Origin of the sequence: Nocardia noduli, assembly GCF_019038455.1 — a bacterium.
Taxonomy (GTDB): Bacteria; Actinomycetota; Actinomycetes; order Mycobacteriales; family Mycobacteriaceae; genus Nocardia; species Nocardia noduli.
The window spans coordinates 1-113156 of the sequence record NZ_JAFMPL010000017.1 but is presented as its reverse complement, the minus strand read 5'-3'; the positions used below and the strand labels follow the sequence as shown (position 1 = coordinate 113156).

The 113156-nt window shown below is 67.8% G+C and carries 107 protein-coding genes; 58 read left to right on the top strand and 49 right to left on the bottom strand.

Annotation, left to right across the window (positions count from 1 at the left end; genetic code table 11):
• The 3 genes from JZ792_RS13290 to JZ792_RS13280 form a co-directional block, all read left to right on the top strand.
• Nucleotides 1–1284: cation:proton antiporter (locus JZ792_RS13290; protein WP_216910489.1), on the top strand; the 1284-nt coding region annotated here is incomplete at its 5' end.
• Between the two features lie 95 nt (nucleotides 1285–1379).
• Nucleotides 1380–1835, top strand: coding sequence for a hypothetical protein (locus JZ792_RS13285; RefSeq protein WP_216910487.1), 456 nt, complete (start codon nucleotides 1380–1382; stop codon nucleotides 1833–1835).
• A 36-nt stretch (nucleotides 1836–1871) separates the two neighbouring features.
• The gene (locus tag JZ792_RS13280) at nucleotides 1872–2027 is read left to right on the top strand and encodes a DUF6131 family protein (protein WP_198654093.1); all 156 of its coding nucleotides are present in this window, start codon (nucleotides 1872–1874) and stop codon (nucleotides 2025–2027) included.
• Nucleotides 2028–2068: 41 nt separating this feature from the next.
• Here JZ792_RS13280 and JZ792_RS13275 read toward each other — a convergent pair whose 3' ends face one another.
• The 3 genes from JZ792_RS13275 to JZ792_RS13265 all read right to left on the bottom strand — a co-directional run bounded on the left by JZ792_RS13275 (nucleotide 2069) and on the right by JZ792_RS13265 (nucleotide 4054).
• The gene (locus tag JZ792_RS13275) at nucleotides 2069–2752 is read right to left on the bottom strand and encodes a phosphoribosyltransferase (protein WP_216910485.1); all 684 of its coding nucleotides are present in this window, start codon (nucleotides 2750–2752) and stop codon (nucleotides 2069–2071) included.
• Between the two features lie 131 nt (nucleotides 2753–2883).
• Entirely contained in the window at nucleotides 2884–3612 is a 729-nt protein-coding gene (locus JZ792_RS13270) for a VIT1/CCC1 transporter family protein (protein WP_216910483.1), read from the bottom strand.
• 64 nt (nucleotides 3613–3676) lie between these two features.
• The gene (locus tag JZ792_RS13265; protein ID WP_216910481.1) at nucleotides 3677–4054 is read right to left on the bottom strand and encodes a hypothetical protein; all 378 of its coding nucleotides are present in this window, start codon (nucleotides 4052–4054) and stop codon (nucleotides 3677–3679) included.
• Nucleotides 4055–4252: 198 nt separating this feature from the next.
• Between JZ792_RS13265 and JZ792_RS13260 the strand changes: the two genes are divergently transcribed.
• On the top strand, nucleotides 4253–4966 hold the full coding sequence (locus JZ792_RS13260) for a hypothetical protein (RefSeq protein ID WP_216910479.1): 714 nt from the start codon (nucleotides 4253–4255) through the stop codon (nucleotides 4964–4966).
• A 3-nt stretch (nucleotides 4967–4969) separates the two neighbouring features.
• On the opposite strand, the gene JZ792_RS13255 is transcribed toward JZ792_RS13260, so the two are convergent.
• Nucleotides 4970–5977 carry an AraC family transcriptional regulator gene (locus tag JZ792_RS13255; RefSeq protein WP_216910478.1) on the bottom strand — a complete coding sequence of 336 codons (1008 nt, stop codon included), beginning with the start codon at nucleotides 5975–5977 and terminating at the stop codon, nucleotides 4970–4972.
• Nucleotides 5978–6046: 69 nt separating this feature from the next.
• Between JZ792_RS13255 and JZ792_RS13250 the strand changes: the two genes are divergently transcribed.
• Nucleotides 6047–7555 carry a flavin-containing monooxygenase gene (locus JZ792_RS13250; protein WP_216910476.1) on the top strand — a complete coding sequence of 503 codons (1509 nt, stop codon included), beginning with the start codon at nucleotides 6047–6049 and terminating at the stop codon, nucleotides 7553–7555.
• 4 nt (nucleotides 7556–7559) lie between these two features.
• On the opposite strand, the gene JZ792_RS13245 is transcribed toward JZ792_RS13250, so the two are convergent.
• Complete coding sequence (locus tag JZ792_RS13245; protein ID WP_216910474.1) at nucleotides 7560–7775, bottom strand: DUF8691 family protein; 216 nt, start codon at nucleotides 7773–7775, stop codon at nucleotides 7560–7562.
• 129 nt (nucleotides 7776–7904) lie between these two features.
• A complete protein-coding gene (locus JZ792_RS42935) occupies nucleotides 7905–10559 on the bottom strand; it encodes a winged helix-turn-helix domain-containing protein (RefSeq protein ID WP_216910472.1) in 2655 nt (884 codons plus the stop codon).
• A gap of 179 nt (nucleotides 10560–10738) precedes the next feature.
• On the opposite strand from JZ792_RS42935, the gene JZ792_RS13235 reads away from it, so the two are divergent.
• From JZ792_RS13235 to JZ792_RS13225, 3 genes are all read left to right on the top strand, one after another.
• Nucleotides 10739–11872 carry an AI-2E family transporter gene (locus JZ792_RS13235; protein ID WP_216910470.1) on the top strand — a complete coding sequence of 378 codons (1134 nt, stop codon included), beginning with the start codon at nucleotides 10739–10741 and terminating at the stop codon, nucleotides 11870–11872.
• A gap of 63 nt (nucleotides 11873–11935) precedes the next feature.
• Entirely contained in the window at nucleotides 11936–12358 is a 423-nt protein-coding gene (locus tag JZ792_RS13230; RefSeq protein WP_405179921.1) for a DUF7144 family membrane protein, read from the top strand.
• A 209-nt stretch (nucleotides 12359–12567) separates the two neighbouring features.
• Nucleotides 12568–13575, top strand: coding sequence for a TIGR03617 family F420-dependent LLM class oxidoreductase (locus JZ792_RS13225; protein WP_216910467.1), 1008 nt, complete (start codon nucleotides 12568–12570; stop codon nucleotides 13573–13575).
• A 99-nt stretch (nucleotides 13576–13674) separates the two neighbouring features.
• On the opposite strand, the gene JZ792_RS13220 is transcribed toward JZ792_RS13225, so the two are convergent.
• Nucleotides 13675–14289 carry a class I SAM-dependent methyltransferase gene (locus JZ792_RS13220; protein WP_216910465.1) on the bottom strand — a complete coding sequence of 205 codons (615 nt, stop codon included), beginning with the start codon at nucleotides 14287–14289 and terminating at the stop codon, nucleotides 13675–13677.
• 69 nt (nucleotides 14290–14358) lie between these two features.
• Nucleotides 14359–14598 (bottom strand): hypothetical protein, encoded by a 240-nt coding sequence (locus tag JZ792_RS13215; RefSeq protein WP_216910462.1) that lies wholly within the window; start codon nucleotides 14596–14598, stop codon nucleotides 14359–14361.
• Nucleotides 14599–14955: 357 nt separating this feature from the next.
• Between JZ792_RS13215 and JZ792_RS13210 the strand changes: the two genes are divergently transcribed.
• On the top strand, nucleotides 14956–15474 hold the full coding sequence (locus tag JZ792_RS13210; RefSeq protein WP_216910460.1) for a hypothetical protein: 519 nt from the start codon (nucleotides 14956–14958) through the stop codon (nucleotides 15472–15474).
• A 78-nt stretch (nucleotides 15475–15552) separates the two neighbouring features.
• Here JZ792_RS13210 and JZ792_RS13205 read toward each other — a convergent pair whose 3' ends face one another.
• Nucleotides 15553–16038 carry a hypothetical protein gene (locus JZ792_RS13205; RefSeq protein WP_216910459.1) on the bottom strand — a complete coding sequence of 162 codons (486 nt, stop codon included), beginning with the start codon at nucleotides 16036–16038 and terminating at the stop codon, nucleotides 15553–15555.
• Entirely contained in the window at nucleotides 16035–17117 is a 1083-nt protein-coding gene (locus JZ792_RS13200) for a DNA polymerase III subunit beta family protein (RefSeq protein ID WP_216910456.1), read from the bottom strand. Before JZ792_RS13200 ends, JZ792_RS13205 begins: the two co-directional genes overlap by 4 nt.
• Nucleotides 17118–17256: 139 nt before the next feature.
• Here JZ792_RS13200 and JZ792_RS13195 point away from each other — a divergent pair, with 139 nt between their 5' ends.
• The gene (locus JZ792_RS13195) at nucleotides 17257–17754 is read left to right on the top strand and encodes a methylated-DNA--[protein]-cysteine S-methyltransferase (RefSeq protein WP_216910454.1); all 498 of its coding nucleotides are present in this window, start codon (nucleotides 17257–17259) and stop codon (nucleotides 17752–17754) included.
• A gap of 84 nt (nucleotides 17755–17838) precedes the next feature.
• Here the strand turns inward: JZ792_RS13195 and JZ792_RS13190 are convergent, their stop codons facing one another.
• Nucleotides 17839–18747, bottom strand: a complete 909-nt coding sequence (locus tag JZ792_RS13190) for a cation diffusion facilitator family transporter (protein ID WP_308165286.1) — start codon at nucleotides 18745–18747, stop codon at nucleotides 17839–17841.
• Between the two features lie 421 nt (nucleotides 18748–19168).
• On the opposite strand from JZ792_RS13190, the gene JZ792_RS13185 reads away from it, so the two are divergent.
• The 3 genes from JZ792_RS13185 to JZ792_RS13175 all read left to right on the top strand — a co-directional run bounded on the left by JZ792_RS13185 (nucleotide 19169) and on the right by JZ792_RS13175 (nucleotide 22111).
• Nucleotides 19169–19978 carry an SAM-dependent methyltransferase gene (locus JZ792_RS13185; protein WP_216910450.1) on the top strand — a complete coding sequence of 270 codons (810 nt, stop codon included), beginning with the start codon at nucleotides 19169–19171 and terminating at the stop codon, nucleotides 19976–19978.
• A gap of 24 nt (nucleotides 19979–20002) precedes the next feature.
• Nucleotides 20003–21301, top strand: coding sequence for a diguanylate cyclase domain-containing protein (locus JZ792_RS13180; protein ID WP_216910448.1), 1299 nt, complete (start codon nucleotides 20003–20005; stop codon nucleotides 21299–21301).
• A gap of 309 nt (nucleotides 21302–21610) precedes the next feature.
• The gene (locus tag JZ792_RS13175; RefSeq protein ID WP_216910438.1) at nucleotides 21611–22111 is read left to right on the top strand and encodes a CGNR zinc finger domain-containing protein; all 501 of its coding nucleotides are present in this window, start codon (nucleotides 21611–21613) and stop codon (nucleotides 22109–22111) included.
• A 13-nt stretch (nucleotides 22112–22124) separates the two neighbouring features.
• Here the strand turns inward: JZ792_RS13175 and JZ792_RS13170 are convergent, their stop codons facing one another.
• Nucleotides 22125–22553 (bottom strand): hypothetical protein, encoded by a 429-nt coding sequence (locus JZ792_RS13170; RefSeq protein ID WP_216910436.1) that lies wholly within the window; start codon nucleotides 22551–22553, stop codon nucleotides 22125–22127.
• A 632-nt stretch (nucleotides 22554–23185) separates the two neighbouring features.
• Here JZ792_RS13170 and JZ792_RS13165 point away from each other — a divergent pair.
• The 4 genes from JZ792_RS13165 to JZ792_RS13150 all read left to right on the top strand — a co-directional run bounded on the left by JZ792_RS13165 (nucleotide 23186) and on the right by JZ792_RS13150 (nucleotide 26490).
• Entirely contained in the window at nucleotides 23186–24499 is a 1314-nt protein-coding gene (locus JZ792_RS13165) for a hypothetical protein (protein WP_216910434.1), read from the top strand.
• Between the two features lie 67 nt (nucleotides 24500–24566).
• Entirely contained in the window at nucleotides 24567–24917 is a 351-nt protein-coding gene (locus JZ792_RS13160) for a hypothetical protein (RefSeq protein ID WP_216910432.1), read from the top strand.
• Nucleotides 24918–24975: 58 nt separating this feature from the next.
• The gene (locus JZ792_RS13155) at nucleotides 24976–25815 is read left to right on the top strand and encodes a DUF72 domain-containing protein (protein ID WP_216910430.1); all 840 of its coding nucleotides are present in this window, start codon (nucleotides 24976–24978) and stop codon (nucleotides 25813–25815) included.
• A 162-nt stretch (nucleotides 25816–25977) separates the two neighbouring features.
• Entirely contained in the window at nucleotides 25978–26490 is a 513-nt protein-coding gene (locus tag JZ792_RS13150; protein ID WP_216910428.1) for a nucleoside deaminase, read from the top strand.
• Nucleotides 26491–26502: 12 nt separating this feature from the next.
• Here the strand turns inward: JZ792_RS13150 and JZ792_RS13145 are convergent, their stop codons facing one another.
• Nucleotides 26503–28047 carry an acyl-CoA synthetase gene (locus JZ792_RS13145; RefSeq protein ID WP_216910426.1) on the bottom strand — a complete coding sequence of 515 codons (1545 nt, stop codon included), beginning with the start codon at nucleotides 28045–28047 and terminating at the stop codon, nucleotides 26503–26505.
• A 374-nt stretch (nucleotides 28048–28421) separates the two neighbouring features.
• On the opposite strand from JZ792_RS13145, the gene JZ792_RS13140 reads away from it, so the two are divergent.
• Nucleotides 28422–29600, top strand: coding sequence for a TetR/AcrR family transcriptional regulator (locus JZ792_RS13140; RefSeq protein WP_308165285.1), 1179 nt, complete (start codon nucleotides 28422–28424; stop codon nucleotides 29598–29600).
• A gap of 6 nt (nucleotides 29601–29606) precedes the next feature.
• Here the strand turns inward: JZ792_RS13140 and JZ792_RS13135 are convergent, their stop codons facing one another.
• Both JZ792_RS13135 and JZ792_RS42930 read right to left on the bottom strand, forming a co-directional pair.
• Complete coding sequence (locus JZ792_RS13135; protein ID WP_216910417.1) at nucleotides 29607–31139, bottom strand: aldehyde dehydrogenase family protein; 1533 nt, start codon at nucleotides 31137–31139, stop codon at nucleotides 29607–29609.
• 1 nt (nucleotide 31140) lies between these two features.
• Nucleotides 31141–32757: a GMC family oxidoreductase gene (locus tag JZ792_RS42930; protein WP_216910415.1), complete on the bottom strand. Its 1617-nt coding sequence runs from the start codon at nucleotides 32755–32757 to the stop codon at nucleotides 31141–31143.
• Between the two features lie 147 nt (nucleotides 32758–32904).
• Between JZ792_RS42930 and JZ792_RS13125 the strand changes: the two genes are divergently transcribed.
• Nucleotides 32905–33927, top strand: coding sequence for an AraC family transcriptional regulator (locus JZ792_RS13125; protein ID WP_216910413.1), 1023 nt, complete (start codon nucleotides 32905–32907; stop codon nucleotides 33925–33927).
• Between the two features lie 4 nt (nucleotides 33928–33931).
• Here the strand turns inward: JZ792_RS13125 and JZ792_RS13120 are convergent, their stop codons facing one another.
• Entirely contained in the window at nucleotides 33932–34402 is a 471-nt protein-coding gene (locus JZ792_RS13120; protein ID WP_216910411.1) for a hypothetical protein, read from the bottom strand.
• A 414-nt stretch (nucleotides 34403–34816) separates the two neighbouring features.
• Here JZ792_RS13120 and JZ792_RS13115 point away from each other — a divergent pair, with 414 nt between their 5' ends.
• The 3 genes from JZ792_RS13115 (at nucleotide 34817) to JZ792_RS13105 (ending at nucleotide 37531) form a co-directional block, all read left to right on the top strand.
• Nucleotides 34817–35473 (top strand): GAP family protein, encoded by a 657-nt coding sequence (locus JZ792_RS13115; protein WP_216910502.1) that lies wholly within the window; start codon nucleotides 34817–34819, stop codon nucleotides 35471–35473.
• Between the two features lie 69 nt (nucleotides 35474–35542).
• Complete coding sequence (locus JZ792_RS13110) at nucleotides 35543–36763, top strand: M14 family zinc carboxypeptidase (protein WP_216910409.1); 1221 nt, start codon at nucleotides 35543–35545, stop codon at nucleotides 36761–36763.
• Nucleotides 36764–36841: 78 nt separating this feature from the next.
• Nucleotides 36842–37531: a hypothetical protein gene (locus JZ792_RS13105; protein ID WP_308165284.1), complete on the top strand. Its 690-nt coding sequence runs from the start codon at nucleotides 36842–36844 to the stop codon at nucleotides 37529–37531.
• A gap of 7 nt (nucleotides 37532–37538) precedes the next feature.
• Here JZ792_RS13105 and JZ792_RS13100 read toward each other — a convergent pair whose 3' ends face one another.
• From JZ792_RS13100 to JZ792_RS13080, 5 genes are all read right to left on the bottom strand, one after another.
• On the bottom strand, nucleotides 37539–43622 hold the full coding sequence (locus JZ792_RS13100) for a non-ribosomal peptide synthetase (protein ID WP_216910407.1): 6084 nt from the start codon (nucleotides 43620–43622) through the stop codon (nucleotides 37539–37541).
• A 396-nt stretch (nucleotides 43623–44018) separates the two neighbouring features.
• A complete protein-coding gene (locus tag JZ792_RS13095) occupies nucleotides 44019–44786 on the bottom strand; it encodes a hypothetical protein (RefSeq protein WP_216910405.1) in 768 nt (255 codons plus the stop codon).
• A gap of 8 nt (nucleotides 44787–44794) precedes the next feature.
• Nucleotides 44795–45580 (bottom strand): bestrophin-like domain, encoded by a 786-nt coding sequence (locus tag JZ792_RS13090; RefSeq protein WP_216910403.1) that lies wholly within the window; start codon nucleotides 45578–45580, stop codon nucleotides 44795–44797.
• A 157-nt stretch (nucleotides 45581–45737) separates the two neighbouring features.
• Nucleotides 45738–46460, bottom strand: coding sequence for a Mut7-C RNAse domain-containing protein (locus tag JZ792_RS42925; protein ID WP_216910401.1), 723 nt, complete (start codon nucleotides 46458–46460; stop codon nucleotides 45738–45740).
• Between the two features lie 45 nt (nucleotides 46461–46505).
• Nucleotides 46506–48527: a putative bifunctional diguanylate cyclase/phosphodiesterase gene (locus JZ792_RS13080; protein WP_254189743.1), complete on the bottom strand. Its 2022-nt coding sequence runs from the start codon at nucleotides 48525–48527 to the stop codon at nucleotides 46506–46508.
• A 219-nt stretch (nucleotides 48528–48746) separates the two neighbouring features.
• Between JZ792_RS13080 and JZ792_RS13075 the strand changes: the two genes are divergently transcribed.
• Nucleotides 48747–49553: an SAM-dependent methyltransferase gene (locus tag JZ792_RS13075; RefSeq protein WP_216910397.1), complete on the top strand. Its 807-nt coding sequence runs from the start codon at nucleotides 48747–48749 to the stop codon at nucleotides 49551–49553.
• A gap of 51 nt (nucleotides 49554–49604) precedes the next feature.
• On the opposite strand, the gene trxA is transcribed toward JZ792_RS13075, so the two are convergent.
• Nucleotides 49605–49937, bottom strand: a complete 333-nt coding sequence (gene trxA / locus JZ792_RS13070) for a thioredoxin (RefSeq protein ID WP_216910395.1) — start codon at nucleotides 49935–49937, stop codon at nucleotides 49605–49607.
• Between the two features lie 276 nt (nucleotides 49938–50213).
• Between trxA and JZ792_RS13065 the strand changes: the two genes are divergently transcribed.
• On the top strand, nucleotides 50214–50714 hold the full coding sequence (locus tag JZ792_RS13065; RefSeq protein WP_216910393.1) for an Rv3235 family protein: 501 nt from the start codon (nucleotides 50214–50216) through the stop codon (nucleotides 50712–50714).
• Between the two features lie 74 nt (nucleotides 50715–50788).
• Nucleotides 50789–51058: a DUF2277 domain-containing protein gene (locus JZ792_RS13060; protein WP_216910391.1), complete on the top strand. Its 270-nt coding sequence runs from the start codon at nucleotides 50789–50791 to the stop codon at nucleotides 51056–51058.
• 13 nt (nucleotides 51059–51071) lie between these two features.
• Here the strand turns inward: JZ792_RS13060 and JZ792_RS13055 are convergent, their stop codons facing one another.
• Nucleotides 51072–51542, bottom strand: coding sequence for an NUDIX hydrolase (locus JZ792_RS13055; protein ID WP_216910389.1), 471 nt, complete (start codon nucleotides 51540–51542; stop codon nucleotides 51072–51074).
• Between the two features lie 86 nt (nucleotides 51543–51628).
• On the opposite strand from JZ792_RS13055, the gene ilvD reads away from it, so the two are divergent.
• The 3 genes from ilvD (at nucleotide 51629) to JZ792_RS13040 (ending at nucleotide 54617) form a co-directional block, all read left to right on the top strand.
• Nucleotides 51629–53338: a dihydroxy-acid dehydratase gene (gene ilvD, locus JZ792_RS13050; RefSeq protein WP_216910387.1), complete on the top strand. Its 1710-nt coding sequence runs from the start codon at nucleotides 51629–51631 to the stop codon at nucleotides 53336–53338.
• 86 nt (nucleotides 53339–53424) lie between these two features.
• Nucleotides 53425–54027, top strand: a complete 603-nt coding sequence (locus tag JZ792_RS13045; RefSeq protein ID WP_216910385.1) for a ClpP family protease — start codon at nucleotides 53425–53427, stop codon at nucleotides 54025–54027.
• The gene (locus JZ792_RS13040) at nucleotides 54024–54617 is read left to right on the top strand and encodes a ClpP family protease (RefSeq protein ID WP_216910384.1); all 594 of its coding nucleotides are present in this window, start codon (nucleotides 54024–54026) and stop codon (nucleotides 54615–54617) included. Before JZ792_RS13045 ends, JZ792_RS13040 begins: the two co-directional genes overlap by 4 nt.
• A 10-nt stretch (nucleotides 54618–54627) precedes the next feature.
• On the opposite strand, the gene JZ792_RS13035 is transcribed toward JZ792_RS13040, so the two are convergent.
• A complete protein-coding gene (locus tag JZ792_RS13035) occupies nucleotides 54628–55008 on the bottom strand; it encodes a helix-turn-helix domain-containing protein (RefSeq protein ID WP_216910382.1) in 381 nt (126 codons plus the stop codon).
• 129 nt (nucleotides 55009–55137) lie between these two features.
• Here JZ792_RS13035 and JZ792_RS13030 point away from each other — a divergent pair, with 129 nt between their 5' ends.
• Nucleotides 55138–55869, top strand: coding sequence for a histidine phosphatase family protein (locus tag JZ792_RS13030; protein WP_216910380.1), 732 nt, complete (start codon nucleotides 55138–55140; stop codon nucleotides 55867–55869).
• Nucleotides 55870–55878: 9 nt separating this feature from the next.
• On the opposite strand, the gene JZ792_RS13025 is transcribed toward JZ792_RS13030, so the two are convergent.
• Both JZ792_RS13025 and JZ792_RS13020 read right to left on the bottom strand, forming a co-directional pair.
• On the bottom strand, nucleotides 55879–56307 hold the full coding sequence (locus tag JZ792_RS13025; RefSeq protein WP_216910378.1) for a nitroreductase family deazaflavin-dependent oxidoreductase: 429 nt from the start codon (nucleotides 56305–56307) through the stop codon (nucleotides 55879–55881).
• Nucleotides 56308–56573: 266 nt separating this feature from the next.
• A complete protein-coding gene (locus JZ792_RS13020) occupies nucleotides 56574–57386 on the bottom strand; it encodes an AraC family transcriptional regulator (protein ID WP_256461413.1) in 813 nt (270 codons plus the stop codon).
• 53 nt (nucleotides 57387–57439) lie between these two features.
• Between JZ792_RS13020 and JZ792_RS13015 the strand changes: the two genes are divergently transcribed.
• Nucleotides 57440–58123 (top strand): alpha/beta fold hydrolase, encoded by a 684-nt coding sequence (locus tag JZ792_RS13015; protein ID WP_216910373.1) that lies wholly within the window; start codon nucleotides 57440–57442, stop codon nucleotides 58121–58123.
• A gap of 81 nt (nucleotides 58124–58204) precedes the next feature.
• Here the strand turns inward: JZ792_RS13015 and JZ792_RS13010 are convergent, their stop codons facing one another.
• Both JZ792_RS13010 and JZ792_RS13005 read right to left on the bottom strand, forming a co-directional pair.
• On the bottom strand, nucleotides 58205–58780 hold the full coding sequence (locus JZ792_RS13010; protein ID WP_216910371.1) for a DUF4232 domain-containing protein: 576 nt from the start codon (nucleotides 58778–58780) through the stop codon (nucleotides 58205–58207).
• Nucleotides 58781–59122: 342 nt separating this feature from the next.
• The gene (locus tag JZ792_RS13005; RefSeq protein ID WP_216910369.1) at nucleotides 59123–59557 is read right to left on the bottom strand and encodes an aggregation-promoting factor C-terminal-like domain-containing protein; all 435 of its coding nucleotides are present in this window, start codon (nucleotides 59555–59557) and stop codon (nucleotides 59123–59125) included.
• A 232-nt stretch (nucleotides 59558–59789) separates the two neighbouring features.
• Here JZ792_RS13005 and JZ792_RS13000 point away from each other — a divergent pair, with 232 nt between their 5' ends.
• The 10 genes from JZ792_RS13000 to JZ792_RS12955 all read left to right on the top strand — a co-directional run bounded on the left by JZ792_RS13000 (nucleotide 59790) and on the right by JZ792_RS12955 (nucleotide 69147).
• Entirely contained in the window at nucleotides 59790–60389 is a 600-nt protein-coding gene (locus JZ792_RS13000; protein WP_109523394.1) for a sulfite oxidase-like oxidoreductase, read from the top strand.
• Entirely contained in the window at nucleotides 60386–61096 is a 711-nt protein-coding gene (locus tag JZ792_RS12995) for a ferredoxin reductase (protein WP_254189741.1), read from the top strand. The genes JZ792_RS13000 and JZ792_RS12995 overlap by 4 nt, the downstream gene beginning before the upstream one ends.
• 2 nt (nucleotides 61097–61098) lie before the next feature.
• Nucleotides 61099–61401 (top strand): DUF6510 family protein, encoded by a 303-nt coding sequence (locus JZ792_RS12990; RefSeq protein ID WP_216910365.1) that lies wholly within the window; start codon nucleotides 61099–61101, stop codon nucleotides 61399–61401.
• Nucleotides 61402–61869: 468 nt separating this feature from the next.
• On the top strand, nucleotides 61870–62415 hold the full coding sequence (locus tag JZ792_RS12985) for an MSMEG_0572/Sll0783 family nitrogen starvation response protein (protein WP_216910363.1): 546 nt from the start codon (nucleotides 61870–61872) through the stop codon (nucleotides 62413–62415).
• Between the two features lie 8 nt (nucleotides 62416–62423).
• A complete protein-coding gene (locus JZ792_RS12980) occupies nucleotides 62424–63482 on the top strand; it encodes an MSMEG_0568 family radical SAM protein (RefSeq protein WP_216910361.1) in 1059 nt (352 codons plus the stop codon).
• Between the two features lie 55 nt (nucleotides 63483–63537).
• On the top strand, nucleotides 63538–64971 hold the full coding sequence (locus tag JZ792_RS12975; protein ID WP_216910499.1) for an MSMEG_0567/sll0787 family protein: 1434 nt from the start codon (nucleotides 63538–63540) through the stop codon (nucleotides 64969–64971).
• A complete protein-coding gene (locus JZ792_RS12970) occupies nucleotides 64968–65906 on the top strand; it encodes a carbon-nitrogen hydrolase family protein (protein ID WP_109523388.1) in 939 nt (312 codons plus the stop codon). The genes JZ792_RS12975 and JZ792_RS12970 overlap by 4 nt, the downstream gene beginning before the upstream one ends.
• Complete coding sequence (locus tag JZ792_RS12965; protein WP_216910359.1) at nucleotides 65906–67177, top strand: MSMEG_0569 family flavin-dependent oxidoreductase; 1272 nt, start codon at nucleotides 65906–65908, stop codon at nucleotides 67175–67177. The genes JZ792_RS12970 and JZ792_RS12965 overlap by 1 nt, the downstream gene beginning before the upstream one ends.
• A 12-nt stretch (nucleotides 67178–67189) precedes the next feature.
• Nucleotides 67190–68050 carry a carbon-nitrogen hydrolase family protein gene (locus JZ792_RS12960; protein WP_216910357.1) on the top strand — a complete coding sequence of 287 codons (861 nt, stop codon included), beginning with the start codon at nucleotides 67190–67192 and terminating at the stop codon, nucleotides 68048–68050.
• On the top strand, nucleotides 68041–69147 hold the full coding sequence (locus JZ792_RS12955) for an MSMEG_0565 family glycosyltransferase (RefSeq protein ID WP_216910355.1): 1107 nt from the start codon (nucleotides 68041–68043) through the stop codon (nucleotides 69145–69147). Before JZ792_RS12960 ends, JZ792_RS12955 begins: the two co-directional genes overlap by 10 nt.
• A 1-nt stretch (nucleotide 69148) precedes the next feature.
• Here the strand turns inward: JZ792_RS12955 and JZ792_RS12950 are convergent, their stop codons facing one another.
• Both JZ792_RS12950 and JZ792_RS12945 read right to left on the bottom strand, forming a co-directional pair.
• Nucleotides 69149–69613: a DUF7144 family membrane protein gene (locus JZ792_RS12950; RefSeq protein ID WP_216910353.1), complete on the bottom strand. Its 465-nt coding sequence runs from the start codon at nucleotides 69611–69613 to the stop codon at nucleotides 69149–69151.
• Between the two features lie 143 nt (nucleotides 69614–69756).
• Nucleotides 69757–70107, bottom strand: coding sequence for a hypothetical protein (locus JZ792_RS12945; protein WP_216910351.1), 351 nt, complete (start codon nucleotides 70105–70107; stop codon nucleotides 69757–69759).
• 443 nt (nucleotides 70108–70550) lie between these two features.
• On the opposite strand from JZ792_RS12945, the gene JZ792_RS12940 reads away from it, so the two are divergent.
• Nucleotides 70551–73922: an ATP-binding protein gene (locus JZ792_RS12940; RefSeq protein ID WP_216910349.1), complete on the top strand. Its 3372-nt coding sequence runs from the start codon at nucleotides 70551–70553 to the stop codon at nucleotides 73920–73922.
• 14 nt (nucleotides 73923–73936) lie between these two features.
• Here the strand turns inward: JZ792_RS12940 and JZ792_RS12935 are convergent, their stop codons facing one another.
• From JZ792_RS12935 to JZ792_RS12920, 4 genes are all read right to left on the bottom strand, one after another.
• Nucleotides 73937–74134, bottom strand: a complete 198-nt coding sequence (locus JZ792_RS12935) for a hypothetical protein (RefSeq protein ID WP_216910347.1) — start codon at nucleotides 74132–74134, stop codon at nucleotides 73937–73939.
• Nucleotides 74135–74210: 76 nt separating this feature from the next.
• Nucleotides 74211–74801, bottom strand: coding sequence for a hypothetical protein (locus tag JZ792_RS12930; protein ID WP_308165283.1), 591 nt, complete (start codon nucleotides 74799–74801; stop codon nucleotides 74211–74213).
• Between the two features lie 144 nt (nucleotides 74802–74945).
• Nucleotides 74946–75368, bottom strand: a complete 423-nt coding sequence (locus JZ792_RS12925; protein ID WP_216910345.1) for a MerR family transcriptional regulator — start codon at nucleotides 75366–75368, stop codon at nucleotides 74946–74948.
• Nucleotides 75369–75465: 97 nt separating this feature from the next.
• Nucleotides 75466–77514: a M3 family metallopeptidase gene (locus JZ792_RS12920; protein ID WP_216910342.1), complete on the bottom strand. Its 2049-nt coding sequence runs from the start codon at nucleotides 77512–77514 to the stop codon at nucleotides 75466–75468.
• A 226-nt stretch (nucleotides 77515–77740) separates the two neighbouring features.
• On the opposite strand from JZ792_RS12920, the gene JZ792_RS12915 reads away from it, so the two are divergent.
• From JZ792_RS12915 to JZ792_RS12890, 6 genes are all read left to right on the top strand, one after another.
• On the top strand, nucleotides 77741–81217 hold the full coding sequence (locus tag JZ792_RS12915; RefSeq protein ID WP_216910340.1) for a serine/threonine-protein kinase: 3477 nt from the start codon (nucleotides 77741–77743) through the stop codon (nucleotides 81215–81217).
• Between the two features lie 146 nt (nucleotides 81218–81363).
• Nucleotides 81364–82503, top strand: a complete 1140-nt coding sequence (locus JZ792_RS12910) for an LLM class flavin-dependent oxidoreductase (protein WP_216910338.1) — start codon at nucleotides 81364–81366, stop codon at nucleotides 82501–82503.
• Between the two features lie 2 nt (nucleotides 82504–82505).
• Nucleotides 82506–83165, top strand: a complete 660-nt coding sequence (locus JZ792_RS12905; protein ID WP_216910336.1) for an FMN reductase — start codon at nucleotides 82506–82508, stop codon at nucleotides 83163–83165.
• A gap of 121 nt (nucleotides 83166–83286) precedes the next feature.
• Complete coding sequence (locus tag JZ792_RS12900) at nucleotides 83287–84807, top strand: sulfatase family protein (RefSeq protein WP_216910334.1); 1521 nt, start codon at nucleotides 83287–83289, stop codon at nucleotides 84805–84807.
• A gap of 212 nt (nucleotides 84808–85019) precedes the next feature.
• Complete coding sequence (locus JZ792_RS12895; protein WP_498044254.1) at nucleotides 85020–86483, top strand: DUF7159 family protein; 1464 nt, start codon at nucleotides 85020–85022, stop codon at nucleotides 86481–86483.
• A 155-nt stretch (nucleotides 86484–86638) separates the two neighbouring features.
• The gene (locus JZ792_RS12890) at nucleotides 86639–86842 is read left to right on the top strand and encodes a cold-shock protein (protein ID WP_067523410.1); all 204 of its coding nucleotides are present in this window, start codon (nucleotides 86639–86641) and stop codon (nucleotides 86840–86842) included.
• 95 nt (nucleotides 86843–86937) lie between these two features.
• On the opposite strand, the gene JZ792_RS12885 is transcribed toward JZ792_RS12890, so the two are convergent.
• Complete coding sequence (locus tag JZ792_RS12885) at nucleotides 86938–87429, bottom strand: DUF4254 domain-containing protein (RefSeq protein ID WP_216910330.1); 492 nt, start codon at nucleotides 87427–87429, stop codon at nucleotides 86938–86940.
• A 318-nt stretch (nucleotides 87430–87747) separates the two neighbouring features.
• Here JZ792_RS12885 and JZ792_RS12880 point away from each other — a divergent pair, with 318 nt between their 5' ends.
• Entirely contained in the window at nucleotides 87748–88839 is a 1092-nt protein-coding gene (locus tag JZ792_RS12880; RefSeq protein WP_216910328.1) for a lipase family protein, read from the top strand.
• An 11-nt stretch (nucleotides 88840–88850) separates the two neighbouring features.
• Nucleotides 88851–89777 (top strand): LLM class flavin-dependent oxidoreductase, encoded by a 927-nt coding sequence (locus JZ792_RS12875; RefSeq protein ID WP_216910326.1) that lies wholly within the window; start codon nucleotides 88851–88853, stop codon nucleotides 89775–89777.
• Here the strand turns inward: JZ792_RS12875 and JZ792_RS12870 are convergent.
• The 6 genes from JZ792_RS12870 to JZ792_RS12845 form a co-directional block, all read right to left on the bottom strand.
• Nucleotides 89774–90322 (bottom strand): cysteine hydrolase family protein, encoded by a 549-nt coding sequence (locus JZ792_RS12870; protein WP_216910324.1) that lies wholly within the window; start codon nucleotides 90320–90322, stop codon nucleotides 89774–89776. The genes JZ792_RS12875 and JZ792_RS12870 overlap by 4 nt on opposite strands.
• Nucleotides 90323–90647: 325 nt before the next feature.
• Complete coding sequence (locus JZ792_RS12865) at nucleotides 90648–91313, bottom strand: hypothetical protein (protein ID WP_216910322.1); 666 nt, start codon at nucleotides 91311–91313, stop codon at nucleotides 90648–90650.
• Between the two features lie 91 nt (nucleotides 91314–91404).
• Complete coding sequence (locus JZ792_RS12860; RefSeq protein ID WP_216910320.1) at nucleotides 91405–91857, bottom strand: hypothetical protein; 453 nt, start codon at nucleotides 91855–91857, stop codon at nucleotides 91405–91407.
• 33 nt (nucleotides 91858–91890) lie between these two features.
• Nucleotides 91891–92790, bottom strand: a complete 900-nt coding sequence (locus tag JZ792_RS12855; protein WP_198654100.1) for an HpcH/HpaI aldolase/citrate lyase family protein — start codon at nucleotides 92788–92790, stop codon at nucleotides 91891–91893.
• Between the two features lie 28 nt (nucleotides 92791–92818).
• Complete coding sequence (locus JZ792_RS12850; RefSeq protein WP_216910495.1) at nucleotides 92819–94003, bottom strand: CaiB/BaiF CoA transferase family protein; 1185 nt, start codon at nucleotides 94001–94003, stop codon at nucleotides 92819–92821.
• Between the two features lie 25 nt (nucleotides 94004–94028).
• On the bottom strand, nucleotides 94029–95405 hold the full coding sequence (locus tag JZ792_RS12845; protein WP_216910318.1) for an LLM class flavin-dependent oxidoreductase: 1377 nt from the start codon (nucleotides 95403–95405) through the stop codon (nucleotides 94029–94031).
• A 227-nt stretch (nucleotides 95406–95632) separates the two neighbouring features.
• On the opposite strand from JZ792_RS12845, the gene JZ792_RS12840 reads away from it, so the two are divergent.
• Complete coding sequence (locus JZ792_RS12840) at nucleotides 95633–96340, top strand: GntR family transcriptional regulator (RefSeq protein ID WP_109523365.1); 708 nt, start codon at nucleotides 95633–95635, stop codon at nucleotides 96338–96340.
• A 7-nt stretch (nucleotides 96341–96347) separates the two neighbouring features.
• On the opposite strand, the gene JZ792_RS12835 is transcribed toward JZ792_RS12840, so the two are convergent.
• The 3 genes from JZ792_RS12835 to JZ792_RS12825 all read right to left on the bottom strand — a co-directional run bounded on the left by JZ792_RS12835 (nucleotide 96348) and on the right by JZ792_RS12825 (nucleotide 98912).
• The gene (locus JZ792_RS12835; RefSeq protein ID WP_216910316.1) at nucleotides 96348–96920 is read right to left on the bottom strand and encodes a flavin reductase family protein; all 573 of its coding nucleotides are present in this window, start codon (nucleotides 96918–96920) and stop codon (nucleotides 96348–96350) included.
• A gap of 22 nt (nucleotides 96921–96942) precedes the next feature.
• A complete protein-coding gene (locus JZ792_RS12830; protein ID WP_308165282.1) occupies nucleotides 96943–97902 on the bottom strand; it encodes an HpcH/HpaI aldolase/citrate lyase family protein in 960 nt (319 codons plus the stop codon).
• 125 nt (nucleotides 97903–98027) lie between these two features.
• Nucleotides 98028–98912 carry an aldo/keto reductase gene (locus tag JZ792_RS12825; protein ID WP_216910314.1) on the bottom strand — a complete coding sequence of 295 codons (885 nt, stop codon included), beginning with the start codon at nucleotides 98910–98912 and terminating at the stop codon, nucleotides 98028–98030.
• A 184-nt stretch (nucleotides 98913–99096) separates the two neighbouring features.
• Between JZ792_RS12825 and JZ792_RS12820 the strand changes: the two genes are divergently transcribed.
• From JZ792_RS12820 to JZ792_RS43200, 4 genes are all read left to right on the top strand, one after another.
• Nucleotides 99097–99264 (top strand): DUF4236 domain-containing protein, encoded by a 168-nt coding sequence (locus JZ792_RS12820; RefSeq protein WP_216910312.1) that lies wholly within the window; start codon nucleotides 99097–99099, stop codon nucleotides 99262–99264.
• A 217-nt stretch (nucleotides 99265–99481) separates the two neighbouring features.
• Nucleotides 99482–101878 carry a sensor histidine kinase gene (locus JZ792_RS12815; protein ID WP_308165281.1) on the top strand — a complete coding sequence of 799 codons (2397 nt, stop codon included), beginning with the start codon at nucleotides 99482–99484 and terminating at the stop codon, nucleotides 101876–101878.
• Nucleotides 101856–102278, top strand: coding sequence for a roadblock/LC7 domain-containing protein (locus JZ792_RS12810; protein ID WP_216910310.1), 423 nt, complete (start codon nucleotides 101856–101858; stop codon nucleotides 102276–102278). The genes JZ792_RS12815 and JZ792_RS12810 overlap by 23 nt, the downstream gene beginning before the upstream one ends.
• A 13-nt stretch (nucleotides 102279–102291) precedes the next feature.
• Nucleotides 102292–102711 (top strand): hypothetical protein, encoded by a 420-nt coding sequence (locus tag JZ792_RS43200; RefSeq protein WP_368858155.1) that lies wholly within the window; start codon nucleotides 102292–102294, stop codon nucleotides 102709–102711.
• 1117 nt (nucleotides 102712–103828) lie between these two features.
• Here the strand turns inward: JZ792_RS43200 and JZ792_RS12800 are convergent.
• The 3 genes from JZ792_RS12800 to JZ792_RS12790 form a co-directional block, all read right to left on the bottom strand.
• Nucleotides 103829–104827 carry a tyrosine-type recombinase/integrase gene (locus JZ792_RS12800; protein WP_216910307.1) on the bottom strand — a complete coding sequence of 333 codons (999 nt, stop codon included), beginning with the start codon at nucleotides 104825–104827 and terminating at the stop codon, nucleotides 103829–103831.
• Nucleotides 104828–104868: 41 nt separating this feature from the next.
• Nucleotides 104869–105204 carry an AbrB/MazE/SpoVT family DNA-binding domain-containing protein gene (locus JZ792_RS12795; protein WP_216910305.1) on the bottom strand — a complete coding sequence of 112 codons (336 nt, stop codon included), beginning with the start codon at nucleotides 105202–105204 and terminating at the stop codon, nucleotides 104869–104871.
• A gap of 430 nt (nucleotides 105205–105634) precedes the next feature.
• Nucleotides 105635–106141, bottom strand: a complete 507-nt coding sequence (locus JZ792_RS12790) for an MmpS family transport accessory protein (protein ID WP_216910303.1) — start codon at nucleotides 106139–106141, stop codon at nucleotides 105635–105637.
• 205 nt (nucleotides 106142–106346) lie between these two features.
• Between JZ792_RS12790 and JZ792_RS12785 the strand changes: the two genes are divergently transcribed.
• From JZ792_RS12785 to JZ792_RS12775, 3 genes are all read left to right on the top strand, one after another.
• A protein-coding gene (locus tag JZ792_RS12785; RefSeq protein WP_216910301.1) for an IS3 family transposase occupies nucleotides 106347–107524 on the top strand; the annotation gives its coding sequence in 2 pieces (ribosomal slippage) (nucleotides 106347–106631 and nucleotides 106634–107524; 1176 coding nt in all).
• A gap of 535 nt (nucleotides 107525–108059) precedes the next feature.
• Entirely contained in the window at nucleotides 108060–108413 is a 354-nt protein-coding gene (locus JZ792_RS12780) for a DUF6907 domain-containing protein (protein WP_216910299.1), read from the top strand.
• Nucleotides 108400–108642 carry a hypothetical protein gene (locus tag JZ792_RS12775; RefSeq protein ID WP_216910297.1) on the top strand — a complete coding sequence of 81 codons (243 nt, stop codon included), beginning with the start codon at nucleotides 108400–108402 and terminating at the stop codon, nucleotides 108640–108642. The genes JZ792_RS12780 and JZ792_RS12775 overlap by 14 nt, the downstream gene beginning before the upstream one ends.
• 68 nt (nucleotides 108643–108710) lie before the next feature.
• Here JZ792_RS12775 and JZ792_RS12770 read toward each other — a convergent pair whose 3' ends face one another.
• Nucleotides 108711–108998, bottom strand: a complete 288-nt coding sequence (locus JZ792_RS12770; protein WP_216910295.1) for a hypothetical protein — start codon at nucleotides 108996–108998, stop codon at nucleotides 108711–108713.
• A gap of 833 nt (nucleotides 108999–109831) precedes the next feature.
• On the opposite strand from JZ792_RS12770, the gene JZ792_RS12765 reads away from it, so the two are divergent.
• A complete protein-coding gene (locus JZ792_RS12765; RefSeq protein WP_216910293.1) occupies nucleotides 109832–110722 on the top strand; it encodes an alpha/beta hydrolase in 891 nt (296 codons plus the stop codon).
• Between the two features lie 774 nt (nucleotides 110723–111496).
• On the opposite strand, the gene JZ792_RS12760 is transcribed toward JZ792_RS12765, so the two are convergent.
• Nucleotides 111497–112330 carry an MmyB family transcriptional regulator gene (locus tag JZ792_RS12760; RefSeq protein ID WP_216910291.1) on the bottom strand — a complete coding sequence of 278 codons (834 nt, stop codon included), beginning with the start codon at nucleotides 112328–112330 and terminating at the stop codon, nucleotides 111497–111499.
• Nucleotides 112331–113156: the final 826 nt, after the last annotated feature.

Genomic DNA, 113156 nt, shown 5'->3' with positions numbered 1-113156 from the left:
GCGGTGTTCCACGCGTGGTATCCGGGGCTGCCGGTGGCGGCGGCGGTCGTACTCGGTGCGATCGTCGCGCCGCCGGACCCGGTCGCGGCGACCGCGTTGGCGAGCAAACTCGGACTGCCGCGCCGACTGGTGGTGGTGCTGGGAGGGGAGGGGCTCTTCAACGACGCCACCGCCATCGTCATCTATTCCGTCGCGGTCCAGGCGGTGGTCACCGGACGGTTCTCCTCCGTCGACGCGATGGGGGAGTTCGTCGTCTCGGCGGTGGTCGCGGTGGTGGTCGGGTTCGTGCTGGGGATGCTCGGCAGCCGGCTGACCGACTACCTGGCCGAAGCGTCCTGGCAGGTGGCGCTGAGCCTGCTGTTACCTTTCGCGGCATACGGTTTCGCCGAGGCGTGGCACGGATCGGGGGTGCTCGCCGTGCTGGTCTGCGCGCTGTACCTGACCGACGCGGTCACCGAATTCGGCGACCGTGACTACCGACTGGTCGGTGACGCCTTCTGGGAGATCACCGAAATGCTGTTGAGCGGCTTCGCGTTCGGGCTCATCGGGCTCGAACTCGGTGTCGTGCTCGCGACGACGGGCACCGGCTGGCCGAAACTGCTCGGCGTCGCGGGCGCGGTGATAGCGGTGGTCGTGACCTTGCGCCTGGTCTGGTTGCTGAGCACCTGGGCCCTCGGCCGGTCGCGGTGGCGCGAACAGGACGCGGACGAGCCCTACACCTGGCGCGAGACGATCGTCACCTGGTGGGCGGGGATGCGCGGGGTGGCGACCGTGGCTCTGGCACTGGCGATCCCGCTGGTCACCGACGCGGGCGCGGCGTTCCCCGGTCGCACCGAGATCCTGTTCACCGCTTTCGCGGTGGTCCTGTTCACCCTGCTGCTCCAAGGGCCGACCCTGCCGCTGGTGGTGCGTCTGACGGGCGTGCACGCGAATACCCAGCGGGAGCGGGAGTTCGAACGGCAGCTGTGGGATCGGGTGGTGCACGCGCAGCTGGCGCGGCTCAAGCAGATCGCCGAATCCGAACATCTGCCGGACGAGGTGTACGAACGGCTGCGCGATCAGTTCCGGCATCGTTTCGCCCGCGCCGATCCCGAGGCCGCCGACGAGGACGCCCGGTCGCAGTGGACGCGCGATCGGGAGGTTTCGGCGAAACTGCGGATGATCCGCGGCGAGGTGGTCGAGGCGGGTCGACGCGAAGCGCAGGCCGCGCGCCGAGAACCGGGAATCCCGGTCGATCTGGTGGACCGGGTGACCCGCCGCCTGGACCTCGGCCCGACCAGATAGGAAGACATTCGAATTTATTCGTCGCTCGGGGAGTTTGGACCCCGATGCGCGGGGAATTGCGGTGTTGTCACACAACTTCAGCGCATGGGAATGTCATGATCATACTTATCGGACTGTTGGTCCTGATCGCCGCGGTAGTCGTCGGTGTCGCCGGAGTCGCGGCCAATACCGGCGAAGTACGAACCGACACCAGCGATTTCGGAGTATTCGACTACCACTTCACCGCATCGGCCGGTGAGCTGTTCCTCTGGGGAATGGCCGTCGGCGCGATCGGAATGCTCGGTCTGAGCCTGCTGCTCCTCGGTGTCTGGCGCTCCTCGCGGCGCGGTGCCGAAGCACGGCGTGAACTGCGAAAGACCCGCCGCGAGAAGGTCGCCGTCGAGCGGAACGCGCCGACGGTCCCGTCCGCCGCGCCGAAGAAACAGATCTCGGAGCCCACGCCCGCTCAGAAGCCCGTGTGGAGTCTGAATCGGTTCCTGCCCAAGTCGTCCGAGCCCGCCTCGGTATCGACATCGAGCCGCCCGACGGCCGATGTTTCCGCCTCCAAATAACGATCGACCATCGATCGTCGAAAGAAGGAAAAGGTCATGATTGTTCTCGGACTCATTCTGCTGCTCGTCGGCTGGTTGGTCGGAATTCCGTTGCTCACCACCGCCGGTATCGTCGTCCTGCTCGTCGGCGCGGTGCTCTGGATCGCCGGGTCGGTCGGTCGTCCCGTCGGCGGACGACGTCACTATTACTGATCCCAGGTAATCGCCGACCCAGTCGCCATCACCCCCGGTCGTTATCCGACCGGGGGTGTCGCGTATCCGGTGGCGCCCGATACCCCGCGAAAGGGGGCGGCCCGGTCGAGAAGTTCGATGACCTTCTTGTCGGTGACTTCCTCGAAGTCCTGGTACCACTGCCCGATCGAATGGAACAGCCCCGGGGTCTCCAGACAGACGACATTGTCGACGTGGCCCGCCAGCACCCGGATGGCACGCGGCGATCCGACCGGCACGGCGAGCACCACCCGGCTCGCGCCCTGGGAGCGGGCGACCTCGCACGCGGCCCGCGCGGTGATCCCGCTGGCGACGCCGTCGTCGACCACGATCGCGGTCGCGCCGTTCAGCGGAATCGGCGGGTGGGTCGCGCGGTAGCGAAGGGCGGTGCGCGCCAAGTCGTCTCGGGCTTCCGTCTCGACCCGCGCCCGCTCCTGATCGGATATGAAAGTCCGCAGCACCATTTCGTCGTCGATGACGCGAATTCCGTTCTCCCCGACGGCCCCGAAGGCCAGCCGCGGCTGGAACGGGACGGCGAGTTTACGCACAACGGCCACATCGAGCGGTGCCCGCAGCGCGTTGGCGACCTCGTAGGCGACCGGGATGCCCCCGCGCGTCGCCCCGAGCACGACTACGTCGCCCGTTCCGAATCCCCGCAGCCGCTCGATCAAGCGGCGGCCGGCATCGCGGCGATCGTGGAATGGCATGTCGGTCCTCCTCAGTCGAGTACCGCGGCGAATGGAGCCACGCCATCGGGACTCTTCGAGGACTCGTACTTTACGCCCACTGTGGCACGAATCGCAGTTTCGCAGGTGAGATTCCTGGTCAGGCGTCCAGGTCAGATCCCGGACACATCGAAGATCTGCCCGATGCCGTAGGTGACCGCCATCGCCAGCGCACCTCCGATCACCACGCGGGGAATGGCCCTGCGTCGTCGACTACCCCCGAGACGCGCGCTGAGCGAGCCGGTCGCCGCGAGGGCGAGCAACACCGCGGCGAAGGTCACCGGAATGCGCGCGGTCACCGGCGGAAGCAGGATGGCCAGCAGCGGCAACAGCGCGCCGACGGTGAAGGCGACCGCGGAGGAGAACGCCGCCTGCCACGGATTCGTGAGCTCGCGCGGGTTCAGGCCGAGTTCGGCTTCCGCGTGCGCGGTGAAGGCGTCGTGTTCGGTGAGTTCCCTGGCCACTTGGCGAGCGGTCCGCTCGGACAATCCCTTCGCCCGGTAGATATCGGCCAGCTCCTCGAGTTCGTAGTCAGGGTCCTCGCGCAACTCCCTGCGTTCCTTGGCCAGCAGCGCCCGTTCCGAGTCGCGCTGTGTGCTCACCGAGACGTACTCGCCCACCGCCATCGAGATCGCGCCCGCCGTCAAGCCCGCGATACCGGCGGTGAAGATCTGATCGGTGTCGGTGGTCGCCGCGGCGACGCCGACGACGAGTCCCGCGGTCGAGACGATGCCGTCGTTCGCGCCGAGTACCCCGGCGCGCAACCAGTTCAGCCGCGAGGCCACGCCGCCCGAATGCGGCTCGTGTGGGTGTCGATAGGGCGTGCCGGTCGAATCCGCCATGGGCCGCAGACTAGCTCGCTGCGGTGCGTCCGTCCGGCACCGCCGCCGATATCGCGCCCTCGGATCAGTGCCGGACGCGCCACCGCCGCTGCGTCGGCACCGGTGTCGGCATCAGCCGGTGGTGGACCACCTGGAGCACGCCGAGCAGCACCACCGCCGCCACGCAGGTGGGATAGTCGCCGAAAGCGAAAGCGAGCACGGCGATCCCGATGAACAGCGGGATCTCGAGCAGCGCGCACCACGCCAGCACGCGCAGCCGGGTGGCATTGGCCTCCAGCCAGCGGATCCCGTCGTCGACGATCTCGCCCGCGGTGGCCGGGCCGACCAATCCGTCGCCGACCTGGATGAACCGGTGCACGGCCTCGTCCCTGCTCAGTTCGCCGAGCCAGGCCCGATCGATCAGCCGCTTGCCCTCTTCGGCAACCTCCCTGACCGTGTCCATGCGGCCCCTTCCGAGTCGATATCCGGTCGTGAAGTCTATGACGTGGATCGCGCGCTTCCTAGAGGAGATACCGGGTGTCGGACGGCCGCGTCCGGGCGTGGCGGTGTCGCCGGACCGGTCACCGTCGGGAGGTGGGTCAACCCCCTTCGCCCAGCGGCAGATTCGGCCACGTCGAGGGCGGCTGGCATGCTGGCCCGCATGATCAATCTGCGTGGAACGCGCGCACGCTGTGCGGTGGTGGTCGCGGTCGGCGCGCTGCTGCTGGCCGGATGCGGTACCGACGACTCGGCGGGCGGGTCCACCTCGGCCCCGACCACGCCGCGGGACCAGTTGCTGTTGACCCAGGAGGAATTCCCGGCGGGCAGTACGAAGATGGAGTTGCCCAAGGACCGGGTCGGCGCGGCGGCGGCCGATCTCGCGAGCGCCGGGCAGAACGGCACCTTCACCCCGCAGGAGTGCGCCGGTCCCCAGCAGGATCTCGGCACGGCGATGAAGGATCTGCTCGAACGGTCGTCGATCACGGCCGCGTCCGGACAGTCCGGCGCCATGTACGTGGAGTACATCGCCGACACCACCGCCGACCTGGCGCGGATCACCGAACTCAACGCGAAATGCGCGCGCTACACCTTCGCCTCGTCGGTCGAAGGCGCCCGGATCGACGTGACGGGCGAGACCGAGAACCGCACGGCCCCGGCCGATCTGAAAGGCGTCGACGCGATCGTCTACCGGTCGACGACCTCCTCCAGTATCGGTACCGACAAACCCCTGGTCATGAGCGCGTACTCGGGTATGGCCACCCTGCGCGGCCTGACCGTGCTTGTCCGCGTCACCGCGCTCAGCGACGCGGCCGACCAAGCCGCGTTCGACCGACTGTTCATCGCCGCCGTCGACAAGGTGCGCACGGCCGCCTGACGCTCAGCGCACCCCGTCGCGTCGCACGGAGGTGGGGGTGGTATCCCACCACCGGCGTGCGCTGCGGGTGAACGTCGCCTGCTCGGACAGTCCGATCAGGGAGGCGATCTGGCTCATCGGCATATCGGTGGTGACCAGGTATCGGCGCGCCTCGTGCCTGCGGACATCGTCGAGTATGGCGGCGAACGTGGTGCCCTCGGCGGCGAGTCGGCGCTGCACGGTGCGCGGATGCATCGCCAGCAGGGCGGCGACCACGCCGATCTCGGGCGGTGTCGTGCCGAGCAGTTGACGCAGCGTCGCCGCGATCTGCGGCACGAGGGACGCGCCCGCCTCGTCGGTCTGCTCGGCCAGGAACGCCATCGCCAGGCGGTGCAGATTCCGGTCGCCACCGGACAGCGGTGTGCTCGCGAGACCGCTCGGCACGCGGAGCAGGGCGGCGGGGCGGTTCACCCGGACCGGGACGCCGAAGAACTCCTCGTAGGCCGACAGCGGGGCGGCGGGACGATAGGGCAGTTCGACCGATCGCAGTCCGTAGCGTTCGCCCGCAAGTCGCTGGATCGCGCGGTGGGTGAAACCGAGGCCGAGATCGGTGCCCTGGACCGGATTCACCCGCCCCGGCGGGACGCCGTAGCGCAATCCGATCACCCCGCGGTCGCCGTACGGGTCCGGCTCGAGGGTCAGGCTCAGCGATCGGGCGTGCACGAACAGGTAGCGCGAGGTGCATTCCAGCACGTCGGCCAGCGTGGGGGAGTTGCGGATGGCGAGCGCGAGCGGACCGAGCATGTCCAGGTCCTGCCGGTAGGCGATCCGCAGTCCCAGATCGGGCCGTGCCAGCCGGTGGGCCGCCAGTTCCAGCACCGTGGCGACCGCTTCGTCGGAGATCAGCAGATCGTCGGCGTCCAGCGCCGCGATCGGCAGGCCGACAGCCCTGGCGAACTCCTCGGCATCGCCGCCGAGTTCGGCGACGGTCGCGCGGAACCCGCGCAGTCCCGCGGACCTGATCACCGACATGTCGCTCAGAATCAAATAACTGTCGGGTAAAGTCAAGCGTGTGAGCAGAATCCCCAGCACACTGGAATCATGACCGAGTCATCCGTCGCACCCGACCACCTCGACGTCGTCATCGTCGGCGCCGGACTTTCCGGTATCGGCGCCGCCTACCGGTTGCAGACCGAATGCCCCGGCAAGAGCTACGCCGTCCTCGAGGCGCGCGACGCGCTCGGCGGCACCTGGGATCTGTTCCGCTACCCGGGGATTCGCTCGGATTCGGATATGTTCACCCTCGGCTACCCCTTCAAGCCCTGGCGCGACGCGAAAGCCATCGCCGACGGACCGTCGATCCTGCGCTACATCACCGAGACCGCCGCGGAGCACGGCATCGACCGCCACATCCGCTACGGCACCAAGGTGATCTCCGCCGACTGGTCGAGCGAGACCGCCAGGTGGACGCTGACCATCGCGCGGCGCGACGGCGCAGGCGATGTCGAAACCACCCTGACCTGCAACTTCCTCTACGCCTGCGCCGGTTACTACGACTACGATCGCGGGCACGCGCCGGATTTCCCCGGTGTCGACAGCTTCGACGGTCGCGTGGTGCACCCGCAGTTCTGGCCGGAGGATCTGGACTACGCGGGTAAACGCGTGGTCGTCGTCGGCAGCGGCGCGACCGCGGTCACCCTGGTGCCTGCCCTGGCCGAGCAGACCGAGATGGTCACCATGTTGCAGCGCAGCCCGACCTGGATCAGCGCCGTACCCGGTCGTGACAAACGGGCCGACAAGATCCGCGAACTGCTGCCGCCGAACCTCGCGCACCGGGTGATCCGCGCCAAGAACATCCTGTTCAGCATCGCCTTCTACCAGTACTGCCGCCGCAGGCCGGAATCCGCGCGCAAACTCCTCACCGGTCTGACCACCCGGATCCTGAAGGACGAGAAGGCGGTCGCCGAACATTTCACCCCCACCTACAACCCGTGGGATCAGCGCCTGTGCGCCGTGCCGGACGCCGACTTCTTCAGGGCGATGAAGAAGGGTAAGGCCGAGGTGGTCACCGACCACATCGAAACCTTTGTGCCGGAAGGTATTCGGCTGAAGTCCGGCCGGGTGCTGCCCGCCGACGTCGTCATCACCGCGACCGGGCTGCGACTGCTCGCCTTCGGCGGTATCACCCCGAGTGTCGACGGCGTGCCGGTGTCGTTGTCCGAGCAGTTCGTCTGGCAGGGCGCGATGCTCACCGGCGTCCCCAATTTCGCCGTCTGCATCGGATACACCAACGCCTCGTGGACGTTGCGCGCCGATCTCACCTCGCGCCTGGTCTGCAAGGTGCTACGCCACCTCGACGCCAACGGTTACGCCGCCGTCGTCCCGCGCCCGGAGGGCGAACTCGGGCCGCGCCCGCTGCTCGACCTGGCCTCGGGCTATGTGCAGCGGTCCATCGCGGACTTCCCGCGCCAAGGCGACCGGCGTCCGTGGAAGGTCCGCCAGAACTATCTGATCGATTCGGTCACCACGCTGCGCACCGACCTGAGCAAGACGTTGGCGCCGCTGTCGGCGTCGGCCCCGAAGTCGAAGGTGGGGGCGAACGCCCGCTGATCTCTCAGTCCGGCATCTGCCGCATCTCGAGCAGGGTCAGCCCGAGCGAGTCGATGCGCGCCATGATGCCGCGCAGGGCGGCGGTGTCGGTGATGGGGCCGTAGAGGGTAGTCACTTCGCCGGGGGCCCGATCGGAGGAGTCGAGTTCGGGGAAGGCCGCCAGCGCCCGTTCGGAGAGCTTGCCGTCGATGATGAACTGGTATCGGATCGGGTCCGGCACGGGCACTCCTCTCGGCTGTCGTCCGCGGCGCGGGTGGTGGATCGGGCCCCGAACAGAGAGTGCTCCGCGCAGTGGTCCGGCGTCCTCACCCGACGCGGATGAGATGTCCGCTCGCCGGTGAATCGGGCCTCAGAGCACCCCGATGCGGCGGGCTCGCAGCATCGCGTCGGCGCGTGAATTGCTGCCGAGTTTGGCGTAGATCGACCGCAGATGCGTCTTCACCGTATTGATGGAGACGCCGAGATCCTGGGCGATCTGCAACGCGGTGCGCCCACTCGGGAGTTGTTTCAGCACGGTCAGTTCGGCGTCGGTGAGCGCGGGGCTCATCGGTTGCGGCCTTGCCGCGGAATTCTCCCGGATGGTCTCGACGAAGGCGTTGTCTGCGCCGAAACGTCCCGCGTGCTCGTGCAGCATCGTGAGGACTCCCGGAACCTCGAAGAACGGCCGGACCAAGCGGTCCGGCGAGGCCAGGCGCACCGCCTCCGCGAAACCCTCGTAGGACTTCACCTGACGGTCGAGCCGGTGACAGGCCGACGCGTACAGCAGCCACGCGGTGACGGCGGTGTAGGCGGGCAGTTCCGCCGACCGTTTCAGCAGCGGGCCGACCGCGTCGAGTGTGTCGAGCGGTTTGTTCGCCGCCTCCGCCACCGCCGCGGCGGCGAGCACCGCGTCCGGTGCGCCGCGCATGGCGCGAGACCCCGCGTCGGCGAGTTGCTGCGCGGCGTCGCGTTCGTGCAACCGCAGCAGGATCGCGACCACCGGGATGAGCAGTCGGCCGCCCAGCGGCGGATACGGACTCTCGGCCAGCAGCCGGTGCATTTCGGTGTGCAGCGTCATGACCGCCGCGTGTTTGTCGGCGGTGTCGTCGAAAGTCAGCAGCAGGCCGACGATATAGGCGTGTCTGCCCGCGGCCGGCTCGCTCGCCCCGTCGAGTCCGCGCCGCGTCCGCGACAGGGCGGCCAGATCGTGGCGCGTGACGTCGTCGCCCTGGAGATGCGCGGCCAGCGCGGCGAGCGCCACCGCGTGCACGTGATCGGGCAGGTGGGTGAGTTCGTACCCGGTGCCCAGGTCGACCGCGCGCGTCGCGCGTTCGCGCATCAGCGGCACCGGTCCGGCCAGGGCCGACGCCGCGGCCAGGCGGGTGACCGCGCGCAGCTGCATGCGATGGTGGCCGATGTGTTCGGCGAGGGCGAGCGCCCGATGCAACAACTGTTCGCCCGCGCCGATATCGCCGGTGAAGACGCGCAGGGTGCCGAGCTGGATGGCGACATAGCAGTCCAGATCGGGCTGTCCGGTCGTCGGCGGTTCGGCCCGGATCTGCTCGTGCCCGAACTCGTCCGACGTCGCGCACACCCCGGTCGCCACCGCGACGGCCGACGCCGCGGCCAGCCCCGCCGCCGCGGCCGCCGCGGTGCCGACGATGGTGGAGGTGATCGGGCCGTGGGCCCTGACCTGGTCGAGATAGGCCGCGGCGGCGGCGTGGTCACCGCGTTCCACCGCGTCGATCACCCGCAGCAGCCGAACGAAGGGATCGTCGACGAGGTGCGCGGTGGCCGCGTCCAGCTTCTCGAACAGGATCGAGCCAGCCCCGTCGAGCACGACCTGCAACCCGTATTCCCGCAGATACGAAGGCAATTCGGGTTGGCCGGGCTCGGCGAGCAGATGCGCGAGCGCGGCAAGCGGTTTCCCCGTCGCCAGGTACCACTGCCCGGCGATACGATGCAGATCCGGAATGCGTTGCGGCGCGGCGCGTTGCAGTTCGGCCAGCAGATAGGCCCGCATCATCGGGTGGTAGGAGTACCTGATCCGGTCGGCGTTGACGGTGTGCTGGACCGGGAAATTGATGCGCGCCAGGTCGTCCAGCATCCTCGGGGCCTGCGGGCCCGCCAGTTCCTCGGCCAATGCCTCGGTGAAGGATTCGGGAACGCAGGTGGCGAGCAGGAATTCGCGGACATCCGCGTCGAGTACTTCGATCAGTTCGCCGACCAGGAAATCCGAGATCGGATGCGGGGCGTGCGCGAGCATGGCCAGCGCGCCCGCCTGATCGGGACCGTGCATGGCCGTGTAGATCGCCGCGATCCGCACCAGCGCCGCCCATCCCCGGGTGAGCTGCTGGATCGAGGCCACTTCGGAATCGGCGAGGGGACAGCCGTGTTCGACGAAGACGGAAGCGATCTGTTCGGGGCCGAACGCGAGATCGGCCGCGCCGAGGCGGATCAGGCGGCCCGCGATATCGAGGGTGTGCCAGCGCAGCGGCGGTTCGTAGCGGCCGGTGACGATGGTCGTCATCCTGGCGGGCGCGTTGGTCAGGAAATGTTCCAGCCCGGCGAGGGCGATCGGGTCGGTGAGCAGGTGGGCATCGTCGAGGACGAGGACGGCGGGCCGCCCGGCCAATTCGTGAGCCAGTTCCAGCGCGCTCGCCATCGGATCGGCGAGTTGGTGGCCGCGTTCGGCGGGCAGTCCGAGTCCCGCGCGCACCGCCGCCCACAGCCGGGCTGCATTGTCGAAATTCTCGCCGATGGTCAGCCAGCAGAATCGGGTGTCGGGATGTAGTCGCATATGGCGGCGTAGCCATTCGGCGGCGAGTACGGTCTTTCCGCTACCGGCCGGCGAACACATCAGGACGGCGCGGGGCGCCTCGGTCGCCGCGGCCTGATTGATCCGGGTGTGTATGTCGCGCAGCACGAGCGGGGTGAACAGCGGCGCGGGGATGTCACCCGAGGCGATATCGCCGGTGATCACGGTCGGAGCATCGGCAAGTTGGAGTCGCCGCGAAGAGTCCACCCTAGCCTCCTGGGACGGTGCTGCCTCATCAACCGCCGGCCGTTCCGACCAGCCGAGCATACCGACCGAACAGCACTTTTTGCTCGTAGCAAAGATATAGCGACTCATCCGTAATGGGTGAGTCGCGGACCGGAGCTCGTGTCATACCGTCCCGATCGGGGCGGAAGAGAAGAGGGCCGATGTCACCGCGGGAGAAGGGGGCGCGCCCGACCAGGTCGGCGCCCGCGCCGACGCCGACCGACTGGGCGATTCCGAGGGGACTGATCGTCCTGCTCGCCGCGGCGGGCGGGGTGGTCGCCGTCGGTGGCATGAAGGCCGCCGCGGGTCTGCTCGGTCCGGTGTTCCTGGCGCTCATGCTGACCGTCGCCGTGCAGCCGATCCAGACCTGGGCCCAGCGGCGCGGACGGCACGCGCTGGTCGGTATGGGCCTCGCGTTCGTCGCGGTCATGGTGATCGTGCTCGGCATGGTCGGTCTGCTGATCGTCTCGGCCGCGCAATTGGCCACCGAATTGCCGCAGTACACCGACCGACTCGACGACGTGCTCGCGAACGTGCGCGAGCTGCTGGCCGGGTTCGGGGTGAACAGCGAACAGATCCACAACCTGCTCAGCGAACTCGACGTGGGCAAACTCGTCGGCGTGCTGGAGTCGGCGCTGAGCGGGCTGCTCGGGATCTTCTCCAGCCTGTTCTTCATCCTGGCGTTGCTGCTGTTCATGGCCTTCGACGGCATGACCATCGGTACGAAACTCGACGTCATCGCCGCGCAACGCCCGGAAATCGCCTACGCCATCGAGTCCTTCGCCGTCGGCACCCGCAAATATCTGGTCGTGTCGACGGTTTTCGGCCTGATCGTCGCGGTGCTCGACGGCGGGGCGCTGTGGTTGATGGGTGTACCGCTGCCGGTGCTGTGGGCGTTGCTGTCGTTCATCACCAACTACATCCCCAATATCGGCTTCGTCATCGGACTCGTCCCGCCCGCGTTGCTGGCGCTGCTCGACAGCGGTCCCGCCCTGATGATCTGGGTGATCGTGCTCTACAGCGTGATCAATTTCGTCATCCAGTCGATCATCCAGCCCAAATTCGTGGGTGACGCCGTCGGACTCAGCGTCACCGTCACCTTCGTCTCGCTGGTCTTCTGGACCTGGGTGATCGGGGCGCTCGGGGCGCTGCTCGCGGTGCCGCTCACGCTGCTGGTGAAGGCGCTGCTGCTCGACATCGATCCGACCACCCGGTGGATGAACACACTGATCAGTGACAAAGCGCCGACCGACCCCGGGCGCGTCGAGCCGCCAACGGAGCCCGATCACCCGTAGCGGGTGAGGAAACCGGCGGCACCGACTTGGTGAGATCGATCCAGGTTCTTCTTCGCGGAAGGGATGATCATGACGACTCCGAAACACCAGACCGGCGAGAGCCCGGTCAAACAGGGCATCGCGGCGGGCACCTCCATCGGCGCCGCGATTCTGCTCCTCACCCTCGGTGTTCTACAGATCTTCGAAGGCATCTCGGCGGTCGCGAATGACGAACTCTTCGTCGTCGGGCCCGAATACATCTATCAGTTCGACACCACGGGCTGGGGCTGGATCCATATCGTCCTCGGCGCCATCCTCGTGATCAGCGCCATCGGCCTGATGACGGGAAGCGCGTGGGGCAAGGTCGCCGCCATCGTGATCGCGGCACTGACCATCATCGCCAACTTCCTGTCGCTGCCGTACTACCCGTGGTGGTCGATCCTGATCATCGCCTTGAGCATCGTGGTGATCTGGGCTGTTTCGACCTGGCACCCGAATACGGTCTGACCTCCCGATCTCGCGCCGTCGGCGGCCGCTTCCCCGGCCTCCGACGGCGCGGTTTTCGTCTGTGTGACCTCCGTGGGTGGGCGGCCGTTCCGTTTGCCCGCCGTGACATTCCGATGGATACTCCTGGGGCCTCGGTAAGCGTGTTACCGTGCGCTCGTTAGAACGTGTTCTTGTATGGGATGGCTGATGCGACCACACGGACCGGCCGAATGAAGGTCTACACGGCGATCTACGGACCGGCGAACGCGGTCGAGCGCACCGCGGCACTGCGCGAGATGGGCGTCAGCGGGGTGTTCACCTTCGAGGGCCCGCACGATGTCTTCGCGCCGCTGACGCTGGCCTCCACCGTCGGCGACATGGATCTGCTGACCAATGTCGCCATCGCGTTCCCGCGCAATCCGATCCACCTCGCGCACCAGGCCAACGATCTGCAACTGCTGAGTTCGGGCCGGTTCACGCTCGGGCTCGGCACCCAGATCCGGCCGCAGATCGAGAAGCGATTCGGCGTCGAATTCGGCCGTCCGACCGCGCGGATGGGGGAGTTGGTCGCCGCGGTCCGGGCGATCTTCGACTGCTGGAACACCGGCACCAGGCTGGATTTTCGCGGGGAGTACTACCGCCACACCCTGATGACGCCGACCTTCAACCCCGGACCGAATCCGTTCGGCCCGCCGCCGATCTTCGTCGGCGCGCTGGGGCCGAGGATGACCAGAACCGCCGCCGAGGTGGCCGACGGGCTACTGGTGATGCCCTTCAATTCCGCGCGCTACCTGCGTGAGCGGGTGTTGCCCTCGGTGTGGGAAGGACTCGCCGTCGGCGGTCGCGACCCGAGGACGTTCACGATCCTGCCCGAAGTCATCGTGGCGGTCGGCGATACCGATGAAGAGCAGGCGGCCGCCGACGCGGCGACGCGCAAACTGCTCGGCTTCTACGGTTCGACCCCCGCCTACCGCCCGGTGCTCGAACTGCACGGCTGGGGTGATCTGCAAACGGATCTGAACGCGCTGTCCAAACGCGGACGCTGGCAGGACATGGCCCGCCTCATCGACGACGACATCCTCGAGACCATCGCCGCGCGCGGCAAACCCGCGCAGGTCGCGGCCGATATCCGCGACCGCGTCGGCGGGATCTCGGACCGGGTCTGCTTCTACCAGCCCTACGCGCCGAGCGATCGGACGATGGGCGAACTCGTGGGATACCTGACCGGCGATCAGTAGGTTCGGCGGCAGGCGCGCCGAGCCGATCGGGCGTGTGCCCGCACGCCCTCCGCACGCGGGGGCAGTCGGTCGGGACCGCCGCGCAGCGCTCGATCCGCGTCAGCTCGCGCGGGAGAACACCGCGACCAGGAAGTCGGAATCGTCGTCGAACGGGCGCAGATCCCAGGTCGACAGTCGCAGATCCGGGGTCAGGCCCGCCGCCGCGGCATCGCTCATGAACCTCGGGAACTCGTAGCCGCGATCGGCGCCGAAGCCGACCACCGCCCGGCCCGTCGGGCCGAGATGACGCGCGAAACCGGCCAGCACCGCCTCGCGCGTGGACGGGGCGAGAAAGGTCATCACATTGCCCGCGCACACGACGACATCGAAATCGGCGTCGACCCCGCGAGCGGGCAGATCCAATTCGGCGAGATCGCCGACCAGCCAGGTCGGGCCGGGATGGTCCTGTTCGGCGGCCGCGATCAGCACCGGATCGACATCGACGCCGACCACGGTATGCCCGGCCCCGTGCAGATATCCGCCGAGCCGACCCGCCCCGCACCCCGCGTCGAGCACCCGGCTGCCGCGAGCGAGCATCGCGTCGATCAGCCGCGCCTCCCCGACGATGTCCTGCCCCCGCGCCGCCAAGGACCGGAACCGATCCACGTACCACGACGAATGCGCCGGATCCGCGGCCGTCATCTCCTCCCATTTGCTGGGGACGCGTCCACTCATCCCTCGATCATGCTGTTCGTGGCTCCGGATTGTCCACTACGCCGAGCAGCGGTGAAGCGGATCCGCGCGCTACTGCTCGTCCACGCGTTCGCACATGACCAGGCCCGGTTCGATCTTGGTGCATTCGAAGACCGGCTGTGTGATGCCGATCGTGATGGGGGCGGAAGGGTCCAGGTGATCGGCGGGGAGGTAGGCGAGGGCGAAGTGTTCGGCCGAGTCGGGGTATTTCTCGAGCAGGGCCCGGAATTCCTCGATCAGTCCGCTGTGCTGTCGGGTGATCGCGTCGGTGGATACATGCTGGTCTGTCACGGCTGCTCCTTATTTCGTTGTGGTCTGAGGCGGAATCCAGTTTTCGAGCCGAACAGGTGATCGTCACGAGTAGGGCGCTACCTGTCCCGACCACCGCGTTCGCTGTTCACGGAACGTGGTCCACCTCCGAATGTGGTCGACCATGATTGGCGCCGCCACATCCGGGTATGGCTCCGCGAGTACGCGTATGCGGTGAATCCATGGGGGATTGCGGGGTTTCGCGTTCGCCGGAAGGGGTCGGCAACGGCGGTCGGTCGGGTCGACCAGGTGAGTGAACGCGGGTATCGGCGACGGGGCCGATCGATCGCCCGATTCGTCGTACCCGCACCGATTTCATCACCGGAAGGATCGAACGCGATGACAGACACTTTGATCGATGTTCCAGTAGGCCGCGAACAGATCGCACGCCCCGATATCTGCCCGCCTCCCGTCCCGGCCCGCCGTGCGCATTCCGGCATCGCGACGCCGTGGCGGGACGCGAAAACCGTGCTGGTGGCGCGGTCCACCGGCCCCACAGAGATGGTGACCGTGCCGCGCCTGGTGGTGCCGATAGGGGAGAAGCAACTCGCGTTCGGCGTCGCCTCGTTGTCGGCCGAGGCCGATCAATTCGCCCACGACAATCGGGTGGTCGTCCAACAGGGCGATTGGCGCGGCAACCCCGCCCTCGGCACCCATCAGTTACAGGGCGAAGCCCAACTCGTGACCGCGGGCACCCTCCTTCCGTATGTGCAGTCGGAACTCGAGATGAAGTACCGGTGGCGAATTCCCTTGGCGCGCCTGGTCCGAAAGCTGGTCCGCGGTGACGCGGTCGACGGTGACCTGGTCGTTCTCGTGACGGTGCACGAACCGAGCCCGGTGCCCCTGCTGCCGAGCTAGCCGGGCGGAATATCAGTCGTGCTGCTGTTCCGGGGCCGCCGCTTCCGGAGGAGTCGTACCGAACAGCGGGCCAGACCACTACGGCGCGGTGGCACGCGCGGTCGTGTCGCGCGCGTCGATCGCCGCCGCGACCTCGTCCACCGCGGTGCGGATCATCGCCCCGTAGCCGTCGTCGCCGAGGGCGTGCAGGTGGGCGCGGGCCGCGTCGATCTCGCGCCGCGCGGCCTCGAAGGAGCCGAGGCGGCGATAGTTGTCGGCCAGGTTCAGGTGCAGCGACGGGTAGAAGCCGCGAACGTCGAGATTCGGATCATGGTGTCGCGCACGCTCGTCGGTGAGCGCGTCCGCGGCGTCGACGGCGCGGATGTCCCAGGCCAGCGCCTGTGCCGCGTCGTCCTGGAGATCGGCGAGATAGTGCGCGAGGGTGCACCGGTGCAGCGGATCGCCGGACGGGCCGAGCGATATCCAGATCTCGCCGAGTGCGGTACGGGCCGCGTCGCGTCCTCCGGTGCGACCGAGCGCGACGGCTTCGGTGATGGCGTGCATGGTGGTGTCGGTGGATGTCAACGGTCGTCCTCTGTTTCGGTGGGAGCGGGCAGTGCCCGTGGCATGACGAGGGTGGTCAGATCGCCGTCGGTCGCCGAGCGGATGACGACGGGCTGATCGGGGGCGGCGAGGTCGAGCATGATGTCGGGGCCGATCGCGGTGTCGACGGCCGGTCGCAGCGTCGCCGCCGTGAACGCGATATCGACGCGCGGACCGGTTCCCGACGCCGGAATATCGCGCGCGGTTCCGTCCGGTGTCGACACCGTCAGAGTCGTCTCGGACGTCGCGCAGATCAGCGGATCGGCGGCCGTGTCGAGCACGTCGAGCAGGGCGGCTCGGTCCACCACGATCCTGGTGGTCACCGGCGCGAGGTCGGCCAGTATCGCGCGGTAGTCGGGAAAGTTCTCCTCGATGGTCGCGCACCGTTGTTCGGTGTCATCGCCGCGCAGGATCAATGCCCCGTCGGCGCGCGAGACGGCGACCTCGTCGACACGCCGCAGCCAGTTGTCGAGCCGTGCCAGCTCCGCCGCCGCGACCACCGCCGACCAGGAGTCGTCGCCGTGCCGGTCGGGAACCAGGCTCCTGGTGGACAGTCGGTAGCGGTCGGTCGCGGTGAGCGTCACCGAGTTCGGGGACACCTCGAGGAAAACGCCCGCGAGCACGGGAATGGCATCGTCGCGTGCCGCCGCACCCGCCACCTGCGCGATCGCGTGGGCCAGCGTCGGTCCGGACAGCGGCACCGCACCGGACCGGCCCGAGCCGAGAATCCGCGCGACCGCGTCGGCCACCCGCGCCGCCTCCCGCGCCCGCTCGGCCAGTTCGCGGACGTGGTCGTCGAGTAGACGTTTCGCCTCGCGCGGATCACCCGCGAGGATCGCGGCGATCGCGTCGAGCGGCACGCCGACCCCGCGCAACCGGCGGATCAGTACGGCCCGTTCGGTCTGGCCACGCGCGTAGTAGCGGTATCCGGTCGTCGCGTCGACGTGGGTGGGAACCAACAGGCCACCGTCGTCGTAGAAGCGCAGCGCGCTCGCCGTCAGCCCGCTGGCCCGTGCCATCGCACCGATGGTGATCAACTCGTCCGCCGCGCCGTCCGTCATCGCCCCAGCATGGGCCTTCAGGTAACTCGAAGGTCAAGTCGGCGCGTCGCGGGCCGATCGCCATGTCTTTTTCCCGCCGGTTCTCCCGTGTCGGCTGCGGCAGATTGGGAGGAACACACCCGAGCGGAAGGAGAAGGTCGTGACCACGTACGCGACGGTCGACAGTCCAGTGGGCGAATTACTGCTGGTAGGTGTGCCGTCCACGCGCGGCCCGGCACTCATCTCGCTGACGATGGCCGGACAGCGCGGTGAAACGCGACCGCGTGCGGACTGGGCCGAGGACCGCGCGGCCTTCGCCGAAATCGCCGCACAACTGCACGCGTACTTCACCGGTGCCGCGACCGCGTTCGACATCGAATTCGGCGCTACCGGAAGCGAATTCCAGCGACGGGTCTGGTCGGTGCTCGACGACATCCCCTACGGAACCACGGTCACCTACGGCGAGGTCACCGCCCGCGCGGGTCTGCCGCGCGAACGGGTACGCGCGGTCGCGTCCGCGATCGGGGCCAACCCGCTGTCGATAATCCGGCCATGCCATCGCGTGATCGGCGCGAACGGATCGCTCACCGGCTACGCGGGCGGACTGGCCCGCAAGCAGTACCTGCTCGAGGTGGAGGGGGTACTTCTGGCGACGTGAGGTAGGGACACGAGGCACTGTCGGCAATCGCCGCCGGTGAGCGCGTGCGGCGCGAACTCGGCGGTGTTGCCTGGCGGTGTTCCCTCAGGCCCGGTGCACCGGACCGTGCGCGTCCACGCAGTGCCCTTCGGCGTACGGCCGGTCCACATCTCCCACGTGATCGACCTGCAAGGTGGTGTGCGCCAAGCCGAATTCGCTGTCGAGGGCGTGTTCGATGGTCGATCGCACGGCGTGGCAGTCCGCGCCGTCGGTCACCAGGATGTGGGCCGACAGCGAGGGCTGGCCGGAGGTGATCAGCCAGACGTGCAGGTCGTGCACCTCGACGACATCCTCGATGCCGACGACGCGGGCGCCGATATCGTCCGGGTTGAGGTGGGCGGGAGCGGCTTCGAGGAAGATCCGTCCCGATTCGCGCACCAGCGACCAGCCGGCCTTCACCATGAGGGCGGCGACGACGAGCGCGGCGATCGCGTCGGCGCGGGGATAACCGGCCAGCCACACCACGGTGCCCGCGATGGCGGTCCCGATGAACGCGTAGAGATCGTTGAGTATGTGCTGGAATGCGCCTTCGACATTGAGACTGGTCCGGTTGGCGCGGCTGATACTCCACGCGGCGGCGATATTGACGGCGATGCCGACCAGCGCGGTCGCCAGCACCAACGGGCCCTCGACGTCGGGCGGATCGATCAGCCTGGCCACGCCCTCGTAGACGAACCAGCCCGCGAGCAACAGCAGGGTGATGCCGTTTGCCTGGGCCGACAGGATCTCGGCGCGTTTGAACCCGTAGGTGTACTGCCCCCGCGCCGGGCGCTTGGCCAGCCGGATGGCGATGAGCGCGAGCACGATCGACGCGGCGTCGGTGAGCATGTGCGCGGCGTCGGAGATCAACGCGAGGGAATCGGCGATGACGCCGACGACCACTTCGGCGGCCATGAAGGTGACGATGAGCGCCAGGGCGATCGAGAGCCAGCGCGGATCGGAATCGGCGGACACGCCGTGATCGTGGCCGTGTCCCTCGCCGTGGCTGTGATCATGATCGTGGCCGTGCTCACGGGCCCGCTGCTCGACAGCGGGCCCGGCGGTCCGCGCCGGAGCGGTTCCGGCGGATTGATCCGGCGACACGCACTGATCTCCCATGATCCTGTGCCCTCTCGTTACGCGTTGACTTCGGACAGCCTAACCGATTGTGCAGACATGCGCATGTCTGCATCTTATCGACCGAATCGAACACGCCCCGCACCCGTTGGGTTGACCGGCCGACCGCCGCCCAAACGTGATCAAGTGCGATGCACCGGGATTCATCGTCGCGATTACTATTCGGACAGCACCATCCGGCTGGTCGGTTCGCCGTACGGCCACCGATGGTGCTGGTCGGCCGTACAGGCGGCCGGAGCGGCTAGGCAGAGGGGTTCGGATGGACAGGCCTGCGTGGGCACCTGAGGGCGTGGATATGCAGCGAGCGAGTCCGGCGCGAATGTATGACGCGCTACTCGGCGGCTCCCACAACTTCGAGGTCGACCGGATGGCCGCCGAAAGCGGAAAACAGCTGGTCCCGGACCTACCTCGGCTGGCACTGAGCAATCGGGCATTTCTGCGCCGCGCGGTGCGATTCCTCGCCGACGCGGGAATCAGGCAATTCCTCGACATCGGTTCCGGAATCCCCACCGCGGGCAATGTGCACGAGATCGCGCAGGGTATCGACCCCGAGATCACCGTGCTCTACGTCGATATCGACCCCGTCGCGGTCGCGCACTCGAAGGCGATCCTGGACGCGAACCCGCGCGCGGGCGCGATCGAGGCGGATCTGCGCAAGCCGGACGAACTGCTCACCGCGGTCCGAGGCACCGGGCTGATCGATGTCGACCGGCCGGTCGGCGTGCTGTTGATCGCGGTGCTGCATCTGCTGTCCGAAGAGGACCTTCCGGTCGAGAAGGTCGGGCGACTGCGCGAGGCGGTGGCGCCGGGCAGCTACGTGGCGATCTCGCACCTGACCTCCGAACAGCGCCCCGAGGACGCCGCCCTGCTCGGCGCGAATACCGCGTCGCGGAGCAAGGTCGGCATCCACTTCCGGCCGCGCGCCGGTATCGAGGCCATGTTCACCGGCTGGGATCGGATCGAGCCGGGGGTGGTCGAAATCCCGCTCTGGCGACCCGAATCCGAGCGCGATCGCCACGAGGCCCCGGGACGCTCGCTCGGCCTCGCGGGCGTCGGCCGGAAAGGCTGACCGCGGCAGCGGCAGGGGTTGACAGTGGGTCTGAACGAAGTGGCAATCCGCTGGGCGGACGCGCTCGACGGCGTGGTGGCTCCTACGCTCACCAGGACCCAGATCGAAGATCTGCTGGTCGAACAGGGTGAAGCCCTGATCAGCGCGGTGCGCGGCACCGCGGATCTGCGGGTCGCGCACAGCGCCGCCTCGGCCCTCGTCGCGGCGAACTACCGCGACCCCATCGCGGTCGGCCGGTCGGTGCTGGTGATCTGCCGCGATATGGTCGACGCCGTCTGCCCCGACCGGTCCGATCCGGGCTACCCCGGGGTGCGCAATCGTTCGGTGCTGGTGGCGGCCGAATTCGCCACCGGTTTCACCGGAGCCCTACGCTCGGCGGCGCTGGGCGAGCAGGAGCGGACATTGAGCGCGGTGCTCGCCGCGGCGCAGGAGGCCGAGGCGCGGCGTCAACTCTCCGAGGCCAGATTCCAGGCGGTTTTCGCCGGAGCGTCGGTCGGCATCGGCATCCTCAACATCCGGGGCGAAGTGCTCGACGTCAACGCGGCCTTCGGTGAGATGCTCGGCATTCCCGCCGAGGTCATGCCGGGGCGTTCGGTGGCCGAACTGCTCGGGCCCGCCAATATCGGACACGCCTTCGCGCAATTGCAGCGCATGCTCGCGGGCGAGACCGAGCGTTTCCGGATGGAGACCGAGCACCGCAGACCCGACGGCGCGCTCGCCTATATCGACCTGTCGATGTCGGCGGTTCGCGATCGGACCGGCGATATCCAATTCCTGACCGGTGTCGCCGTCGACGTCACCGAACGCAAACAACTCGCCGATCGGTTGTGGCACGACGCCAACCACGACAGTCTCACCGGCCTGCCGAATCGGGTGCAGTTCTTCGATCGCCTGGCGGGCGCGACACCCCCGCTCGGCGTCTGCTATCTGGATCTCGACGGGTTCAAGGCGGTCAACGACGAATGGGGTCACACCGTGGGTGACCGGGTACTGCGCGATGTCGCCCAGCGACTGCGCGCCGCCGTCGAATCGATGGGCGGGCTGGCGGCTCGGGTGGGCGGTGACGAGTTCATCGTGCTCGTGGAGAACTGTGACAGCGAGGAGTATCTGTCCTCGGTCGCCGCGCAATTGCATCGCACACTCGCCGCGCCGCTGGACGTGGCGGGTTATCCGGTCGTGGTCGGCGCGAGTATCGGCACGGTGTACGTCGAGGACCGGCCCACCGCGGTCGACGCGCTCATGCACGCGGTCGACACGGCCATGTATCGGAACAAACCGGGCGCGGCGGGCCGTTCCTCGCGCCGCCCCCGCCACGCGCTCTGACCTGACCCGGGCCCCAGCGCGCTCCAACCGGTCGGCATTCGCCGTCGGGGCTGAACTCGCCCGCAGCCGTGTGGTCGGCGGGCGATTTTCTTCGGTCATCGTGACCGTGCCGCGTCGGACGCCGCCGGTTCGTCGGCGAACACGCTCGCCCCCGCCGTCGCGATCACGCGCCCGGATTCGCTGATCAGCCACTGCCCGCACACGCATCTCGCGTACTGCACGCGACCGTGTGAGGACAGGGGAGCGGGGGAAGGCCAGGCGCACGCGGGGCAGGTAGCGATCATGGGACCAGCCTGATGTAATGACTCAATGCATTTCAACCCTTACGGAGGCGCGGCGGCGGAACTGGCGGTGCTGCTGGTCAACGCGGAGCCCGAACGCGATCTCGTCGAATTGCTCCGCGACGCCGGGTACAAACCGGTCGGGACACTCGACGCGGACCAGGTCGCCGAGTTGCGCGGGTGGATCGTCCGGCTCGACGAGGTCTTCACCGCACCCGGCGTCGAGGTGCTGAACGAATTGCTGGCCGCGACGGCGGGTGTCCCGTACATCTCCACCCACGACGGCCGCGCGCCGCATCTGCACTTCGCGCGGGAGGACGCGCCGACCGACGAACGGGTCAAGGCCTACACGGCGGCGGGGCTGGCGACGCTGTTCTGCGAGGATCCCGCGCGTATCGGGCGTTGCGCGAGGCCGGACTGCGCCTTCGTCTTCGTCGACACCTCGCGCAACGGCCGCCGCCGGTTCTGCTCGACGCGCTGTTCCACGCGCGTGCACGTGGCCGAACACCGGACCAGACGCAGCGCCTGAGCCCGCGTCGTCCTCAGTTCAGGTAGCCGGGTCCGTGCCCGCGGAAATGTGGATGCTCGTCGGCGACGGTCCAGCGGCCGTAGGTGGTCCGGCCGGTGTCGTCGTCGCGTCGGATGGGACTGACCCAGGTGCGACGCGGGACCTGCCCGCCGCTGCGGTGGCCGCCGCGCGCCATCAGGGGTACCTCCCTGGCGACGAGGTAGTAGTCGCCGTCGTCGGGCCGGGTCTCGGGCAGATATTCGCAGAGTTGTTCGGCGGCGTCCCCGAGATCGGCCGCCGCGACGACGCCGTGCCGCGGCGCGAGATCGTCACCCTCGACGACCACCGCCGAGACGGTCCACATGCGAGTGGGGGGCAGGCGGCTCGCCGGTGCGTCGGGGACGGGACGGTCGCGATGATCGGCGGTGCTCCCGCTGTCGGACCCGTGCGAACCCTCGATCATCCTGTGCCTCCGGTGACGGTCTCCGGTCGGCACGGTGTCGGCTGTGGTGCTGCGGTAGTGAATCCCCTTGCCTCCCAACTTTTTCCGGTAGCCGAATGCGCTGTTCCCGGCTACGAAATCCCGCATGTCTCGTGTCGATTATTTGATAGGAGATCCGACCTGTAAATGAGTGTAGCGTCCCGATATCGGGTGCGGTCCGAACCTCTGTCGAAAGATGTTCGCCGACATCGCAATTCGCTTCGCTTCGGAAATGTCTCGGGCGCCGTCGGTCTCGCGGTGTCGATGCTCGTGGCGGCGGCCTCGGTGCTGGAGTCCTGGTGACCGCCGCCGATGGATTGCCCGCGACAGCGCCGCAACGTGTTCGATGCGGATTCGCATCCACGACGCCCCCCATTTTGGTAGCTGCAAGTGTGCTGACTGATATTCGCATAGCCGCTTCCGTAGGTATCCGGTCCGATCGCGTGACCTCGCTCGGGTGTCGGATGCCCGCGCGCGCGAGGATTCGCATGGCGGACCGTCGCGTGGGTCCGACTGCCGGGCAGGGTCGCCATGCCGAGTGGTCTCCACGATGAAATAGCCGTTTTGCTGCGTAAACCATAGGTCGGCCGCCGCTGGTCCGATAGGTTGGGAAGGTGCGTAGCGCCGCAAGGCTGGCCGAGGTGATCACCGCATTCGTGTGCGCCGTGATCGGCGGAATGGCGCTCACGACACCGATCTCGCTGTCGTGGGCGCGCGGCGCGGCGACACTGGAGATGGAGTTGCTGGCGACCAGTCTCCCGCGCGCCGTCGCCGTCGGTTGTCTGGTCGCCGTGGTGGTCACGGTGTTCACGAGCACCACCGAATCGCTGCTGGTCCCGTGGGTGGCCGTGCTGTCCGGGATGGCGGTGCTGCTCGCCAATCACCTACTCGGGCGCAGTTTTTCCGAGATGATCCCGCTCACCACCCTGAATTTCATCGATTCGCTCGCGGGCGGACTGGTGCTCGGCGGAGCCGCGGCCGCCGTGGCGGTACGCCTGCCGATGACGCTGGCGTTCATCCTCGGCGCGCTCACCAGCGTCATCGCCGGTGGACTCACGATGTCACCCGTCGACGACGCCGGTGGCGAGAAGTTCGCGCCGATCGCCTGGTGGATCGTCGACTCGCCGTCGCTGTGGTTGATCTGGCCGGGTGCCCTGCTCGTCCTCTGGTGCGCGCGGCGGTTCCGCTCGGCCCGGAGATACCTCACCATCCGCGTCGAATTGCCGATGCGGCCGATCCTGGCCGCCGCCATCGCGGTCAGCGTGCCGGTCGTCATGTCCGAATGGCTGGTGACCAGCGGCTACGACTCCCCCGACCTCGTGCTGGTTTCGGTGCTGGTCGTGGTGAAGGCGTTCGTGGTCGGTTGGTTGCTGCCCGGCCGCGACGGCGTATTGATCCAGCTCTGTTCCGCGACCTCCGCGATCGGCGGCGCCATCGTGCTGATTCCGCTGGCCGAGTGGCTGGTGCCGCTGCTCATCGCCAGTATGGCGCTCGGATTGTGGTGCGGCATGGTGCGCCCGTCACCCGTCGCGGCGATGGCCGGGCTGTTGGCATTGTCGATATTCGTCGCGGCGGCCGCGGGCCCGCACACCCCGGTGCCGGGCGCGGCGATCGTCGGCACGCTCGTTCTCTCGCTGCTGACCGGATACAGCTTCGGCGCGGCGCTGCCGGGCCAGAGTTCGAGCGTGATGCTCAGCATCGCGGTCCTGTTCGTTCCCGGCGTCGTGATCGCGATGCGCGGCCGGATCTTCACTACCGACCCCGGGGTGGTGATGGACAATTCGGTGCCGGGGCTGGCGGCGGTTCTGATCACCGTCGGCGCCGCGTGCGCTCTGCTCCTGCTGCGCCGTCGCCCGCTCGCCGACGTCGACCCCGTGACCTTCCCCGCGCCCGCCGCGGCGGGTGGCGCGGGTGGCGACGAGGCGTGAGGTCCGCTCGCGATGGGCCACGACCCGTGCCACTATCGGAGAGCTACTTCGACATCGAGGGGGATCTGTGGCATTGCGCCAGCTCACGGAACAGTTCGACAGGGACGGCGGTACGCGGGTGTTCGGTGAGCCGTACGAGACCGAGGACGGGACGACGATCGTCACCGTCTCGCGGATCCGCGCGAAACGAAAAGCGGAGGGAGCGGTTCACCAGACCGCGACCCCGGTCGGCGTCTTCGTCGTCCACGACGGCGAGGTGACCTGGAAATCGGCCGACGACGGCACCCGCATCGCGCTGTTCGGCGAATTGATCGGTCTGGTCAGTGCCGTACTGATGCTGGTGGTGTTCCTGCGCCGTCCGCCGTGGCCGGATCTGTCGGCCCGCGTCATGACGGTGATCGGAAAGCCGCACCGGTAGCCGTGCACCGATGATCGCCCGGTAGAGGCGCGGATTCGCGGTGCGCTAGTTTCGCTGTATGCGGCTTCACGTTGGATGCGCGATGTGGCGCCATGCCGCCTGGCAGGAGGGTCAGTTGCCCGCCGCGGAGGCACTGCGTGTCTACGCGGGTTCGTGCAACGCGGTCGAGGGGAACACCACCTTCTACGCGACGCCGTCGCGGCGGACCGTGGAATCGTGGGCGGCGCAGACGGATCCGGATTTCCGTTTCGTGGTGAAACTGCCCAAGCCGATCACCCACGAACGCAGACTCGTCGAGATCGACGCCGAACTGCGCGCGTTCCTCGACGCGATGGCGCCGCTGGGTCCGAGGGTGCACGCGTGGTGGGTACAGCTGCCCGGCTCGTTCGGGCCGAACGACCTCGGGGCGCTGGCCGGATTCCTGCGCCGCCTGCCGTCGTCGTGCCGGACGGCCGTCGAGGTGCGCCATCCGGCGTTCTTCGAGGACCGGCGCGTCGCCGAACAGTTGGAGCGGGTGCTGGGCCGGGGCGACGCGGAATGGGTCACCTTCGACACCACCGTGCTCTTCGACGGACTGCCCGGCAGCGCGGCCGAGCAGGAGGCCTGGTCGAAGAAGCCGAGGGTGCCGCGCCGCACCCGCGCGCTCACCGAATTCCCGATCGTGCGCTACCACGGACGCGACGACCCCGATCGCACGGTCGCCGGATGGGAACCGTGGCTCGACGTCGTGACCACCTGGCTGCGTGAGGGCAGGTCGCCGACGGTTTTCGTGCACACTCCCGACAACGCGAGTTCACTGCCGCTGGCCCGCCGCTTCCACGACGCGGTGCGCGAGCGGCTGCCGGAACTCGAACCGCTGCCGGAGCCGATCCCGACCGAGCCGATGACGCTGTTCTGAACCGCTGCCGCCGGACAACACCCCGCCGTCTGGGGAAGCGGCCGCCAGCGGCTCGTTCCCGAGGACGCGAGTCGGTCGAACGGTCGGGACGGATTCCGCCGGGCTACTGTCGAACTGTTCAGTCGGCACGTCATCGAATGCGACCGGGAACGGAGTGGTGCGATGGAATCCGGACGGGGTACGGCGACCGAACTCACCGAGTCCGATCTGCGGCATCTGCGCCGCTGCGTCGAACTCGCGGCCGAGGCGGTGGACGCGGGCGATCATCCGTTCGGGTCCGTGCTCGTCGCCGCCGACGGCATCGTGCTGGCCGAGGATCGCAATCGCGTGGTGAGCGCGAACGATCCGCTGCGCCACCCCGAGATCGAACTGGCCCGCTGGGCGCGTGACCATCTCGGCGCGGCGGAGCGCGCCGCCGCCACCGTCTACACCTCCGGCGAACACTGCCCGATGTGTTCGACCGCGCACGCGCTGGTCGGTCTCGGACGCATCGTCTACGCCGGTTCCTCCGAACAGCTCGCGGGCTGGGTCGCGGACACGGCGGCCCCTCGGGCCGCCTTCCACGCCCTGCCGATCACCGTTGTCGCACCGGGAATTCCGGTGCTCGGCCCGGTACCGGAGTTCGCCGAGACCCTGCGTGAACTGCACCGGCGGTCGGCGGGCCGTTCGGCCTGACCGGTCGCGAGGTCAGTGCACCTGACGGTCGGTGTCACCCCAATACTGTTTGCGCAGTTCGCGTTTGAGGATCTTGCCCGCACCCGACACCGGCAGTGTCTCGGCCAGTTCGATGGTGCGCGGAGCCTTGTATCCCGCGATGAGGCCCTTGGCGTATTCGCGGATCTCCTCGACGGTCACCGTGGTGCCGGGAACGCAGACGATCACCGCGTGCACGCGTTCGCCCCATTCCCCGTCCGGTACGCCGATCACCGCGCACGCGGCGACATTCGGATGCGCGGCCACGGCGTTCTCCACCTCGGCGGAGTAGACGTTCTCGCCGCCGCTGACGATCATGTCCTTGATCCGGTCGACCACGAAGACATAGCCCTGCTCGTCCATGTAGCCGCCGTCGCCGGTGTGCATCCAGCCGTCGCGGATCGCGGCCGCGGTCTCCTCGGGCCGGTTCCAGTAGCCGAGCATGACGTGATCGCCGCGCACCGCGATCTCGCCGACCTCGCCGCGCGCGACCTCGTTGCCCTCGGGATCGACGATGCGGACCTCGGCGTGCGGGGCCGAACGTCCGGCCGAGCGCAGCAGGCCGTCGCGGTGGTCGTCGGGTCCGAGCAGCGTCGCGACCGGCGCCAGTTCGGTCATGCCGTAGGCCTGGGTGAACCGGGCGTTCGGGAAGACCTTCATCGCGCGTTCCAGCACCGCCTGCGCGATCGGGGACGCGCCGTACATGATTTGTTCCACGCTCGACAGATCGTGTTCGGTGATCTCGGGGTGGTCGACCAGCATCTGGATCATCACCGGCACCAGCAGCGAACCGGTGATGCGGTGGGCGGCGATCACCTTCATGGTGGCGACCGGATCGAAGGCGGGGATCATCACGTGGGTGCCGCCGAGCGCGGTCTGCGCGATCCAGCCCGCGAGATCGGCGAGGTGGAACATGGGCGCCGCGTGCAGGTACCGGCCGTCGGGGCCGAACAGGTAGCCGGTGGCGATCGAACCGAGGGTCGACGCGAACAGGTTCGCGTGACTGAGCATGACGCCCTTGGGGAATCCGGTGGTGCCGCCGGTGTAGAAGAGTCCGGCCAGTCGGTCGCCGCCGCGCCGCGCGTCCTCGATCGGCTCGGATTCGGCCACCAGTGCCTCGTAGGACAGGGTGCCTTCCGGTGTCGGCCCGTCGCCGCAGTGGATCACCGCGGTCAGCCCCTCGTGGGCGGCGCGGATGGCGGGCAGCATCGGCGCGAAGGCGTCATCGATGAACAGCACGCTGGTGCCGGAATCCTGGAAGCTGTAGATGATCTCGGCCGGACTCCACCGGATGTTGACCGGATTGAGCACCGCGTCGGCCCACGGCACGGCGAGCAGGTATTCGCTGTAGCGGTCGGAGTTCAGGGCCAGGATCGCGACCCGGTCGCCTTCCCGGACGCCGAGCCCGCGCAATCCGCCCGCCAGCCGCGCCACCCGATCGGCCGCCTGCCGGAAGGTCGTGGACCGCTCCCCGTAGATCGTCATGATGCCGTCCGGATTCTGTTGCACGGCGCGGTGCAGGCCCTGGGTGAGGTACATCGGCGAATTCCTTCGTGTCGTGACGTAGCGCGGTGTGACGGATCGCGGGCGACGGCCGGTCGTGCAGTCTCCGCTGAAGTGAACGGTCCATAGTGTAACAGCGGTCACTGAATCAGTGCTGGCTTCGTGCATCGCCTCACTTTTCGCAAGACAAAGTCGATATATGCCACGATCATGCCGAAATCGGAACCTCATCAACTTTTAAGTGAATATGCAATAGTCGTACCTGACCAACTTGTCCGTGCGGATTCCCGCGGTGGGCGCGAAGGGGGCTCGGTGCGATCCGGCCGAGGCGCGCTGACACTCGTCCGTGGGCACCACGTCGACGTCTGGAATGATCGCTCGCTGCCGGGCGAGGATCGGAGGAGGAGATGGTGAGCACGGACAGCCGGGCCACACGCGGCCCGGCGCGCGGGACCCGCCCGGCGAACAGAAGGCAGCTGATCGTGCGCGCCGCCGAGGACCTGTTCTACCGCAAGGGCTATGCCAAGGTCGGGATGGGCGAAGTGGCCGAGGCGGTGGCGATCGGGCCGTCGGCGCTGTACCGGCATTTCCGCGGCAAACAGGATCTGCTCGTCACCGTCGTCGACGACGCGATGCGCACGCTGGAGCAGGTGCTGGCCGAGGCCACCCCCGACGACGTCGCCGAACGTCTGGCCGCGGTGTCGCTGGAACACCGCAGGGTCGGCGTGCTGTGGCAGCGCGAGGCCCGCCACCTGCCCGCGGAGCAGCGGGCCGAACTGCGCGAGGTCACCAAACGCATCGGCGCGCGGTTGACCGTGCTGATCCGCCTGCGCAGACCCGGACTCGGCGACGCGGAGGCGGGGCTGTTGCCCTGGTGCGCGCTGGCGACCGCCACGAGCGTCTCCTTCCACAGTCTTTCGCTGCCGGAGCCGGGATTCGCCGCCGTCCTCGCGGATCTGGTCACCCGGGTCGTCGACGCCCCGATCACCCTGCCCGCCCCGGCGTCGGACGCGACGCCCGCTGCGGGCCTGACCACCCGGTCGCGGCGCGAGGTGATCCTCGCCGAGGCCACCGCGCTGTTCGCCCGGCACGGATTCGCGGGGGTGAGCATGGACGATATCGGCGCGAGCGTCGGCATCGCGGGCCCCAGCCTGTACAACCATTTCGCAGCGAAATCCGACATCCTCGCCGCCGTCATGTACCGGGGCGACGAATGGCTGCGGATGGAGATGAACCGGGTCTTCGCCCGCGCCACCGACGCCCGCGACGGACTGCACCGCCTGATCGACAGCTACAGCGGATTCGTCCTGGAGAACCCGGATCTGATCCAACTACTGGTGTCGGAGACCGCGCACCTGCCCGACGCCGATCGCCAGCGCGCCCGATCCACCCAGTACACCTACATCGATGAATGGGTGCACCTCGCCGTCCAGGTGCACCCGGGCTGGGATCCGCTGACCACCCGCATCCGGGTGCAGGCCGCGCAGACCACGATGAACGACATCGCGCTCATCCCCAGTCTGCGCACCCGCGCCGGTGTCGACGCGGCGCTGCACGTCGTCAGCGCCGCGTTGCTCGAACTCCGGTAGTTCCGCTCAGCCGCGCCCGTGCAGCAGGTTGGCGAGGGTGGTGAGGTTCTTGTCGTTGGCGGCGGTGCGCGCGAAACTGGTCAGATTCATCAGACCGGGCATCCGCCTGCTGGCGACCGCCTTGGCATAGGTGAATTCGCGCAGCCCGTCCGGGCCGTGGATGCGGCCGAAACCGGATTCGCCGATCCCGCCGAAGGGCAGCGAGGGGATGGCGGCGAAGGCGATGACGGAATTGACCGCCGTCATCCCGGACCGGATGCGCCGGGCCAGTTCCTTTCCGCGCTTCTTGGAGAAGACCGTCGCGCCGAGTCCGTACCGGGAATCGTTCGCCAACCGCACCGCCTCATCCATATTCGCGACCCTGGCGATGGTGAGGGTGGGGCCGAAGGTCTCATCGGTATTGGCCAGCGAATCGCTGGGCACGTCGACCAGGACCGTCGGCTGCACGAACCGGTCACCGACCGCGCCGAGGCCGCCGATGATCGCGCGTCCGCCGCGTTGGAGCGCGTCGGCGATATGGCGGCGCACCACATCGGGCTGGCTCGGCATGGTCATCGGGCCGATCTTGGCGGCCGCGTCCGAGCCCGCCCGCAGCGGTTCCACCAATTCCGTGACCTTGTCGAGGAATTCGTCGTAGACCCGCTCGTGCACGTAGACCCGCTCGACACCGACGCAGGTCTGTCCGGCGTTCGCCAATCCGCCCCAGACCGCGGCGTCGGCTGCCTTGGCGATATCGGCGTCGGCGTCCACGAGCAGGGCGTCCTTGCCGCCGCCCTCGATCACCACGGGGGTGAGGGTGTCGGCGCAGGCGTGCATGATCTTGCGGCCGGTGGCGGGCGACCCGGTGAACGCGAGCTTGTCCACCCCGGAACGACACAGCGCCTCACCGGTCGCGCCGAATCCGGTGATCAGTTGCAGCACCGGCTTTTCCGGAACCACCTGGGCGAAGGCGTCGACCAGCCACGCGCCGACGCCGGGGGTGTACTCGCTCGGTTTGAAGACCACCGCGTTCCCCGCGGCGAGCGCGTAGGTGATGGAACCGAGCGGGGTGAACACCGGATAGTTCCACGGTCCGATCACGCCGACGACACCCATCGGCCGGTACTCCACCGACGCCGAGTGATCCGACATCACCAGTCCGGTCGATACCCGCTTACGGCCGAGCACCTTCGGCGCGTGTTTGGCCGCCCAGGAGATGTGGTCGAGCACCAGCGCGACCTCCAGCGCCGCGTCCGAATGCGGTTTCCCCGTCTCGGCGTGCACCACGTCGGCCAACTGATTGATGCGCCGGGTGATGACACCGGCCCAGGCGCGCAGTCGCTTTCCGCGTTCGGCGAAGCCGAGCCCGGCCCACCAGTCCGCGGCGTCCCCGGCCGCGGCGACGGTCGCGTTCACCCGCTCGGCGTCATCGATCGGGTAGGTGCCGACGACGTCGCCGGTGGCCGGGTCGAGGGATTCGAAGGTGGCGACCGCGGTGGTCGGCACCGAGGTTTCCGGTGCCGAGGTCGCGGGCGCTGACGTTTCGGGTGCTGAGGTCATGTCACTTCTCCTCGGGGTGTCGGTACAGGGCGGTGCGGCCGAGGATCAGGTCGGCGGCCTTCTCCGCGATCATGATGGTTGGCGCGTTGGTGTTGCCCCGGGGAATCGCGGGCATCACCGAGGCGTCCACGACGCGCAGCCCGTCGAAACCGTTGACCCGCAACGCGGTATCGACCACCGACTGCTCGCCGCTGCCCATCGCGCACGTGCTGACCGGGTGGTAGAGCGTCTGGGCGGTGGCGCGGATGTGGTCGGCCAGATCGTCGTCGGTGACGCCCGCGATCCGATTCGGCATGAAGGGCCGGTCCAGGTATTTGCCGATCGCGCTCGCCTGCGAGATCTCGATGACGCGCCGCGCTCCCGCGATGGTCGCGCGCATATCGATCGGATCGGAGAAGTAGCCGGGATCCATCTCCGGTTTCCACGCCGGATCCGCCGACCGCAACCGCAGCCTGCCCCGGCTCGCGACGTCGACCAGGGTGACCCCCGCGGTGAACATGGGCGCGATCGGCTCGCGGAAACCGTTGTCGTAGAAGCCGGTCGGCGCGATATGGATCTGTATGTCGGGCGCGGCGAGGTCGTCGCGGGAGGTGAAGAAGCCGCCGCCCTCGCCGACGTTGGAGGTCAGCGGCCCGCGGCCTGCCACCTGCCACTGCACCAGACGTCCCGGATTGACGTAGTCGGACAGGTCCGAGGTGCCCTTGGTGTACCAGAGCATCGGGACCACCGGATGGTCGTGCAGGTTCTCGCCGACGCCGGGCAGGTCCGCGGCCACCTCGATGCCGAACTCGCGCAGGTGCGCGGCCGGTCCGATACCCGAGAGCATCAGCAGCTGAGGCGAATTGATCGCGCCGCCGGACAGGATGACCTCGCGTGTGGCGTGGGCGGTGTGCTCGACGCCGTCGCGCCGGTAGCTCACACCCGTCGCCGTGGTGCCGCGCAGCAACACCTTCGTCACGAGGCTGTGGGTGCGCACCGTCAGATTCGGGCGGTCGAGCGCGGGACGCAGATACCCGTCGGCGGTGGACCAGCGGCGGCCGTTCTTGCAGGTGACCTGGTACCGGCCCACGCCCTCCTGCGTCGCGCCGTTGAAATCGTCGTTCGGCTTGAGTCCGGAGGCGACGGCGCCCTGCACCCAGGCGTCGGTGAGTTCGTGGGTGTAGCGCCGGTCCTCGACGTGGAGCGGGCCCTTCGCACCGTGGAAGTCGTCGTCGAAACGGGTGTTGGATTCCGAGCGACGGAAGTAGGGCAGGACGTCGTCGTAGCCCCAGCCGGTCGCGCCGTGCTCGTCGCGCCAGCGGTCGTAGTCGGCGCGGTTGCCGCGGATGTAGATCATGGCGTTCATCGACGAGCAGCCGCCGAGCGCCTTCATCCTCGGCCAGAACGCCTTGCGACCGTCCATGTGCTTCTGCTCGGTGGTCTGGTAGTTCCAGTCCCACTTGGTCTTGAACAGGCTGGAGAACGCCGCGGGAATGTGGATCTCGTCGGCGTCGTCCTCGCCGCCCGCCTCGAGCAGCAGCACCGATACCTCCGCCCGCGCGCTCAGCCGATCGGCCAGCACGCAGCCCGCGCTTCCGGCGCCCACGATCACATAGTCGAAGGAATCCTGTTCCGGCACCCGCGCCTCCTCCTCGATTCGCCGTGACCTGCGTCACGTCCTACTACTCAATGTACGACCGTGCGGTGCGGGATCCCAGGATGGGAGCGGACAGAAATTTGATAGATTAGGCCACGAGTTGGGTTCGGCAGGAGGGAGCGCACAACCGTGTCGACGACCACTCGCAGGGCTCCGAGCGTGCGACTGCTTGTCGATTTCGCGGCCGAGCACGGTGTGCCCGCCGAGCTGTGCCTGAAACGGGCCGGACTGAGCGTGGCACGGCTGGCCGAGGTCGATCCGGTCGTGTCGTCGGAACAGGAATCGGCGGTGATCGCCGCCCTCGTCGAAGCGCTCGGCGACCGGCCGGGTCTCGGCATCGCCGCCGGTGTGCGCTACCACGTCACCACCCACGGCATCTGGGGATACGCCCTGATCAGCAGCCGGACCCTGCGCGACGCGATCACCCTCGGACTGCGCTACCTCGACCTGTCGTTCTCCTACTGCGCCATCACCGCGCACGAGGAGGGCTCGGTGATGACCCTGGTCGTCGATCCGGAATCCGTGCCGGAGCCGGTGCGCCGTTTCGTCGCCGAACGCGATCTGGGCATCATCGGTTCGCTGCATCGCGAACTGGTCGGCCCGAGCGCGCGCACGCGCGGCGCGGAACTGGCCTATCCGGCCCCCGACGCGGGGCACCGCGAGGTCATCCGCCGCGCACTCGGACTCACCCCGCATTACGACACCGGCCGCTACGCCTACTCCTTCGATATCGCCCGCATCGACGACCCGCTCCCGCTGGCCGAACCGCATACCGCGGCCATGGCCGAACAGCAGTGCCGCGCGCTGCTGGAACGCCGGGTCGTCACCGGCGTCTCCGGACAGGTCCGCAATCTGCTGCTCGGCAATCCCGCGCGACCCCCGACCGGGGACCAGGTGGCCGCGTCGCTGTTCATGACCCCGCGCACGCTGCGCCGTCGCCTCATCGAAGAGGGGTCCTCGTATCGGGCGATCCTGGACGACGTGCGCCGAGGCGTCGCCGAACAACTGCTGGACGAGACGAATCTGTCGGTGGCCGAGATCTCCGAACGCCTCGGCTACGCGGAGACGGCGGCCTTCACCCACGCGTTCCGGCGCTGGACGGGGGCGCCGCCGCGCGCCCGTCGCGGGCAGCGGGTCGCAGGGGGCGCGTGAGCGTTCATTCCGGCGGGTCGGGCGCGGCGGGCGTTTCCAGGCACGCCGCCACCACTTCGAGCAGCACCGTGAGCGGCGGCAGCGGTTCGTCGGGCCGTGGCGAGCACAGCCAGTACCGCTCCTCGCGGGTGATGGGCCCGAGGCCGGTCGGCAGGATGACATTGGCCCGGTACGGGCCGGTGTCGACGCCGTACCGCAGCAGCGTTTCGACCACTTCGGGCTCGGTGACCCGGTCGTAGTGGGTGAGGAAGGTGTAGCGCGCGGGGTTCGGCCGGGCCAGCACGGGTCCGTAGAGGTGACGCTCGGGCATCAGCGCGACCACCCGGTCGCCGATCTCGCCGGGCGTATTCACCGCGGTGACCTCGTCGCTCAGCGGAAGGATCACGAAACCCGGTGTCGTGGAATGTGTTCCGGGTAGACCGCAGGATACGTACATTCGGGCCCACTGCTCCGGCGTCCGCGCCTCCGCGATCATTGCGGTCTCACCTATCCGCTCGCTCGTCCAGCTCTGTTCGCCGCAAGCCCGCCGGAGATCGCGTGCCCATCGCAACTTCCCCGCAGATACCCACCCGGCCCTCCGGTGGATATCTCCTCGTGCACACCTGCGTCGTCGTCGCACGCCGGGTTCGGCGTGGGACGACAATATAGCGTTCCCGCCGCCAGGCCGACAGCGATAACCTCGCGGTGGTCGGATCGACGCCGCGAATTCACCTGCCGCGTGTGCCGCCGTCATCGGCTGACCGCGAGGGCCGCTGTCTCTCATCCGCAACGTGTGAGGACGGCGCCCGATCCGCGCCCCTACCGTCGATGCCAGTCCGTGGCGACACGGTCGGCCCGTACCCGTGCCGACAGCACGGCGCGGATGTCGGAGCCCAAGGGAGTGGCGATGATCCTCGATGTGATCGGCGATGTGCTCGCACTGGCGATCGGTGTCGCGATCTCGCCGATCCCGATCATCGCCGCGATCCTGATGCTGCTGTCCAAGAACGCGGGCGCGAGCAGTATCGGATTCGGTATCGGCTGGGTCGTCGGCATCGTCGCGGTCACCGGCATCGTAATGCTGCTCTCGGGATCGATCCATACCGAGAATTCCGAATCGTCGACGGCGGTGTCGACGACCAAGATCGTGGTGGGGGCGCTGCTCGTCCTGCTCGCCGGGCGGCAGTGGCAGACCCGCTCGGACACCTCGGTGCCCAAGTGGATGCAGGCCATCGATCAGCTGACCATGCCGAGAGCCGCCGCCCTCGGTGTGGCGCTGGCCGCGGTGAACCCCAAGAATCTGCTGCTCTGCGTCTCCGCGGGAATCGCCATCGGCACCGGTGGCCTCGGCGGCGGGCAGGAGGTGGTCGTGCTGGTCGTTTTCACCGCGATCGCCGCGATCTCGGTCCTGGTTCCCGTCCTCGGCTACCTGGTGGCCGCCGACCGGATGAGCGGCGCTCTCGCCTCGCTCAAGAATTGGCTGCTCGCCAACAATCACGCGGTGATGGCGACATTGCTGCTGGTCATGGGGGCGGTGGTGATCGGCAAGGGGCTGCGCGGATTGTGAGCGGATTGTGAACAGTCCCAGCCCTTCTCGCGGCCGGGTAACATGATGTTCACACGAGGGAGGTCGGCGATGACGCTGCCGCGGGCGGTAGTCGCCGTGGTCTCGGCCTTGATGCTGGTCGCGACAGCCTCGGGCAGCGCGGCGGCCAGGGAACCGCTCCGGCCGCTGATGTGCGCGGGCACCGGTTGCGCGACATACGGGCCGACCTATTACGGCGGCTACCGCACCGCCACCGACATGCTGCGCCACGTCGACGCCGTCGGCGCCGCCTATCCCGGCATCGCCGCGGTGCACGACATCGGCGAATCCTGGTCGGCGAGCCAGGGGCGCGGCGGTCACCGGTTGCGCGCGATCTGCCTCACCGGTGTCGAACCGGGCGTCACCGATGCGGTCGCGGCGGTGGCGAAAACCGGTCTCGGGGTCTTTCGGCCCGCGGGCTGCGAGATGTCGACGACGAGCCGGAAACCCAGATTCCTGCTGATCGCCCAGATCCACGCCAGGGAGATCGTGACCGGCGAATTGGCTTGGCGCTGGATCGATTACCTGGCCGACGGTTACGGCATCGATCCGGTGGCGACCGAGATCCTGGACCACCACGAGATCTGGGTGGTGCCGGTGGCCAATCCCGACGGTGTCGACGTGGTGTCCTCGGGCGGTGACGATCCGAGATACCAGCGCAAGAATGTCGATTTCGCGCCGGATTCGTGCCGCGACGACACCGGGGAGGTCCGCTACTACCGCCAGGGCGTCGACCTGGAGCGGAATTTCACCGCGCGCTGGGGCGAGCCGGGCTCGGGCGCGGATCCCTGCGACGAGAACTATCGCGGCCCCGCTCCGGCCTCCGAACCGGAGACCGCGGCGCTCGAGGGCCTGATGTCGCGGATCTTCGCCGACCAGCGGGCGGGCTCGGCCGAGGTCGAGGTCCCCGATTCCGCCTCCGGTCTGGTCATCGACCTGCACGCGTTCGGCGACTACCTGCTGATCCCGACGGTGACCGCCCCCGAGGACGCCCGGCAATTGCGACGGCTGACCCAACGCCTCGCACCGCCCGGCTACCGGGGCGGCACCTCGGCGGAGACGGTCGGCTACGAGGTCTCCGGCACCAGTTCGGACCAGGCCTACGCCGCGCTCGGTGTGGCGGCGCTGGTGGTGGAGGTCGGCCCGCGCGGTGACGAACCCTGTCACGGTTTCCTGCCTGAGTACACCTGCGTGGATGCGCTGTTCTGGCCGACGTTGCTGCCGACCTTCGTCGAGGCCGCCCGCGCGGCACGTGCCCCGTACGTCGGGTAGCGGCCGTTGACCCGTCGTCGTCGCGCGTCCTACGCTGCGCGAGCAGACTGAAACGTGTTACAGAACGAAGGTGGTCCCGTGGCTTCGGCAAAGTTCGTCTTCGCACTCTGGGGCGCCCGCGACCCGCTGGGCCCGGTCCTGACCGAGGCCTGTCGCGCGGCGGGCGCGCGCGGACTCCAGGTGAATGTCGCCGACGCGGCGGTGGCGTCGGCGATGTTGCGCCTGAGCACCTTCGACCGTCCCATCGACGCCGTCGTCTGCCTCCTGCTGCCCGACGACGGTGACCGGGACGCGATGATCGCGGCCGTCCGCGCGTCGGCGGATCGGTGCGCGGGCTGGCTGGTCGAAGAACGCGTTCCCCTCGAACCCCCGGCGACCGAGTCGGGGGAGCGGACACCGGGTCTGGCCAATATCGCCTTCCTGCGCCGTCCCGCCGATCAGCCCTACGACGAATGGCTGGAATGCTGGCAGGTCCGCCACACCCGGGTCGCCATCGAGACCCAGGCCACCGTCGGATACGTGCAGAACCGGGTCATCGAACGCGTGACGCCCGACGACGGGGTCCGCGCGGGGGTCGGCGAGGTCGCGGCCATCGTCGAGGAACAGTTCCCGATCGAAGCCCTCACCGATCCGCACGCGTTCTACGGCACCGGCGGCGACACGGCCGAACTGACCGAGCGCGTCGCGCGCATGATGGCCAGCGTCGCGACCTTCGGCGCCGACCGCGATCTCGACGTGGTGCCGACCAGCCGTCACCGCCGGTACTGACCCGGGATCACCGCTGCGGCAGGAATCCCGAGACCAGGAATTCCCGGACGAACGCGTCGATCGCGGCCCGGTCCACCTCCGGGCATTCGATCCTGGTGTCGCGTAGCGCGTGCCTGCTGTTGTCGTCGGCCCATTCGAACTGCGCGGCGAAGACGTCGTAGTCGGCGGTGAGCAGCGCCGCGCGGACCAGGGAGTCGTCACCGGCGTCGTTGCGCAGCCGCGATTCGCGGTCGAGCGCGTCGCGCACGGTGTCCAGTTCGGCCGTCCGCACCGGTAGTCCGTGCTCGCGCAGACTGTCGAAAACCTCGCCGACCGGCACCCGGACCCGATTGACCAGGTGGTAGACCGTGTCCCGACGTTCCATGCGCGAGATCGCCACGATCGCGCGCGCCACGTAGCTCACCGGCACGATCGAGACCGTCGCGTCGCCGACCTCGGGGGCCATCCCGAGGACGGCCGCCGCGCGGACCATATTCCAGAACGAGTCGTCGGGACTGTTCACCCCCGAGCGTGGATCACCGCAGATGGTGCCGGGTCGGTAGATGGCGACCGGAATTCCCCGCGCGCCCGCTTCGCGCACCAATTCCTCGGCGGCCCACTTGGACTGGGCGTAGCCGTTGTCGGGGAGCTGGTCGGCGCGCAACCGGACCGACTCCTCGATATCGGCGAGCACCGGCGCGGTGCCGACCGTGGCGCCGATGGTGGAGACGTGGTGCACGGGCTTGACGCGGTAGGTCGTGGCCAGTCGCAGGATTTCCCTGGTGGCCTCGACATTGACCTCGCGCAGCCGCGCGTACGGATCGACATGGTTGACCCGCGCGCCGTTGTGGTAGATCACCTCGACCATCGCGGCCACGCGTTCGTAGTCGGCCGCGCTCAATCCGAGCCGTGGCGCGGCGATATCGCCCGGCACCGCGACGATCCGATCGGCGCTGTCGCGATCCCACAGCCGGAAACGGGTCAGTGCCCGCCGGATCCGGTCGGATCCGGCCTCGGCGCTCTCGGCCCGGACCACGCACCACACGCGCGCGTCGGTGGTGTCGAGTAGTTCGCGCAGCAGGTGCGCGCCGAGGAATCCGGTCGCGCCGGTGAGCAGGATCTCCCGCGGCGCCCCGGTCACCGGTCTTGCGCAGCGCGCGACGGTGATATCGGGGTCGAGTACGGCGTCGGCGGCCGCGCCCGCCACACCGACGGGGGCCGAGGATCCGGTGAGGAATCCGGCCAGTCCGCCGACGGTGGGGTGGGCGAGCAGCGCCGACATCGGCACGTCGCGCCCGAGCCGGGCGGTGAGCCGCTGATGCAGGGTGAAGGCGAGCAGCGACGAGCCGCCGAGCGCGAAGAAATCGTCCTCGACGCCGATCGGCGACACCGCAAGCACCTCGGCGTAGACCTCGGCGATATCGCGTTCGAGGTCGGTCGTCGGCGGCGCGCCGTCGCGGGCGGTGAACACCGGCTGGGGCAGCGCTTTCCGATCGAGTTTGCCGCTGGTGTTGACCGGGAACGTCGGCATGCCGACGATGGCCGCGGGCACCATGTAGCTCGGCAGCACCCCGGCGACCGACCGTCGCAACGTCTCGGGATCGACCGATCCGCCCGGTACCGCCACCACATACCCGACCAAACGGTCACCGCTGTCGGAGGGCTGGACCGTGACCGCGGCCTGGCCGACCGACGGGTCGGCGAGCAGCGCGGTCTCGATCTCGCCGAGTTCGATGCGATGTCCGCGCACCTTGACCTGGAAATCGGTGCGCCCCAGGTAATCCAGGGCGCCGCGCGCGTTCCAGCGCACCAGGTCGCCGGTGCGGTACATGCGTTCCCCGCCCGGATCGAGCGGATTCGCGACGAATCGTCCCGCCGTGAGCCCGGCTGCGCCGTGATAGCCACGCGCCAACTGGATTCCGGCCAGATAGAGTTCGCCGACCGCGCCGACGGGCACCGGCCGCAGCCTGCCGTCGAGGACGAAGGTCCGCGAATTCCATTCCGGCACACCGATCGGCACCGTGGTCGCGCTCAGATCGGCCGAACCGACCCGATGCTCGGTGATACTCACCGCGGCCTCGGTCGGCCCGTACAGATTGTGCACCCCGGCCGCGCTGATCGCGGCGAACGCGCTCGCCGTCTCCGGCGGCAGTGCCTCACCGATGACGAAAATCGCTCGCAGCGAGGCCAATTCGTCCGCCGACGCGTGCGCGGCGAAAACCGAGAGCATGGAGGGGACGAAATCGGTGAGTGTGATGCGATGTTCGGCGATCAACCGGCACAGCGCCGAGGGATCGCGATGTTCGTCCGGGCCGGCCAGTACCAGCGTCGCACCGGCCCGCAGCGGCAGGAAATACCCCCACAGCGACACGTCGAAGGTCGCCGGTGTCTTCTGTAGATAGCGGTCCTCGGGCTCGACCCGGTAGGCCTCGCGCATCCACACCAGCTGGTTGACGATCGCGTCGTGGGTGACCACGACGCCTTTCGGCCTTCCGGTGGAGCCGGAGGTGAAGATCACGTAGGCCGGGTGGTCACCGCGCAGCGGAGCGCGGCGTTCGGCGTCGGTGACGGGGCCCGCGCCGAATCGGGACAGATCGAGGGTGTCGACCGGCTGCGCGTCGGCGACGCCGTCCGCGACGGTGGTGAGCACACAGCGCGGTGCCGCCGCCTCGAGCACGTAGCCGATGCGTTCGGCCGGATGATCCGGGTCGATCGGCACCCAGCAGCCGCCCGCCGCCACGATGGCGTACAGCGCGACCACCTGGTCGATGGAACGGCGCATGGACACCGCGACAACGGTTTCGGGGCCGACGCCCTCGTCGATGAGCCAGCGCGCGAGACGATTCACCCGGGCCCGCAGCTGTCCGTAGGTCACCGAGTCCGCGCCGGACACCACCGCCACCGCGTCCGGGGCCGCGTCGGCCTGCCGTTCGAAGGCGGTGTGCAGCAGTTCGGGTGTCACGGTGATGTCGGGACCGGCCGACCAGGCACGCAGCCGTTGCCGTTCGGCGGGGTCGACGATATCGAGGTCGCCGACCGCCGACGCCGGATCGTTCGCGATCTCGTGCAGCACACGCAGGTACCCGTCGAGGAACCGATAGACCGTCGACTCGTCGAAAAGGTCGGTGGCGTAACAGAACCGAACGATGATCGGACCGGGTCCGCCGTCCACCCCGACGGTGTCGACCACCACGATGTGCAGATCGGTCTTCGCGGTGGTCGCGTCGACGTCGACGAAGGAGAAACTCAGGCCGGGCAGTTCCAGGCTGGCCTGGGCGAAATTCTGGAAGGCGAAGCCGACCTGGTACAGCGGATGGCGGCCCGGCGAGCGGACCGGGTCGACCGCGTCGACGATATGTTCGAACGGCGCTTCGGCGTGCGCGAAATTGGCGAGATCGCGGTCCCTGGTCCGGGCGAGCAGACTCGCGAAACTCTCCCGCGGATCGACCGTGGTCCTGGACACCGTCGTATTGACGAACATGCCGACCAGATGTTCCAGCGCGGGTTCGGCGCGATTGGTCATCGGCACACCGATCGCGATATCGGAGGTCCCGGACAGCCGGGACAGCAGCACGGCCAGCGCGGTCCGCATCACCATGAACAGCGTCGCGCGATTCGCGCGGGCGAGCGCGAGCAGTTCGCGATGCAGTTCGGCCGGGGCGCTGCGCTGGGCCGCCGCGCCGCGCAGCGAGGCCACCGGCGGACGCGGACGATCGGCGGGTAGATCGAGTTCGTCGGGCAGCCCGGCCAGTTCGGTGGTCCAGTAGTCGAGCTGACGCGAGAGCGCGGACCCCGGGTCGGCGCGGTCGCCGAGCACCTCCCGCTGCCACAGCGCGTAATCGGCGTACTGCACATCCAGCGGTCGCCAGCTCGGCGCCGCACCGGCGCGGCGCGCGGCGTAGGCGGTCGCGATATCACCGGCGAGCGGGGCCAGCGACGAACCATCGGCGCAGATGTGGTGCACGGTGAAGACCAGGACGTATCCGTCGGCGTTGTGCAGGAGCCCGATCCGCAGCGGCACCTCGGCGGCGACATCGAAACCGCGCCCGAGGATGTCGCTCACCCGCGCGTCGACGGCCGCCGGGTCGATCTCCTCGACGGCGAAATCGCCGAGCACACTGTCGGTGTCGAGCACTTCCTGCCTCGGACCGTCGGCGTCGGCGGGATAGCGGGTGCGCAGGGCTTCGTGGCGGGCGATGATATCGGCGAAGGCGGCCCGCAGCGCGGGCACTTCGAGCTGCTCCTCCGATACCCGCATCGCGAAGCCGATATTGTCCACGGCCGATTCCGTGTCGAACTGGTTGCGCAGCCAGAAACGCAGCTGCGCGGGCGAGAGCGGAACCCGGTCGGGCCGTTGCCGCGCGAGCAGCGCGGGACGGGCGGTGTCGAATCGCTGCGACTGGATCGCCTGCGCCAGCGTCGCGACGGTCGGATGATCGAAGACCAGCCGGGCCGGGATCTGGAGTTTGCAGGTATCGCTGAGCCGGGCCGCGACCTGGGTCGCGAGAATGGAGTTGCCGCCCGCGGTGAAGAAATCCGAATCCGCGCCGACCAGTTCCCGGCCGAGGACGTGCGCGAACACCGCCGCCACCAACTCCTCGCCGAGGCCGGACAACCGCCGCGTTGTCCGTGTTTCGGTGACCCTGGCCCGCAGCGCCGCGCGATCGGTCTTCCCGGTCGGGGTCAGCGGAATCCGGTCGACGACGGTGATCGAACTCGGCAGCATGAATCGGGGCAGCCGACCCGCGAGCGTATTGGCCAGCTCACCGGGATCGGGGGCGTGACCGGGTTCGGTCTCCACATAGGCGGCCAATTCGGCGTCACCGGCCGGGGTCCTGCGGTCGACGGTGACCGCCGACCTGACCCCGGGTAGCTCCGCCAGCGCGGCATCGATCTCGCCGAGTTCGATGCGGAAGCCGCGGATCTTGACCTGGTCGTCGCCGCGACCGAGGTATTCGAGTTCACCACCGGTCGTCCAGCGGACCAGATCTCCCGTGCGGTACATGCGCGCGCCCGGCCCGCCGTGCGGGTCGGTCACGAACCGCTGGGCGGTCAGATCGGCGCGGCCACGGTAGCCGCGGGCGACGCCGGGGCCGCCGATGTAGAGCTCGCCCGCGACCCCGATGCCCACCAGCCGCAACCGGGAATCCAACACCTGAAGTCGCGTGCCCGGCACCGCCGAGCCGATGGTCACCGGCATCATCGCCGTCAACGGCCCGCTCAGGGTGGCCGCGATGGTCGCCTCGGTGGGTCCGTAGGCATTGTGGAAACTACGGCCGCCGGATGCCCAGCGTCGCACCAGCGCGGGCTGGCACGGCTCACCGCCGACGATCACCACCCGCAGCGCGTCCAACCCGGCCGGTTCGATCGAGGCCAACGCAGAGGGAGTCAGGAACGAGTGCGTGACGGCGTGCTGTGCCAGCAGGGTCGCCAATTCGGCGCCGCCGTAGATGGTCGGCGGCGCGATCACCAGCGTCGCCGCCGACCCGAAGGCGAGCAGCAGTTCGAGAATCGACGCGTCGAAACTCGGCGAGGCGAAATGCAGGACCCGCGCGGTCTCGGTGAGACCGAAACGGGTGATCTGCTCGGCGCACAGCGCGGCCAGTCCGGTATGGGTGACGGTCACGCCCTTGGGCTTGCCGGTCGAACCCGAGGTGTAGATGACGTACGCGGGATTCGACGGCCGCGCCTGCGCGGTCTGGTCCAGGTAGGACAGCGGGTTGGCGGGCCGGTCGGCGGCCTCGGCGATATGGCCCGGATCGTCGAGGACGAGCCAGTCGATTTCGGCGGGCAGGGTGGGGTGGTGTTCGGTCGTGGTCAGGCCGAGCAGCGCGCCGCAGTCACGCGCCTGGAATTCGATGCGCGATCGCGGGAAACCGGGATCGATCGGCACGAACGCCGCGCCCGTCTTGACCACCGCCCAGATCGCGAGAATCGAATCGACCGAACGCGGCAGCGCCACGGCGACGGCCGATTCCGGACCGGCTCCACGCGACAGCAACATCCGGGCCAACTGCGAGGAGCGCCCGTCGAGTTCCCGGTAGGTGAGCGTCACGCCGTCGCACAGCACCGCGATCCCGTCGGGATTGGCCTCAGCCGCCGAGGACAGCAAACTCCCGAGAGTCGGCGTCGCCGTCGTCGTCCGCCGCCGCGCACGGTCCCGGCGCGATGACGCGGCCCGTTGAACTCCACTGGTCACGTTCTGTCCCGCCTCGTGCGATGAGCTGAGCGGGCCGATGTTATAACGTGGCCGTCGGGTAAGTCATCCCTGGGCGTGGCGGTAGCCAGCAAATCCCGGTGAACCGGGAAGTCTCGTCCGCGCTCTTCCCCGCGGACCCGAGTCCATGACAACCCCCTCGCCGGTGACCGGGTCGGCGTCCTCGCCGTGTCGGCCGAAGCCGGTCGCCGTGACGGCTACCGCACCGAGTCGGAATCCTCGACGACGTGGTGTGACAGGGATTCGGGCACCCCGGATCCCGACTCTCACGGCCCGACCCTCCGGCGGCGATCAGTCCACGTCGACACCGCGAGTTCGTATGTTCGCGCGCGGCGATCCGGTACGGATTCCGGCGACCACCGTCATCACCAGAACCGTGACCAGTTCCAGCAGATTCCACGCCAGCGGATCGGGTGGTGACCGCACGGTCTCCCGTGGACGGAACACGGGTGCGGAGACCGGGCGCACGACCTCGTGTGCCGTAGCCGTCGGCGCGACGACAGTCTGCGGCGCGACCGGATTCGGCACCGGTACGGCCGGATTCGGTGGTTCCAGGCGCAGCGGGATCGCGGGTTCCGTCGAGGCGGGCGCGGGCAGCAACAGCAGACAGGTCAGGACAGCACTCCCGGTGGCCGCGCTGCCGACCGCGGCGCTGCCGAGCCCGGAACCGCCCGAACCCGTGCCGACCAGGGCGGGCGTGCCGGATCCGCTACCTGTCGCGAGTCCCACCCCGATCGCGCTACTGCCCACCGCCGCGCTGCCGCCGCACGCGACCGCGACACTGCCCGGGGCGAGTCCCAGCGCTTCGGCCGAATTCGCGGGGACCGGAGCATCCACCGGGTCGCCCGTCGGCGTCGGTCCCGGGCCCACCGGTTCGAGCGCGAGTTCCACTCCGCCCCCGGCATTTCCGCTCGCGAGGTCGGGTGCGGCACTGCCCGACACCAGATCGCCCAGCGTTCCTTCCGCACGGGCCGTCGCACCGGACGCCAGCGCGACGAGCGCGCACACCGTGACGACCGTGAGTTCGCGCCCACCCCCGCGTGATCCGATCGAATCCATCGCGACCGCTAGCCGATCCGCGCGCCGGGCGACGGTGCGATCTGCTGGAAACGGGTCACCGCGAGTTCGTAGGCCTCCCGCGAGACGAGGTTGCCCCCGGAGAAGGGGTGGTCGAGATTGTGGATCTGCAACAGCGCGGACCCGACCACGACCCCGAGCAGTCCGATCATCACGATGCTGCGCGCGGTGACCCCGACACCGGACAGGGCGGGACTGAGCAGCAGCATCACCGTCCCGAATATCAGGGCGATGTAGAGGAATCCGGGCAGACCCTCGCGCACGTCGACGGCGCGATCCTGACGCGCTTGCGCCACCCGGTCCAGTCCGTCGACGGCGTCGGCGCGCGAATCCGCGACCACGGTATCGGCGGTCGGCACCGCGGATGCCGTGGCGCGCAGCGAATCCAGGGTTTGCTGTGCGGCCTCGCTCAGACTGCCGTCCCGGTCCATCGCTGCCCATTCGGCATTCATCACCTGCTCGGTGTAAGCCCTTATCCCGTCCTGGATCCGCCGCGCGTCGGGAGCCGGCAGCGCGTTCGCGGCCCAGTAGGCGTCGACCAGCGCCTGCGATTCGGCGATGGTGTGGGCGCGGGCATTCTGATATTGCTGCCAGCCGATCACGACGACGAAGGCGACGACGGCGGTGAAGAAGGTCTTGATCAGGTCCAATACCAGGGTGCCCGCGTATTCGTCGTCGGTCCGCCGCCACGACCGCGGCCGCAGACGATCCCCGGCGACGAAGACCGTCATCGCCGCGACCGCTGCGAGCACGGCGATGATCGAATACTGGGCCATGACAGCGGTCCACCCTTCGTCGGCGTCGGAACGTCCTCGGCGGACGGTCGTGATCAGACGGGTATTCGCCGCGGTGCGGTGGGCGGATAGCGGACAAGCCGTTGTCCGGGATCAGCTGTGGCGGATCGGGTTCCGAATCTGCCTCCGAGAAGACCGGTCAGGCACCGAATTTCGCCTCGGCGTTCGCGACGATCTCGTCCAGGCGCGCGTGATGAGCGCCCTTCCAATAGGCCTGACCACATTCCACGCACTGCGCGAAGGTGTCGTAGGTCTGTTCCGTACTGCCGGGCAGTTGCCCGCGCATGGACTCCTTGTCGGCGGCCCGCAGCGCGCCGTTGCACGCGGTGCAGCGCGTCCACGGCGCGAGGCGGGGAGCGAAACGGGACAGCACATCGTCGAGTTGATCGTCGGGCCGATGACTGTAGATATACGCGCCCGCGAAGATCTCGCGCCGCCGCAACAGTCCACGATCCCGGGAGAGCAGCACCCGGCGCTCGGTCGCGGACCGGGTGGCCAGCGCCGCGTCACCGATATCCGGGTTCTCGTAGGCCGCGTCGATACCGAGTAGACGCAACCGCCGCGCCAGCGTGCCCAGGTGGATGTCGAGCAGGAAACGCAGTGGTTCGGCGCGTCGCTGCGGACGCGTCACCGCGAGTACGGAGATCGCCTGCCCCGCGATCGGAACGTGCGCGGGGATGACCGCGCGACCGTCGACCAGCAGCGCGCCGACCTCGGTGAGCGGCACCCCGAGCGCTTCGACCAGATGTCCGAGTGTCGATACGCCGTCGATCCGTACGGTGGATCGCCCACCCCTGCGTGCCGCTGCGATGAACAGGTCCTGTTCGGGCGCGAAGTCGATGGTGATCTCCCCGGCGTTCACCCGGTCAGCATGCCAGTGCGCGGCCCCCCGCGCCCAGTGCGTTTCTCATCGCGGGTGCCGGGAACCGTCGATCGCGGGCTCGGCGAGCAGGTCGGTGATCCGGTGCGCGGGCATCGGCCGGTGGAAATGCCACCCCTGCGCGGTGTCGCACCCCAGGTTGCGCAGGCGTTCGGCCTGGTAGGCGGTTTCCACGCATTCGGCGGTGACGGTCAGTCCGAGCGCGTGGGTGAGCCCGATGATGGTCTCCAGCACGAGCAGATCGGTGCGATTCACCGTCTCCGGGGTGCGGATGCGCTGCACGAAAGGGCCCGCGAGTTTGACCACGTGCAGCGGAAGTTGGCCGAGATAGGCCAGATTGGAGTAGCCGGTGCCGAAATCGTCGATCGCGATGCGGACGCCGGTCTCGGACAGGGTGCGCAGTGCTTGCAGCGGAAGCCCTTCGGCCTCCATGAAGGTGCGTTCGGTCAGTTCCAGTTGTAATCGGTCCGGCGGGATGCCGGTCTCGGCGATCATCCGCTGTACCCGGCCGAGCCAGGTGGGATCGGCCACCTCCGAGGCGGAGACGTTCACGCTGACCGTCGGTGTGTGCTCGGGGAACAGATCGTGCCAGCGCTTGCTGTCGCGGCAGGCCAGTTCGAGGACGAGCGCGCCGAGTGCGTCGATATGACCGTTGTCCTCGGCGAGATCCACGAACCGGCCCGGGGGTAGCACCCCGAGTTCGGGATGCCGCCAGCGCACCAGCGCCTCCACCGCGACCAGGCGCTCGTCGCCGAGGCCGACGATCGGCTGGTAGTCGAGGAAGAATTCACCCCGGGTGAAAGACGCGGGCATGGCGGCGGAGAGTTCGGCCTTGGTGTTCTCGCGCCTGCCCCGGTCGGCGTCGAAAACCGAATAGCGGTCGCGGCCCGCCGCTTTCGCCCAGTACATGGTGGTGTCGGCGGCCTGGAGCAGTTCGTCCGCGGTCCGGTGCTGTCCGCGGTCCTCGATCACGCCGATACTCGCGGTGATCGTGAGGTGATTGCCGTGGATGTCGAAAGGCCGTGCCAGCGCGTCGAGTACGGTGCGGGCCAATCCGGCGACCTCGCCGAGGTTGCGGGGATGCGGTATCAGGACGACGAATTCGTCGCCGCCCATCCGGGCGACCAGATGTTCGGGTAGCGAGGCGCAGGCACTCAGCCGGGCGGCGGCCTGGACGAGCAGTTCGTCGCCCGCCGCGTGACCGAAAGTGTCGTTGACGCTCTTGAAATGGTCGAGATCGACGTAGCAGAGTCCGACGCGCGCGGACGGGTCGGCGAACGCGACGCTGAGCGCGTCGAAGAACCTCGAACGGTTCGGCAGTCCGGTGAGCTGGTCGTGGTGGGCCCGGTAGTGCAGCCGTTCGCGCAGCGCGCGGCGTTCGGAGATGTCCTCGACCAGGACCAGGGTGTACTGCGGCTCGCCGTCCGCGTCGCGGATCAGCGAGACGTTGAGATTGGTCCACACCGCGTGCCCGAGGCGGTGGCTGTAGGCCTTCTCCACCTGGACGTTGTCGTGTTCGCCGCGGATCAGCGAGGCGTAGAGATCCCACATCTCGGGCGGATCGTCGGGATGGGTGAGTTCGGGGACCGCCATCGCGCACATCTCGGCGGGTTCGTAGCCGAGCATATGGGCGAACGCGGCGTTGACCTCGATGATCCGGCCCGACATATCGGATATGCCGGTACCGACCCCGGCCTGGGCGAATACCGCGCGCAGCCTGGCCTCGCTGTCGCGCAGCCGTGCCTCGGTGGCGCGACGCGCCGCGATCTCGGCGGCCCTGACACTCTCCTGCTCGGTCAGCAGCCAGGCGCGGAAAGCGCGCAGGTAGCCGGTGGTGAACGCGGCGAGCAGTTCCGAGGCGTCCGCGCCGAAATACCCACCGAGTACCGCGACGCTGCGTCCGAGTACCTCGCTGCCGACGAAACGCGATCCGGCCAGGCGCGCGCCCACCGCCTCGACCCGGTCGACGGGCAGCGGTGAGCTGCTCGCGGCATCGCCGAGTTCGCCGGCCAGCTCGGTGAGCAGCAGCTGCGCTTGCGCCGTACTCATCGGCACGATGTGATCGCGGGCCCCCTCTCGGAGGGCAGCGATCCATCGGTCGGCGAGATCGGCGTGCGGGCCGACAGGATGTGGTGCGGGCCCGGCATCCCAACCCATGAGGCCTGATACTAGTGGACGAAGCCCGCATCGTGGCGAGCTGGGATACGATGGCCACGCCGAGACGGCTTGTCGGCGAAACAAGGTCGGTGCGAGAGGATTTGGGGATCCATGACCAGACCGAGTTGGGCTCCGGAGGGGATCGACCTGGAGAGGCCCAGCGCATCCCGCGTGTACGACTACTTCATCGGCGGGCTGCACAACTTCGAGATCGACCGGGTGCTGGCGGAGCAGATCGCCGCGTTCAGCCCGAGTATCGCCGAGACGATGCGCGCCAATCGGGAGTTGTTGCGGCGCTGTGTGCGCTTCCTCGCCGAAAGCGGTATCGACCAGTTCCTCGACATCGGCTCGGGGATTCCCACCGTCGGCAACGTGCACGAGGTCGCGCACGCGGTGAATCCCTCCGCGCGTGTCGTCTACGTCGACATCGACCCGGTCGCCGTCGCCCACAGCAGCGCCATCCTCGACGGTGACCCGAATGCCGCCGTCATCCACGCCGACGCCGCGCAGCCCGCGAAGATCCTGGCCGATCCGCAGGTGCGCACGCTGATCGACTTCGAGAAACCCGTCGCCGTCCTGCTGCTCGGTGTCCTGCATTTCCTCGCCGACGACGCCGATCCGGCCGGGTGTGTCGTGGCACTGCGCGAGGCTGTCGCGCCCGGCAGCTATCTGGCGATCACCCACGCCACCCTCGACGGTCAGCCCGCCGAGGTGCTCGAGGCGCAGAAGCTGTCCGGGCGCACCTCCACCGAGATCATCCTGCGCACCCACGAGCAGATCTCGACGTATTTCGACGGCTGGACGCTGCTCGAACCGGGTGTGGTGCACCTGCCGCTGTGGCGTCCGGAGGATCCGGCCGACGTGGGCGAGAACCCGTGGGAATCGGGCGCGTTCGGCGGACTCGCGCGCAAGGACTGATCCGCTCGCCCGCGCCTTGGGAACCCGTCGGGATCTCGACTCGTCGGGATCTCAGAGCACTTCGTCGAGATCGGCCATCAGGCGTCGCTTGGCACGCGCGCCCACGGTGGTCTGCACCGCACGGCCGTCGCGGAACACCATGAGGGTCGGCATGGACAGGACCCGGTACGCGGCGGCGGTCTCGGGATTCGCGTCGACGTCGAGCGCCACCACCTTCACACGGTCGGCCTGTTCCTCGGCGATCTCGGCGAGGACGGGGGCGATCATCCGGCACGGCGGGCACCACGACGCGGTGAATTCCACCAGTACCGGAAGTTCGGATTCGAGGACCTCCCCGGCGAAGGTCGCGTCGGTGACCGCCGTGACGGCATCGGTTCGCATCATGATGACTCCCGCATTCCACTGTCGGCGCGGCATTTCCGCGCCTCGCCTCCGACGCTAGGGCTTGACGTCGAGGTCAAGGCAAGAGCTTTTCGGAATCGTCGCTGGTCGTCGACGTGAGCGCGTAGGGTGACCACGCGGAAAGGGGCGACCGGTCGGGTGGCGATTCGGGTAGTCGACTACTCGTGCCCGTCGTGCGAACCCACCGCAGAATCGGCGCGATCACACAGGGGCCCGGGCGGCGAGCCGATCGGGCGCGGTCCGAATCAGGGGAATCCGATGACCGAGAGCGATGGGGCGCTGACGTCTGCCCCGAGTTTCGAACCACCACTGCGCGAGGCGGAGATCCGCGCCGCGCCGGGGACGCCCGCACGGCACGGTCGGACAATGCCGTGCCACGGGGCGACGGTGCGCCGCACCGCGCGTCAACGGGTGCTGCCCGCACGCACCGTCGGCGAGGGCCACACCTCGGCCAGGAAATTCGCCGAACGCGCGCTGCGCACCGTCCTCGAAGTGCTCGACCATCGCAGACCCGCGGGCCAACTGGCCGCCGTCGCTCATCCGCCGGTGGTGGCGGCCCTGCGCGGCATGGTCGGCGGCGACCGGGTCCCGTTCCGCGAACTCGGCGTCGCCGTGCTGGCCCGGGTGGACATCTCCATGGTCGACCCGGCCACCGCCGAGGTCTACGCGCGCTATCACCGAGGCTCCCGCCATTTCGCGGTGGCCGCCCGGATCACCTGCGCCCGCGACGGCTGGCGGCTGGCCGCGCTGCACGTCTGACGCGCGCGGCGAGTTCCGCGCCGGACCTGCCGCGAGCGGGGGCGAGCCCGCCGCGACCGCGCTAGCCTCGGGGTATGTGCCGAAATATCACCCCGTTGCGCGGGCTGGAGCCCGCAGCGACGTCCGAGGAAGTCACCGCGGCGGCCCTCCAGTACGTCCGCAAGGTCGGTGGGTTGTCGAGTATCTCCGAGGCCACGCGCCCGGCCGTGGACGAGGCCGTCGCGGAGATCGCCGAGGCCACGCAGCGACTGCTCGCCCGATTGCCCGAACGGAAGGTTCCGCCCAAGACGATCCCGCCGCTGCGCAGGCCCGAGGTCCAGGCCAGGATCCACGCACACGACTGATCCGGGCGTTCGCTCACGCCGGTTCGAACCAGGTCGGCTCGTCGGCCAGCGCCTGATCGACGCGGAACCGGTCGTGCGCGGCGAGGTCGGGCATGGCCGAGGGCGCGAACCAGCCGACCTCCAGTGACTCGTCGTCGTTGACCCTCGCCTCGCCGCCGACGGCGAGACAGCGCACGGTGACGTCCATGAACTGACAGATGTCGCCGTTGGGGTAGGTGTGCGGCGGCAGGGCCCGCACCAGCACGATCCGTTCGACGACGCAGCGCACCGCGGTCTCCTCGTAGACCTCGCGCACCGCGCACGCCGCGGGCTGTTCACCCGGTTCCGGCATCCCGGCGATCACCGCCCATCGACCGGAATCCGAGCGCCTGCCCAGCAGAATGCGACCGGCGTCGTCGAAGACCACCGCGGAGACCCCGGGCAGCCAGAGCAGTTGCTTTCCCGCGCTGGCGCGCAGGGTGTGGACGAAATCGGGCGTTGCCATGGCATCGACCATAGGCACCGGCACGAATCCGCAGGACAACGGCGGTGATCGCCTCCGAACCGGCACGACGGCGGTACGTTGCAGTAATGACCACCACGAACCGGCCCGGAGCCGACATCAAGCCGCGTAGTCGCGATGTCACCGATGGACTGGAGAAGACCGCGGCGCGCGGAATGCTGCGCGCGGTCGGGATGGGCGACGCCGATTTCGCCAAATCCCAGATCGGTGTCGCGTCGTCGTGGAACGAGATCACCCCGTGCAACCTGTCGCTGGACCGCTTGGCCAAGGCGTGCAAGGACGGTGTCTTCGAGGGCGGCGGATACCCGCTGGAATTCGGCACCATCTCGGTCTCCGACGGCATCTCGATGGGCCACGAGGGCATGCATTTCTCACTGGTCTCGCGCGAGGTCATCGCCGACAGCGTCGAGACGGTCATGCAGGCCGAACGGCTCGACGGTTCGGTCCTGCTCGCGGGCTGTGACAAATCGTTGCCCGGCATGCTGATGGCGGCGGCTCGGCTCGATCTGGCCAGCGTCTTCCTCTACGCGGGCTCGATCCTGCCCGGTATCGCCAAACTGTCCGACGGCAGCGAGCGCCAGGTCACCATCATCGACGCCTTCGAGGCGGTCGGCGCCTGCTCACGCGGACTGATGTCACGCGAGGACGTCGACGCGATCGAACGCGCGATCTGTCCCGGCGAGGGCGCCTGCGGCGGCATGTACACCGCCAACACCATGGCCAGCGCGGCCGAGGCGCTCGGCATGTCGTTGCCGGGCAGCGCCGCGCCGCCCGCCACCGATCGTCGCCGCGACGGTTTCGCGCGGCGCAGCGGCCGGGCCGTCGTCGCCCTGCTCGAACGCGGAATCACCGCGCGCGACATCATGACTCGCGAGGCGTTCGAGAACGCCATCGCGGTGGTGATGGCCTTCGGCGGTTCGACCAATGCCGTGCTGCACCTGCTCGCCATCGCGCACGAGGCGGAAGTGCCGCTCACCCTGGACGATTTCGCCCGGGTCGGCGCGCGCGTGCCGCATCTGGCCGATGTGAAACCGTTCGGCAGCTACGTGATGACCGACGTGGACCGGATCGGCGGCGTGCCGGTGGTCATGAAGGCCCTGCTCGACGCCGGTCTGCTGCACGGTGATTGCCTCACCGTGACCGGGAAGACGGTGGCGGAGAACCTCGCCGACATCGCCCCGCCCGACCCGGACGGAAAAGTGCTGCGCGCCATGTCGGCTCCCATCCATCCGACCGGTGGCATCACCATCCTGCGCGGCTCGCTCGCCCCCGGCGGCGCCGTGGTCAAGTCGGCGGGTTTCGATTCCGATGTATTCACCGGCACCGCAAGAGTTTTCGAACGCGAGCGAGCGGCACTCGACGCGCTGGAGGACGGGACGATCACCGGCGGTGACGTGGTCGTCATCCGCTACGAGGGCCCCAAGGGTGGACCGGGTATGCGCGAGATGCTCGCCATCACCGCCGCGATCAAGGGCGCGGGCCTCGGCAAGGACGTACTGCTGCTCACCGACGGTCGTTTCTCCGGCGGCACCACCGGCCTCTGCGTCGGCCACGTCGCCCCCGAGGCCGTCGACGGCGGCCCCATCGCCTTCATCCGCGACGGCGACCGGATCAGCCTCGACGTCGCGAACGGCACCCTGGACCTCGACGTGGACGAGCGGGAACTCCTCGCCCGCAGCCAGGGCTGGAGTCCGCTACCGCCCCGCTACACCCGCGGTGTGCTGGCGAAATACACCAAACTGGTCGGGTCGGCATCCGGCGGCGCGGTATGTGGTTAGCCTGCGGCGGAACCTCGCTGCTGTGAGCGGATCCGCTGTGGGCAGCGTGGCGCGAAATCCGGGCGCCGGGGGTCCACCGTGGAGGCATGGCTGACGACGACAAGAATCCGATGTTCGGTTGGCGCGCACGAGAGCAACTGCTCGGCCGCCGGATAGTGGTGCTGGACGGACCGCTCGACGACGACAACGGCACCCTGCTGATGACGCAGTTGCTCACCCTCGCCGCCGAGGACGGCGAGGCCGGGATCTCGCTGTGGATCCATTCACCCGGCGGGTCGGTGCCCGCGATGCTCGCCATCCGCGACGTCATGCGGCTGATCCCCTGCGAGGTCTCCACGCTGGCACTCGGATTGGCGTGCAGCGCCGGGCAATTCCTGCTGTCGTCGGGGGAGAAGGGCAAGCGTTTCGCGTTGCCGCACGCGCGGATCCTCATGCACCAGGGTTCGGCGGGTATCGGCGGAAGCACCGTCGACATCGAAGTCCAGGCCGACGATCTGCGCCACACCGTGGACACCGTGCTCGGCATCATCGCCGAGGACACCGGCCAGCCCTTCGACCGTATCTACGAGGATTCGCTGCACGACCGCTGGTTCACCGCGCCCCAGGCCGAGGAATACGGCTTCATCGACCACATCGTCGGGTCCTTCGCGCAGATCGTCCCGCAACGGCATCGGATCGGAATCTCATGAGCAGCTACACGATTCCCAATGTCATCGCCCAGCATCCGCGCGGCGGGGAACGCGTCACCGACATCTATTCGCATCTGCTCGCCGAGCGGATCGTCTATCTCGGCACGCCGATCGATTCGGGCGTGGCCAACGCGCTGATCGCCCAACTGCTGCACCTGGAATCGGAGAGCCCCGAACAGGAGATCCAGCTCTACATCAATTGCGAGGGCGGCGATCTGCCCTCCATGCTCGCCGTGTACGACACCATCCAGCACATCGGCGCGCCCGTGTTCACGACCTGCGTCGGGCAGGCCATCGCGGTCGGCGCGGTACTGCTCGCCGGGGGCGCGCCGGGCCATCGCGCGATGCTCCCGCACGCCAGGGTCGTCCTGCACCAGCCCGTCGCGCGCGGCCAGGGCGCGATTCCCGATCTGATCATCCAAGCCGACGAACTCGTGCGTATGCGCGCCGAGATCGAGACGATTCTCGCCGTACATACCGGGCAGACCGTCGAACGGCTGCGTCACGACACCGACCGGGACCGGGTCTTCACCGCCCAGGCCGCGGTCGAATACGGACTCGCCGACCTGGTGATGCGCAAGCGCGACTGAAACCGTTCGGTCAGGCCGACATTCGCAGTGTCGGCCTGGTCTCGGACCGCAGCAGCGGGCGCACCGGCACCGTCGGACGGAGCGATCGCAATTCGACGGCGATCAGTTCGGTGAGTTCACCCAGGGTGACACCGAGCGCCCCCGCGAGCGCGGCGATCATCTCGCTCGACGGTTCCTTGCGCCCACGTTCCACCTCGGACAGGTACTGCGGCGAGATACCCGCCCGTTTCGCCGTCTCGGCGAGGGTGTCGCCCCGTCGCCCGCGCAATTCGCGCAGGCGTTCGCCGAGCAGTTCCCGCCACAGCGGTTCCGGCGCGGATTCACGTCGCGGCTGCCGAGGCCGGTCGTCACGACCTCCGGGAATCGCGTGCAGTCTCGGATGCTCGGTCATGGTCCGAGCGTACGGTTCCCGGCCGCGCGACCTCGCTTGTTACGCTCTGGGCAGAATCGCTCGCCGGTGCACGACGTCGGGATTCGAGGGAACCGGCGTCGGCGCCGTCACGTCCAAGAGGGTATGAGCGTGAAACTGCCCACCGGCGATGCCGCCGCGTCCGTCCGTCCCTGCGCGCACGGTGAGAACGTGGGTCCGGCCGCATTGCTGTACGCCGTCCGGCACGGGCAGAGCACCGTCAACGCCGGAATTCGGCCCGCGACCCCCGCCGAGGCCGACGACATGCGCATCGAACTCACCGAACTCGGCCGACGGCAGGCCGCCGCGTTCGGACGTTGGCTGGCCTCGCGCCCGGCGGCGCGGCGCCCCGAATTGGTCCTGTGCTCGCCCTACTTGCGCGCGGTGACCACGTGGCACCTGGCCGCGGCCGAATTCGGGCCGACCGGGGTCGACCTGCCCTGCCTCGAAGTCCACGATCTCCTCTACGACCGCTACCGCGGTGAACGCTCACACCTCTCGATTTCGGAGGTGCGAGAACGGTTTCCACGGGAGTTCGCGGCCGAACAGGCCGACCCGCTCGGCTTCCGGCCGCCGGGCGGTGAGTCCTTCCACGACGTCGCGGAACGACTGCGCGAGGTCGCGGCACGGATAGAACGCGACCGTCGGCATCGCAGCGTCCTGATCGTGGCACACGACGCCGTCGTCCTGATGTTGCGCCGAATCCTCGAAAACCTCCGCGACGACGAAATTCTCGCCATCGCGGAGGACGGCCTCGCGGGTAACGCCTCGGTCACCACCTGGGAGCGGGACGAACGCGGCTTCCGGTTGACGTCCTATGACGAGCGCGCCCATCTCGCATGAGCCGGACGGTCAGGATCGGCGCAGCGCCAGCACCGGGATCGTCCGCACACCTTTCGTCTTCTCCTCGTATTCGGCGAACCCCGGGTAGCGCCCGGACTGCACGGCATAGATCTGATCGCGCTCCGCACCGGTGACCTCGGTGACCGCGACCCCGAAGCTGTCGGTGCCGAGCTCGACCCGCGCCTCACCCGCCGTGGTGAGGTTGTAGTACCAATCGGGATTCGTCGGCGCGCCCGCCTTCGAGGCGAAGACGTAGATGACGCCGGGATCCTGCTCGTCGGACAGATACATCATCGGCGTGATGCTGTCCTTCCCGGAGCGCCGACCCCGATGATGGACCAGCACCATCGGCGCGCCTTCGAACTGCCCCCCGACCTTGCCCTCGTTTTCCCGGAACTCGTCGATGATCGCCTTGTTCCAGTCGTCGTAGTCGCTCATATGCCTCATCCTGGTCGCTGCGAGCAGCGTCGGCGAGCCGCCGCGCGGGGCGCCTTCTTCCGGTGGCGGAGACACCGTCATCGGGATTTCGCAGCACTCGCCGCGGCGACTCCGGCGGGCCGCGCGACGTGGGGTGGGATCACCGATATGTACTCTCTCGATCCGGATCCGGTCGGACCGGGAGTTGGCTGGTTCCCTCCGAGGTGTGGGGGCAGGGGCTATCGACGCACCAGCCGGATCGATTTCAGGGCATCTCCGGACCGGAGTTAGGCGGTCGTGTCGTCGCGTTCGCGGCCGCTTCGATAGCGGCCGGGGGTGCTACCGATGATGCTTGTGAACGTGGCGATGAAGTGGCTGGGGTTGGCCCATCCGCAGGCGTGTGCGACATAGGTGGTGTCGTGGCCGTCGGCCAGCAGCACGAGGGCGTGATAGAGGCGTAGCTGTGTGCGCCACTGGTGGAAGGTCATGCCGAGTTCGTCATGGAACAGTCGGCTGATCGTGCGCGCGCTGGCCCCGATCGCCCGGCCGAGTTCGGGCAGCGGGGTGTTGTCCGCGGGTTGCTCGTAGAGCATCCGCGCGAGAACCCGCAGCCGGTCGTCACGCGGTTCCGGCAAGTTCAGCGGCTGCTCGTCGGCAATACGCAACTCGTCGACGAGGACTCGGCGGACGCGAGCGAGCGGTCCCCGGTTGACGCTCGCTGCGTCGGCGTCATGGACGCGGGGGCCGGTGAGGGTGAGCAGGGCGGCGCGGGCCAGGGCGGTCGCCGAGAACACGGCGGGCTCCTCGGGCAGCAGCCGCGCGAGCGGCGCAGGCAGGAACAGGATGCGCATGTCGGTTCGTCCATGGGCGCGATGACGATGTGCGAAGCCGGCTGGGGTCCAGGCCACGCGATTGGCGGGCACGATCGAGGTGCCGCGCCCGGTGTGGACGGCGAGGACGCCTCGGGCCGCGTAAACGAGGTGCCCACGCTGGTGTGAATGCAGCGTGCTCATTGCACCGGACGGCCACAGGTGCACTCCGCCGGACGGCCAGAGAAATGCCGCTTGGGCAGACTCGTGAGTTTGGCGGCTATCAGGCATAATATGGCATTCTATCGGTAGCACGCCGCGCGGCCGCTGGTGATTATCGACGTATGACGACGTTCATACTTGTACCCGGCGCATGGCACGGATCCTGGTCCTTCGAGGCGGTGGTTCCGCTGTTGGAGCGCGCCGGGCACACCGTTCACGCTCTGACCTTGACCGGTTTGCGACCCGACGAGGACAGCGGCACCGTCGCGACCGCCAACCTGGACACCCACGCCGGTGACGTGTTGACACGCCTCGATCGCGGGAACATCAGCGGCGCGACGCTGGTCGGCCACAGCTACGGCGGGATGGTGATCGCGGCTGCTGCCGAACGCGCGGGCGGGCGGGTCGCACGACTGGTTCACCTCGACGCTTACGTCCCGCGCAACGGTGAATCGTGTTGGTCGTCAACGACCGAGCGCTACCGGCAGGCGTTCGTCGCCGGCGCCGTAGCCACCGGCTACGCGGTCCATCCCCCGGAAGGCGGCGATCCCCGCCGCCAGCCCCATCCACTCGCCTCGCTCCTGCAATCGGTTCGCCTCACCGCGGCCGTTGACCAGGTCCCGAGCCGCGAGTTCATCTACTGCTCCGGCTGGGAAGACCGCACACCCTTCACTGAACTCCGTGCCCGGCTCGACGCCGATCCTCAATGGCAAGTCCACGACCTGCCAACGGGTCACGACGCGATGCGTGAGGCCCCGGAAGCAACCGCCGCCATCCTGCTGGGATCGCGAGCCGTGATTCGATGACGCACGCAAACGCCCCGCTGTCCATCGAGGGCCGCCGTCGCCTGATCGAACGCTGCCGGACACTACGCGCGCAGTACTCGGCTAGCGCGACCAGGAGTACACCGGATACACGGCGTATTCACAGCCCTGGGTCGTGACCGAGACCTTCCGGGTATCGGTGGTATTCGGTGGCGTGGTGAGGAATTCGGTATACGTGGAGCACGCCGCGCTCTGGCGGGCGATGACGGTCGTCTCGACCACCGCCTGCGCGCCGTGGTCACGGTCGAGCACCACGGTCGGCGGGGTGTCCTGGCCCTGCGGCAACCCGCCGGACAGGGCACCGCGCGGTGTGCGGACCGCATCGACCTGCGGACCGCCGGTGACCGCCGTGACCCCGGGATAGCCGGTCAGACTGCACGCCCCGCTCGCACCCACCACCCAGTAGTTCAGCTTGAACCCCACCGTCGTCCCCGCCGAGTTGGTGATCGGCTCGGCATCGAAGTTCAACTGACCGTCCGCGCAGGCGGGCACCTGCCCCCGAGGCTGCCCCTGCGCTGCGTCACCTTGCGCCGCCGCGGCCTCCGGCGACGCGGGCTCGCTCGTACACCCGGTCAGCACCAGCGCCGCCGCGCCGAGCACCGAGAACACCCCGGCGGTGGTGGCGATTCGTTTCGTCATGAACAACCCCTCATGGTCGAGTCGGAACCGGAAGCGTCCTGCTCCCGTTCGACGTATCCATCCCCCCGTAGGGATGATCCCGTCGACATCGAATCGCCCGCCACCCCCACGCCCGTTAACGCCCTCGCGGACAAACCGTTCCATGACTCAGCTGTCCATGGCGCCCGTCGCGCCGAGCATCTCCTATGCTGCTCAATGGATTTCGAGATATCGTCCGAGTGCGTCGTCGAGTTCGGCCAGGCAGTCCCGGGTGAGGTTGCCGACCCAACTTTTCACGTAGGCGGTATCGACTGTTCGTATCTGATCGATCAGCGGTATGAACTCACGCGGTCGACGGGGTTGTCAGTACCAGTGGTTCTGTTGCCAGAATTCCCAGGCGCCCTGGGGACTGCCGTATCGGTCGACCATGTAGTCGTAGGTCCAGCGGATCTGGGTCAGGGGGTTGAAGCGCCAGTCGAGGCCGTGGGTGCGCATCTTGTCGGGGGGCAGGGCCTGGCCGATGCCGTAGGCGCCGCTGGTGGGGTTGGTGGCGAAGACGTCCCATCCGCTCTCGCGGGTGATGATGTTGTCGAAGGCGGGGAATTGGTGGACGGGGACGATGGTCAGTGCCATCGCCTTGAAACTTCCGCGCACGAGGGTGAGCGCGAGTCCGGCGACGGGGACGGCGGCGATGTTCTGATCGTCGGGGATGGCGGTGACCGGGCCCGCGGTGGCCGGGGTGGCAGTGATTCCCAGGGCGCACGCGGTGACGGCGATGGCGAGAACCAGACGCTTCATGGGCGAACAGCTCCTTTGCGAGGGGGTGTGCTCATGACCGAGCAAACCAGGAGTTATCCGAACCGTGATGTAGGTGACCCGGCGTGTCAGCGGGGGAAGGGGGATCCGGGCGCCGTGTCCGGGCGTCCGGTGGCCTCGGCAAACCGCGCGCGCGGGCCCGCCCGGCTCTAGGATGACGATCATGGTCGCGGGTAGCCGCGGGCCGGTGTTTCCCGACCGGAAGGATGAACAGATGAGTGTCTTCTCGCCTGGATTCCGAGGTCGTTCGCGCCCGGCGGGGCACCAGTTGCCGCCGGGGCAATACGAAACCGACGATTTTCCTGTGCTTTCGGCGGGGCCGACACCGCGTATCTCGCTCGACACGTGGACGTTCACCATCGTCGACGAGACCGGTGGACGTCACAGCTGGAATTGGGCGGAATTCAACGCTCTGCCGCAGACCAGTCCGCACGTGGATATCCACTGCGTCACCCGGTGGTCGAAATTCGACACCGACTGGGTCGGCGTCTCCCTGGACACGCTGCTGGAACCCGTCGAGACGCAGGCCGAATTCGCTCTCGCGGTGAGTTACGGGGGCTACACGACCAATGTGCCGCTGGAGGATCTCACCGACGGCAAGGCGTGGATCGTGCATCGCTTCGGCGGTCATGATCTCGCACCCGAACACGGCGGTCCGGCGCGGCTGCTCATTCCGCACCTGTATTTCTGGAAATCGGCCAAATGGGTGACCGAATTGCGGCTGCTCGATGAGGACGAACCGGGTTTCTGGGAGAACGCGGGCTATCACGATTACGGAGATCCGTGGCGCGAGCAGCGGTATCAGGGCGATTGACCACCTGGCGGGCGGCCGAACTCGTCGCGGTGCGAGCCGAGACGGACACGGCCCGCACCCTGACCCTGCGGGTCGAGCGGTGGCCGGGACATCTGCCCGGTCAGCACGTCGACGTGCGGCTGACCGCGCCGGACGGGTACCAGGCCGAACGCAGCTATTCCCTAGCGTCGCCGGCCGACGGTGATCTGATCGAACTGACCGTCCAGCGGGTGCCGGACGGCGAGGTCTCCGGCTATCTGGTCGACGGGCTCGAGGTGGGGGAGCGGATCGAGATCAGGGGGCCGGTCGGCGGGTGGTTCGTGTGGAATCCCGAGCGCGACGGTCCGGCGCTGCTGGTCGCGGGCGGTTCGGGGATCGTGCCGATCATGTCGATGCTGCGGGCGCGCCGTCGCGCGGGCGTCGGCAAGCCGGTTCGGGTGATCTACGCGCTGCGCGATCCGGGACAGCTGTTCTACCGCGACGAACTCGCGGCGGACCCGGATCTGTTCCTGGCCTATTCGCGGGCGGCTCCGCCCGGGGATCCGCGTCCACCCGCTCGGCTGTCCGGCGCGGAACTGACCGACCACGGTCTCACGCCCTCACCCGAACTCACCTGTTACGTCTGCGGACCCACCGGATTCGTCGAATCCGTCTCGGCCGCACTGGTTTCCATCGGGCATGAGCCCGCGCGCGTCAGAACCGAACGCTTCGGACCGAGTGGGAGATAGCCATGGGTGAACAATCGGCCCCGTTGCCGATCTACGCGGACGACAGCCACGTCGACGGAAACGCGCTGGCGGGTCCGCTCTCGGAGATCTTCGTCGGCGACATCACGATCTGCGCGTGCCGTTGCGGCGTCTGCGGCGCGACCGCCCCGCTGGCGCGCGCCATGGTCTACCTGGGCGCGGGGGCGGTGGTGCGCTGCGCGTTCTGCTCGGCCATCGTGCTCCGCCTGACAACGACACCGCAGGGCCGCTGGCTCGATCTGGGCGAGGGCGCGTCGCTGTGCTTGCCCGCGCCCGATCAGCCCTGAGCCGGTCGAGACGTGCCGATGGTGGCCATACCGTCGGCGCGGCGGCGGTGGGCGCAGCCGCGGCCATGAGCAGGTGTCGAGCCTCGGACACGATCGACCGTTGCCGGTATCCGGCGACCGACCCGGCCGAGGCGCAATATTTCGCCGTTGTTTCGCGCCACCGTCACCCTGTGCTGTCCGTGTTAACGCGCCGGCGTTGAATCGCTGGTCACCGATTACCCGGAAGCAACTCGTGCGTGTTCCGGATGCGGTCTCGAACACACCGAACGGATCTGAATATGTTGTGGGACAGTCTTTTACGGCAAATGGAAGCGCCGCCACGACGGTGAGCGTCCGGTAATCCCCAATTCGTCCCGATGTGACCAAACGGAAATGCCCGGGGCGTGAACTCTATTCATCGGCTCGCACCACGAACAAGCGAAGCCGGTGTATCGCGTCACTCGCATCCGAATACATCCAGGAGCTGTCATGGCCGCACCCACCACTTCGCCGACGGAGATCGAGAAGCAGATCGAGGAGAACATCGCGAAGTCGCTCGCCGAGATCCCGCATCCGGCGTTGCCGCAGGGCACCAATATCTACGGTTCGACGAAGATCTTCCCGGACTACCAGGCGGAGGCGGGCGAAACCTATTTCACCCTCGTGCACGGCATCGCGCACGAATCCTCGGTGAGTTTCGTCGCGATCTTGCAGGCCACCCGGGCTCTGCGCAAGGGTTTCGAGTCGGCGATCTACTTCTACGGTCCCGGCGCGATCAACTGCGTCGCGACGCGCGGCTTCCCGACCACCGGTGACAGCGGGTTCCCCGGTGAGCAGAACATCAATCAGGCGCTGGCGACCTTCATCAAGGAGGGCGGCAAGGTGTTCGCCTGCCGGTTCGGTCTCGCCCTGCACGGTGCGCGCGAAGAGGATCTGATCGAGGGCATCATTCCCGCCCATCCGCTCGACGTGCAGGACGCGCTGATCCATTACGCGCGCAAGGGCGCGATCATCAACTCCACCTACCAGCTGTAGGCGCGATCATGGCCGACCTGTCAACGCGAGTCGATCTGGCGCTCCTCGGAATTCGCGTCGATGTTCCCGTGCGCCGTCGGTCCGGGGCGGGACCGAGTGACGACGGCCATGTCCTGATCGGGGGTGCGGGCGCCGCCGTCCCCCTCCGTTCCGAGAGTCCGTACGAGATCAGGGCGAACCGGCTGTTGTTCGACGGCACCGATATCGGTGTCGCGGTCGAGCCGGTGCGCCGACCTCGTTTCTACGATCTGAGCACCGCCGACGGGGTGGCCTACGACAAGATCGCCAAATTGCACGGCGCCGATGTCCTGGCCACGACCGTCGTGCAGACCTGTATCCGCTACGGCGAGGATCAGCGCTGCCGTTTCTGCTCCATCGAGGCGTCGCTGCGGGCGGGTGACACCGTCGCGGTCAAACGACCCGATCAGCTCGCCGAGGTCGCGGCCGCCGCCGTTCGCCTCGACGGTGTCCGGCAGATGGTGATGACCACGGGAACCTCGGCGGCGGCCGACCGCGGCGCTCGCCATCTCGCCCGCTGCGTGCGCGCGGTGAAGGCCGCCGTGCCGGAGCTGCCGATCCAGGTGCAGTGCGAACCGCCGGGGGATCTCGGCACGATCTCCGAATTACGCTCGGCCGGTGCCGATTCCATCGGAATCCACGTCGAGTCGCTGGACGATCGGGTGCGAGCGCGGTGGATGCCGGGCAAGTCGACGGTGCCGTTGAGCGAGTATCGCGCGGCCTGGGCCGAGGCGGTGCGCGTCTTCGGCCGCAACCAGGTGTCGACCTATCTGCTGGTCGGGCTCGGCGAGGACCCGGACGAATTGGTCTCGGGCGCCGAGGAACTCATCGAGATGGGCGTGTATCCGTTCGTCGTTCCGTTCCGGCCGCTGGCGGGAACCCTCGCCGTCGATGTCGACCACGCGGTCGCGCCGCGGGCCGCGTTGCTGGAGGACGTCAGCCGTCGGGTCGGCGCGGCACTGCGCCGTGCCGGGATGCTCGGCGCCGATCAGAAGGCGGGGTGCGCGGCCTGCGGGGCGTGCAGCGTACTGCCGAACGCGGGAGGTTGACATGGGCGCCAATTTCGGCATGGGCACCGACGTCGGCATGGGCACCGTCAGGGATATGTGGACCGATCAATTCGCCACCGCGCCTGCGCCTTCGCTGGACTATTGCGTGCTGTCGGGGCATCGGGAACCGGCCGAACCGCCGTCCGGGTATCTGATCGGACCGGCCGACGACCGGCGGCTCGCGGAATACCGGGCCATGCGCCGGGAGAATTTCGTCGTCGAGCAGGGGCTTTTCGCCGGATCCGATTCCGACGACATCGATGACGATCCGCGCACCACGGTGCTCGTCGCCCTCACCCCGGACGGCGTGCTGCTCGGCGGTGTGCGCGTGGCCCCGGTCACACCGGTCGATATCGGGTGGTGGACGGGAAGCAGGCTGGTGGTCGACTGTCGGCTGCGCACCAAGGGCGTCGGGCAGGCACTGGTCCGCGCGGCGTGCGCCTTCGCGGAGAACTCCCAGGTGCTGCGCTTCGAGGCGACGGTCCAGGCGCGGTACGAGCGGATGTTCGCCGGACTCGGCTGGATCCGGTTGGGCGAGTGCGTGGTCGGGCAGACCGATCATGTGCGGATGCGCTGGCCGATCGACCGGGTCGGACGTTTGGCCCACGCCACCAAGGGCATGCTCGCCGCGGCGCTCGCGCCATTGCGCGGAGACTCGATGGCACTGGGCGGCAGTGGTTTTCGCGGCGACGACGGCGCTCCCGTACCCGGTAGCGATCTGGTGGCCGCCTGTGACGCGATCATCCCGTCCATGGTCGAACGTGATCCGGAATGGGCGGGCTGGTGCGCGGCGTTGGTCAATCTCAACGATCTCGCCGCGATGGGCGCGCGGCCGGTCGGCATGCTGGACGCGGTGGGCGCCCCGACGCGCTCGCTGCTGACCCGGGTGCTGCGCGGCCTCGGCCGGGCCAGCGAGATATGGGGTGTGCCGGTCCTCGGCGGGCACACCCAGCTCGGCGTGCCCGCTGCGCTGTCGGTCACCGCGCTCGGCCGCACCGCGCATCCGGTGCCGGGCGGCGGCGGGCAGGTCGGGGACGAATTGCGTCTCACCGCGGATCTCGGCGGCGGATGGCGCGCGGGATACACGGGCCGCCAATGGGATTCGTCCTCGCATCGCACCGGAACGGAATTGCGGCAACTCGGCGAGTTCGTCGCGCGGACGCGTCCGCACGCGGCCAAGGATGTCAGCATGGCCGGGCTCGCCGGTACCGCGGGCATGCTCGCTGAGGCGAGCGGGGTTGGCGTCGAACTCGACGTGTCGCGTATCCCACGACCATCGGAAACCACTGTCGCGGAATGGATCACCTGCTTTCCCGGTTTCGCGATGATCACCGCCGACCGGCCGGGCGCGCCGATCGCCCCGGCCGGACCGGCCACCTCCGCGGTGTGCGGAGTCCTCACATCGACACCAGGGGTCACCTTGCGCTGGCCCGACGGAACGACCACGGTCGCGGTGCCAGGCGCCGTCACCGGATTGGGAGAATCATGAGCGAGCACACGATATCGGTGGCCGCCGCCGAATTCGGCCGCGATATGGACGCCTGCTACCGCACCATCGAGGCGCTGATGACACAGGCGCGCGAACGCGGCAGCAGCCTGCTGGTCCTGCCCGAGGCATGTCTTGGCGGCTACCTGCCGAGTCTGGGCGGCGGCGGGGAGAGCGAGGAGGCCAAACAGCGCAGGCTGAGCAGTCTGCCGCCTGCCCTCGAACTCGACGGTCCCGAACTGCGCCGGATCATCGCCATGGCGGGCGATCTCGTCGTCACCCTCGGTTTCTGCGAGGCCGACGGCACGGCCAGGTACAACGCCGCGGTCACCCTGCACGGCGACGGCATCCTCGGCTCCTACCGCAAGGTGCACCAGCCGCTCGGCGAGAATCTCTGCTATTCGGCGGGTTCCGAATACCGGGCCTTCGACACTCCGGTCGGTCGGCTGGGCATGCAGATCTGCTACGACAAGGCCTTCCCCGAGGCCGCGCGCAGCCTCGCGCTCGACGGCGCGCGGATCATCACCTCCCTGTCGGCCTGGCCGACGGCGCGCACCGCGACGGTCGAACGGCTCGAGGACGACCGATGGAAACAGCGCTTCGATATCTACGACCGCGCCCGCGCGGTGGAGAACCAGGTCGTGTGGGTGGCCTCGAATCAGGCGGGGTCCTTCGGTTCGCTGCGTTTCGTGTGCAGTGCGAAGGTCGTCGGACCCGGTGGTGAGGTGCTCGCCGACACCGGTGTCGTCCCCGGGCTCGCCACCGCGACGGTCGACGTCGACGCCGCGCTGGAACAGGCGCGCGGAGGCGGGATGTACAACCTGCGCGACCGGCGGCCCGAGCTCTACCACCGGGTCGTGCAACGGCACGGGGTCGTCGGCAGGCCCGACAGCCCGGAGGCCGAACTCGTCGCGTCGGCGAATACGGGCGGCCAGTGATGATCGACGACTCGAATACGGCTGCGGCCGTGGAACATCGGGAGGTCGTCGTCATCGGCGGCGGCCAGGCGGGACTGTCCATGAGCTGGCATCTGACCGCCCGCGGCATCGACCACGTCGTCCTCGAACGCGACACCCTCGCGCACGAATGGCGCGACAGCCGCTGGGACAATTTCACCCTCGTCACCCCGAACTGGCAGTGCGTCCTGCCCGGATATTCCTACGGCGGAACGGATCCGGACGGATTCATGTCCCGCGCCGAGGTCTACGACTGGGTGCGCGCCTACGCCGACACATTCGGCCCGCCGGTGCGCGAACACGTCGAGGTCGTCTCGGTGACGCAGTCCCACAGTGGCGGATTCGACCTGGAGACCACCGCGGGTCCGCTGCGCGCGGATCAGGTCGTTGTCGCGGTCGGCGGCTATCACGTGCCGACGATTCCGCGATTCGCGGAGAAACTGCCGCACGGTATCGAACAATTGCACTCGGCCGAATACCGCAACGCGGACGAACTGCCCGCCGGTGGCGTTCTGGTCGTCGGCACCGGCCAATCCGGGGCGCAGATCGCCGAGGACCTGCACCTGGAGGGCCGCGCGGTGCATCTGGCCACGGGTGACGCGCCCCGGGTCGCCCGGTTCTACCGGGGCCGCGACTGTGTGGCGTGGCTCCAGGACATGGGCCACTACGACATCCCCATCCAGCAGCAGCCGGGCGGGCTCGGCAAACGCGAGAACACCAATCACTATGTCACCGGACGCGGCGGCGGTCGCGATATCGATCTGCGCCGATTCGCCACCGAGGGAATGTCGCTCTACGGCCGGATGGTCGACATCGTCGACGGCGCGGCGGTATTCGAGCCGACCCTGACGCGTTCGCTCGACGCCGCCGACGCGGTCGCGGAGAGCATCAAGGATTCCATCGACGTCCACATCGCCCGAACGGGTATCGACGCGCCCGTCGAAGCCAGGTACCGGCCGGTGTGGCGACCCGAACGCGAAATCACCGAACTCGACCTGCGCGCGGCGGATATCGCGACCGTCATCTGGTCGGTCGGATTCCGCACCGACTACCGGTGGTTGCGCGTCGGCGTCTTCGACGGCGCGGGCCATCCCTGTCACCACCGCGGCGTCACCGATATCGCCGGACTGTATTTCCTCGGGCTGCCGTGGCTGCACACCTGGGGTTCGGGCCGCTTCGCCGCCATCGCGCGCGACGCCGAACACCTCGGCGAGCGCATCGCGGCCGGTGCCAGGGAAAAAGCCGCGGCCTGAGACGGAGCCGAGATGCCCCTCACCCGAATAGCGGCCGTCGCCGGGCATTTCGGCGCCGATATCGGCCGAGCGCTCGACAAACTCGCCGGAATCATCGACCGGCTCGGCGCTGACGGCGTCGACCTGCTGGTCCTGCCCGACGCGACCCTCGGCGGCTACCTCGGCGACCTGAGCAATCCCGATCCGGCGCACTGGCCCGAGGCGATCGACCCCGACGGTTCCGAGATCGGGATGCTGTGCCGGATGGCCGGGGCGATGACGGTCTGCGTCGGATACGCCGAGCGCGCGGGGCAGCGGCGCTACAACGCGGCGGTCTGCCTCACCGGCGACGGCGTACTCGGCCGTCACCGCAAGGTGCACCAGCCCGCGGGGGAGCATCTGGCCTACGCGGCAGGCGACCGATTCGCGGCCTTCGACACCCCGGTCGGGCGGCTCGGCATGCTGATCGACTACGACAAGACCTTCCCCGAATCGGCGCGCACGCTGGCTCTGGACGGCGCGCGCACGATCGCGGCGCTCTCGGCGTGGCCAGCCAGCGTCACCGATCGCGCCTCGCGTATGCCCAACGACCGGCAGGCGCGTCTGTTCGACCTCTACGACCAGGCGCGGGCCGCCGAGAACCAGGTGGTGCTCGCCTCGTCCAATCAGACCGGCATCACCGGCAGACTGCGCTTTCTCGGTCAGGCCAAGGTGGTCGGTCCCGGTGGCGACATCCTCGCCAAGACGTGGTCGAAAGGCGGTCTCGCCGTGGCGGATATCGATATCGACGCCGAGGTGGACCGGGCGAGGCGGGTACTGCGGCACCTGGACGAGCGCCGCACCGATACCTATCACAATCTGTTGCGAGACAAGGCCTGCCGACCATGCGAATAGCGCTGCTGACCTATTCCACCAAGCCGCGCGGTGGTGTCGTGCACACCCTCAATCTGGCCGAGGCGCTGGCACGGGCGGGCGCCGAGGTGACCGTGTGGACGCTGGGCAGGGGTGGCGACGCCGCGTTCTTCCGTGCCGTCGATCCGGCGGTGCGGGTCGTGGTCGTGCCGTTCGCCGGTTCCGACACCGAGACCGTCGGCGCGCGGATCCTGCGCTCCATCGACACCCTGCGGGCCGCGTTCACCCCGGACGAGTACGACATCGTGCACGCTCAGGACTGCATCAGCGCCAATGCCGTCGGTGACTGCGTCCGCACCATCCACCACCTCGACGATTTCACCACCCCGGAACTCGCGCGCTGCCACGAACGCGCTATTCGCGATCCCTACGCGCGCGTCTGCGTGTCGGCGGCCGTCGCCGCCGAGGTGCGGGAGCGCTACGGATTCGCGCCCACCGTCATCCCGAACGGGGTGGAATACGACCGATTCGCGCGAGCCGCCGAACCGTGCGCGGACGCGGACCGGCGACGGTGGCGCGATCGGCTCGGCCGGTACGTGCTCGCGGTCGGCGGCATCGAGCCGCGCAAGGGCAGTATCGATCTGCTCGAAGCCTTCGCGATACTCGGCGAACCGGGAACGCGTCTGGTCTTCGCCGGCGGCGAGACACTGTTCGACTACCGCGAGTACCGCGCGCGATTCGACGCGCGCGCAGAGGAACTCGGCATCGACGTCACGGTTCTGGGCCCGGTCGCCGACGACGAACTCCCCGCACTCGTCGCCGCCGCGACGGCACTGCCGTTCTTCTCCGTCAAGGAAGGTTTCGGGCTGGCCGCGATGGAGGCGCTCGCCGCCGGAATTCCGGTGGTCGCCCGCGATCTGCCGGTGCTGCGCGAGGTGTTCTCGGACGCGGTCACCTACGCGACGACGCCGCGCGAACTGGCGGAGCGACTGCGGCACGCGCTGCGGCCCGACGCCGCGCGCCGTGAGCGCGGACGCGTGGTCGCGCGCGGGTTCGATTGGGACAGTGCGGCCGTCGCGCACCTGCGGTTCTATGCCGGGGTCGCCGAGTCGGATCCGCGGCGATGGCGAACCGCGTAGATCACGCCTCGCGAAGGTCCGGGGTCGCCGCTACCGGGCGCAGCGGCGCCGGATGCCAGGCCGCGATCGCCCAGACGACGACGACATCGATCGCGATGACGAGTATCGACCACGCCGGATAGCGCGGCAGCGCGAGAAAATTCATGATGATCGACAGCACCGCGAGGCAGATCGCGGCGTACCTGCCCCACATGGTGCCGGTGAGCAGACCGATCGAGCAGAGCGCCAGAACCCCGCCGAGGGCGATGTGGATCCAGCCCCACGACGTGGCGTCGAACTTGTAGATGTATTCGACACCCGCGCCGTAGAACTCGTCGTCCAGCAGGGCGGAGAGGCCCTCGAAGAACGAGAGCAGCGCGGCGGTGAACAGAAGTATCGCCGTGGCGAGGGATGTGCCTTCGGCGACCCGTTGCCGGAGGGGGTGTCCGGCACCGGCAGGTGGTTCGATATCAGACGCGTAAGTCATGGTCGACCTTTCCTGTTCCGCTGTGAATCGAAATAGGGTGTTGTTCCTGATCCATTCTTTCGGCGAGCGCTCTGTCGAATCGGTGGACGGTTTTTCCGAGGGTGGCCGATTCCGGCGCCCCCGGTCGCGGACGCGCGTCGGGATCAGACCGCGGCGAGCGGGACGAACGGTCCGTAATCGCGGACGTGCCCGTCCATCCACTCCCACACCGAGGTGCTGTCGACGGCGACGCCGCGTTGCAGGCACAGCCGCCAGCCGACGGTCGTCTTCTGCCAGATATCCCCGTCGCAGTCGCGATACAGACCGGTGCGCGCCGGTTCTCCCGCCTCACCGGCGATATCGGCCTGCGGGGTGTCGACGGGCGCGGCGCTGCCGAGCAGGCGATCGGTGAGTGCCACCGTCTGCTCGGCCAGTCCGAGCAGACCCGCGAGGATGGCGGCACGGTCCGGAGCGACGAGCGGCTGCGCGGTACGTACGTCGGACGAATCCATCATGGGAACTCCTGAGTCGAGGAAATGTGTTCCGAATAATTATCCGATGGCGCGCTTCCAGATGCCTTCCGCGCCGCTTCCATTCGGCTTCCATTGTGGTTCGATACCGTTTCGTGATATCTTGCCCGACCGCGATCCGGGTGACGGATGAATAGAGTATCGGTATTCCTCGGAAGTTCGGGATCCGAGGGCCCGGTGGATCCGGGCGCGGCCGGAAAACGCGATGTGTCATGTATTCGCGGATCATCCCGGCGTTGTCGCGCAGTCCGTCCGGTATATGGCTGGTTCCGATCCGGCGGTAGGTGTTCTTGTGTAGCAACGTGTTTGCCGACACATCTCGATCACTACCGTTTGTAAATTCTGGTACTCACAGGTAATTTGACGGACAATCATGCAAACTAAACGGTAGTTTTTCGAATATCCGGCGGTTGGAGGGGCGTCGTGCCATGACGGAGCTACAGGTTCGAGTGTTCGGCCCGCTGCGAGTCTCATTGGATGGCCACGCAGCCCGTATCGGAACGGGACGGCAGCAAGCCGTACTCGGTCGCCTTGTCCTCGCAGGTGGGAAAACGATCGCGGTCGACAGACTGGCCGAGGATGTCTGGGACGGTGCGCCGCCCGCCCAGGCGTCCGCTGTTCTACAGGTTCAAATACATAATCTCAGAAGGGTTCTCGAACCCACGCGAAGACCGCGCACGCCCGCCAGGATCCTCGTCTCCGAGGCGGGTGGATACGCGTTGCGATTGGACGCGGGCAGTGTCGACGCATGGCGATTCGAGGAGTTGCTGCGGCTGTACCAGCTAAAGGCGCACAGTGTGAACGATCGCCCGACGGCGGGCGAGCGGTATCGGATGCTCGACGAGGCATTGAATTGCTGGCGCGGCAATGCCTTCGAATCTTTCCCAGGCGCCTCATGGGCCACAGCCGAGGTAACGCGGCTGACCGATTTAAGAATTTCGGCGACCGAGATGCGGGCCGAAGCCGCGTTGGAACTCGGTCGTGTCGGCGAAGTGATCGCCGTAATGCGACAGCAGGTCGAAGAGAATCCCGGACGTGAAGAGAGCGCGCGGCTGCTCGCTTCCGCCCAATACCGTGTCGGCCAGCAGGTGGAAGCGCTGGCGACGCTGCGCCGCACCCGTGAGTTTCTGCGATCCGAATTCGGGATCGACCCGGGCCAGCGGCTGAACGACCTCGAGTCGGCCATCCTCAATCAATCACTGGAGTTCCACCGCGATGTCGGCGCCGAGGATTCGATATCCCTACGGAATCCGCAGGTGGGAGCCGGTATCAGGCCGGGCAGGGCCACCGTGGCGACCGCCGCCGCCTTCTATCCGCGCCAACGCGCGGCCATTCAGGCGACAGCGACCGAGACGCGGGCGGACGGACTGCGCGTCATCTGGTTGATGGGTGAATCCGGCACGGGGAAAACGGCGCTCGTGGCGGGAGTGCTCGGCGGTCTGGCCGCCGAGGGGTGGACGACCGCCTCGGGGCAATGCCCGGAGATCGACGGCGCGCCGCCCGCGTGGGTGTGGACGGAGATCCTGGCCGAACTCGGCGGTGCGCCCGACCCCGCCGAATCCAGGCAGGGGCCGATAGACCCGTTCACCATCGCCCAGGCGGTCGCGTCGAGGTGCCGTGAACTCGCGGGCGGGGGACCGGTCGCGATCGTGCTGGAGGACGCGCACCGTGCCGAAGCCGCCACCCTCCAGGTCCTGCGGCAGCTGGCCACCTGGCTGCACCGGGAGCCGGTCCTGATCGTGATGACGGTGCGCGGGTCGGAACTGACACCGCTGTTGCGGGCCACCGAGGCGGCGATCGCGGACCGGACCACCGAACGGGTGCAGCTGTCCGGACTCGACCTCGCCGGGACGCGCGAGATCACCCGCCAGGTCGGTCTGGCCTCGATCGACGACGAGACCTTGCGCGTGCTGCATCGGCGCACCGGCGGCAATCCGCTTTTCATCAGGGAACTGTCGAAATTGCTTGCCGCGCGGGGTGATCTGATCGGTCTGCCGGAGAGTATCCGCGCGGTGCTGATCGAACGGATCGAGCGTCTGCCCGCCGGTGTGCTCGCGGTTCTGCAACATCTGGCCGTGTGGGGCCGGGCGGTCGATATCGACACCCTCGCCGAGTTGTCCGGCGTCCCCGAGGAAAGTCTGGTCGACCTGATCGACACCGCGGCGGCCGCAGACCTCGTCACCTTCGACGGATGCGGCCGGATCATGCCCGACCATCCGCTGATCCAGGATTCGGTCTACGACAGCATCCCGCCGCTGCGCCGCAGTCGGATGCACTGGAACGCCTTGGCGCTCATGGAGAGTCGTGAACCGGGCGGAGGGGCGGACCTGCGTGAGGCCACCGCGCTGGCGTATCACTCGGCGCGCGGGGCGACCAGGACCACCGCGCCGCACGCCCTGGAACACGTCACCGCCGCCGCGCGGATCTGCGACAGTCTCGGCATGCGCGGTGACGCGACGCGGTGGTGGCGGGCCGCGGTCGGATTACACGAATTGGCCGACCACACCATGAGTTCGGCCGCGCGGGCCGAACGGGAGAGTTTGCTCGATACCCTGTGCGCCTTCACGAACGCGCTCGCGTTGGACGGCCGGGTCCGCGCGGCCAGGGCGGTCCAGGAACGGGCGCTCGGCCTGGCCGAGAGCCTGTCCGGCCACGATCAGGTGGTCCGCGCCCTGACCTGCTGGCGCGCGCCGGTGGTGCACGGCATCCGGGACTGGTATCCGCGTGACAGCCGGGTGCACGATGCCCTGGCCTCGGCCATCGCGCGGGAGAACTCGCGTCACGACGAGGCGTGGCTGCTCGTCGCCCTCATCTTCGAGACCCCGTTGGGCGTCGGCACCGATTCGACGCGTCAGCGGGCCGCGCGGGCGTTGGAGACGGCCCAGGGCAGCGGTGATCTCGAATTGTTCTGTGCCGCACTCAATGCCGCCGCCTACACCACGGTGGGATCGGCACGGCTGGACCGGTGGCGCGTCCTTGCCGACGAACTGCTGCGCGTATCGCTGGACGCGCGGTCGCTGGATTACCAGGCACTGGCCCACTACATGCGTTTCCGGGTGGCCTGCCGCGATGTCGACCTCGCCGAGGCGAGCAGACATGCCGTGCGCGCGCTCGAATGCGCGATTCGCGGTGAATCCCAGCAGCTGCTGAGCCAGCTGGTGGCCTTCCCCGCGGTGGTGCGGGTGCTGCGCGGTGAGCTGAGCGCCGCCGAATCCGATTATCGGCGTTTCGGCGCGGCCATGGCCAGGACCGGGATCACCGACGAGGAGGCGATCCGCGTGACGGGCGCGGTCACCATCGCGTGGGCGCGCGGTGACCTGTCGGTCGTGCTGAACCGGGTGGCGCGGTGGTTCGTGGCGGAACCGGAGCTGGTCGCCCAGCTCTACGTCCTCGCGCTGATCCACGCGGGCGATTCGGTTCGGGCCCGCGCGATATTCCGCGAGTACGACCGGGTGCCCGACGGTTTCCACTGGCAGGTGATGTCGGCGTTGCGCGGGTACGCGGCGGTGGCGCTCGGTGAGGTGGACGCGGCGGGCGAGATGTACGACGCGTTGCGTCCGCATTCCGGCACCTTCATCGGATTCGACAGTGGGGTCACCACTTTCGGTCCGATGGACGCTCTGCTGGCCGACCTGGCCGAACTGCGCGGCGACGCCGACACCGCGGCGGCCATGCGAGCGGCCGCGGAAACGCTCGTCGTCGACGTCCGCAGATCGCTGGATTCCCTTGCGCCGCTGCTCGACTCGATCGACGAACGGTGCGGCGGATCGACCTCGGACAAATCGGAGCGTCTGCGCTGAACGCCCGTTCCCGGCTACTCCTCCGGGAACGGGATCAGTTCCAGATGTTGGGCGGCGGGCGCCGAACCGGTTCCGGGTCCGGAAACCGGGCTGACGCCGCCGCGATGCGCGGCGAGCCACTGCCCGCACACGCATCGCAGATAGCGGACCGAGCCGTGCGACGACACATACATCGGTGCGGGCCATGAGCAGGTCGGGCATTCGGTGGCCATGGCGCCAAGCCTGGATAACGACCGCCGGTATTACAACGACCGCTTCGGCGTGGCGACCGGTCGGAATACTGGCGGTTCAGCAGTAGTGACACACGCCACTGGCGGGCAGTTGGATGAAACACTCACCGCAGACGCGCTGGCGGGTCGGCTGCGCGGTCTCCTCCTGCGGCGGTTCGGGCTGCGCCGTCTGCCGTGCGGTATCGGCTGAGCTCGCGGCGTCGGCGGCTGGCGCCGTCATCGTCGTCATCCGCCTGCGGGCCGCCACCTTGGGGGTCAGCGGCGGGACGGCGCCGTCGGCGGGCATACCGGCGCCGAAATGCTGGTAGCACTGCCAGCGCGCGTAGGCGGCGTGCAATTCGAGATCGTCGGGGATCGGGAGCCCGGCCAGTTCGAGGACGTAGCGGTAGGCGTCACCGACGGTCTGGTTCTGTCGCACGCACAGCGCGGTCAGCGGCGGCTCGCCCGCGCGGTGGCAGCGTCGCGCCACCTTGCGCAGGATGGCGTCGATCCAGGTGCGGGTCGGGGCCTCGGTCTGGACTCCCGAGGTCTCCTGCACCTGCTCGGCCAATTCGTTGACGGTGATGAAATGTCCGTAAGCGGTAGCGGTTTCGGACAGTACGGCATGGGCCGCCAGAGCCCACGCCACCGTCGCATCCCGGAATGGCACCGCCGTTCCGTCCGCCGTTCGCCTTGCCCCTGCCGTCGTCGCTACGGATGCCCTCGTCACCCGAATAATTTAACCCCTCGCTTTCTCGCGAATCGACCGGGCTCCCGGCGCGGGTGCCCACCGGGGGTGGTGGCGGCGAGGTTTCTACGCGCCCGGACGCAGACCGATCGGTGTGAGTTCGCATTTCGGCGGCGCGGCGGGCCGTCGGTCCACACTCGGCTCACCCGGTGCGTCCAGCCGGGTGCGAATCCACTCCCTGACATCGCGTAATCGCGCGATCCTGTCGTCGAGTTCGCCGAGTTTCCTGCGGTAGATCTCCGACGACGCCGGGCACGAATCGCCGGTGGGGAATCCGGCCCTGAGGCATTCCACGAACGGCCTGATCTCCTCCAGGTCGAATCCGCAGTCCTGAAGGGTCCGGATCTGGCGCAGGATCAGCAGATCGTCCTCGTCGTAGATCCGGTAGCCGCTGTCGTCGCGCCGCGCGCTGAGCAATCCACGCGATTCGTAGTACCGCAGCGCGCGCGTGGTGGTCGCCGAGCGCCGGGCCAGCTCTCCGATACGCATCCGTGAGTCCTTCCCTGGCGAGGCATCCCGCTGCCCGATATCGACGCTAGACATTGACCTCGACGTCAAGGCAAGGCGAAAAATTCCCGCGCGGGGCTCACCCGCCCAGACCGCGCCTGGCCAACAGCGGCTCGATCTCGGGGGCCCGGCCACGGAAACTCTCGAAGGCCTCCAGCGGATCGACCGAACCACCCTTGGCCAGCAGCGCGCGACGGAAGATCTCGCCCTTCTCCCTGATCGACGCCGACCCGTCCTCGAACCACGCCACGGTATCGGCGTCGAGCACTTCGCTCCAGATATAGGAGTAGTAGCCCGCCGCGTAGCCACCGGAGAAGATGTGAGCGAAATAACCCGTCCGGTACCTCGGTGGAATCGCGGCGATGGCGAGTCCGGCTTTGCGCAGGGCCTCTTCCTCGAACGTCGCCGCGTCGGTTCCCGCCAGCGCCTCCGGATTCGGCACCCGGTGCCAGGCCCAGTCCAACAGCGTCGCGCCCAGATACTCGACCGTGCGGAAACCGGTCCCGAAGCGTTCGGCGGCCTCCATCCGGTCGAGGAGTTCGGCGGGCATCGGCTCGCCGGTCTCGACGTGGCGGGTGTAGTTGGCCAGCACTTCCGGGCGCGACATCCACATCTCGTTCACCTGCGACGGGAATTCCACGAAATCGCGCGGCACCTCGGTCCCGGCGAAGAACGGGTAGCGCACATCCGAGAAGAGCCCGTGCAGCGCGTGCCCGAACTCGTGGAACAGCGTCCGCACGTTGTCCCAGCTGAGCAACGCGGGCGTACCCGCCGGTGGTTTCGCGATATTCAGGTTGTTCACCACCACCGCGCGCGTTCCGAGCAGCCCGGACTGCGCGACGAGTTCACTCATCCACGCCCCGCCGCGTTTGGACGGCCTGGCGAAGAAGTCGCCCAGGAAAAGGCCGAGGGCGTCGCCGTCGGCGTCGAACACCTCGAAGACCCGCACATCCGGGTGGTAACCGACCAGATCGGCCCGCTCGCGCAGGGTGATTCCGAACACCAGTCCCGCGGCGTGGAACACACCGTCGACCAGGACCCGTTCGAGTTCGAAATAGGGCCGTAACGCCTCGGCGTCGACCGAGAAGCGTTCGGCCCGAACCCGCTCCGACCAGTACTGCCAATCCCAGGCGCGCAGTTCGGCCTCCGCACCCGCACCGCGCATCGCCGCGGCCAACTCCCGCGCCTCGCGGTCGGCGTTGGCCACCGCGGGCCCGACGAGCCGCCCGAGCATCTCCTCGACGGCCTCCGGGGTTTTCGCGGTCTGATCCTGGACCGCGTACGCCGCGTGATCGGCGAAGCCGAGCAGCGCCGCGCGTTCGGCCCGCAATGCGGCGATCCGCACGGCGAGAACACTGTTGGCGTCGTCGCCGAAGCCACGGCTCAGTGAGGCGTTCATCACCCGGCGGCGCACGTCCCGGTCGGCCAGTTCCGCGAGGACCGGCTGATTCGACACGTTCTGCAACCGCAGGGCCCAGGCCCCGTCGTATCCGAGATCACGGGCGTTGCGGGCTGCGGCCGTCACCGCCGACGCGGTCAGACCGGCCAGTTCGTCCTCGTGGTCGAGTACCAGCGCGGCCGCGTTGGTCGACTCGAGCAGATTCTGTCCGAATTCGGTGGCCGCGGAAGCCAGTTCGGCGTTGAGTTCGCGCAGTCGCGCCTGTCCCGCGGCATCCAGTCGCGCGCCCGCGCGCACGAATCGAACGCGGTACTGCTCCAGCAGGCGGTGATCTTCAGGGTCGCCGTGGCCTTCGAGTTCGCCGCGACGTTCGTAGAGCGCCTCGATCCGGGCGAACAGGGCCGGGTCCAGGTAGATCGCGTCCCGGTGCGCGGCCAGGCGCGGCGCGATATCGGCCTCGATCGCCTTGGTGGCGTCGGTCGAATCGGAGGAGGCGATGGTGAAGAACGCGTTGGCGACGCGCGTGAGCAGCGCGCCGGAACGTTCCAGCGCGACCACGGTGTCGGCGAAGGTCGGCGTGGCCGGACCCGAGGTGATCGCGGCGATCTCGGCGAGCTGTTCGGCCATGCCGCGCTCGAACGCGGGCAGGTAGTGCTCCTCCCGTATCTCCGCGAACGGAGGCAGCTGATAGGGGAGCGTGCTCGGCGCGAAGAACGGGTTGCTCGTCATATTCCGACCATATGCCCGCGACGGTCCGAAATATTCCGGACGGTCGCGACCGTGCCGGGTTCGCCCGCGCGTAGCGGGATCGGATCCGGCTGCGCGCAACGGTTGTCGGGCCCGTCGTGGTGGGACACGCTGGTACGGAGCTCACCCGGCGCGCCGCCGCACCGCGCGCGACGGCCGTGGCGGGAATATGCTCGAATAACAGGTCGGTTGTTGTATCGGGGTCGTCGTGGCGAATATCGATCCACTCTCCACGCAACGCGACTCGACGTCAGGGTTCGCGGCGGAACTCGTCGCGGCCGGATTCGCCGAAGCCACCGAGATCGGCCGTGGCGGATTCGGTGTGGTGTACCGATGTCTACAGGCCGCGCTCGGCCGCGCGGTGGCGATCAAGGTGCTCACCGCCGACCTCGAATCCGAGAATCTGGAGCGGTTCGTCCGCGAACAACTCGCGATGGGGAAACTGTCCGGCCACCCGAATATCGTGAGCGTCTTCGAAATCGGATCGACCGCGACCGGGCGGCCCTACATCGTGATGCCCTACCACTCGCACGGTTCGCTCGACACCAGGATCCAGGAGCACGGCCCGCTCGGCTGGCAGGATGCCCTGCGGATCGGGGTGAAGATCGCGGGCGCGCTGGAGACCGCGCATCGTCGCGGCATGCTGCACCGCGACGTGAAACCGGGCAACATCCTGCTGACCGAATACGGTGAACCGCAACTCGCCGATTTCGGCATCGCCAGGCTCTCGGGCGGATTCCGGACCACGGCGGGCACCATCACCGGCTCGCCCGCCTTCACCGCGCCCGAGGTGTTGCAGGGACACGTTCCCGACGCCACCGCCGACATCTACAGTCTCGCCTCGACCCTGTTCTGCGCGAGCACCGGCCACGCGGTCTTCGAACGCCGCAGCGGGGAGCAGTTGGTCGCGCAGTTCCTGCGCATCACCCGGCATCCGATTCCCGATCTCGGTGAGGCCGGACTGCCCGACGACGTCACCGCCGCGATCGAGACGGCCATGGCCCGCGATCCGAGCGAACGACCCTCCACCGCCGCGGAATTCGGCGAATTGCTGCGCGAGATCCAGGACCGGCACGGTCTGGCCGCCGACGAGATGCCGCTGCCGCTGCCCACCGCCGAACCCACGGGACAGCGTCTCGCGCTGACCACGACGGCACAGCGCAGACGTCGCACCTCGGCGCATTCCTCGCCCGCGATGACCCCGCCCGTGCCCGCCACCCGATTGCGTCCGCCGGTGGCGACCCGCCCGCTGGTCGACCGCCCGCGCCTGATCGAGCTGCTGCGCCGTGGCGGCGACCGAAGGCTCGCGATCATCCACGGCCCCACCGGATTCGGCAAGACCACGCTGGCCGCCCAATGGTGCGCCGCGCTCACCGCCGAGGGGGTCGCGGTGGCCTGGCTCACGGTTGACCACGACGACAACACAGTCGTCTGGTTCCTGTCCCATCTCGTCGAAGCCATCCGGGCGGTGCGGCCGTCGCTGGCGCGCGAACTCGGCGTGCTGCTCGAGGAACACGGCGACGAGGCCGAGCGCTACGTACTGACCTCACTGGTCAACGACATCGACAGCGGCGGTGAGCAATTGGTCGTCGTCATCGACGACTGGGATCGGGTGAGCGACCCGGCGACCGCGCGAGCGCTGCGGTATCTGCTCGAGAGTTGCAGTCCCGCGCTGCGCGTCGTCGTCACCAGCCGTCGACAGACCGGCCTGCCGATGAGTTCGCTGCGCTCGCGCGACGAATTGGTCGAGATCGGGCCGACCGCACTGCGTTTCGAGGTCGATGAGGTGCACGCGCTGCTCGTCGACATCGGTGGGCTCGACCTGGATCTCGGTGATGTCGAAGATCTCGCCGAATCGACCGAAGGGTGGGTCGCGGCGCTGCAACTCGCGGCGTTGTCCCTGCGCGGCAGTGCCGATCCGGGCGAGCTGATCAGACATCTGACCGGTCGGCATCACGCCATCAGCGCGTTCCTGGTGGAGAACGTGCTGGACACACTCGAACCGGGCACGCTCGAATTCATGGTCGCGACCTCGGTCACCGAGCGGATCTGCGGTGAACTGGCCGCGGCGCTGACCGGGGTGGCCGACGGGCAGGCGATGCTGGAGAGTATCGAACAGCAGGACCTGTTCCTGCGCAAACTCGAGGACGGACAGTGGTTCCGGTACCACCACCTGTTCCAGGATTTCCTGCGGCAGCGGCTCGAACGCGACCGGCCCGAGCGGATCGGCGAATTGCATCGCGTGGCCTCGCGCTGGCTCGCCGAGCACCGGCACGTCAGCGAGGCGGTCGACCATTCGCTGCTCGCCGGTGACGAGCCGCGCGCGGTCGAGATCGTCGAGCGTGACGGGATGTCATTGCTCGAATACGGGCAGTTCTCCAGTCTGATCGCCCTGATCGCCAAACTCCCGGCGACCGCGGTCGAAACCCGTCCGCGACTCCAGCTGAATCTGGCGTGGGCCAATATCCTGCTGCATCGCGCCGCACCGGCCGAACAGGCGCTTCGGCAGGCCGAAATGCGTCTGGACCAGGACGACGCCGACTACGACACGATCGCGCGGCTGCGCGCGGAGGCCGGGGTGCTGCACGCGGTGGTGACGATTCGCGCCGATGTGCTGGTCGGCATCGAGGACCGGCTCGCGCCGTGTTTCCACCGCGCCGACGAACTGTCGCCGTACGTGGTCGCCGTCGCGGCCAATGTGGCGAGTCTGGCGGCGGGCTACCGCTGCGATTTCGAGGAGGCGCTGCGGCTGCACCGGTGGGCGGCCCCCTACACCCGGCGCAACAGGGGTTTCTACAACACCGTGCACGGGCTGTGTTTCCTCGGACTGGCCGCGAGCCTGCAACTGGATCTGGTGCGCGCCGAGGACTGTTTCCGTAAGGCCATGAAAATCGCCAAGCGGTCCGGCGGCAGCCATTCCTACGGCGCCAGGCTCGCCGGTTCCCTGCTGGGCGAACTGCTCTACGAGCGCGGTGAGATCGTCACGGCGGAAAGGTATCTCGACGAGGGCTACAAACTGGGACCCGACGCGGGCGTGGTCGATTTCAAACTCGCCCGCTACGTGGTGGGAGCCCGCGTCAAGGCCCTGCTCGGCGACCGGGCCGCCGCGGTCAGGCGGCTGAACGAGGGCGCGCGGGTGGCCCGCGCGATGTCGCTGCCTCGACTGCGCGCCGAGGTGGAGAACGAGCGGCTACGTCTGGGCCTGCCCCCGCATCCCGAATTCGGCGGACTGCCCGTCGTCGATCACGAACATCGCCGCACGCCCGTCGACCCGATCGACGAATTCACCGTCCTGTACGAGGAATTCACCGCCATCAGACTGCTGCTCGCCGAGGCGTCCGCGCCGAGTACCGCGCTGGCGCGGACATGGGCCCAGGAATGGGTGGACCGGCTCGAATCCCTGCACCGGCCGCGCGAACTGCTCAAGGCCCGTCGTCTGCTGGTGGCCTGCCTGGCCGCCGACGGCCGCGTGGACGCCGCGAAGAAGTTGCTCGCCACCGTGACCGCCCAGTGCGCCGAACTCGGTTCGGTCCGCTACCTGCTCGACGGCGGTCCGCACGTCCTCGCCACGTTGGCCGCCCTGTACGAGGATCAGCGGGCGGGCCGGTGGGATCCGGCCTGGCCCGAGGTTCCCGCCGCGTTCCTGCGGACGCTGATCGAGGCCGACACCGCCCAGACCATCTGAGGCCCACCTGCCCGAGCGGCACCGACGGTCGAAAGGGTGACGAAGACCGCCGGCGGTTCGTGGACTCGGGGAATAGGTGTCGCGCACCTGCTGTTAATTTGGTTGCCAAGTCAACAAAGTATGGATATCGACCCCAGGAGGGCCCCGTGCAATTCGGAATCTTCACCGTCGGTGACCTCACCACGGACCCGGTCACGGGCCGGACGCCCAGCGAGGCCGAGCGGATCAAGGCGATGATCGCGATCGGTGAGAAGGCCGAGGAAGTCGGCCTCGACGTCTTCGCGACCGGGGAACACCACAATCCGCCGTTCGTGCCGTCCTCGCCGACCACCATGCTCGGCTACCTGGCCGCCCGCACGCAACGGCTGATCCTGTCCACCGCGACCACGCTCATCACCACGAACGACCCGGTGAAGATCGCCGAGGATTTCGCGATGTTGCAGCACCTGTCCGATGGACGCACCGATCTGATGCTCGGCCGCGGCAATACCGGACCGGTCTACCCGTGGTTCGGCAAGGACATCCGCGACGGAGTCCCGCTCGCCGTCGAGAACTATCACCTGCTGCGTCGCCTGTGGCGCGAATCCCGTGTCGACTGGGAAGGCAAGTACCGCGGCCCGCTGCAAGGTTTCACCGCGACACCGGCCCCGCTGCACGGCACGCCGCCATTCGTCTGGCACGGCTCGATCCGCTCACCGGAGATCGCCGAACAGGCCGCCTTCTACGGCGACGGCTTCTTCCACAACAACATCTTCTGGAACAAGGAGCACACCGAGCAGATGGTGCGCCTCTACCGTCAGCGCTTCGAGCACTACGGTCACGGCTCCGCCGATCAGGCGATCGTCGGACTCGGCGGTCAGGTGTTCATGGGCGAGACCGAGGCGGCGGCGAAGAAGTTCTTCCGCCCCTACTTCGACAACGCGCCGGTCTACGGGCACGGGCCGTCGATGGAGGAATTCACCGAACTGACCCCGCTGACCGTCGGCACACCGGAACAGGTCATCGAACGCACCCTCGGTTTCGCCGATTACGTCGGCGACTACCAGCGCCAGCTGTTCCTGATGGATCACGCCGGACTGCCGATCGAGGTGGTGCTCGACCAGATCGAGATCCTCGGCCGCGAGGTGGTCCCGGTCCTGCGCAAGGAATTCGAATCGCGCAGGCCCGCCCACGTGCCCAGCGATCCGCCGACCCACGAAACACTGATGGCCGCCGGTCCGGACAGCCCACACCACCTGGTGGTCTCGGCCCGCGAACAGGTTTCGGCCGAATCGGAGAGCGAGTAATCATGAGCCGCAGCATCGTCGTTCTCAGCGCGGGTCTCTCACAGCCCTCCTCGACGCGTCTGCTCGCCGATCAGCTCGCCGCCGCCGTCACCGCGGCGGTGGGCGGACGGGGTGAGAGCGTCGACATCGAGGTCATCGAATTGCGGGAACTCGCCACCGATCTCGCCACCACCATGACCACCGGCGGGCTCCCGACGCCCGCCGTGGCGGCGGCCCGGCAGCGGGTCTCCGACGCCGACGGGATCATCGCCGTCACACCGGTGTTCGCCTCGAGCTACAGCGGTCTGTTCAAGATGTTCGTCGACGTGCTCGATCCGGACGCGCTCGACGCGATGCCGGTGCTGATCGCGGCGACGGCCGGAACAGCGCGGCATTCGCTGATGCTCGACTATTCGATGCGTCCGCTGTTCACCTATCTGCGCGCCGTCGTGCCGCCCACCGGCGTCTTCGCGGCGACAGCGGATTTCGGGTCGTCGGGCCTGGCCGAACGTGTGCATCGGGCGGCGGCCGAATTCGCGACGCTGGTCGTCGCCGCGCCGACCGCGGTATCGGGCTTCCTGCCGGAGACTCCACCGCGACGGCGCACCTCGGGCAATTCGCTCGCGGCGGTGACGCCGTTCAGCCAATTGCTCGCGGGTCACACCGGCGGTGCCGACCTCTGACGTCGTACGGTCGGCCTCCGCGTGTTCGATGCAGCGTGTCGGATGCCGACCGCCCGGTTCCTCGTGGCCGTCGTGATGGATACTCTGCGGGACCGTTGCCCCCGTCCGGCAGGAGCATTCGATGAGTCATGGTCCTTCGCGTGGTCGCGTGCTGTCGGCGGCGATCCTGCTGCTGTCCGCGCTGGTGTGGCTTCCCGGCACCTCGACCGCCGACACGCCCGAAGACGGGCGTCCGAATATCGTCATGATCCTCGCCGACGATCTGGATACGACCTCCACGCCGGTCTGGCAGGCCATGCCGCGGACCGCGGCGCTGATCCGTGACCGCGGAATGGAATTCACCGACGGGTTCGCGCCGATGCCGATCTGCTGCGCGGCGCGCGCGTCGATCCTGACCGGCGAGTACGGGCACAACACCGGGGTGCTCACCAACGCGGGCGAGGTCGGCGGATTCGAGACCTTCCGGGACAACGGCAACGAATCCCACACCATCGCCACCCATCTGCACGACGCCGGATATCGGACCGGCATGGCGGGCAAATACCTCAACGGCCTCGAACACGATCCCGGCCACATCCCCCCGGGCTGGGACGACTGGAACGCGGGCGTGGACAACTTCCTCTACGCCGGCTACAACTACACGCTCAACGAGAACGGCACCTTCGTGAAATACGGTGTCGCGCCGAAGGATTACCAAACCGATGTGATCCGGGACAAATCGGTGCGGTTCATCACCGACGCCGCCGCGTCCGCGCGACCGTTCTTCTGGTACGCCGCCTCGACGGCCCCGCATTTCCCGATTCCGCCCGCGCCGCGCCACCTCGCCGAGACCGTCCCGACGGCCGCGCCGCGCTCGCCGAACTACCAGGAAGCCGACGTCTCCGACAAACCCGAATGGCTGATCGACACCGCGGGTGTTCGCGCCGCGACCATCGCGGCGACCAACGATGTCGACTACACCAATCGGCTCGGTTCGTTGAAAGCGCTGGACGAGATGGTGGCCGCGATCGTGGACACCCTCGCCGCGACCGGCACCCTCGACAACACCTATCTGATCTTCACCTCCGACAACGGATACAGCCTCGGCGCGCACCGGCTCACCCAGAAGATGGCGCCGTATGAGGAATCCGTTCGCGTTCCGCTCGCCGTCGCCGGTCCCGGTATTCGGCGGGGGACCACCGACGCGTTCGCGCTGTCCATCGACCTCGCGCCCACCATTCTCGGCTGGGCGGGCATAGCGCTTCCGGCGCGGATCGACGGCCGCTCGCTGGCGGGTCCGCTCGCCGGTGACACGACCGGGTGGCGCACCGATTTCACCGCCGAGTACGGCGGCGCGGGCGCGTCCGGGCGCGACGGCATCGCGCAGGAACAGATCCCCGGCACCGACACCCCGGCGATCTACGCCTTCGACATGCCGTCCTGGGTCGGTATCCGCACCGAGCGCTACCTCTACGTGCGCTGGTACGAACGCGAACGCCCGCTCGCGGAGCGCGAGTACGAGCTCTACGATCTCGCCGCGGACCCGTACCAGTTGACGAATCTGATCAAGACCGCGGACGGTCGCGCCGCGCACGCCGACACCGTCGACGCGCTCGACCGCCGTTTGCGCGAACTCACGGCGTGCACCGGAAGTAGCTGCTGACCCGTCGCGCCCCGGAATCGTCCGGGTGAGTGAGGTCACATCCGGTGACCGAAATGTGCGTCGGGGCGATCGATTCGTGTCCGTGTCGTCGCCGCGCGCCGCGCCCGGGACGGCGACACGCGTTCGTTGCTGTGTGCCCGGTGCGTTCCCGGTTTCGACACGCGTAACGCATTCGTCGCAGGTAGAGATAGAAATTCCGTGTTCGCGGCAATATGCTGCAACCTTGCAGGCCGCCGATCCGCAATGTCGTCGAACCGGTGCTCTGGGGTGGATATCGGTTCGGCGATATGTGTTCGATATCGCCCGGCGTCGATGGAAGCTCCCGGGTTGGACCGATCGTTGCGAGACCGTCGCGCCACGCGCCCATCGTTTCGGGTACCCGCTGCGAACTCCTTACGAGAGTGTTTGTCGAATCGAGGTATTTCATGAGGGCAACTGTCGGTCTATCCGCGGAACAGACAGTGGTTCGCGGGGTACTCGTGTCGTGTACGCCGGAGGACGGTGCGCCGGAGAAGATCCTGCGCACGGTCGAGGAACAGGTCGCTGACGGCGTCGATGCCGTTCCCGGTGTGCTCGACCGGATCGTCGCCGCCGTCGCGCCCGATATCCGGATCGAGAACGTCGCCGTCGTCTATCGCACCGCCGAGGAGCGCCGCGCGCTGGTGACGAATCTGTCGACCGGCGGCTGGAGTTCGGCGTCGCTGGTCTCGGTGCGTTCGGCGTTGCTCGCGGCGGTTCGCGAGGTGCCGGGGCAGGAGAAATACGGGCCCGTCCTGATCGTGGAAACCGTGGATCGGCGCACCTCGTTCGCGGTGGTCGACGCGGCCCGCGCGCAGGTGCTCGCCTCGGATACCTGGCAGCCGGGGATCGTCGGCGCCGAGTCCGCCGACGCCGCCGTCATTCGTATTCGCAGCCAGTGTGATTCGCCGTCGACGCGGCCCGAGGCGGTGCTGCTGTGCGGCGCGGCCGCGGGGATTCCGGCCATCGCCGCGGCCTTCGACAAGGGGTTCGGCGTACCCGTTCTCCAGGCGCCGGGGGCCGTGACGATGGCGGCGCGCGGGGCGGCGCTGGTCGCGTCGGGACAGATCGAGGAATCCGATCCGGCCGCCTCGGCCACGAATGCCGCCAGGCTGCGCCGACCCGTGCTGATCGCGGCGGCGATCGTCGCCGTGCTCGGCGCCACCGGATTCGCGGTCGCGCAGATCGGTGACGACCATCCGGCGGCGAAGGTCGTCGCCGAATCGAGCGCGCCCGCCACCACCGTGCCGTCGACCTCGGTGTCGGCAGCGGAGTCGGTGTCGGCGGTGCCCACTACCGAACCCGTCGCGCCGCCGGAAACACCCGCGGCGGCGGAGCGGGAACAGCTACCGGCCCCCATGCCACCGCCCGGGGTGCCGCCGGTGCCGATCAATCCGCGCCCGACCGCGCCGCCCCGGCCCACCACGACAGTCAAGCCGGAACCGTCCGAATCGGCGCCGCAGCAGGAGGCGCAGGCCCCCGCCGAGGAACAGGCGCCCGAAGCGCCGCCCGCGCCGTCGAAGGTCGGCGAACCCGACGGAAACGGCCTGTTCCCGGGGGAGTCCCCGCCGCCCGCCGCGGGAGCCGATCCCGAGGTCACGCGGCAGTGGTGGGACAATCACTGGGCACTGAAACAGCGTTGGCTGAACGGTGGCTGAAACCCGCTGTCCAGGTCGGATCGCTCCTCGCCGGGTTGTCGCCTTGCTCACAGAAAGCGGGCATTATCGGTGAATCCGTGGCATGGTTAGGCAGTGGGATCGAGCTTATCGGTGTGATTTGCTCGGCTCACCTACAGAAAAGATGAAGTAAGCAAATGGCTCAAGGCAGTGTGAAGTGGTTCAACAGCGAAAAGGGCTTCGGCTTTATCGCCCAAGACGGTGGCGGCCCTGACGTCTTCGTTCATTACTCCGCCGTGTCCGGCTCGGGATTCAAGTCCCTCGAAGAAGGACAGCGCGTGGAGTTCGAGGTCGGGCAGGGACAGAAGGGGCCGCAGGCCCAGGACGTCCGCGCGATCTGATCGACGCAGTCGGTAGAACCCCGCACCTCAGGGTGCGGGGTTTTTGCCGTTTCCGGGGGTTTTCGACGACGTATGCGGGGGCGTTCGGGGCGGTGTCAGTCCGAGGAGCGGTCGGGCAGGCGACGTTGTCCCCGCACCACCTCGGCGGCCAGATCGCGATAGGCGACGACGAGTTCGGCCACGCAGTGCCACGCGCCGTGCACCCGGGGATCTCCCGGCGCGTGCCGCGACATCTCGGTCTGGAACCGGGTGTAGGCCCTGGCGATCTTGTCGATCACCGCGCCGATGGTCTCGGTGTGCAGCCGCGAACCGTTCAGGTGCTGGGGCACGTGATGGTTGGTCCACATGTCGATATCGCGGATGATGTCGGCGCGACGTTTGGCCGAGAGTCGTTCGTCGCAGCCTTCGGTGGTGCTGTCACGATGGATGTCGACCAGATCCACGCACCAGCGGGTGATCGGATGATCCGCGACGCAGTGGCCGCTGATGGCCGAGAGCAGTTGCGAGGACGGGAAGAACTGTTCGGGTTCGGCGAACGGATCGGTGATCCTCGGTTTCGGTGGTGAGGAACCATTCAACGTCTTCACCATTCGATCCGAGAGCGATCCGGCGTCGGCGACAAGAGGCCGTCCGCGCGGTGATGGGTGGTTCCGTGCCCCGGTCGTAGAGTTCGCACGGCGGCTGTCCACGTTTCGAGGCCGCCGTCGTGGGTTGGCGTGGTCGATACTTCTGCCATCGGTTCACTCCGCTGTGTCCCCAACCCGTCAATCGGGCGTATGGTTAGCATCTTATCACCGATGGAAATGATGTTCTCATATCAGGGTAATGAAGTTCCGATAACGGCGGGGGCCATGGTTACTGTGTCGGCGAACGTGTTCTTACGTGTGATGACAACGGTTTTCGTGATGATTATGCCCCTCGCGGCCATCGGCTCGGCGGCCGCCGAGCCCGCCGTACGGTCTGCCGAAACCGGCGTGCTCACCGGTCGGCACGCGCCGAGCTTCGATCTCGACAACGCGGGCGAGATCACGGTTCTCGAATATCGCACCGAGGCTCCCATCGGCGGTACCACCCCGGCGACGGGAGTTCTCGCGGTGCCGCGCGGTGTCGCACCCGACCACGGCTGGCCGGTCATCGCATGGGATCACGGCACCTCGGGCGTCGGGCCCGGATGCGGCGTCTCCTCCGGATATGCCACCGAGGATCAGCGGGTGCTCGACCATTACCTGTCGCGGGGATACGCCGTCGTCGCGCCCGACTACGTGGGACTCGGGCCGACCGCCGACACCACCCACCCCTATCTACATCTGCGCACCGAAGCCACCGCGACGGTCGACGCCGTGCGCGCCGCGCACTCTGCCCGCGCCGACCTCGCCACGCGATGGGCGGTCGCCGGTGTCTCGCAGGGCGGCCACGCGGCGCTCGCCACCGCCCGGATCGCGTCGGCGCGCGCCCCCGAACTCGCTTTCCGCGGCACCGCCGCCATCGAACCCGCCTCGGCCGCCGAGTACGCGTTCGGTCTTTTCGGGCCCGCGTTCCCGGAGGTGCCAGGCATCGACGGACTGAACGAGTACGCCGCCGCCATCCTGCTCGGTCTGCGCACGGTCCGGCCGGATATCGACGTGAACTCCTACCTCTCACCGCGCGGGGTCGACATCCTGGACCGACTCGTCGGCACCTGCCAGAACCGGTGGCACTCGATCATCCGAGGCGCGTCGATCGGATCGATGCTCGCCAGGCCGCTCGAAGATCCCGCGTTCCGTCGCGCCGTCGCCGACTACACCGCCGTACCGGCCGACGGATACGACCGCCCGATCTTCTTCGCCCACGGTTACACCGACCTCGCCGTCCCGATCCCGGCGACGGCCGTGCTGCTGGCCAGGATGAGCGCGGCGGGCACCCGTTACGAATTCCGGGTGTACGACGGTGACCACCGGACGACGCCGGGACTCGCCCGCGCCGACGTCGACGACTTCCTGCGCCGAGTCCTGGAATGAAAGGCCACGCGATGAGCGATCTCGATATCGGCGTCTACCTGCCGCAGATCGGTTTCTCCTATCCCGAACTGCTCCATCGCGCGCAACGCTGCGCCGAACTCGGCATCGGCTCGCTGTGGATCTACGACCACCTGTACGGACCCGGCGCCCCCGACCTCCCGTCGCTGGAAGCCTGGACCCTGGCCACGGCACTGCTCAGCCGCACCGAACGGCTCACCATCGGCCACTTGGTGCTGTGCAACCAGTTCCGCCATCCGGCGCTGCTGGCTCAGATGGCGTCCACCCTCGCCGAGATCGCACCCGGCCGCTTCGCGCTCGGACTCGGCAGCGGCTCCATCGCGGACGAACACGAACGGGCGGGTCTGCCGTGGGGATCGTTCGCCGATCGCTCGGGGCGGCTGGCCGAAACCCTGGAAATCCTCACCCAGGCCTTCACCGACCGGCGGATCGATTTCACCGGCGACCACTACTCGGTTCGCGACGTCGCCGTGGTTCCCGCGCCGTCGGTCCGGCCGCCGATCGTCATCGGCGGTGTCGGCGAGAAGTACACCCTGCCGCTGGTGGCCCGCTACGCCGATGTGTGGAATGTTCCGACCTACGCGCTCGGCGAACTCGATCGCAAACTCGACGTGCTCCGATCGTGCTGCGCGGATATCGGCCGCGACCCGTCGTCGATCACGCTGTCACTGCAAGCCGTGATGGCGCTGGCCCCCGACGACGCCTCGGTGGCCGAGGTCAGGGCCAAGGCCGAGAAGCGTTTCGGCGCACCCGCGTACGGACTGGCCGAGGGCGGACTCCTCGGCACCGCGCCCGAAGTGGTCCAACGCCTGCGAGAACTACGCGACACCGGCTTCGGTCAGGTCATCCTGTTCACCCACGACCGTGGGTCGGATCTGTCGCTGGAACTTCTCGCATCGCGGGTGCTGCCCGAGTTCTAGGCGGGCGTCCATGCCTCGACGGTGGTGACCTCGGCCTGCATCGGGAAGACCTTCTCGGTCAGCACCCGGTGCACCTCGGGGTCCGAGTCCAGACACGCGTCGGCGAGCACGGTCAGCGTGAGATCTCGATCCGCGGCCTCCCGCAGCGTGGACAGCACGACTCCGCTGGTCGCGATACCGGTCAGCACGAGATGATCGATACCGCCCGCGCGCAGCACCACGTCGAGATCGCTGCCCGCGAAGGCGCTGACCCGCCGTTTGGTGACGACGATATCGCCGGGTTCGGGCGTGACCTCGGGGTGGATCTGCATCCCCGCCTCCTCGCCCGCGGCGGCCGCTCGTCGCGCCAGTCCGCCGAACATCTTGTTGTTCGCACTGATCTCGGGATACCCGGGCCGGAATCCGACGACGACGTGGATCACCGGAATACCGCCTGCCCGAGCGCGGGCGATGGCCTCGCGCAGCCGGGGCAGATAGGCGGGATCGGGGTACCGGGCGACCACGGCGTTCTGGATATCCATGACCATGAGGGCTTGCCGAGACATTCGATGCCTTCCGGGATACGTCGGTGCGACGGAGATCTACTACTACGCAACGTAGCGCCGACCGAACGGGTCGGGCAACGGGGGTCGCCGAGCGAACGGCTGGCGTCGGCAATTCCCGTGGGTTAGGGTCACCTTATCCTCGGTGATCGACAGGTGATCGCCCGCGCGACGCTCACCCGCGGTCACCGGGATTCGGGGGCGTAGTCGGTGGTCGCCCTCGTCGACGAGGGGGAGGGCGACCCCCTCGCGCCCATTGCTCGCGCACGTCCGCCAACCGGAGGCAACTCCGCCGAAGCCCGCTCGTGGGCCCGATCGGAGTCGCCGATCAGACCAGGGCGGCGCGGGTGCGCGCGTAGGTGACGACCTCCTCCACGTACTCCGATGCCTCCTGTTCCGAGATCGCTTGCCGCAGCAGGTGTATCGCGTCGTCGAGTTCCGGTCCCGGTCCGCGGTCGGCGAGCAGGACGACGATCGCGCGTCGCGTGTCGAGATCGGGTTCGGGGTGGGCCAGTAGTTCGTCGAGGTACCGGTCGGGCTGTATCAGCGCGATGGCGCGGCGGGCGTAGGCGTGTACGCGGCGGGGGAGTTCGGCGCGGATGACGTCGATATCGGCCTGTGCCGCGTGTTGACCCGCCCGCTCCGGATCCACCCGCAGCGACCACGACTCGGGCTGTTCCAGGGTGGGTGGGTGTGGCTCGACGAGACCGGGGCCGGTGGCGTTCTCCGGTGACGTCGGGGCGAGTCCGAGGCGGGTGTCGCGCCAGTTGCGGAATTCCCACCAGGCGGCGGGGGTGGCGTCGAGGTGCAGGCCGAATCGGAGGGTCTGCTGTCCGTCGGTCCAGGTGCGGGAGACCCGGGTGCGTCCGACCGAGGCGACTCCGCCCGGTTCGACCCGGATCCAGGTGGGTTCGGAGCCGCCGAAGCCGTACGGTTCCAGCAGTTTTCCCGTCTCCCGCAGCAGGCGGCGCAGAGCCGTATCGGGACTGACCATTCCGGCAGAGTAGCGTCCGGGACCGACAGGTCCGGCGGCCACGGGACCGTGTGTACGGGCGACGGCCTCGGGATCGCCGTCCCAGGTGCCGTCAGCTCGGCGTGAAGTACAGCGGCAGCGAACTCGTCACCAGATCGACCGTCGGATCCGGGCTCAGCGGGATCAGCAGGACACCGTCCGCGATCCCCAGCGCGTGCAGATCGCGGATGAGCCCGCACAGTCCGGTGACGGTGCCGACATAGCTGGTGGACGATATCGGCGGATCGTCGGCGATATCGGACGAGTCGGGCAGGTGCCCGCGCGCCGCGTCCGCCGAGATATCCACGAGCACATCGATATCGAGCAGAACCAGCGGCGGCGTCGACGACCCCGCGCGCACGCGCGCCGACTGCCGCTGCGCGTCGCGCAGATCCTCGGCCCTGATCCGGACGGCGCGTTCGAGCGCGCCGGTATCCGGTGCGCCGACGACCCAGGTCACCGGGTGGTCGGTGGTTTGTCTGTCGAGCAGGCCGACCACGGGTGCCGGTCGGGATTGTCGGCGCATCACGGTTACCGCGTCCTCGTCGTCATGGCGGGTCTATGCCCCCGGCACTTGCGCGAGAACCGCCTCGGCGAGTTTCACGTGCGCGGCGTCGACGAGTTGTCCGTCGACGCTGGTCGCGCCGAGCCCCTGCGCCTCGGCCGCGCGATAGGCGTCCAGATTCCTTCGCGCCCGCTGGATTTCGGCTTCGGTGGGGGAGAACACCTCGTTGGCGATGGCGATCTGCGCCGGGTGGATCGCCCATTTGCCGTCGAAGCCGAGCGCGGCGGCGTGTTCGGCGTCCTCGGCGTAACCCTTCTCGTCCTTGAAATCCGGGTAGGGGGCGTCGATGGCGAGGAGTCCGCCGACCCGGGCGGCGGTCAGCACCTGCATTCTGGCGTAGTGCCAGAAATCGCCGGGGTAGCTGACGCGCGGTTTGAAATTGGTGTCGACCCGGGCGCGCTGGGATACCGAGAGATCGCCCGCGCCGAAGATCAGCGCGTCCAGTCGCGGACTCGCGGTCGCGATGGCCTGGGCGTTGGCGACCCCGGCCACGTCCTCGATGAGGACTTCGAGGCGGATCTGTTCGGTCAGGCCGAGGGTGGCCTCGATCTGGGTGAGCAGCACATCGACCCACCAGACGTCGCGGGCCGCGGTCACCTTGGGCACGATGATCGTGTCGAGGTTCTCGCGCGCCCCGGTGACGATCTCGATGATGTCGCCGTAGGCCCATCTGGTGTCGATGCCGTTGATACGCACCGCGCGCGCGGTCGATCCCCAGTCCTGATCGTTGAGCGCGGTGACGGCTTTGGCGCGAGCTTGTTCGCGCAGCGCCGGGGCGACGGCGTCCTCCAGATCGAGGAAGACCAGGTCGGCGTCGGAGGCCGCCGCTTTGGCGAACATCCGGTCGTTGGTGGCGGGCGTGGCCAGTTCCGAACGCCTGCGGAAGGCAATCATGTCCATCTCTCCTGAAACGGGTGGGTGATCAGATGACGTCGCGCTGTCGCAGGGCGTCGATATCGGCGTCGGACAGCCCGAGCAGTTCGCTCAGCACCGACGCGGTGTGCGCGCCGAGTTCGGGGCCGAGCCCGTCGACGATGCCCGCGCTGTCGGAGAACCGGGGCACCGGCGCCTGCACGAGCATGCTGTCGAGTTGGGTGTCCTCGATGCGCACGAAGACCTCGCGGTGGCGCATCTGCTCGTCGTCGATCAGTTCCGAGACGTCGTAGACCGGGGCGGCGGCGATCTCGAAATTCTCGAACACCGCCATCGCGTCCGCGAGCGTGCGCTGGGAAACCCATTCGGCGACAACAGCGTCCACCTCGGACGAGCGGGCAAGCCTGCGCTGCGGATCCGAGAAGTCGGGGTGCTCGGCCAGATCGGCGCGACCGATCGCCCGGAAGACGCGCAACGCGATGGTGGGCGCGCTGCCGGACATGGCCAGCCACCTGTCGTCCTCGGTGCGGTAGGTGTTGCGCGGGGCCGAGATATCCCATTTGTTGCCCGCCCGCCGGGGCACCGTGGCCGTCTGGTCGTAGGTGACCAGCGACTGTTCCAGCAGTCGGGCGAGTGGATCGATGAGGTTGATATCGATCAGCTGGCCGTCCGCGCCGTGCACGTCGCGGTGGTAGAGCGCCATCATGACCGCGTACGCGGCGTTCAGCGAGGCGACGCCGTCGGCGAGCATGAACGAGGGCAATGTCGGCGGCCCGTCGGATTCGCCCGTGGTGTGGGCGAATCCGCTCATGGCCTCGCCGAGGGTGCCGAAACCGGGACGTGTCGATTTCGGGCCGGTGAGCCCGTAACCGGTGATATGCAGCATGACGACGCGACTGTCGGCCGCGCGCAGCGTGTCGTAGTCCAGGCCCCACCGTCGCAGGGTGTGCGGCCGGGTGTTGGCGACGACGACATCGCAGGTGCGCGCCAGATCACGGACGAGGGACTGCCCTTCGGCGGTGCGCAGGTCGACGGTCACCGACTTCTTGTTGCGCCCGATGCTCTTCCACATCAGGCCGACGCCGTCCTTCTGCGCGCCCCAGCCCCGGATCGGATCGCCCCCGCGCGGCTGTTCGATCTTGATCACCTCCGCGCCGAATTCGCCGAGGTAGGTGGCGGCCAGCGGCGCGGCGGCGAGGGTGGCCATATCGAGCACCCGGATGCCTTCGAGCATCCGGCTGCGCGGTGCGGACGTGGTGTCAGACACCGGCGGGCACCCCCTGGGTGAAGACGTTCGCCGGTCGCTCGAGTCCGAGGTTCTCGCGCAGGGTGTTGCCGCTGTATTCGGTCCGGGCGAGTCCGCGCTGCTGGAGTTCGGGAATGACGAGCCGGACGAAATCCTCGAAGGCCCCGGGGAAATGCGTGGCGGCGATGACGAATCCGTCGCAGGACCGCGACTCGAACCACTGCTGCATCTGTTCGGCGATCTGCGCGCCGGTGCCCACGAAGCGCGGCCCCTGCAACAGGGTGGCGCGATGGTTGGCGAGCACGCGCAGGGTCAGCGGCTGATCGCCCACGTGGCGTTTGACGCCCTGGACCAGACCGCGGATGCCCGACACCGAATCGATGAGTTCGTCGGTGACGACGTCGTCGAGCGAATGCCCGGAGAAATCGTGGTTGGTGACCTCCGACAGCAGCGTCAGCGAGGCCATCGGATGCACGAGTTCATTGAGGAAGATGGACTCCTTCTCGGCGGCGATCTGCTCGGTCTCGCCGACGATGACGTAGACCATCGGCAGGATGCGCACGGAATCGGGTTCGCGCCCGGACTCGGCGATCAGTTCCTTCTGCTGGCGGTAGTGCTCGGTGGCGACGGGCTGGCTGGGGTCGCCGGTGAAGATGAGATCGGCCCACTTCGCCGCGAAGCTTCGCCCGCGTCCGGACTGTCCCGCCTGGATGATGACCGGGCGCCCCTGGGGGGTGCGCGGCACGGTCAGCGGCCCGCGCACGGTGAAGAATTCGCCCTTGTGATGCAGTTCGTGGACCTTGTCGGGGTCGGCGAAGACACCGGCCTCCTTGTCGCCGGTGATGGCGTCGTCCTCCCACGAGTCCCAGAGTTTGGTGACCACGTCGATGAACTCCTCGGCGCGGTCGTAGCGCCGATCGTGTTCGGAATGCGCGTCGACGCTGAAGTTCTGGGCTTCCGCGTCGTTGACCGAGGTGACGACGTTCCACGCGGCCCGTCCGCCGCTGAGGTGATCGAGTGTCGCGAAGGTCCGTGCGACGTGGAACGGCTCGTAGTAGGTGGTCGAGTAGGTCGCGCCGAGTCCGAGGTGTTCGGTGGCGGCCGCGGCGGCGCCGAGGACGGCGGTGAGATCCAGCTTGATCGGGCGCGCACCGTATTTGACGGCGTCGGCCACCGAGTTGCCGTAGATCGCGGGCATCGCGAGCCGGTCGTCGAAGAACATCAGATCGAAACAGCCGTCTTCGAGCGTGCGCGCGATGCGCTGGTAGTAGCGCAGGTTCAGGTAGTCCGGCGCCGAGCTCGGGTAGCGCCACGAACCGGAGTACACCGACACGTTCGACGCCTGCATGAAGGCGACCAGCGTCATGCGGTCGGATCTTGGTGTGGACATCGGGAGCCCTCTCGTCGAAAGATATATCAGATTATGACTGATATATTTAAGAGGTCGGGCGTCGTTGTCAAGCTCGACGTCGATGCCGGGAGGTGAGCGAAGACGGGTGTCTGCCGACGCCGGGACGCGGTGAGCGAGAATGACCCGATGGAGTTCTCCCGGGTCGACGCGTCGCCGGATCCTTCGCGCGCGAGCGCGGTCGTGCGATACCCGGGCCGGTGCGGTCGATGACGGCCCCCGAGCGCGGTCCATGGCCGGTCGGCGAGGTCGACGACAAGGCGGGCGGTAAACGCACCGAACGCGAACGTCTCGCCGACGTCCTGCGCGAACGCATCCTCGCGGGCGAACTCGCCCGCGACTCCCGCATCGATCTCGACGCCACCGCGGCCGAATTCGGCACCAGTCGCACGCCCGTGCGCGAGGCGTGCCTCGTGCTGGCGCAGGAGGGTCTGGTGCGGGTCGCGCAGCGCAGCGGCATCATCGTGATCGGGGTGTCGGCCGAATCGACGCTGGAGAACTTCACCCTGATGGCCGCGCTGTCGGGCGTGGCCGCGCAGTGGGCGGCGCAGAAGATCACGCCGCGTCAGCTGCTTCGGGTGCGCGAACTTCATCGCGAGATCCGGATCGCCGCGCAGGCGGGCGAGGATGTCGCGACCCTGAACTGGCTGTTCCATCGCGAGATCAACCGGGCCTGCGGTTCGACGCGATTGCAGGGGATGCTCGGTGACGCCGGTCGGATGGTGCCGAGGCGTTTCTTCGAACTGTTCCCCGAACAGGTGCCGTGTTCTGTGGAGGACCACGAACTACTCGTCTCCGCACTCGCGAAAGGCGATTCGGTCGCCGCCCGCACCGTCACCGAGGAACATTTCCGCGCCGCCGCCGAACTGTTGAGCGCGCGTCTGGCCGACACCGAACTCGGCGCCCCGTCCGGGTAGCCGGTCCCTACCCGGCGATCCGGGAATGTGATCCGAGCCGGTGCCACACCCGATCGTGATAGACGAGTGCGGCGGCCTCGCCCCGGTCCTCGCCCGAGACCTCCAGCGCCTCGACGACGAGCACGCTCGAACTGCGCGGGTCGCCGACGTCCAGTCGCGCGGTGATCCGCCCGCGCACCCAGGTGCGCGCGGCGGGGAAATACGGTTCACCGGTGGGCAGTCGCCGCCAGATCGAGGTATCGGCGAATCGGTCGATTCCGCTGGTCGCCCCCAGCTCGGCGAGATCGAGTTGGTCGGCGGCGAGTAGATGCACCACGACGGTGTCGGCCTCGCGCAGGGTGGGCGCGCTCGACGACTGTTCGGAGACCGAGAACGTCAACGCGGGCGGCTCGACGCTGACCGAGGCGACCGAGGTCGCCGTCAACGCGACCGGCCCGGTGCCCGCGTCGGCGGTGATCACCGAAACGCCGCCCGGGTGGCCGCGGAAGGCGGAACGGAACCGCTCCGCCGAGACTTCCTCGTGGTCCGCGCTTTCGGCCGCGCGGTGGCGGCCGCCGGGCCCGGTGGGCGGGGTGGTCATCGTCGGCTCCGGGTGCTCGCGCTCATTCGGCGGGTTGCCAGACATCGGTGCGCGACATCCCCGCCGCCCGGCCCTTCGCCGACACGACCAGCGCCATCTTGCGCGAGGCCTCGTCGATCATCTCGTCGCCGAGCATGGCCGCGCCGCGATGCCCGCCCGCGCCCGAGGTGTGCCAGGCGTAGGCGTCGAGGATGTTCTCGGCGTGGTCGTAATCGCCCTGGCGCGGACTGTAGATCTCGTTGAGCACGTCGATCTGGGTCGGGTGCAGCGCCCATTTCCCGTCGAAACCCAGTGCGGCCGAACGCTGGGCGACGCGGCGCAGCCCGTCGAGATCCTTGATGGCGAGGTACGGGCCGTCGATGGCTTGCAGGTCGTGGGCGCGGGCCACCATCAGAATGCTCATCAGGATGTGGTGGTAGGCGTCGCCGACGTCGTATCCGGGCGGCTGCTCCCCGACGACGAGCGTCTTCATCTGGATCGAGGCCATGAAATCGGCCGGACCGAAGACGATGGTCTCGATGCGCGGGCTCGCGGTCGCGATGGCCTCCAGCGCGAGCAGGCCCTGCGCGTTCTCGATCTGGATCTCCAGGCCGATCCGCCCGACCTCGAGCCCCTCGGATTTCTCGACCTGGGTGAGCAGCAGATCCAGCGCGACGACATCGGAGGCACCGCGCGTCTTGGGCAGCATCAGACAGTCCAGATTCGCGCCCGCGTTGCCGACGACCTCGATCACGTCGGCGTAGGTCCACGGTGTCGTCCAGTCGTTGACCCGGACCGTGCGGGTCTTGTCGCCGAATCCGCCCTCGTTGAGGGAACTCGCGATGATCTTGCGCCCGTCCGCCTTCGCCGCGGGCGCGCACGCGTCCTCCAGGTCGAGGAACAGTGAATCGGCGTCGAGATCGCGCGCTTTGTCGATCATCTTCTGGCTGGATCCCGGTACGGCCAGAGTCGTGCGGCGGGGTCGGGTGGGGCGTGTCGTCACTGCTGGTACTTCCCTTCGACGAAATCGACGGCGTCAATATATCAGATGGCTTATAATATTTTGAGGCCGTGGCGGGCGGCCGATCGACCTCGATGGTCGCGACTCGCCCGCCGTCGCGTCGACTCTCAGGCCTCCGGGATCGGCATGCCGAATCGCTCGCGGGTGATGGCCTCGGGTTCGGGGCCGCCGCGGATACCGGTGTCGAGAGCGTCGATCGCGGACAACTGGTCGGCGCTCAGTTCGAAATCGAATATGTCGAAATTCTCCGCGATGCGCGAGGGGGTCACCGACTTCGGGATCGCCTGCCTGCCCTGCTGGGTGTGCCAGCGCAACATCACCTGCGCGGGCGACTTGCCGTGCGCGGCGGCGATCTCGCCGATCACCGGATCCTTCAGGGTCGAGCCCTTCGAGCCGTCGCGATAGAAGGTGATGCCGCCGATCGGGGACCAGGCCTGGTTGAGGATGCCGTGCTCGGTGTCGACGGCGAGCAGTTCCGACTGGCGGAAGTAGGGGTGCACCTCGATCTGATTGACCGCGGGCACGATCTCGGTCTCGGCGAGCAGTCGGGTGAGGTGATCGGGCATGAAATTGGAGACGCCGATCGCGCGGACCTTGCCGTCGGCGTAGAGCTTCTCCAGCGCCTTGTACGCCTGGATGGTCAGCTCGAATTCGTCGGGCAGGGCCTGGTGCAGGATCAGCAGGTCGATCCGGTCGACCCCGAGTTTGCCCGCGCTCTTGTCGAAGCCGTGCAGGGTCTCGCTGTAGCCGAAGTCGGAGATCCAGATCTTGGTCTCCAGGAAGACGTCGTCGCGGTCGAGTCCGGAGCGGCGAACCGCGTCGCCGACCTCCCGCTCGTTGCCGTACGCCGCCGCCGTGTCGATGTGCCGATACCCGGTGGTCAGCGCCGTCTCGACCGCGGCGATGGTCTCCGCGGGCGGGGTCTGGTAGACGCCGAACCCGATGGCGGGCATCGTGACGCCGTTGTTCAGGGTGAGATTCGGAATGGTCATGTTTTCGACCCTAGGCGCGCGAGGGGACTTCGTGGAGTAACCGGCCGACCAGGTACCGGCAGTACCTGGTTCGTCCGCGTGGTGGCGTGACCGTCGTCGATTGTCGATCGACTGTGACGGATGCGGCGAAACCCTTGGGAGCCAACCTCGATCGGCTACCCTTGGCACAAGTCAGGGAGGCCGCATGCCCATCAGGTTCCGTCAGCGCAAATCCTTCGGACCGCTGAAGTTCAATTTCACCCAGTCGGGCCTGTCCTCGTGGGGTATCAAAATCGGTCCGTGGTCGTGGAACTCGCGCACCAAGAAGAACAGCGTCGACCTACCGGGTCCGCTGAGCTGGCGCCAGCGCTGAACCGAGCCCGGATTCCGGGTACCGCCGTGGATGTGCCCGCGGCGGTGTAGTGCCGATCGCCCGTGCCGCCCGTGCGCGAGGGCGATTGCCCAGTTATCGGAATTTCTTTGCGTAACCTGGTTACTCGGGGATAAAGTGACCTGAGACACATGCGACTCGCGGTTTCTGTAGGCCGGTCTCAGAGGGGCGGAACGCCCAGAAGTAGGCACGATCATCGGTGTTCGGTAGCAAGTTCTTTCGGGGGTTCTCGGCCGTGGTGCTCGCTCGCGGAGGGCGGCGCAAACCGCTCGGAGTGCGAGCGAGGCTGCTCGTCATCGTGCTGATCCCCAGCATCGCGCTACTCGGCGTCGGTATCGGCGCGGCGGTGTACCTGATCCAGGACGGACGTAAATCCAAGGATTGGGCGGAGTTCGCGGGCGAGACGACTACGCCCGCGATCACCATGATCGAGGCGTTCCAGTCCGAGCGGGCCGCGACCATGCTCGTGCTGGCCGGTGACGAACCCGCGAACAACACCCTGGTCACCGCCAGGAAGAATTCCGACAGCGCGCTGGCGTACCTGCTCACCTACAGCCAGACCTCGGCCGAGGTGCGGCCCGAACTCGCCGACGACATGTCCGGTATCGATCAATTGCTCCGGTCGATGCCGATGCTGCGCGGCGGGATCGACGCGCGTGCGCTGCCGTCGGAGCAGGTCTTCGGCGCGTTCAGCGCGATCATCGACACTATCGTTTCGGGAAATCTGATCGCCGCGACGGTCGCGCCCGACGCCGCCATCGCGGTGGACATGGTGCGCGGGATCCCGATGCTGCGCGCCGCGGAGGCGATCTCGAAGGGGCTCAGCATCGGGTCGACCGCGTTGATCACGAACCGGATCACCCCGGTTCAATTCGCTGATTTCACACGCAATATCAGCGACGCCCGCGCCGAACTGATCTACGCGAACGCGATCCTGACCGGGCAGCGGCAGGCTCAGCTCGGTGCGATCACCGACAGTCGGGCATGGCAGCAGCTCGTCGCGATGGGCGACGCGCTCATCGCTCGCGGTGTGATCGCCGCGCCGGACACCACGGTGGCCTCATCGGACGACCCCGTCGGTGGTCGCGCGTCGACCACGAACACCACCCGGCGGGCCACCGCGCCCGCTCCGGCGGACCTCCCGCTGAGCATCGGCGAATGGACGAACGCCACCACCGAAATCCGTTCCGCGCTGCTGAAACTGTGGCAGGACCAGAGCTCCGACGCGCACGCCCGCGCCATCGCGGCGGGGGAGGAGCGCGAACAGGATTCCCTCTACGGCGCGATAGCGGTGGTTCTGCTGACCCTGCTGGCCTTCCTGGCGGCGCTGTGGTTGACCAATCGGCTCATCAAACGGATGCGTCGGCTGCGCGAGCAAACCCTCGAACTCGCCGATGAGCAGTTGCCCAACACCATTCGCGCTCTCAGCGACGGCTCGCAGACCGACCGCAACGTCGAGATGGCGCCGCTGGATTTCGGCGGCGACGAGATCGGCCAGATCGCCGACGCGTTCAACCGCGCCAACACCTCCGCCGTCGCGGCCGCCGTGGCCGAATCCCAGACCCGCTCCGGTGTCAACGCCGTCTTCCTGAACATCGCGCATCGCAGCCAGGTCATCGTGCACCGCCAGCTCGCGCTGTTGGATACCGCCGAACGCGAGGAAGAGGATCCGAAGAAGCTGGAAGTGCTGTTCCAGCTCGACCACCTTGCCACCCGTTCGCGACGCAACGCCGAGAACCTGATCATCCTCGGTGGCGAGAAACCCGGACGGCGTTGGCGCAATCCGGTGCCGCTCATCGACGTGGTCCGGGGTTCGGTGGCGGAGAGTCTCGACTACACCCGGATCAACACCGGAAAGCTTCCGGATCTGAGGATCACCGGTGGCGCGGTGGCCGACGTCATCCATCTCATCGCCGAGCTCACCGATAACGCCACCGCCTTCTCACCGCCGCAGTCGCGGGTCGCGATCTCGGGTAATCAGGTCGGCAAGGGGGTGGCCGTCGAGATCGCCGACCAGGGCCTCGGCATGTCGGCGACCGAACTCGCCGAACGCAACGCGCTGCTGACCCAGCCGCCGGACTTCAGCGTCGCCGCGTTGTCGACCGACGCCAGGCTGGGACTGTTCGTGGTCGCGAAACTGTCACAGCGCCACGGGATCTCGGTGCGGTTGACCGAATCCGACTACGGCGGCATCAAAGCGATCGTGCTCATCCCCAATACGCTCGTCGCCATCGGTGACGACCGGTCCGACGAGCGCCACACCGCGGCCGAGGATTCTCGATCGTCACCCGCTTACGCGTCGAAGTCGATCCCGACATTCGACCCGACGGCGGACTGGACCGTGCACCCGTCGCAGGAGAAACCGGCGCTGCCCCGGCGGCAGCGCGCCGTCGAGGAGGCCGCCGCCGACAGCACCGGCGCGTGGACCGGGTCCGCGCGTTCACCGCGGCGACGGTCCGCCGACGAGGCCCGCAACCTGATGTCGGCGATCGAGAGTGGTACCCGCCAGGGCCGCACGAATCGGGCCGAGATAGACATACCTACCACGCAGTCCGATCGACAAGAAGGTGCCGGTGACAACCTCCAAGCCCCGTAGCCTCGACTGGTTGCTCGACGATCTCATCGAGCGACTGCCCGATGTCCGTTTCGCCATCGTGTTGTCCACCGATGGTCTGTTGCTCGGCCAGTGCGGTTCGATGGATCAGCCCGACGCGGAGCGTTTCGGTGCGATGGCCTCGACCCTGCACGGTGTGGCACGCAGCGCGGGCGCGCATTTCGACGTCGGTGGCGTGTGCCAGACGGTGGTCGAACTCGACGAGGCGGTGCTGTTCATCACCGCGGCGGGTGAGAACGCCTGCCTGGCCCTGTTGACCGTGGAGACGGCCAATATGGGCATGGTGGCCTACGAGATGAACCAGACCGTGCAACGCGTCGGCGCCCACCTCTCGGTCGACGCGCGTCCGACCCTGGACGAGGCCGGCGCGCGAAAACCCTGAGCGCGCGGGGTCAGTGCGCGATACCGCCGCGCGTGCCGATCTTGCCGCCGGAGACCTGCGGCCGTTGTATCCGGCGTCGCGCTGCGGAGTTTCACAGCCGACCGCGACCGCTTGGCTTCAGGATCTTGTGACGGCAGGTTTGCTTCAGGACCTGAAGATCGGTCGCGACCGGTTGTTCATCAACCGCGAGTTCCTGAAACTGCTGGTGGTTCGCTACACCGATCGCGGCCGCTCTACTTGTCTGTCGAGTCGTGGCGCTGGTCGCCCTCTCCGCGATATTCGCCTCCGACGCCATCGCCGCTCTGCCGGTGGCCTTCGTCACGCCACCGTGCCGAGTTTTGGGAGCAGCCGCGCTCCGGTCGATACCGCGCGGCGGGTCGACGCTGTCATGGTCCGGCCTCCGCGAACAGTCGCGGACCTGGCGAGCGGATAGGAAATCGCTGTTCGGCGCCTAGAACTCGGCCACTCGCTTCGGAACCGCACCCGCCGCCTGGCGGTCTTGTCGGCAGCCCGGCAACCGGTCACGGCGCGGTGTCCGATGAGCCGGGGTCCGGTCGTCGGGAGCGGTCCGCGCGACGCCGAAATAGATAGGGAGCGCGGAAGTGACCGCTCGGAGGCGGTGTGGATGTCCTCGTCCGCTGTGGTCGGGTGAGTAGGGATTCGAGCGGGTTCCTGGACAAAAGTCCAGTGCAGTCGGGGTGTGCTCGTCGCCGTCACGGCTTCCGTCGCCGAAGAGGTGCGGATTTCCCAGGGGAGCGGCAGTAGGGGCTACGGACCGAGCGGTTCGTGACCTGCGGTCGGTGAACAGGTTCCTGCAACAGCGGTCGCAGCGGGGTGACCGGCGCGATCACCGCCGATCGCACCTGCCAGCAAATTCCTCGCAGGCGATCGATGGGTCCGCGTCCGGCGGACGTGTCATGTATCGGTGCAGGTGGGAGTGTGTTTTCGTCGATGGCCTCCGCGGGTGCGAAGGCACTCCGGCGCGGGGCGGAAAAGGTGTCACGGGTGACGTGAAACTGTGCGCGAGAGGGGACTCGGTCACGAATTCGGACCACCGATGACGGCGATCCGTGCGGAAGACGCCTCTAACATAGGTCGCTGGCCGGTTGCAGTCAAGGCGTTTTCCAGCCTGTGGCGTGAAAGTGGCAGGAATGGCATAAGTTCCGCAATTCGGCGATCGTAACTGACGGCCACGACACCACCGCAGCGGCGCGGTTGTTCATCGCCGCGGTCTCCTGCACGGTGCTCTACCCCGCCCTGCGCACCTACTTCGACAACACCGACGACCCCGTCGGTTGCCGGTACTAGGGCTGGATCCACCAACACGAAGAACTTGCCCGCACCCGTGTGGAGCGGCTGAACCCGTAACACCGTTCCTCGTCGACTCCGCCCGGCACCAACTGGGCGGGGGCTGGACTACTTCCAGCCGAGGCATCGGTAGCCGTTCCTCCTGCGCGAGGCACCGATCGGCTGCTTGGCCTGCGCCGCAGGACACGGTGCTGGAAATGGTTGACCGAAGCTACTACCGAAATATGTTGGCGCGGGATCGGTCAGAAGATCCCACCGGGAGGCAGGTTCAGGGGTGTGTCGTCGTGTGCCGCGAGGGGGTGTGGTTCGCCGGTGAGTTCGGCGACGGCGGTAGCGATTTCGTCGAGGGTGGCTTGGACGTAGGTGAGCGTGGCGCCCTCCTGTCCGGTGGGTTCGGCGTGGGCGGCGAAGCCACGGGCGATGCCGTATCCGTAGTGGCGTTCGACCCAGGTGAGCGTCGTATGGCGCAGCCAGTGGGTGGTGATCTGGTGGGTGGTGACCCAAGGAAGATGGCGGCCGAGCCGGTCCCAGAGATGGTCGTACCGGCGGCGAGTGATGGGGCGGCCGTGCCGGTAGCGTAGGAGTTGCTGGCTGGCGTCGGTGCCGCGGCTTCTGTGGTCGATGAGCCGGGCGGTGAGGGTGGGAGAGATCGGTTGCCAGTGGATGGTGCCGCCCTTGCCGAACAGTCGGATTTGGCAATAGCGGGAGTCGATGTCCTCGGGGCGCAGGCGCAGGGCGCTGCCGGTACGACAGGCTGTCTCGAGGTGTAGGCGTAGCAGCAGGGTGTCGAGTTCGGGGTCGTCGCCTGTGGTGGCGGCGACGTGGTTGATCTGGGTGAGCTGGCGGGCGGACAGCGCGCGCCGGGTGCTGCGTTGGCGGCGTGGTTTGTCCAGTGCTGCGGCGGGGTTTCGGGAGGCGGGAATGTATTGAGCGGCGACGGCGTGGCGGTAGAGACGCCGGATGGCGCCGACCATGTGCTCGGCGGCGCTGCGTCCTTCGCGGCTGTTTCGCCGGACGATGGCGTGGCGTCGTGTGTGCTCGACAAGTTGTTGGAGTTCCAGGCCGGTGGGGTCGGCGATGCTGCGGTCAGGCCAGCGGCTACTGAGCCTGTGCCAATAGGGCAGATAAGTTCGTCGTGCGCCGGCCGGAGCGGCGTCGATCACCTGGGGGACGTATTCGCCGAAGGTCGGGATGATTATGTGGGCAGGGGCGGTCAACAGGTCTTCGGGGCGAATATCCAAGCGCTGCAACACTAAACGCGCTGCTTCGAGATCGGCAGCGGTCACGCTGGACCGACTAGGTCGTCCACGATGACGGATAGAGCATCCTGGATGGCCGGTGCGGGGATGATCGCGAGCACACCGTGGTCGGGCATGGCGAGCAGCACGATCGAGTCACCTGGGAGCAGGCCGGTTGCGCGTTGCACCTGGGCGGGCAGCCATATCTGGCCAAGTGCTCCGACCTTGAACGAGGATTCGTCCGAGTCGGTGGCGCGGATGGCGACAACGAGGCTGCGGATTTGATAGGCGATGGGTTGTCCGGGTGGCCAGCCCATCGCCGTGAAACTGCGACGGCACGTCACACGCGCGCGGTCGTTGAGGACCGACACGGCGATCATGGAGATCGCCGACTGCCGTCGGAGAGGTTGGGGTTCCAAGGAAGGGAGGGGAAGCCCCTGCGGATGTTGTGTTGTAGGCATGGACATCTTCCTGTCCAGGCCACTGACCCGTCACATTCTATGAAACCCGAAATTATGTGAATGCGCCACACCGGCCTTGCGGAACCGAGTGGATCGTTATGGCGGCGGGAAATTGATGGTGCGGTACAGCGGGTGAATCGGAGCGCAGTGGATTCGTGCAACTGAATGTCGTGAAATGTAGCGAGGTGTGCTGAAGCGATGTGAAGCCGAGTTTGCGTGCGATTTAGCAGGTTGCGCACCAACGCTCTGACCTGCGGATTTCTGTCCGAAGAGGTGGGTGGAGGTTCTCAGCCGCAGAGCGCGCCCGTGGATTCCTCCACGGGCGCCCTACCCGTTTGGTCGCTGCGTGTCAGGAAGGGGCGGCGCAGATGACGAGTGCGTACTTGCCGGTGGCAGTCTTCTCGTCGATGATCTGCCCGTCTACCGAGATGCGGCAGGTGACCGTGTTCCCGTTGGTTTGTGCACTCAAGCCGAGGATGACATAGGTCGAGTTGTTGACGAACTTCTTCGTCCACGGTGCGGTAGTGGGTGCCTGCTGCTGCATCGCGGAGTTGCCGTCGACAAAGGTCACCGACGGCAGAGTAGAGGCATCGGAGATGACCTCGTAAACAACGTCCACGCCAGTTCCCGCGGGCTGCGGCGCGGTCAAGGGCGGGACCTGAACAGGACCCGCTCCGGTAGTGGGGTGGTCATCGAGGGACGCCGTGGGGTGCGCGCCATTTCCCTGTTCGGCGCTGTCGTGGTGCGTGGCGCAACCGCCGACCGCGAGTAGTGCGACGGCGGAAAGCGCTGACGTCCAGCGCGTAGCGGTGGTTGACAGCGTACGGCGGGCATGCGGATTCTGCGGGTGTGTCATGGATTCGGTTTCCTTTCGGAAAAAGATGACTCGGGCGCGAATCGCATCTCGCGGCGCTGGCGACGGACCCGGTGCACTGACGTGAGAGTCGGCGGTATCAACCGTCGCGCAACCTTTAATTATGACACTGGATACCGGGAGTGCTGCACGGATCGGTGACATCTGATCTGTGGTGCCGGGAGGCACTGCTGGAAGGATGTATGCCGTGCCCAAGCCCTACCCCAAAGAGTTCCGTGATGACGTCGTCCGGGTGGCTCGCAATCGGGAACCAGGCCAGCAACTGAAGCGGATCGCGGCCGATTTCGGGATCAGCGAGTCGTGTTTGGCGAACTGGATCAAGCGGGCCGATGCTGAAGACGGTATCGATCCCGGCGTAGTGAACGAGCACGCTGCCGATAACGCTGAACTGCGCAAACGCATCCGGTTGCTCGAGCAGGAGAACGAAGTGCTGCGGCGAGCGGCGGCCTATTTGTCGCAGGCGAATCTGCCGGGAAAATGATCTACCCGCTCGTCCGTGAGCTGGCCGCTGATGGGATTCCCGTCGCGGTGACGTGCAGGGTCCTGAAAATCGCGCGCCAACCGTACTATCGGTGGCTCGCCGACCCGGTCACCGCTGCTGACCTGGTCCAGGCCTACCGCAGCAACGCGTTGTTCGACGCTCACCGCGACGACCCCGAGTTCGGGTACCGATTCCTGCTCGATGAGGCCGCCGTTGCCGGCCAGCCGATGGCATCTCGGACCGCGTGGCGGATCTGTTCGATCAACAAATGGTGGAGCAGTTTCGGTAAGAAACGCGGAACGAAGATCAGGCGGTCGGGGCCGCCTGTTCATGATGACCTCGTCGCACGGAAGTTCACTGCGGTTGCACCGAACTTGTTGTGGCTCAGCGATATTACCGAGCATCACACCGGTGAAGGGACGCTCTACCTGTGTGCGATCAAGGACGTGTTCTCGAACCGGATCGTGGGCTATTCGATCGATTCGAGAATGAAGGCCGGCCTCGCTGTCGATGCCTTGGGCTCGGCGGTGGCCAGACGTGGCGCGGTCGGTGACCAAGTCGCCGGCTGTGTCGTTCACAGCGATCGTGGGTCGCAATTTCGATCGCGGAAGTTCGTGCGGGCCTTGGGAAATCATGCAATGGTCGGATCGATGGGCAGAGTCGGTGCGTGTGGGGACAACGCGGCGATGGAATCGTTTTTCGCGTTGCTGCAGAAAAACGTCCTCGACCGAAGGCCGTGGGCTACCCGCGAAGAGTTGCGGATCGCGATCGTCACCTGGATCGAACGGACCTACCACCGACGCCGACGCCAAGCCAGGCTCGGCAAATTGACCCCAGTCGAATACGAGACCATCATGACCACACCAGCCCTTCGGGCTGCCTAACCGCTGTCACCCGATCGTGCAGCACTCCCACCGTCATCTGGGCGAACTTCGTGCGGTGTCGTAGATCGAAGTCGTGCGGCTGTCGATGCGGGGCCGCTAGCGGGCGCGCATCTCTACTGCTATCCGCACGGTCGGGCGTTCGCGGGTGGAGAGTGTCGGGCGGTGGCAATCGTTTGTGGAGCGATCTGTGGATTCCTCAAGGAGTCCACAGGGATTCCTCAAGGAATCCACATGCACAAGTTCGCTTTCCGACCGGTCAGGGCATGTGTGTGGACAAGGCTGTGGATAACGCGGAGTGTGACAGGGAAATGCTGTGCATAACTCGCAGACCGCGTGGGGAGGGAAGCGGAGTATCGCCGCTGGATTACTCGAGGCCCACTTGATCTGGCGGGAGCGGATTCTCAGCTCAGGTCCCCGCGCGCTGTTGCCGAACAGGACGATCGGGCCGGTGAGGAGGCCGGTTCGCGGCTAGAGTGGGTGGCGGTGGGACCTGGATCAGGGGAGGTCCCGGTTTCGCATGATATGGGGAGTGATTGTGGTCGTCGTTCTCGCTTGTCCGTCGTGGTGTGCCATGCACCGTGGTCCCGATCCGGATGAACCCGGTGACGGGGGTATGCATTACGGGCAGGAGCTGTCGGTTCCGATCGAGGAGATCATGGAGGTTGGTGTGGGGGCCCGGATTTTCGTGCAGTTGAATGCGCACGACCTGGAGGGGCAACGTCAGACCGTGATCGATTTGGTCGATCCCTACGGACACAGTGCCGAACTGGCGGTCGACGAGGCGCGGGCAGTGGCGGATGTTCTCGTTCGAGGCGCGGATTTGTGGTCGAGGACGCCGTCGACCGCCGTGGTGTGTCTCTCACACCAGCCACCTGGTGGACGTCGATGACGCGATCATCCACCGCAGCGAACCGATGAGGGTCATCGCGTCGGGCCCGAACCTGTCGGGGTTCCCGATCGACGTCGAGATGTGTGTCCTCGACCGTGAGGATGAGCGGGAGCTGGATTTGGTTCTCTCGCTCGGTGGCATCCGGACAGGCGTCACCGCCGCGGAAGCCTGCAAAATCGCGGCACACTTACTCTCGGCCGCTGATGTCGAAGCGACCGATCGGGTCTGACGACCGGCTAGCCGCAGGCCACCAATTCCCGGCGCCTGTGCTTTCCGACATGCGATGGCGGGCAGATATCAGCGGTGGTCGTCTCTGCCGGGCGGCGGTGTGTACTGTTCGTTTTCGGCTGCCGCCTCAAGGACATCGAGGATGCGCGCAAGGACGACCCGGGCGGGTTCGCCGCGCTGGTATCGGACGGTCGGCAGATCCAGAATCCGTAGCACCGTGTCCGTGTCCTCGGTCGACGGTGGTGGGGTGAAGTGTGTCGCGACGGCGAGGTGCACGTCGTGGTCGTTCTCGATCGCTTCGATCACGGCCAATATCAGTGCCCGCTGGTGGGGCGACATCAGCGAGTCATCATCCACTCCTCGATTATCCCGGCGTCAGAGTCGGTCGTGCCGACTGTGGCGGGTGGTCAGGTGCGGGGTCTTGCGATCCGGTTTTGCCCGTGGTTGATTCGATCATCGGCGTGCGGGTCGGCTGTCGAAGTGGCGGTGATCGCAGTCCGTGGTGTCGGCAGGTACGAAGACGACATCCCCGCAGGTGCGACAGTAGAACGTGAGATGTGTTCCTCTGGGTGAGTTGCGGCAGACTTGCGTACCGACAAGGGTTCGGCCAGGGCCATGGCGGTGACCGTTACGGCAGAACACCGGAGCCGGTCGGACATATCCAGCGGCAGTGCGATACAGGCGGTCGGCGTCCGGGACGACTCGGCCGTCGACTTCGAAGATCGGCACCCATCCACACTCGGTCGAACACATGTTCGCACTCTATGTGATCGTCCACGAACAAGTCATGGCACCGCACGTTGCGGCGGACCGTCGCACCTGTTGTTCGACCCGGACAGCGATCTTCCGAGACCGCACGATGGGTGGCATGGCGTGTGTTCGCTACCAGTCGGTCGTGGGTTGTTCGATCAGCGGTTTCGTCTACCTGCAATTTGCCCGCCCGATCGCGACTGGTCAGCTCGGATTGGTCACCGACACAAGTGCGGCGCGGCGGCCCCTCCCTGTCACTTCGCTACACACGTCGAGCAGAGGCGTGGCCACATCCCGGGTCGCGAAGATGCCGTGGTGTATCGCCGTGTTCTTGCGTGGATAGCCACCGTGACCAGCGATGTCGGCGATCTATGCGACAGCGGCAAGTTCACGCCGTAGGTTCGAGGTGCCGGGATGTTACAAGCGAAGGGGATCCGGAGATGCGTGTAAATGTCGAGTTCTCCAGTGGGGCAACGATACTTCGGGGCTGGCTCTACCGGCCGGAGGACGTGTCCGGACCAGTTCCGCTGGTGGTGATGACGCACGGTTTCGCTGGCGTCAAAGAATGGGTGGCGCCGTTCGCGGAAGTATTCAGTAAGGCCGGTCTGGCGTGTCTGGTCTATGACCATCCCGGGTTCGGCACTTCCGAGGGTGAACCGCGGTTCGAGGTCGACCCGCCCGCGCAGATCGAGGGCTACCGCGACGCGATCACCTTCGCTCAAACCTTGGACGGTATCGATCCGACCCGTATCGGCGTTTGGGGTACGAGCTTTTCCGGTGGTCATGTGTTGGTGGTCGCGGCGACCGATCGGCGGGTGCGGGCGGTGGTCTCACAGGTGCCGACCACCAACGGGTGGGCCAACTTTCGCAGCTTGGTCCCCAGCGTGGTCCATCCGTTGATGCATGCGGCCATCGCCGCGGATCGGCAGGCACGCGCGGCCGGGAAACCGGCGTTGACGATCAAAGCGGCGTCGGATGATCCGACCGACATGGTCGCGATGCCCGGCCTCGAGGCGTACCAGTGGTTGATGGCCAACGGGCCGCAGGTGCCGACCTGGCGCAACGAGGTAACCGTGTCGAGTATTGACAAATTCCAGAGTTATGCGCCGGAATCGTTCGTGCGCAGGGTTTCTCCGACGCCGCTGCTGATGATCGTCGCCGACCAGGACACCCTGGCACCCGCTGGTATCGCGTTGGAGAGCTACGCCGAAGCACTGGAACCCAAACAGTTGGAGCTGATTTCAGGCCCGCACTTCGCAGTGTATGACGACCAGTTCGAGCGAGCCTCTCACAGTGCACGCGACTTCCTCCTCGCCGCGTTGAACGCGTAGGACACCACCGGACATACCTGACGCCAGATACGGTGACACAGGTGCGTGGTCGGACCAGCGATTATGGCTGGTCGCGTTGCGGCGGTGTGCGGCGTCGACGTGCCGGACGCCGCCGCGGTGGGCGCGTGGAAGCCGGAGGTGTCGCAGTTGCCGCTGTTCGGCGTCGGCCTACCGAGGTGACCGGTCGACGTGTGAGTTCCAATGCGGCGGCGATGTCACCCGCGGTCAGAAACCAGGTTCGACCGGCTCGATGGCCGGGCAGGCGCCCGGCCTTGAGCTCCTCTTCGTACCAACGCCGTGATTTGTGAAGTGCACGGGCACCATCGGAGACCGAGTAGGTCACCTCTGGCGACGCGGATTCGGCCGAACCGGGCGACACAGACGAATCCGCCGAGTCGGCGGTCATCGCGGACCATCTCCCGCCGCGTTGCGGCAGTCGCCTCCAGGGCGGTTGCCGCAACGACCATGTCGCCAGCGGCCGAACGCCGTTGGTCCTTGCGGTGTGAGTACCGAGGCCAATCGATATACCTCCTCGATTGTGTGCGGATCCGACTCCGGTCGGTGAATTCGGATATCTCAAGTGTGCGGGCAAATTCGACATCTCGCGAGATCGAACGGCGGCGTATGAAACCACCGTTCCGATTTTGGCGGCACCGTGGTCGAAACTGCGGGTTTGCTGAATGTCGAGTGCCGCTTGCCGAAAGCAATGACAAGATCGATGTCGGTCTCGGTTTTCGCGTCTCTTGGGGCGCTTGCCCAAGCTGGTGTGGGTGGTTAGCGGAGGGTGAATGGCGGGCCGGAGTAGGGTTTTGCTATCGCTGTGACCAAATGCACAGCCCCTGATTCGTCCATCGGCGCGATGCTGAGCCGGTAGGAGGTCAGTGTGCCGGTGGCAGGGTCACGGTGGTGCAGTAGATCATCGGTGTCGCGGCCATAAGTGACGTCGATGCTGGCGGCCCACAGTCGGCGATAGTCTGGATGGGACTGGAGATGCTTGATGAGCTCACGGGCCTGTGCGGAGTGGCGGAACAGGCCGAGCATCGCCTTGTCGTAGGCCACGTTGTGGGCAGCTTCGCGCTCCCACTGTACGAAAACCTCTTTCGCGATGGCGCTGAAGATCCAGCGTGCGATCGAGTTGGTCTTCTCGATGCCTGGCAGTGCGGCGAGCCAGGTTTCGTTGCAGGCCAATATGTTCCAGAAGGGGTCGACGTACGCTGCGAGTGTGCGTCGTTCTTGCAGGTCATCGAGGTGTTTCATCCAGTCGTCGTGACCGCGCACCTGCTGGCGCAGCTTGTCCGATGTCGGCAGAGTCAGCGCCGGAGCGCGGAGGTCGTGCAGATGTCGGGTGAGCAGCGGTCCGACATCGTATCCCTTGAGCATCTTCGTAGTCGTCTCGAGTTTCGGCTGCTTGGCGTCGGACTCGATGGAGAACAGATACCCGGAGCTGATGCCGTGCAGATTGGCCGCGGTTTGGCGGGTGTGATGCTGATCTTCCCTGATCAGCCGGAATGTGGTGCCGAACGTCGGGATGCCTGGCGTCGGTACGAGTTTGGGATTCCGGCGCATGCCGGGTCCCCCCTTCCCTTGGGTCTTCCCCTGACGGGTCATGCGAAGATACGATGGTCTGTTGCCCCCAAGATGTGTGTGTTTCCGTCTTACCAGAGCGGTTAGGACGCGGCAACACTTTCGGTACCGAGTAGATCGCCAATGTTGCTGCCCGAGCTTCATGAACACTTGCGTTCTTGATGGAACTCGCTGGCATGCAGGGAATCGACCGATTACTCAGGGTGAATATTTTGTAGTGACTCAGCTGGCAAACTGCCTGCGTACGGCCCGGAAGCAAAGTGCCTACTTTTTCGTTAACGAAAAAGTATGCAATGAAAAGCCTGGTGCTTCGATGTTTTTCGCGGTTTGGTGGTAAGTGCAAGACCGAACCGATCGAGAGGACACCACGATGGACCCGTATCTGATTCTGGGGTGGGTGAACGCCGGATTGTCCGTGATTTCCAACGGATTGTCCGTGGTGGCACAGGCATTGACGCTGATCCTGCCCTTCATCTGATCATGTGACGCATCTCGCATGAAAAGCGGCCTCCCAGTGACGATCTCGTCCTGAGGGGCCGCACCGCGAGAGCGATCCACTCGCGCGTATCTGCGCCATAATCCGCTTTCTCCACCTTCGAACCGAAGGGCTATTTGGCATGCCTGAATTCAGGAATCCTTCCACCAGCACTGCCGCTGTTGAGCGCCGCAGAATGCGCCCGGCGACACGAATTCACCCGTGCGCCGCCATTATCAGAGGCAGCCGAGCCGCCCTCGTCACCGCGGTTCCGATCGCGATGATCCTGGCCGCCGCCACCGCGACCGCCGCCGAGCCACCGTCGGGGATCGCCGATCAACCCGGCGTGACCGGCCCCGCGCAACCCGGCACCAC

Bases quoted from the DNA above. Each gene is read 5' to 3' on its own strand.
- JZ792_RS13285 (WP_216910487.1), top strand. From the start codon at position 1,380: ATGATCATACTTATCGGACTGTTGGTCCTGATCGCCGCGGTAGTCGTC.
- JZ792_RS13280 (WP_198654093.1), top strand. From the start codon at position 1,872: ATGATTGTTCTCGGACTCATTCTGCTGCTCGTCGGCTGGTTGGTCGGA.
- JZ792_RS13275 (WP_216910485.1), bottom strand. From the start codon at position 2,752: ATGCCATTCCACGATCGCCGCGATGCCGGCCGCCGCTTGATCGAGCGG.
- JZ792_RS13270 (WP_216910483.1), bottom strand. From the start codon at position 3,612: ATGGCGGATTCGACCGGCACGCCCTATCGACACCCACACGAGCCGCAT.
- JZ792_RS13265 (WP_216910481.1), bottom strand. From the start codon at position 4,054: ATGGACACGGTCAGGGAGGTTGCCGAAGAGGGCAAGCGGCTGATCGAT.
- JZ792_RS13260 (WP_216910479.1), top strand. From the start codon at position 4,253: ATGATCAATCTGCGTGGAACGCGCGCACGCTGTGCGGTGGTGGTCGCG.
- JZ792_RS13255 (WP_216910478.1), bottom strand. From the start codon at position 5,977: ATGTCGGTGATCAGGTCCGCGGGACTGCGCGGGTTCCGCGCGACCGTC.
- JZ792_RS13250 (WP_216910476.1), top strand. From the start codon at position 6,047: ATGACCGAGTCATCCGTCGCACCCGACCACCTCGACGTCGTCATCGTC.
- JZ792_RS13235 (WP_216910470.1), top strand. From the start codon at position 10,739: ATGTCACCGCGGGAGAAGGGGGCGCGCCCGACCAGGTCGGCGCCCGCG.
- JZ792_RS13230 (WP_405179921.1), top strand. From the start codon at position 11,936: ATGATCATGACGACTCCGAAACACCAGACCGGCGAGAGCCCGGTCAAA.
- JZ792_RS13225 (WP_216910467.1), top strand. From the start codon at position 12,568: ATGAAGGTCTACACGGCGATCTACGGACCGGCGAACGCGGTCGAGCGC.
- JZ792_RS13220 (WP_216910465.1), bottom strand. From the start codon at position 14,289: ATGAGTGGACGCGTCCCCAGCAAATGGGAGGAGATGACGGCCGCGGAT.
- JZ792_RS13210 (WP_216910460.1), top strand. From the start codon at position 14,956: ATGACAGACACTTTGATCGATGTTCCAGTAGGCCGCGAACAGATCGCA.
- JZ792_RS13200 (WP_216910456.1), bottom strand. From the start codon at position 17,117: ATGACGGACGGCGCGGCGGACGAGTTGATCACCATCGGTGCGATGGCA.
- JZ792_RS13185 (WP_216910450.1), top strand. From the start codon at position 19,169: ATGGACAGGCCTGCGTGGGCACCTGAGGGCGTGGATATGCAGCGAGCG.
- JZ792_RS13175 (WP_216910438.1), top strand. From the start codon at position 21,611: ATGCATTTCAACCCTTACGGAGGCGCGGCGGCGGAACTGGCGGTGCTG.
- JZ792_RS13170 (WP_216910436.1), bottom strand. From the start codon at position 22,553: ATGATCGAGGGTTCGCACGGGTCCGACAGCGGGAGCACCGCCGATCAT.
- JZ792_RS13155 (WP_216910430.1), top strand. From the start codon at position 24,976: ATGCGGCTTCACGTTGGATGCGCGATGTGGCGCCATGCCGCCTGGCAG.
- JZ792_RS13150 (WP_216910428.1), top strand. From the start codon at position 25,978: ATGGAATCCGGACGGGGTACGGCGACCGAACTCACCGAGTCCGATCTG.
- JZ792_RS13145 (WP_216910426.1), bottom strand. From the start codon at position 28,047: ATGTACCTCACCCAGGGCCTGCACCGCGCCGTGCAACAGAATCCGGAC.
- JZ792_RS13135 (WP_216910417.1), bottom strand. From the start codon at position 31,139: ATGACCTCAGCACCCGAAACGTCAGCGCCCGCGACCTCGGCACCGGAA.
- JZ792_RS13120 (WP_216910411.1), bottom strand. From the start codon at position 34,402: ATGATCGCGGAGGCGCGGACGCCGGAGCAGTGGGCCCGAATGTACGTA.
- JZ792_RS13110 (WP_216910409.1), top strand. From the start codon at position 35,543: ATGACGCTGCCGCGGGCGGTAGTCGCCGTGGTCTCGGCCTTGATGCTG.
- JZ792_RS13095 (WP_216910405.1), bottom strand. From the start codon at position 44,786: ATGGATTCGATCGGATCACGCGGGGGTGGGCGCGAACTCACGGTCGTC.
- JZ792_RS13090 (WP_216910403.1), bottom strand. From the start codon at position 45,580: ATGGCCCAGTATTCGATCATCGCCGTGCTCGCAGCGGTCGCGGCGATG.
- JZ792_RS13080 (WP_254189743.1), bottom strand. From the start codon at position 48,527: ATGAGTACGGCGCAAGCGCAGCTGCTGCTCACCGAGCTGGCCGGCGAA.
- JZ792_RS13075 (WP_216910397.1), top strand. From the start codon at position 48,747: ATGACCAGACCGAGTTGGGCTCCGGAGGGGATCGACCTGGAGAGGCCC.
- trxA (WP_216910395.1), bottom strand. From the start codon at position 49,937: ATGATGCGAACCGATGCCGTCACGGCGGTCACCGACGCGACCTTCGCC.
- JZ792_RS13065 (WP_216910393.1), top strand. From the start codon at position 50,214: ATGACCGAGAGCGATGGGGCGCTGACGTCTGCCCCGAGTTTCGAACCA.
- JZ792_RS13060 (WP_216910391.1), top strand. From the start codon at position 50,789: ATGTGCCGAAATATCACCCCGTTGCGCGGGCTGGAGCCCGCAGCGACG.
- JZ792_RS13055 (WP_216910389.1), bottom strand. From the start codon at position 51,542: ATGGCAACGCCCGATTTCGTCCACACCCTGCGCGCCAGCGCGGGAAAG.
- ilvD (WP_216910387.1), top strand. From the start codon at position 51,629: ATGACCACCACGAACCGGCCCGGAGCCGACATCAAGCCGCGTAGTCGC.
- JZ792_RS13045 (WP_216910385.1), top strand. From the start codon at position 53,425: ATGGCTGACGACGACAAGAATCCGATGTTCGGTTGGCGCGCACGAGAG.
- JZ792_RS13040 (WP_216910384.1), top strand. From the start codon at position 54,024: ATGAGCAGCTACACGATTCCCAATGTCATCGCCCAGCATCCGCGCGGC.
- JZ792_RS13035 (WP_216910382.1), bottom strand. From the start codon at position 55,008: ATGACCGAGCATCCGAGACTGCACGCGATTCCCGGAGGTCGTGACGAC.
- JZ792_RS13025 (WP_216910378.1), bottom strand. From the start codon at position 56,307: ATGAGCGACTACGACGACTGGAACAAGGCGATCATCGACGAGTTCCGG.
- JZ792_RS13020 (WP_256461413.1), bottom strand. From the start codon at position 57,386: ATGCCTGATAGCCGCCAAACTCACGAGTCTGCCCAAGCGGCATTTCTC.
- JZ792_RS13015 (WP_216910373.1), top strand. From the start codon at position 57,440: ATGACGACGTTCATACTTGTACCCGGCGCATGGCACGGATCCTGGTCC.
- JZ792_RS13010 (WP_216910371.1), bottom strand. From the start codon at position 58,780: ATGACGAAACGAATCGCCACCACCGCCGGGGTGTTCTCGGTGCTCGGC.
- JZ792_RS13005 (WP_216910369.1), bottom strand. From the start codon at position 59,557: ATGAAGCGTCTGGTTCTCGCCATCGCCGTCACCGCGTGCGCCCTGGGA.
- JZ792_RS13000 (WP_109523394.1), top strand. From the start codon at position 59,790: ATGAGTGTCTTCTCGCCTGGATTCCGAGGTCGTTCGCGCCCGGCGGGG.
- JZ792_RS12990 (WP_216910365.1), top strand. From the start codon at position 61,099: ATGGGTGAACAATCGGCCCCGTTGCCGATCTACGCGGACGACAGCCAC.
- JZ792_RS12985 (WP_216910363.1), top strand. From the start codon at position 61,870: ATGGCCGCACCCACCACTTCGCCGACGGAGATCGAGAAGCAGATCGAG.
- JZ792_RS12980 (WP_216910361.1), top strand. From the start codon at position 62,424: ATGGCCGACCTGTCAACGCGAGTCGATCTGGCGCTCCTCGGAATTCGC.
- JZ792_RS12975 (WP_216910499.1), top strand. From the start codon at position 63,538: ATGTGGACCGATCAATTCGCCACCGCGCCTGCGCCTTCGCTGGACTAT.
- JZ792_RS12970 (WP_109523388.1), top strand. From the start codon at position 64,968: ATGAGCGAGCACACGATATCGGTGGCCGCCGCCGAATTCGGCCGCGAT.
- JZ792_RS12965 (WP_216910359.1), top strand. From the start codon at position 65,906: ATGATCGACGACTCGAATACGGCTGCGGCCGTGGAACATCGGGAGGTC.
- JZ792_RS12960 (WP_216910357.1), top strand. From the start codon at position 67,190: ATGCCCCTCACCCGAATAGCGGCCGTCGCCGGGCATTTCGGCGCCGAT.
- JZ792_RS12955 (WP_216910355.1), top strand. From the start codon at position 68,041: ATGCGAATAGCGCTGCTGACCTATTCCACCAAGCCGCGCGGTGGTGTC.
- JZ792_RS12950 (WP_216910353.1), bottom strand. From the start codon at position 69,613: ATGACTTACGCGTCTGATATCGAACCACCTGCCGGTGCCGGACACCCC.
- JZ792_RS12945 (WP_216910351.1), bottom strand. From the start codon at position 70,107: ATGATGGATTCGTCCGACGTACGTACCGCGCAGCCGCTCGTCGCTCCG.
- JZ792_RS12940 (WP_216910349.1), top strand. From the start codon at position 70,551: ATGACGGAGCTACAGGTTCGAGTGTTCGGCCCGCTGCGAGTCTCATTG.
- JZ792_RS12935 (WP_216910347.1), bottom strand. From the start codon at position 74,134: ATGGCCACCGAATGCCCGACCTGCTCATGGCCCGCACCGATGTATGTG.
- JZ792_RS12925 (WP_216910345.1), bottom strand. From the start codon at position 75,368: ATGCGTATCGGAGAGCTGGCCCGGCGCTCGGCGACCACCACGCGCGCG.
- JZ792_RS12920 (WP_216910342.1), bottom strand. From the start codon at position 77,514: ATGACGAGCAACCCGTTCTTCGCGCCGAGCACGCTCCCCTATCAGCTG.
- JZ792_RS12905 (WP_216910336.1), top strand. From the start codon at position 82,506: ATGAGCCGCAGCATCGTCGTTCTCAGCGCGGGTCTCTCACAGCCCTCC.
- JZ792_RS12900 (WP_216910334.1), top strand. From the start codon at position 83,287: ATGAGTCATGGTCCTTCGCGTGGTCGCGTGCTGTCGGCGGCGATCCTG.
- JZ792_RS12895 (WP_498044254.1), top strand. From the start codon at position 85,020: ATGCTGCAACCTTGCAGGCCGCCGATCCGCAATGTCGTCGAACCGGTG.
- JZ792_RS12890 (WP_067523410.1), top strand. From the start codon at position 86,639: ATGGCTCAAGGCAGTGTGAAGTGGTTCAACAGCGAAAAGGGCTTCGGC.
- JZ792_RS12880 (WP_216910328.1), top strand. From the start codon at position 87,748: ATGATTATGCCCCTCGCGGCCATCGGCTCGGCGGCCGCCGAGCCCGCC.
- JZ792_RS12875 (WP_216910326.1), top strand. From the start codon at position 88,851: ATGAGCGATCTCGATATCGGCGTCTACCTGCCGCAGATCGGTTTCTCC.
- JZ792_RS12870 (WP_216910324.1), bottom strand. From the start codon at position 90,322: ATGTCTCGGCAAGCCCTCATGGTCATGGATATCCAGAACGCCGTGGTC.
- JZ792_RS12865 (WP_216910322.1), bottom strand. From the start codon at position 91,313: ATGGTCAGTCCCGATACGGCTCTGCGCCGCCTGCTGCGGGAGACGGGA.
- JZ792_RS12860 (WP_216910320.1), bottom strand. From the start codon at position 91,857: ATGCGCCGACAATCCCGACCGGCACCCGTGGTCGGCCTGCTCGACAGA.
- JZ792_RS12855 (WP_198654100.1), bottom strand. From the start codon at position 92,790: ATGATTGCCTTCCGCAGGCGTTCGGAACTGGCCACGCCCGCCACCAAC.
- JZ792_RS12850 (WP_216910495.1), bottom strand. From the start codon at position 94,003: ATGCTCGAAGGCATCCGGGTGCTCGATATGGCCACCCTCGCCGCCGCG.
- JZ792_RS12845 (WP_216910318.1), bottom strand. From the start codon at position 95,405: ATGTCCACACCAAGATCCGACCGCATGACGCTGGTCGCCTTCATGCAG.
- JZ792_RS12840 (WP_109523365.1), top strand. From the start codon at position 95,633: ATGACGGCCCCCGAGCGCGGTCCATGGCCGGTCGGCGAGGTCGACGAC.
- JZ792_RS12835 (WP_216910316.1), bottom strand. From the start codon at position 96,920: ATGACCACCCCGCCCACCGGGCCCGGCGGCCGCCACCGCGCGGCCGAA.
- JZ792_RS12825 (WP_216910314.1), bottom strand. From the start codon at position 98,912: ATGACCATTCCGAATCTCACCCTGAACAACGGCGTCACGATGCCCGCC.
- JZ792_RS12820 (WP_216910312.1), top strand. From the start codon at position 99,097: ATGCCCATCAGGTTCCGTCAGCGCAAATCCTTCGGACCGCTGAAGTTC.
- JZ792_RS12795 (WP_216910305.1), bottom strand. From the start codon at position 105,204: ATGATCGCCGTGTCGGTCCTCAACGACCGCGCGCGTGTGACGTGCCGT.
- JZ792_RS12790 (WP_216910303.1), bottom strand. From the start codon at position 106,141: ATGACACACCCGCAGAATCCGCATGCCCGCCGTACGCTGTCAACCACC.
- JZ792_RS12765 (WP_216910293.1), top strand. From the start codon at position 109,832: ATGCGTGTAAATGTCGAGTTCTCCAGTGGGGCAACGATACTTCGGGGC.
- JZ792_RS12760 (WP_216910291.1), bottom strand. From the start codon at position 112,330: ATGACCCGTCAGGGGAAGACCCAAGGGAAGGGGGGACCCGGCATGCGC.